This window comes from Enterococcus sp., assembly GCF_032555305.1.
Classification (GTDB): domain Bacteria; phylum Bacillota; class Bacilli; order Lactobacillales; family Enterococcaceae; genus Enterococcus_A.
Window position 1 is genome coordinate 1 of record NZ_JAWGOQ010000003.1, and the last position, 115,343, is coordinate 115,343.

The following is a 115,343-nucleotide window of genomic DNA, read 5'->3' on the forward strand; positions in this document are numbered from 1 at the left end:
CGCATTATCAAAATCAAAATAATCAAAGGATGATTTCAGGTTGCAGTATTGTGTATTTTTCTTCTGCAATTTTATGTATAAAAGTCTTGCAAAATACAATCGATCCTTTTCGAGCTGGAGATGTATGCGGATCAGTCTGCCACGGCTGAACCAGCCTTCGAAGTTCGAATCCCAATTAAAAAGCAGTAGCCGATTTTTCAGCTACTGCTTTTACTTAACAGCCAACAAAAAGCTTTCATCAATGAGTGTTTTGATTTCCTCAAAGGGAACAGAACCATCCAAACAGACTGTTAACCAATATTTCTTATTCATATGATAACCAGGAAAAAACTTCTGTCCGTCCACTAACGCGGCGACTTTTTCTGGCAGGTTTCTTAAATCTAAAATCTCGATCGGTTCATCTGATGGCAGACCTAGTTTATTTTTTTGAATCGTTAATAGAGCCGCATACCATTTTTTAGAATTCTTCCTTCTAAAAATCGCGTTTCCAGGAGACTTAGGCCAGAGAAACTCCAATTCATCTTGATACGTCTTTCGGATATAGCAGATGACTTCCTTGGCTGAAGCACTTTGAAAAACTTCTGTATCAAAGCAGTTGTTAGCAATGTCTTGTAGAATCGCCTGATATTCTGCCTTCACTGAACCAACAAACGAGCCACCAGCCGAAGTTCGATGCAGCACATACTCTTCGCCGCTGGCAATTTCGATCAGCTCAGTATCGATCGCTCCTTTGTTAGAGATAGAGATGGTCAACTTGAACTCATCGTCCATGATCTTGGTCTCATATATGTAGAGTTCAGTATTATTCTTAAAGCCATAAGCCAGTAATTTCTCACGATTGATTTTCTTTCTTGTAAAAAATATGTCTTCCCGACTCATGAAGCTTCCACCCCCTATCGATTCATTTGTTCTATTATATAGGAGGTTTTGGCGCACAAGCAAAGAAAAACAAGGCAATCCAATTTCTCGTATTAAGAACACTCTATAAGCTACCTTGATCTATGAAACCACTGCTCCTAAAAGTCACCCTCATTATTATTTCAATCCACAACAAATAAACCTACCTCTCTTAGAAAATTTTCTCGTTATCTCCCTTTCTTTTTACCCTGCCGAAAATTGTTCAGCAACCTTCGATCTGCCTTTCGTCATTTTTTTCGTCGATTTTTTCGATGGTGATTTTTCTTTTTTCTCATTGCTTCCTTCCCGCACTTTGCCTGCTGTGGCCATGGCTGGAGTCAGATTCTTTTCAACTGGAGGAGCGGAAGAATTGATTATTGCTTCTTGGGTTCCGTCCTTTTGCTTACTCCGCTCATCATAGACGATCCTAGAATCGATACTTGTTTGTTGGCCGATCGTTATTTCAGACAAATTCTCACGATCAACCTCATTTTCTTCTGACGTTGCTATCTCTTCAGTCTCTTCGACCACTCCTTGATCAGATTCAATAATTGTTTTTTACTAAGCGAATTGAGATCAAAACCAGCGATTATTACTGACTGGACACTTTCGGAATCTACAGAAGTTTTGACTGTTTTCTGAGCAGCGGCTTCAGCAGGTTTTTCTTGTCTTTCTTCTTTTTCCGTCCGTGTACTTGAGATCACGGTCTCTCCCTTGCATTCATAATCCAGAAACTTAGCAAACCGGCGGATGCCATTCTTTTGAAAGAACGACAAAGTAGTCAGTATCTTCAAAATCCGTCTAGTTTACTCCACCGTGTTTTCGGATCAGCATCACGCAGTCATCACGTTTGCTTTTTCCCATTTGCGTCTTCAAAATACAAGATCAAACGATACTTGTCGAACTCTTGGTCCAATATCCCAGTTCCGTGATTTTCCAGATACTCTCGGTTGATCCGTGCCGTTTTTGAAATACTCATTCTTACTGCCGAATACCCTAGAAATAATCGTATCAAACTCTTTTTCCTCAAAATAGCGTTCAAAAAAACTGCAGAATTTCCGCATTGTGTCACTTGGTTCATAATGAAGAAACAGCTCGCGAATGAGCTCATATAAAAAGAAGGAAAAATCATTCGTCGTCAGCGCTTCCCGCACGAGTACCGCAATGGCATACTCCACGACAGAATCTGTATCCTATGTATCCTGATAATACGATTCGATTTTCTTTTCCAAATTGACTCTCTTCATTGAGAATAAAGTTCGCTGCAGTTGCTTCGTTAACATACCTCACCACTCACTTCCCATTTTTATGCGATCGCTTACAATGAATAATCCAAAGCGATTTGCTTTTACTTATACCCAAATCCATCATACATCTAGAATTATTCCAATTACAATCTACAATTATTATTATTTTGAAGAAATTTGCGAACAATAGCTTTTTTGCTTTTCTGTTCCAAATAGTCCTCACAATTATTTTAAAAATAACAATAAATTGAATTAGAGAGGATAATTCACAACCAATACTATGTTATATCCCACTTTTTGAAAGTCTATTCATTCTTTTTAATAACCACAGATAAATAGTTTTTTTGAATTTGAATCGTTCCCTCTACGGCTTATCCAGCTTTGATTTATCAAAGATAATGCTAGTTATTTCATGCGAGAACAGTTCTCATTCTCATTTGTATATTTAATCACAAACACGACTTCATTTTTGATATACTTGTTCTATAAACAATAACTTTCTTAATTGGTTGTATTGTGATCGTTCATGATTTTGATTAAGCGTCAGAAAGGAGGATACAGAGATATATGAGTACAGAAGTAGCGTTTGAGTTTATTGAAACAGAAAGTCAAAAACAAGAATTCCAAGCTTGCATAGAGGAATTGAAGGGACAGCGCGGTGCACAGATGCCGGCTTTGCAGGATGCACAGAGGATTTATGGCTATTTGCCGATCGAGATTTTGAAAAGGCTTTCTACTGAATTAGAGATTCCAATGGAAGAGCTATACAGCACAGCGACCTTCTATGGCCAGTTTACCTTTGTGCCTAAGGGAGAGTATACGATCAGTGTATGTATGGGAACAGCCTGCTATGTTAAGGGCGCCGGAGACATTTTAGATTCCTATGCGACTGAGCTAAATATCGAACCTGGTCAAACAACGGCCGATCGAAAATTCACTTTAGAATCTTGTCGTTGTATCGGCGCTTGTGGTTTAGCGCCTGTATTAACAGTCAATGAAGAAGTCTATGGTCGTTTGACTAAGAAAAAAGCCGACAAAGTACTAGTTACCTATCAAAAGCAAGAGTAGAAAATCATTGATCCTCCCTTTCCAAAAATATAAGAATTTTTGGAAATGTATTGTTGTTAAATAAAACTTCAAGAGTCAGGAGTAAAAAATATGAAAGATTGGAATGAGTTAAAAGAACTTCGAGACACCTATCGTCAGACGGTCACGATGCGTTTAGATGATGCGGCAGCCGAAGACAAGCAATACGAGAAAGAGATTCTTGTATGTGCCGGAACTGGTTGTATTTCATCTAAGAGTATTGAATTTGTCGAGGCTTTGAAAGAGGAATTAGCGAAAAACGAGTTAACAGACAAAGTAAATATCGTTAAAACCGGCTGCTTCGGGCTTTGTGCCCAAGGACCGATCGTTATTATTTATCCAGAAGCGGTCTTTTATCATCATGTTCAGGCGAAGCATGCGAAGAAGATCGTCTCAGAACACTTAATCAAAGGAAAACTAGTCGAGAAATTATTGTACCATGATTCAGAAAGCAAAGAAGTCATCAACAAACTGATGGACACACCTTTCTATCATAAACAAAAACGAGTGGCTCTGCGAAACTGTGGACGTATCAATCCAGAAAGAATCGAAGAATATATCGCCTTTGACGGCTATCAAGCTTTAGCTACCGTCGTTAACGAGTATTCCCGTGACGATGTATTGAGTACGCTGGAAACTTCCGGCTTGCGGGGACGCGGCGGTGCCGGCTTCCCTACCTTCATGAAATGGTCCTTCGCCAAAGCGAGTCAGTCGGATCAGAAATATGTCATCTGTAACGCCGATGAAGGCGACCCGGGTGCATTTATGGACCGTTCTGTATTAGAAGGCGATCCACATGCAGTCATTGAAGCAATGGCGATCGCCGGCTATACGATTGGCGCAAATCAAGGCTACATCTATGTTCGGGCTGAATATCCAATCGCTGTCAATCGATTACGTATCGCCATCAAGCAAGCACGAGAAGAAGGCGTACTAGGCAAGCACATCTTTGGTAGCGATTTCTCGTTTGACTTGGATCTGCGTTTAGGGGCTGGCGCTTTCGTCTGTGGTGAGGAAACGGCCTTGCTGGAAAGTATCGAAGGACATCGCGGCGAACCGCGGCCACGTCCGCCATTCCCTGCGGTCAAAGGTCTGTTTGGCAAACCAACGATCGTCAATAACGTTGAAACACTGGCGAACATTCCACAGATTATTCTCAAAGGTCCTGAATGGTTTGCTGGCTTCGGAACGGAGCAATCAAAAGGAACAAAAGTCTTTGCCTTGGGCGGTAAAATTCAGAATACTGGTCTGGTAGAGATTCCGATGGGAACAACTTTACGCGAAATCGTTGAAGACATTGGCGGCGGGATTCCTGACGGCAAGAAATTCAAGGCCGCTCAAACCGGTGGACCTTCTGGCGGCTGTATCCCTTCTGAACATTATGATGTGCCGATCGATTATGAAAACTTGAAGAAGATCGGTTCGATGATGGGTTCAGGCGGATTGATTGTTATGGATGAAGATAACTGTATGGTAGACATCGCCAAATTCTTCTTGGAATTTACCGTGGAAGAAAGCTGTGGAAAATGTGTGCCGTGTCGGGTCGGAACCAAACGCCTGCTTGAACTATTGGATAAGATCACGATGGGTAAAGCAACGTTGGAGGATTTGGATAAGATGGAGGAGCTTTGTCACCACATCCAAGAAAACTCACTATGCGGACTGGGACAAACCGCACCAAATCCAGTGCTCTCTACCCTGCGCTATTTTAGAGAAGAATACGAAGCCCATGTCTTAGAACGTCGTTGTCCATCTGGTGTATGTAAGAACTTGATCCAATATCGGATCCTGCCAGATAAATGTACCGGCTGTAGAGCCTGTGCGAAAGGTTGTCCAGTAAGTGCGATCAGTGGTGAAGTGAAACAAGTCCACGAAATCGATCAGTCGATCTGTACTAAATGTGGCTTATGTATTGATACTTGTCGCTACGATGCGATCACAGTCATATAGGAGGTGGAGCAAGTGAAAGAAGTTATGATTACCATCAACGGAAAAATCTGTACTGCTCCAGAAGGATCGACTATTCTCGAAGCAGCACGTGTAAACAATATTGAGATCCCTACCCTTTGCTTCTTAAAGGAGATTAACGAAATCGGTGCCTGCCGCATGTGTGTGGTGGAAGTGAAAGGTGCCCGCAGTTTAGTAACAGCCTGTGTCTATCCAATCAGTGAAGGCATGGAGATTAAAACAAATTCACAAAAAGTCTTCAATTCACGGAAAACTACATTAGAGTTGATTCTCTCTACTCACGAAAGAAAATGTCTGTCATGTATCCGCAGCGGAAATTGTGAGCTGCAAAAGCTTTGCAAAGAGTTCAATGTCGCGGATGAAGATTACTTCAATGGCGAAAACTGTGAATACGAGTTTGATGACAGTGCCGTACACATGGTCCGCAACAACAATAAATGTATCCTTTGCCGCCGTTGTGTAGCCGCTTGTTCGAAATGGCAGGCAGTTGGCGTGATCGGTCCGAATAATCGCGGATTTGACACCCATATCGGTAGCGCTTATGAACAAAACCTAAGCGAAGTTCCGTGTATTTCTTGCGGACAATGTATCGTGGTTTGTCCAACAGGCGCGATCCATGAAAAAGATCAGACCCAAGAAGTCTGGGATGCGTTGGAAGATCCAACAAAACATGTGATCGTTCAAACTGCTCCTTCAATTCGGGTGACACTCGGCGAAGCCTTCAATATGCCAATCGGTACGAATGTTGAAGGAAAAATGGTCTCAGCTCTACGTCGGATCGGCTTTGATAAAGTCTTCGATACCAATGTGGCCGCTGACTTTACCATCATGGAAGAAGCTAATGAATTCTTGGAGCGGGTCGGAAACAATGGGCCATTCCCAATGTTTACCTCGTGCTCACCAGGCTGGGTCAAATATTGTGAACATTATCATCCAGAATTGATTCCGAACCTGTCGACCTGTAAATCTCCGCAGCAGATGTTTGGTGCCTTAGCCAAAACATGGTATGCGGAAAAAGAAGGCATCGATCCAAAAGACATCTTTGTCGTTGGAATCATGCCATGTACAGCGAAAAAATTCGAAGTCACCCGAGAAGACGAGGCCGCAGCTGGTTACTCTGACTGTGACGTAGCCTTAACGACACGCGAATTGGCTCGAATGATTGATAAAGCAGGTGTTCGTTTCGTCGAATTGGAAGACGAAGCCTTCGATAATCCGTTAGGTGAAGCAACTGGTGCCGGCTATATCTTCGGTGCTACCGGTGGCGTTATGGAAGCGGCTTTGAGAACAGCTGCGGAAACATTAGCTGGTCATTCACTAGAACAAGTGGAATTCACTGAAGTTCGCGGAATGTCAGGAATCAAAGAAGCAACCTACGAAATGAGCGGCGCAACGATCAATGTCGCTGTCGCATCAGGAATCGGCAACGCGAAGAAATTACTGGAAAAAATCGAATCCGGTGAAAAATTCTATCATTTCGTTGAGATCATGGGCTGCCCTGGCGGCTGTATCAACGGTGGCGGACAGCCGGTTCAACCAGCAGCCGTGCGCAACTTTGTGGATTTGAAAACCAAACGGGCCGCTGCATTGTACGCCGAAGATAAGGACAAAGGCTTACGTAAATCAAACGATAACCCGATCGTCCAAAAAATCTATCAAGAATTTCTGGAAAAACCAGGCAGCTTGAAGGCTCATCATATTCTCCATACTAGCTATCGCGATCGGATGAATGTAGAAGTTTAATCAGAACAATGAGACTATCATCGACGTTGATGATAGTCTCATTTTACTATCATTTGCTAATTCAGTACCTTCAATTCATTTGTGACTTGTCGATAGAAGTTTTCACTCAGTTGATACCCCTGACCCCAAACAGTGATGATCGATTCCCCTTCAATACCCTGATCGCTCAGTTTTTCCCTCAAAAGCTTCACTAAACAAGATAGTTGAGACAAATTTGATGGGGTACTTGGGCGATTCCAAAGCAGTTCACACATTTTTTCTCTAGTAATAATACGCTCATGTTCGCGACAAAGAATTTGCAAAAAGCGAAGCTGAGTAGAATTTAACGCTAAGCTACTTAAAGATCGTTTTTCAATTGCATTTTCACTAAAGGATAGATTATTTTTTGAAGGATCATCGAATTCTACGAGCATCTCACGCAGCTCCTCAATCAGAATATCCGTAATTATCCACTCATTAATTCCCTTTTCACTCCATGATTGTCTTTCTTCATCAGATGGCTCTTTTTCCACTTTTCTGAAAACCGCCAAGGAATAGTCTTTGAGATTTCTTAATAGAAACTCCACTTCTTTATTCGTCAATGTTTCGCTAAAGACAACTATTTTGAAGTGTTCAGTTAATGAAACGGTATGGGGCTGTTTAATGCTTAGATTCAAGAATTGATCAGAAACGAAGACTTCATACCCCAATTGTCTGAAGTTATCCTCTAATTTGCGTTCTCGATCAATGTACTTCGTTATAAATAATACTCTGACCATATAAATACCTCTTTTTTTTATTCTCATTTTATATCTTATTTTTGAAGGTGCTCCCTTTCTTTCAATGGACTAAAAAAATTAAAATTACCACCTTATGATAGATAATTCTGCTTGAATCTGCTTATTTATCAATCGAGTAGAATTACAGACCTAGATTTATATTATTTCTGTCAAATAATTAACTACCTTTATGTATATCACATCCATACGAGATACAGTTATCGATTCTCTTCTAACAATTAAAACAGATCAAAAGAATGCTCATTTACCAACAATAAAATATGAGAAACTCCCTCAAAAAATAGATCTAGACTTGATCGAAACGAGTTCTTTTCGAATGAACTAATACAAGAGTATAAGTTTTGAATTTTTTTGTTGGAGAAAAAGTATGCTTATAGAATTATTATTTTGCAATAATTAATCTATGCTCTCCTTCTCTTTGTTATCTTCCAAATTATGTGTACGTTAAATACCCGATATCCTCACAAGTGAGGACATCGAGTATTCATTGATTATTAACTATTGAGTGTTTATTTCCCCAAAATGATTGGTCTTTTGGTCCCAAGCATAGTCATTAATCGTGGTATCTGGTTCAAGATAAACCGTTAACCAGTATACGTCTTTGCCATCACAATCTAAATGGATGTTTCGTGTACTGTTGAGTTTGGAAATATTTTGCTCGTTTTCCTCCTCCGTCAGCACGAAACCCAAATATTTATAGTATTGTGGCGTGAGCCAATCAACCTTGATTCCTTTATAGCCTTTTTGCAGTGGAACCACGTATTCGTTGAAGGCAACAGTTTTATTGATATCTCCACTGTTGGTCACGATATTTTTGGTTGAGAATTTTTGATCGTAACTTGGCAATTTAACATTGTTTAATGACATGAATCCGTTGCTTGGTCGTTTGACCGCCGAATTAGGATTTTGAATGACTTGTCTGACATGCAGCAAGATTGAAGTATAAGCTTTGTAGATAACATTGACTGTCATTTCGTCTACTGTGGCTCCTGCTTTGAATGTCACTTCATTGTTTTCACCAATCTCAGTAGCATTGTCTACATTGATTGGGAACACTGTCGCTGGTTTGCCATTTGTTGTCTTATACTCAATCGGAAGATAATCGACATCATCGATCAGTAATTCTGGGACAAGTCGTTTATAGGTAACCTTTTTCAAAATCTCCTCTGTTCCCATACTAAATGGGTCCAGTTTCTCTCCTTCATCATCAACACCTAAATAATGAACCTTCGCAAAAGCCTCTTCATCTTTTTCGTAATGGAAGGAATGGACATATTTATCGCTTACTGCTAACTCACCCTTGTTAGCCGACAGATCGTCATTATTAGTCGCATCTTCAACACCATTAAGCGTGTAGGTTTTCTCAGATGTTTGTGGTGTATAGAATTTCCAAGCATTTTTGTATTGAGGCAGCCACTCCTCTTCTATCCATTCTTCGATCCAGCTATCGATCCACGCGGTCACTTTATCTTCAATATCTTGTGACCATGTATTTCCCGAAGCGACAAAATCATTTTTCGTTTTTGCAAGAATAGCTGCTCGATGTTTCGCTACCTGATCATCTTTGACTTCATCTGACTCAAACAATTCATCCCATTGAGCATCCGTTAACTTAGCAACTTTTGTTTCATCATAGCCAAAGGTCGGTGGTTTCGTCGTTGTTCCAATAATTTTCCCATTTTTATCTAAAGGAAAACCAACTAGCTTCTCGATACCGTCGTTCGTTACTTTGGATACATTCTTGTTTGTCGCCTTGTATAAAACATTATTAGTATCCGAATGCTCTACTCCATTATGCTTAATGTCTGTTTCAGTATAGTAATTATCGAATACTTTGCGACTAACAACAGCCGGTTCTGCACCATAATAATTGGTCTTGACTAAAACCCAAACAACGCAATTATCCGATACTTCGATGCTTTCATCCTCCAATTTAATCTCAGGCTGACCTAGTTCTTGTTTCGTTCCCGTCCAGCCGTTTTTATCCGCTAAATCATGCGCAGTATATCCAAGTGAAGATGCTTGATTATACGCAGAATTGAACTCTTCCTCCGAAGGACTGCTGATTTCCATATTTGGATCATCCGTATCATAAGGTATGATTAAGTATTTCGCTTCTCGTAACTCTGGCTCTATTGTCAGGTTCAGTTGAGCACTATGGTATGCACTGCCCAATCCGATCTCGATTTTTACTTTTTCTTTTGCTTCTTGAGATTTGTAATGTTTTTCTCTCGGAGCACTGATATCAATGTTACCAGAGATTACTCGTGGTGCTCCTCGCATGAACATGACTTCGTAACAATAACTATCAAATAGCCCATCAGTTGCATGACTTGAAGTATACGTATTATCTGCACCATATCTCCCAGTACCACCGTACCAATCATACACGGGATCGTAGTCCCATCCCCAAGCAATCGATCCTGAACCATCTAAACCAGTCTTGTATAGATTCCCAGAAGCATCCAAAAACTGCATTGCAGATTGGTAACTAGCAATTTCAGTAATACCAGGAAATTGAGCATTTTGAGTACCTGTAAAATCATTTGCTTCTCCACCTGTTGACAGTTCAATCCAATTGCGTTCGTCTTCCTTAACATCTGGCACACTAGTTTCTTCAGTTACGTTGTTTGGCAAAGATGTTGTCGATCGATTATCTACGAACCATGAACCATCATACTCATCTTTAGCAACATAAAAATTTCCACTTATCGTACTAGTACCGTCTTTTCTAACAACATACACCAAACGCCTCTCTTTATCGTCAACCATATAAACTTTGTTGTGGGCATTTCTAAGGGTACTTAATGACGGAGCATGGTTACTTACAGTCCCTTTTACTCCAACAGTTTTATAATACTTTTTATCATAAATTGTAGGATGTTTTTTTTCAGCAGCATCATCAATATCAGACCACATCCCCTGATTCTGATATCCAGTCAATTGAAATCCCACTCGTCCATTGTACGTAACGTTAGAAAAAACAGGGCCTTTCGGTACAGTGTGATTATATTGCGTATCACCATCACCAAGAGTTTGAGGTAATTGTGTTGCCAATTTAAGATACGTATCCAATTTCCCATTCGATGGTGTTTTGTAATCATATGCAACTGTTGTTGGTCGCGAACCATATAAAGGCCCATCTGTCCCGAATTGATAATAGCGGTTGTTCCCCCAGACCCAAACTCTTCCGTATTGATCTAACGCATGAGTCGCATACTTTCCACCATCAACTGATACAAAGAATGGTGTATATGCAGAAGAAGAAGCATCAATTTCAACTTTCACTGGCGTTGTGTAATTACTACCTGCAGTACTTTCATGATAAAGACGTCCAAATTGATAAATATCTCCTTCGTCAGTGAGAACGAAACTATTGTTTAAATCGGCACTTACCTCTACAGGAATCAAATTTCGAGTAGTAAAGAAGTTTGTCTCTGCTAATTGTTGAGTTCCCCCAGTACTTCCTGTTCCTCTTTGCCCATAACCATTACCACCAAAAGTATAGACTTTACCAGCTGCAGTGGCGATAATACCATGATTATCTCCCATAGACATCGAGATAATTGTTTCGTCATTTTGCAAATCAGTTAGTTCTTGAATTTTAGCAGGACGTGTCACATACGTCCCTGATGAAATGAAAGGAATCCTACCACCATCTCTATAACCCCAAGCATACACATTTCCAGTTTTTGTCGTTGCATAAATACAATGAGCTGCTTCGGATCCTGGATATAGTTCTAGGATTTCTTCGTTAGACGGAAAATCTACTTCTTTCGGTAACAAATTATCCGATCCTGCTACAAGAGAGGTTCCATTCCCCATTTGTCCATCGTAGCCTCTTCCCCAAGCATATAGTTTGCCATTATCTCCTAATGCGTATGCTGTACTATATGATCCCCATATTTTCTTTATCTTTATATTACTGTTGATAAAATATGGAACTCTTTTCATACCACCTTGATACCTGTCACGGTCTTTCACTTTCTCAGGCATATCGATTCCCTGAACACCGTGACTATTATATCCCCACATCCATACAGCTCCCTGATTGTCTAAAGCCATTCCTCCCCTGTAAATAGTTACAGTATCAATAAACTTAACCGCCGATAATTGAGGAACCGGATCAGGGACAAACGAACTCTCTAAAGTGGGCAAACTCCGCTGCAAGCTTCCAGCAGCCAACGAAAGTTGAACAAACTTTGAGTCAGAGGTTTCCTCTTTTTTATCCTTACTTTCCGAACTTTGCTCCTCAGATTCTTTGATTGGTTGTGATTTTTCGACTTTTTCCTCAGAAGAGCTGCTTGATTCTTTGATCTTGCTAGTGGTCGTTGTAGAGACTTCTTCTTTTGAAGTCGTAGCAACAGTGGAATCCATCGAACTTTTTTCAATAGATGCTGTCGTTTTTGCACAAACGCCGGTATTACTTCCAATAGAAAGGAGTAAAACGGCTAATAAAAATTTGATTACTCTTTTATTCAATGAAATACTCCCTCCTATTCAGCACGTTTTTCTGCTAACGTTTCATCGATGGTTTTCAGCGGATCTGCAGTCTGAGGGTCATCAGTCTCCCACCATGAAATACGGTAGTCGTACTTTCTGGTGTGGATTGCTTCCGTTTTTGCCACAATATCAAATGTTACATCTTTGTAGTTATCCTTTTGTTCATTAGGAATGACCAGTTTGACTTTTTCAAATAAGTTGGAGGAGGTCTCTCCGGGCGCCAGCTTATCTAAATAATAATAGTACCCATCTTCTCCATCTTTCCATTTGGTCGCATCAAGTCCGATCAATTGCACCTGATCACCTAGCTGCACTTCAAATGGTTCGCCATCCTTCAAAGCTGTAGGAAAGACCATCAAACGTACAAAGGCATCGATCTCTTCTGTATTTTTTGCTGCGACTACTTTGTTGATTTCTGTATCTGGTTTTATTTCATTAGGCGGGGTAAAATCATCGACTAATGCAACATCGAAAAGCGGGTTTCCCGATTTAAATTTATTTTGCACAGAATCACTAGTAATAAACCAAGCAAACGTTAAGAAGGTTACTAGACCAATTGCTAAGAAGATCAGTAGTCTCTTTCTTGGTGTTCCTCTTTCTTTAATGTTTACTCGAAGCTTTCGAAAAAAAGTTCGAAGCTGATTTTTCAAAACTGCATCACCTCATTTCAATACAATAAACTGGTGCCCAACCAAGATCGAAGTGCACCAGTTTCATTCGTATTCTCAAGCTACATGCACCACGATATTCTATCTGTATTCTGATCGTTTTCTTTTGCTTGATTGGATGTAAACGATAGCGACTAAGATAAGGCCTATCAAGACGAATCCGCTGGAAAGAATTTCCCCTGTTCGAGGGTATATCTTTCCGCCAGAAGCAGGGCCTGTCCCCTGAGAGCCATCGGGGCTTTTTGGCACCCCTGGTTTGCTCTCATCAGTAGGTTTTTCTGAAGCGGTGGCAATGAATTGCCACTCTACCTCAGCTTCACTCGATCCTGAATAGTACAATTTGTTCCATTTTTCGATATCATTCATGGTTAGCTGGATCACTGCTTGTTTTTCTGATCTCGCAGCGATCAGTCCAAAAGGTACTTCTTTGCTTCCATCTTTACTCGTACTTAAATTGCCTTGATAAACTTCTTGATCTTCAAATAGAATCTGCATGGACATGTTCTCAATCAGATCAATCTTTCCCGATTTTGATTTTGGTTCAATAACTAATCGTAAGTCATAGGCCTCATCTCGAAAATTCTTGATCGTCAATGTTCGTTTAATCGTATCTCCTGGTCGAAGATCCTCTAGGTTGAAGAAGTAGCCTCCATCCTTGGAAACGTTGATTCCATTCTCGTCACCCAGCAAAAATCCATCCGGTAGATTTGTTTCAGCTGCGGAGACGCTTTGAAAAGAAATCATAGACAGGAGTACGACAAAAAGTAAAAATAGAACTCTTGTTAGTCGCTTCACCGCCTCACTCCCATTCCATACGACATGTTAACCGACTTTCTTTAAATAGAAAGAATTGATCTTTTGCAAGAATCGTTACTGCAAGTTTTACACGTGGGTTTGGTTTATAGTTCCGCTTTGATCGCATTGGCAATATTTGTTGGAATTCCTGGGAATCCGCCACCGTCAATTGCTTCTTCTGTTGCTTGTAGCGCTTCGATTCTTACATCCAACGCATAGTCCATCAATTGGTAAGTATTGTTCGCACTACCATCCAACTTAACAGATTCTAAGATCAATGGAGACGTTTCACCTGGCGCTAATTTGCCGATGTAGTAGAACCAACCGCCTGCTGCGTCATAAACCCATTTGTTTGCTGTTACAGTTGATGCTTCAACGTCTGCTGAATAGCCAAGCAAGATCTTGTCATCCAATGCCGACTTAGTGATATCACTAGCTGCTGGATGTGGAGCATCAGCCCAGTCTTTCTCACTATATATACCAAGCTTGTAGTAAAGGTAGTTCACATTTGAAACAGTTACTGTTTGTGTTGTTAGATCATAGGCAAAATCGCCATCCATTTTATACAATTTTCCACTTACAGTACGATACAAAGCAAACTCATACTTGTTAGTGAATACTTCTTTTCCGACAATTGTTACATCGGATGGGACACCACTAACTGTCAGCCCTAAAGTTGTAGGATCAGAATATCCGTTGCTTGAAAAGTCAATTGATGGTACTGGAACTAAACTTGTGTCTGTTTGTTCAGTTGGAAAGGCATATTGCTTTAACTTGTTTCCATCCGATTCCATTTTTTGCAATGTTTCTTCAAATGACAAACGAACGACAACGTCATCATCGCTGTTACTTAGGACGCCGACTTTCTTTTTCACTTCTTGTCCTGGTGTCCAGCCATCTGGCTCTTCGAAGTCCTCGACGATCTTCACTGAACCGTCAGGCAAAGCGCCTGTCTTAAATTTGTTGGTTACATTGTCTGTAGATGTGAACCAGGCAAATGTTCCGATCAATACCAAGATCACCGCCATAACGAGTGAAATCCCTACTGCTTTTTTCTTTTTCGAATTCATATGAATCCCCCTTATATTTATTGCTATCAAAAAGTGACCAGCACTTTTTGTTAAGCCTTACTAAAAAAGAACTTGGATATAAGACTCAATGACAACAGCAGCGCCACTGTAAGTCCCAGTGCTAAATATGGAGTTTCCTGAATCATGACAAGGAAGGTTCCAACAAAAGGAATGGCAAATTTTACGACACCGATAATTTGTTTACCGGATATTTCAGGATCATCCATATTATTTGCATCCCCTCTTGTAACAAAAGTATTTTTTTCTTCATTCTTGCTTTTGACTCGATGTGTCAGATAAACAGACCCATCTTCAATGCCGCTTGGAACAAAGGTGATTACATCATTGATTTTAATCTCAGATGACTTCTTAAGCTGAACGACCAGCAGGTCCCCCTTTTCAAAGGACTGGCCTTTGAATCGCTCTCCTATAGACTTATTTGTTTTCATAGAGTTTGTTTTTACGGAATAGATTCGATAGCCAAAAATTGATTTGTCCGTTTGATCACTGAATCTAAACCACACGGCTGATGAAACAACCAACACTAAAGTTACCCAAAAAAGAATATCAACTAACCATTTCATTTTTTTCTTCATGTTAAGGACTTTCCTCAATTCCAAATTCTTTATTTATTTTTCGATACTTTCTATCTGCAATCTGGCTCAGCATTTTTTGAAGCAGCTCACTGTCCATCGAGCAATGTCCCTCATTCACATAGATAATAGGAACCTTCCTCGGTAAAAAAATTTTTGTTTGAGTGGACAGAGCGATATCCGTAAGAATCAGATCCACCTCATCCGAAAGCGTTTCGGATATTTCGATGTAAAAGTAATCGCCGATTGTTTGCAGTTTGGTACTTATAAGCATCTCCGGAGTTCGGTTACTGATGATAAAAATTTGGATCTTAGGATGAAACAACTGCCGATCTAACTCAAAAAACAAAACTTTAAAATAAGCAACACAAAAATACTCGATGTAATCAGACTCAACTGTATCCAGGTTCTGACTACATTTGCGCATAAAAACTTGGTAAAAGGTTCGTTCTCGTTCTTTGTTTGCCGGAAAATCAAAGGGGTTATGGACGAAAAGATCAATTATCCGTTGCTGTAAGGCTTTTTGATAAATCAATACTTGGTAAAAGATACCAACAAATCTCGCAAATGCCTTATCTCGCTCTTCATTAGTCATTTCTCGTAAGGCGAATTTTTCAACCATATGTACTTTTTCATTTACCCTATGTAAAAAATCAATATTTTCTAGCTCTGGCGATTTTGTAAAAAATTCAGGTAACCTTCCATCTCGATAACCGATGCCGTTGGCAATGATACAGCTGATCATGAACTGTGCTTCTCGTTTTAAAATATCCGAAGCAAGCATAGCCATCTTTTTTTTCAGTAATAAAACAAAGTCTTCGTACATTTTTTGTTCTTTCATATTGAAAGGTTCCCAATAATAGACATTGCTATTGATCGGGCTTTTATTTGCTCGTAGCAAAGAAATAGCCATTCCATAATGTATACTGACAAACCTCGGAGAAAACTTCTGATAAACTTTTCCATCTAACGTGCTTAATATCTCCACGATTTCATGTGTACGAATAAATAGAAATGGCCATTTGTATCCACCATATACTTGTTGGAATATCCCAGCATAGAACAATCGGATTGTCACTTCATCCCCTAAGAGAGAAAGCTTTCGATCAGTTTTCAACTGGAGATTATTGGCATATGAAGTAACAAATCGCTTCAAATAGCTAAGTTCTTTTTTAACCATTGCATAGGTAGTATTCAACTTTTTAGTGATTTCAGAGATGGTCCATTCCTTAGGCTCTATGAACAATGAGAACAATTGGAAGCGATAGGATTGTTCCAAATAATTCAATCGAAAAAGCGTTATCGGGAAGTTCTTCTTTACATTCCACATCACTTTGTTTTGTTCAAACAGATCGATCAATTCAACGTGATCGCTGTATCCTAACTCTTCTATATCCATTTTTATATCTGCTATGATTTTTTTTACTGTTGGGTACGAGACATTTAGCAACTTTACTAAGTCCATTAATTCAACTGAACGATTTTGATTAATCTGTAAGTGATCCAGCATTAAAAAGCGTTTTAAATAACGAGTGTCCATTAGCTCTAAAATCATTTATTATCACCTCTTTCACTAAAAAAGTAATTTTAATATTTTTCAATTAATAATATTTCTAATTTTATTTTACCGAATATAAAGTTAATTTTTTGCGCATGTTTTTCCTAATATTAGAAAAATAAATCCATCATAATAATAATTTCCATAAAATATTAGCTAATAAATTTATTTAAGCCATTCTCATCTAACAAACAAAGAATCTTTAAAAGAGGAGTTAAAAACAAAATACCCAAATGCGACTGTTTGAAGCGATCGTTTGTTTTTCGAAACAGGCTACATTCTGCTCTGAGGTGGTTTAGAGACTGATGGGAAATCTTATAATTGAATAGTATTTATAAATAAAAACTTATTTTAGGCACATTATTGAATATAGATTACAGGGAAAAATGGATTTGATTTGTTCTATTTTTCTTAATATTTAATAAAAAAAGAACACCTATTAGTGTTCATCTACAGATTCTAAGTTTTTCACCTGCAACAAAAGGCAATAAATAAGATTGCTTTATTTATATTCTAATGACGAAAAGGGCTAATTCAATTTCTGTCTCTTAAAATCATAATGTGTTACTCTTCAACATATAATTATAAGGAGGTTAAAAATGGATTTTCTAGTAGATACACTTGATAAGAAAAAGCTTTTTTTTGTTCAGACGATCTTCGAATCGGAGCACCACATCTGCACGTTGGAAACGCTATTGCAGAAGTTAGAAGTCAATAGCCAAACTGCCATGTCGATTTTTCACTCAATACTTGAAGATATTCGGCTCTCAGATTTTTCTAGATTGATTGATTTGAGCTATTCTTCTTCAAATCGATTATTCCAATTACGACTATCGGAGTCTTTCAATATTCAGAACTTCAGTAACTTTTACATTCAGAGATCGACAAAGTTCAAACTTCTAAAAACACTGCTGTTGACAACCTTTGACACATTACAAGATGCAGCAGACAGCCTACATGTTTCCTATTCTCAAGTTCGCAGAATCATTAGTGATTTGAATTTTTCTTTTAAACCCATTGGCTTGAGGATACATTCACGCCGAAATGTCAGTTTAGATGGAAATGAAATCAACCTGCGCTTTTTCTATACTGCACTTTACCTCGCGACTTATGGAATTGGACATTGGCCATTTTCTTCTTTTACATATTTAGACTTGTCTAGGCTTTTAGATGATTGTCCTGATGAAATTTTTAAATCAAGATCATTAGACAAAAGTGTTTTGATACATTATTACTTGGCGATTCATCTTATGAGAGAACGGCAAGGTTTCAGGATTGATAATGAAACTATTTCTATTCCGCTTTACAAGCCCTTTTCACCTTTAAACAAAAAAGCGTTTAGCAAATTCAGTTCTACTATCGGTAAGTATTTACCTCATCATTCGGAGGAAAGATTAGTAGATGAAGCCCATCTGATTTGCAGCAGCTTACTTGCTCTTGGAGGCTATGCTCCGATTGAAGAAGTTCCAGATTTCTTTCTTTTAGATGATAGACTCAACGAACACAAATTTGCTTATAAAGCTTTTCAAATAGTTGATCGTGTGAATGACCATTTATCTGTTCCTATGACCGATAAAGAGCGGAATAAAATTTTATACTCCATTTTATGCTTACATTACCGAATCTCATTAATCGGTGAGCCGTTAAACTATATCCAACGTTTGCTCCCGTACTATACGCACGAAACACTCGATTTACGTAAAAAGCATAAAATCCAACAAATCAAACGCCTTGTAAAAGCCGAAATGGACTCCTCGGTGGATGATTGGGGAAAGGATTTTTATGACTACCTCATTTCTCAGTACTGCTTGATTTATGACAAGCAGCTTCAGCTTGGAACGCATACATTACCTATTACGGTCGCATTTGTCTCGATCATTTCGAATCAAACGCTCCAAAATGATGTTTGCCAATACTTCTCATCTTTTTTCAATTTGAAGGTCGTTGACAGTATTGACGAGCAGGTGGATATTATCATCAGCGAAGTCGCCATATCAAATGACACAATCTCAGTTTTACGACTACATCAGCCAATCATCTATTGTCATCAACAGCTTGTTCAATCTGACTACGAGAAAATTACTGAGGCTCTGGCTGACATTGCAAAAAAGAAATTTATCTCCCCTCTTAGTTAAGCTATTAAAATCAGTGGTATCAAAAAAATCCCCTCCACTTCAGAAATCTAAAAAGATTTTTGAGTGGAGAGGATTGCTATAATTATTTTTAGAAATCGATCGTCACAAATCAATTGACCGAACCCTTTCTAATGAACTCTTTGACGATTCAGTGCTTTAGAAAGAACTGGAACAACTAAGATTGATAAACCTCCGCCGATCAAAGCTGTGATTAATTGTGGGAATGAGAATGCGCCTGAGACCATCGCCGCTTTCGGTGCAGGCATTTTAAGCAGGATTGGAACAACGAATTGAACGATTGATAGATACAACACGCCAAACTTGGCAAGCGCTCCGACTAAGGTCGCCATCGCAAAGTTCATGACTCCTTGCTTTTTATTAATGCCGGCAATCAAATGCCAAATCGTTACTAAGACTGCATTACCAAGCGCGACACAAACCACAATCTGCGGGAATGCTGGCCCAATGCCAAACATAAAAGCAAATAATGGTGAAAGCAACGCAATGGTGAATCCACTAGCAAACCCGCCTGTTGTTACAGCTACAATCAAGATCAAGTTGACCAAAGAACCTGTTACTAAAGTGTTGCCTAACCCCGATGTCACTGCTTGTACCACGATTAATAAAGCTAATAATACCCCAGTCTGTGTAACCCATAGTGCTTTTCGATTCATACCTTCGGAAACCCTATTTGTTTAGCGATTCACAAATAGTTATCCTTCACTTCCCTTCTCATTTCAATTTAGGTACCTGTTTTACTAAAATACGCAATAATTAATAAATGCTATCCTTTTCTACTACAATTGTACCAGATTCAACTAGCAGAAAGAAAACCAATTTTTGCGATCTTTTATTACTTATTCGCATAGAATGATTCAAAATAGTAGCAGCAACTGCCAAATAATGACGAAAAGGATGGAAAATCGACCGTTCAAGATATTTTTTTGATCCAGTTTTTCTAATGCTATCCTTTCATCGGATAGTTGTTTTAAAAGTTTTTTGCGGTTAGATAAACAGAAAAAGTGAGCAGCCAAAATGAGTCTGCTCACTTTCCATATTCTTATCGAATCAAATCAATTCCAGGATTCTCCAAAACGATAAAGACTTGCTCTTTTGTTGTCAACGGTACATCTCCATGGATCGTATGAGCTAGGACGGCATTCATCGCAGCAAACTCGACAGTTTCTTCTAAGCTCCAGTTTTCCGCGTATCCGGTTAAAACACCGGCAGCGTATGCATCTCCGGCACCGATTCGATCCAAGATAGTCAGCTCATGCTTCGTACTAACCGCCTGTGTTTCACGACTGTAAAGAAAGCCTTGCTGCTGTTTTTGACTCTTTTCGGAAAAGCGTTTTGTTCCTGCAAACCAATCAATCTGATACTTCTCCATAAATTGTAAAATCAATTCATCCGCCGTACCTGTCATTTCCATTTGAAGCAAGTCAGTCAGATCCCGCACACTGCCAAAGACAATATCGCAATAAGGCAGGATTTCTTCATACTGTTCCTTCATGAAAGCAACTTTATTCGGCTCAGTATTCAAGCTGGGACGAAAATTAAAATCAAAACAGATTTTTTTTCCAGCATCAGCCGCTTTTTTCGCCAAAGTATGAGCTGCATCTCGAGTCTCATCGGTCAAACTTAAGGAAATTCCGCAAATCTGGATCAGGTCATTTTCAGCAAGCACCTTCTCGAAATCATAAGCCTCATGATTGCTGACACCGAATGAACTGTGGTGACGATTTTGATAGGTCACCTGTGTTGGTCGTGCACCATACCCATTCTCCGCGAAGTAGCTGCCAATATGCTGATGGGCGAATGATAATAAATCAGTCTTGATCCCATATTTAGCAATCGCTGATTTAGCCACTTGGCCTAACCGATTATCTGGCAGCACAGTCACTAAAGAAGTTTCATAACCAAACTGAGCCAGATTCGCCGTGATGTTAACACCAGTCCCTGTGTAATCCATCCGCAATTCATTCGTTTGATCCAACAACAAATATTCTGGCGGTGATAACCGTAGCATCACCTCGCCAAAAGCCGCAAATTTCATTGGTAACTCCCTTCTTCTTACTTCAACGTATTCTTGCACATCTCGAGCAATGTTTTAACATCTTCAGGACGTGTATCACCGGTTTCAGAATCGATGATTGAGCTGTAAACATGGGGAATGATCTTTTTCACACCAGCGTCGACAGCGATTTGAACGATTTCTTCAAAGTTCTCTAAATCAATCCCGCCAGTTGGTTCCAAATAGAAATCATATTTGGCGCAAGCCTCCGCCACTGCTTTAAATTCTTCTTTATGAGCAAGGCCCTTCATTGGGAAATACTTGATTGAGCTCCCGCCCATATCTTGAAGCAGCTTGATCGCCGTTTCAATTGGAACAATCCCTTCTGCACCTTGGGAGCTCAAAGGTCCAGTCGCGATATTCACATAGCCGACTTTACCAGTTGGTGACACCAATCCGTTGATGACTGTATCAGATTGACCAAGCAACGCTCTCGATGTACCAACACCAGTGAAGACTTGGTTCACATGCTGCGGCTGTAATTCGCCAGATATTCGTGAAACCATTTGGCTCTGATTTGGATCACCAGCGCCTAAGCCCACAGATAAAGCATTGTTGGTTGCTGCTTGATAGTTTTTCATATCAGCGATCGCCGCTTCGTCACTCTCGTAATTTTTTGACAGCACACCTAGAACTACATGTCCTTCTGCTGCTTCATAACAATCCTTGGCATTTTCTACTGAGTTTGCCAAGACATTTAAACAAATTCGATCTTCTAAATAATTTGGTTGTAGTGACATTTTTGTTCTCCTCTTATTCCATAATCTCGCGTAAACGCGCTGCAATCATATTCATTTCATTTGCATTCACAGAACGGATATCAAATTCGATGATGCCGTTATTGGCTTGGTATTCTCTCGTATACACAGCCGGTGATTCCTGCTTCAGCTCGGCGATCACTTCTTTCGCTGTATGACTGCCTGAAACATGAACACTTGCGCGATAGATATCACGGCCTGCACCATCTTGAACAATCTTTGCAGTTAAGCCGTTGATTTGATTGACTGACTCAATGAATGGTGCCAATCTGCTTTGCATTGATTCCCCAGACTCACTGCCATTGGTCAAATAGTCTTCAATTGCTTGAGTAAAGCCTAGGATATTGTCTTTGCCGATCTTCATCGCTCTTCCAATCCCTTTGCCCTGTAAGCGAACCCACTCGATTTTATTTTTCTTACCGATCACTAAGCCCGCGCTTGGGCCTTCGATCGCTTTTGCGCCAGAATAGATGACTAGGTCAGCACCTGCCTTATAATAGAAGAATAAATCTTCTTCGGCCGCCGCATCTACAATCAAGGGCAGCTGATTTCTTTTGGCAACAGCCGCTGCTTCCTCTACTGTCAACATGCTTTTTTGAACGGTATGATGACTCTTGATGTAAAGAATTGCCGCGGTTTTTTCCGTAATCATCATTTGCAAATGCTCCGGCGAGCACATATTAGCATAGCCAGCTTCAACGACTTTCCCGCCGCCTTGCTCCACCATCACTTCAACGGGCGTCCCATAATCGACATTGTGCCCTTTCGGCAGGATAATCTCTCGTTGCGTGATTCGCTCAGTGTAGGGATGATACGCATGGTAAATATCTCCCTGACCAATCACTGCCGCAATACTTTGAGCGATTCCCGCAGAGGCAGAAGAAACGATCTGCGCATCCTCCACCTGCAAAAGGTTGGCAATATAAGCGCCGGTTTTTTCACTTAGATCAGCCATTTCAAAAAAATGTTCACCGCCAAAGCGCTGCGCTCCCATCACAGATTCGGATACCTTTGAAACTCCCAGGATCGTCATCCGTCCGGAAGCGTTGATGACTTCCTTTAATCCTAGCTTGTCTAAACTAATTGTCATAGATCTGACCTCCAATAATCGTTTCCATAGGAACAATTTCCTGACTAGCTGTCTGGGTATTTCCGTTGGAATCGATCAATTCTTTTTCTGATTCCTTGATCGTAAAGATCGTCATATCCGCATCGTAACCAACCGCTAGCTTTCCTTTGCCTTTTAAATGGAAGTTTTCAGCTGGTCGTTCCGTTACTTGTGTGATGATCTCTTCCCAAGAATACCCTACCACGAAAAGTTTTTCCATCGTCGTCGCAAGGTCATAGACGGGGCCGTTTTCTCTGTTGCGCACATAGATGTCGGAGCTGATCGAGGTGCTTTTCATGCCTTCGCTTAATGCCTGCTTTGCTACTTCGAAATTAAAGCTGTCGGTTCCATGACCGATATCGAAAATGATGCCTTTGTTATAAGCTTCCCAGACAAAATCTTTGATTTGATGCTTTTCGCGGTCAAAAATCCCGTTCTCTTTACCATTGAAGCAGTGAGTCAGCACATCGCCTTTTTCCATCAGCTCCATGATTTCAGATAATTCTGGTGGTGCAGAGCCCACATGAACCATCAACGGCAGTTCGCCATATTCACTTTGGAATTTCTTCGCAAGCCTCAAGGGTTCGATCCCGCTTGAACCGATCACTGTTTTACTCATGCGCGCTTTTAGACCAACAATGAAATCAGGAAATTTCTCAATTGCGGTTCTGACTGCATCTCGTTGCACTTTGGTTAAATCAGCTAGCTCATCTTGTTCCACGATGCCCCATTTTGAGATGTTCAACAACGCATAGACATTGGTTTTTGAATTTGCCGCCAACTCACAAAAGTCACCGATATTTTCTGCACCAGTCGTCCCAGCATCAATCACCGTTGTGACGCCTCGTTTTACTCCGACTTCATCAGGATAATCATAATACAGCGTCATTTTTTCATAACAATGCACATGATCATCGATCCAACCGGGAGACATGTACTGGTCCTCATTCAAAACAATTTCACGGTCGGACTCCCCTGAAATTTGCTCCGCTACTTCTACTATTTTTCCATCAGAAATTCCAACTTCAAATTTCTGCCCATCAATCGTTTTGCCATTTCTTACAACTAAGTCCAACATATTTCGTTCCTACTTTTCTGTAAATTTGAATTTTGACCAAGCATGAATAAATGGTAATAAGATTTGCTCATCTGCAATGATATGTCCCACTTTATTCTTGCGTGAATCCTTATGAGCGTCTAAAACGATTTGCAGCTCATTCTTATACTTGCCAAAGCCATCGTTACCGATTACGATATCGCCTGGCTGGAATTCAATCTCATTGTCATGAGGCGGATTTGCTTCTTTGCTATAGAGTTTTCGCACATTCGTCGAGCGAACCATTTGATCCGTAATATCTCCACGACGATAATGCTGTTCATTCAGCACGATTTGTTTCTCTACATCGTTGACACCAGAGACAAACTCAACAGTAAGCTCAGTTTGATAACGATCAACTTCGCCCATTGCCTTCAGCTCTTCTTCTGAAGCATAAGCGTTACCGATGATCACATCATCAATCAATTTTGTTGCAAATAGATGTTTTGTCGCAGCTTCCACAGGCATATGACGATGCATTTCTAAAGTCGGCAAGCCATCATTGATATTCCACGGACCAATTTCGCCCACCTGTGAAGTAACAAAAGCTGCTGTTCTGATGCCATGGGCTTTGAAACGTTCACTACATTTTACAAAGAAATCAAACGGTAGTGCCGTTCCTTCCTGCGGATAGAAATTGTGACAGCCATATAAGAATGGTGTGTTGGCTTCATAGGTCAAGATATTATCTAAATAAGCAACATCATTACTCATGTTCAACTCAATCGCCACACCGAAAGGATTATACGTCAGCATCGCTTCTTTACTGCCATCAAAGCCTAAGTCCAAACGAATACCGTCCGCCCCTAATTCATGGAAGAAGCTCATATCATCATAAGAAATACCTAAGTCTTCAAAAATATTCGGTGCGACATCTAAAATGGTTTCATAGCCTAAGTCTTTCGCAAAGAAGATCAGGTCCTTAAATTTCTTTTTAACAACTTCCTTGCCTTCAGTGACCTCCAGCATACTCATAAAAATCCGACCAAAGCCATATTTATGAGCCAGTTTTATATATGCCTTATCCTGTTCAATATCACTATGATCCGGATAAACTGAAATTCCTAATACACGTTTCATACACTTTTCCCTCGTTCCATGTCATCAAATTTTGCGCGATATTTATAGGCAATGAGCGAAGCCGCGCAAACGGTCACAGTCATAACTAAAAATGACGCAATATGTAAAAGTACTCCTAATACGATCGCTGCGATAATCGCGCCTAAAGATCCTAGTAAAATATATCTAAGCTTCAAGTCTTCCAATCTTTGTGGCAGCTTGCCTTTTTCCAAGTAGATATGACTTGCGAAAAAAAGTATGACTAAATAAATTAAGTTCATAGTATCACCGAAGAGGATAGTCATCCGACTACCCTCTCAATCCTTTCTTATTTAAAGAACGTTCGGACTTGCTTTTGACTAGTTAGAAGAAGTAGCACCTTGTAAAGCTGCAGCTTTCTCTTTTTTCGCTTGTTCTTCTGCCTCCAACTCAGCCGCTTCACGGGCTAATTGTTGTTTTTCAAATACTTTGAAGAACGGATAGTAGATACCCATCGAAATTCCGAAGTTCACCAGAACTAGGATCGCTGCACCAATGCTCCAGTCCGTACTCATCCAAGCGGCAATTGGCGCTGGAATCGTGAAGCCGTAACGAGCTACCATCATTGGAATCAAGCCTGAGACTGTTAAGAAGTACGATAATGTCGTTGTTACTAATGGTGCCAAGATGAATGGAATCCCAAGTAATGGATTCATTACGATCGGAGCACCGAAGATCATTGGTTCATTGATGTTGAATAATCCTGGCAAGAATGATAAACGACCTAGACTCTTCAAGTATTTAGATTTCGAGAACATGAAGAAGACAACTAACGCTAACGTCGTTCCCGCTCCACCGATCCAGATAAACCATTGTAAGAATTGTTCAGTGAAAATGTTTGGCATAGCATGAGCGCTTGCGCCGTCTGCGAAAGCTTCCATATTTTCAGCAATCGACAATTCCCAGAAAGGACGAATCACAGGACCCATAATCGCTGGACCATGAATACCAAGAACCCAGAAGAAACAGATCAAGAATACCGTCAACAACCCGCCAAACAAACTATTTCCAGCTAAAACATCTTTGAACGGCATTAACAGATTACTCAAGAAACCATTGATATCAAAACCGATCATATGACGAACCACCCAGAAAAGTAAAAGAATCGCGCCACCAGGGATCAAAGCCATGAATGAGTTCGTCACTTCAGGCGGAACACCGTCAGGCATTTTGATCGTAATGTTCTTTTCAATGAAAATACGATAGATCTCAACCGAAATAAGAGCAGTAACAATCGCGCCAAATAGTGATGCTGCGCCAAGATTGGCAATGTTGATATAACGACCAGCGTCGATCACACCTTCAACATTGTCGAAGACCCGCAATGGCGGAGCCGCAGTCACTAAAAATGCCATCACTGACAAGATACCAGCAGTTAATGAGTCCACCTTGTAGCTTTTTGCTAACTGAGAGGCAATCCCAAAGGTCGCATAAAGTGCTAAAATACCAACGGTGTAACGAAAAGGAATGTCTAAAATTGCTAAATACGGTTCAATCATTGCGGCAACAGAAGGAATCGGGAAATTCAAGAAAATAGTGAAAAATGATCCAACGATCGTCAGCGGCATCGTCGCCACGATTCCCTTTCTGATTGCCATCATGTGTCGCTGCGTGCCGATCTTATTCGCGAAAGGCATCAGCTTTTGTTCAATCGTGCTAACTAATTTGTCCATTTTTTAACCTCCGTTTATAACGTTATAATGTTTACAGATGAAATAATAACACATCGATCCACTTTCGTAAACGCTTTTTTAATTTTATTTTTTTCCATCATTTAAGAAATTTTGATTATTTCCGCTGAAGCCATGATAGCTCAGGCATTTCTTCAATGACCACTCCTTTCAGTAAAAAAACATAAACAAAAAAGCTATGACATTATCGCGTCATAGCTTACTTATTAGGTCTCATATTCAATTTGATACGCATGGTTATTGGTATTGTATAGAGCTTCTGAATATTCCACGACCTGCTCTTCATAATCATAGGACTTTCTGATCCGTTTTAAGGCCAGTGTCTCCTCTGTTTGAAGCAGCTGCTGTTGCTCCGAATTCAGAGGGATCGCGACAAAATCATCCCTGAATCGTTCAATATCCAGATTGTTTTGATAAAGAATTCGATACAGTGATTCCTTCTCCAAAACTTTTTTGGTGACTCTTTTCAATCCAATCGGCAAGAAATGCTTAAAATAAATGTAAGGCTTGCCTGCTAATAAGTACATCCGTTCAAAGCAAACAGCCTCCGAACCAAAATACTCGTATGCCGGCTCCGTTTCCTTAAGCTTTACTCGATTGACCGATAGGACGACCTTTTCTACAGACAAATCTGAATTTTCAAGTATTTGCGTAAAACTGATAGCCTTTGACAATTTATTATAAGGACGTTCGCTGAGAACCGTTGTTCCTTTTCCGCTCTTTTTCTCCACATATTCATCCGCGGCTAATAGCTCAATCGCTTTTCTCACAGTGATCTTACTGACATCAAAAAGCTGTTCAAACTCCGTTTCTGTCGGCAGCATCGTTCCAACCGGATATTTACCGGAAAAAATATCTTCTTTGATCTTTTCCGCGACTTCTAAATACAGTACTCGAGTCTTCTTCATACCTTCCACCTTTCCCCATGACTGTTCTTCCTATCATAGAATAGCATTTAGAAGAACGTTTGCAAAGCTAGAGAATATTCAAATAAACATAATCACCCTGTTCAAAACACATTGCCATAGCGAGCCGGACGTTTTTCTGCTACCATTTTGGTAAGACAAAAACTCAGGAGGCTTCTTATGAATTTAAAGAATTTCAAATGGACCCGTTTTCCAGAAAGCTATCGCCTAGCCGAAGATAGAATCGAGATCATTACAAAACCCCACACCGATCTTTGGCAAAACACCTACTACCATTTCCAAAACGACAATGCACCGGTTTTTCAAATGGAAACTGATGAAAAATTTTTCAGCTTCGTTGTAAAAACGAACTTTGAAGATAGTCATCAGCGCTTTGACCAATGCGGGATCGTCATGTATTTGGATAGTGAAAACTGGCTAAAAGGCTCCATCGAATATGAAAACGAAGACTATCAGCACTTAGGTAGTGTTGTGACCAATCAGGGCTTTTCCGATTGGGCCACCACGGAAATCGATGCCTCGATCAAGTCGATGTGGTATCGCTTAAGCAGACGAGAAGATGATTTTTGCATCGAGTGTTCGACTGACGGAAAAGTTTTTCAACAAATGCGGATTTGTCATATGTTGAAGGGAAACGATAAAGTACGTTTCGGTGTTTACGCGTGCTCCCCTGAAGCCTCTTCATTTAAAGCAATTTTTACCAATATGCAGCTGATGGACTGCCAGTGGCCTGCTCATGATGGGCATCTGCCAGATTAAAAACCGAACAAATAGTTGTAAAAGTATGCGTTTAAAACGATTAGCTGCCCAAACACGAACATTTATCATTTATTTTTAGCTAAACCTCGAAAAATCATCGACAGTAAAAATATCAGATGTTATCATTTTTGAAAACACTGGATATTTCAGAGAAGGCGGGAAAAAATGAAAGAATTGTACGATGGCAAAACAAAAACAGTCTTACTAGACGAAGAAAATAAGGAAGTTTACTTATTTTTTAAAGATAGTGCTACGGGCGAAGACGGTGTCTTTGATCCAGGCTCCAACACTGTCGGCGGCAGCGTTGACGGTAAAGGAAAAATCGGTTTGACCGTATCAAAATACTTTTTTGAATTAATGGAAAAAAATGACATCCCTACTCATTACCTTGATGCCGATATCGACAAAGGAATGATGAAGGTTCGTCAATTGACTGTACCGAATTTAGAATTTGTTTTACGTTACTTCACCGCTGGCAGTATGTGTCGCCGTTTCACCTTGCCAGAGGGATTGCCTTTCGAACCGCCTTATTTGGAAGTAACCTTGAAAGATGATGAACAAGGCGATCCATTAATTACTGACCGCTTATGCCAAATGAAAGGCATTTTAAAACCGAAGCAATACAACGAAGGATTGGAAATCCTAACAAAAGTCGGAGCTGTTCTTAGAGAAGAATTGGCCAAAATGAACTTGACCCTGATTGATTTCAAAATCGAAATTGGTTATGACGAAAACGGTAAAATGTACGTCGTGGATGAAATCACCCCAGACATCTGGCGCGTCAAAGATGAGGATGGGAATATTCCAAACCAAATCGACTGTGCGCAGTTGATTTTGGATAAGATTCAATAAATCCAAAAGTGAACTCCCTATTTGCAGGAGTTCACTTTTTTAGTAATTGAAATAGCTAGCTCAAAATATATGAGATTTATTTTACCCCGCTTACCAATTCCACTAAGCTGCTTGATCGTTTATCCACTGAAAATTTACTATTTATTCTTTTACCAAGTAATCTGTGAAAAGTGGAGTCGTAGCTATCTCTTAATAAAGGATTCATTTTTCTAAAGATCAGAAAAATGAGTCCTATTTTCGCTTCGCAATCGATTCATCTATGCTTAGCGAGCATATGTTTCCTTGACCAACAGACTTTCCAGCAATCCTTACAAACTGCGAAAAGTCGAACTGGCAAAAAGAAAAAGCCCTTGATAACCAAGGGCTTTGCTTCATCTGATAACAATAGATTAACGACGAATTTCTTTGATACGAGCTGCTTTTCCGTGTAATGCGCGTAGGTAGTAAAGTTTTGCACGACGCACTTTACCGTAACGAACAACTTCGATTTTCGCAACACGTGGAGTGTGTAGTGGGTAAGTACGTTCCACACCAACACCGTTAGAGATTTTACGTACAGTGTAAGTTTCGCTGATGCCAGCTCCACGACGTTTGATTACAACGCCTTCGAATAACTGGATACGTTCGCGAGTTCCTTCGACAACTTTCGCGTGAACGCGAACAGTGTCCCCAGGACGGAAAGCTGGGATGTCAGTACGTAATTGTTCTTGAGTTAGTTCTTGAATCAATGGATTCATATTTATCATTCTCCTTATTCCAAACATTCTTAGGACAGCGGTCCCAGCGGAATATCGTATAATAGATGAGCTTTACACTCACTCGAATATTCTAACAGAGGAACATCTATCTGTAAAGATAAAATTCTTGTCAGAAGGACTTTATTTTAGTTTGCGGCGGGTCTTCATGAATCGATCATCAGCAAATTCAAAAAACTTTTCGCTGATATCAATATCTAGTCTGCGGGTAAGAAGTTCACTTTTGGTGACATTCACTAAATAATTGATTCCCTTCTCCTCTACTAAATAGTATCTGCTTGGATCACGCCAATGGTCCTCTACTTCATGCAACCCCGGAATTAATAGAAAATCGACCATCTTCTCCTTATTCGTCATTTTCTTTTGCCGATATAGTTCACGGATTACTTGAGCATTAGGATAGTTTTCCAAAACTACTTGATCTTCCCTCACCGCATTTCCTTTTGGCATCGGATACTGTTCGATATCGATCGGAATTTTCATCACATAGTCTTGGATCGATTCCTCTTCATACACTAGATAATCAATGCTCACATTAAAGAGCTGCGCGATTCTTTTTAAGTTTTCGATATCTGGAATGCCGCGATTGGTTTCCCATTTGGCAATCGCTTGTCTTGAAACCTCTAATTTCTCTGCTAACTCTTTTTGTGATAAGTTTTGTTCTGTTCGCAATCGCTGGATTTTTTCTCCGCTAAGCATCTGCTTCCCCCCACCTCTTTTTCTGTCTTTATCATACAATCATTTCGGTGGTCATGGAAAGATACTCTTTGTAGCAGGATGGTTACGTATCGTAGCACATTGAATTTTAAGAGTAAAAAGGCTCAAAAAGCTTTATAAAAGTAAAGTCGAATGACCGTTTACTTTCTTTTCGGAAAGTAAATAGTCATTCGACTTGTTGAACATCTCTATTCATTACTTCTCTTCTTGTTTTATCTCTTTTAAGAATTTTTCCATCTCTGGTGTCAATTCTAAATTTTCTAGCATATCTGGTCGTCGTAAATAGGTACGACGCAGGGATTCCTTCAATTGCCATTCTTCGATCAGGCGATGATTGCCATTCATCAAGACCTCTGGCACACCCATTCCTTCGAATTCTGCTGGACGGGTGTATTGCGGATGCTCCAACAATCCAGTTGAATGGGAATCAGTTTTCGCCGAAGTCTGGTTGCCTAAAACATCCGGTAATAAACGGACGGTCGCATCAATCATCACCATCGCACCAAGCTCGCCGCCAGTCAGGACATAATCTCCTAGTGAAACTTCATCTGTCACCAATGAACGAATTCGCTCATCATAGCCTTCATAATGTCCGCAGATGAACACCAATTGTTCTTCCTGCGAAAATTCTTCCGCCATCTTCTGATTGAAGGGTTTCCCCGCTGGATCAAGCAAGATTACTCGTTTTTTTTGTTCGCCGGTTTCTGCTTCGATGGCTTTCAGATTATCATAGATTGGCTGGACCTTCAGCAGCATTCCTGCTCCGCCGCCATAGGGATAGTCATCGACTTGTTTGTGTTTGTTATCCGAATATTGGCGGAAATCATGAACATTGATTTCTAACAAGTCTTTTTCAACGGCTTTTCCAATGATTGATTCACCAAGCGGCCCTTCGATCATTTTAGGAAAAATCGTCAATACATCAATCCGCATCGTCCAACAACCCTTCTGGAATCTCCACATGGACGACTCCTTCTGTTAGGTCAATGTCCTTAACGACGGATTCGATGTAAGGAATCAATGCATCTTTTTTTCCTTTTCGTTTGACTACCCAGACATCATTGGCGCCAGGAGATAGAATTTCGGTGATTTTACCGATTTCTTTATCATTCTCATCTACAACGACTAGTCCGATGATCTCATGATAATAATATTCATGCTCATCCAACTCACCCATTTGTTTTTCTGAGATTTTTAAAATACCATCGCGAAAGGCTTCAACATCATTGATATTGGGATAACCTTCAAAGCTAAGCAAATCAAAATTCTTATGTCTGCGATAGCTTGCGATCGTTAAAGGAAGAACATCTTGATTGTCACGGAATAGAAACAGCTGTTCTCCGACTTGATAACGTTCTTCGGTAAAGTCAGTGGTAGAAATTACTCGTACTTCTCCGCGAATCCCGTGAGTATTGACGATCTTTCCGACTTTGTAATAATTAGTCACGTAGTTTCCTCTTTCTGCTTCAGCTATTTTGCCATTGAGACAGCCATCTTCAGGGCGCTCATTGAATCGGCATTCATGATTTTATATACAGTTTGATTATTTTGCCAAACCACACTATTGGATTGAAGATCACCCTTGGCAACCCGCAATGAGATCTGTCCAGCATCATGAGGTACTGGCAAGAAAGCTCCTTCCAGATATTCAACCGTTTGTTTCGCTAACGGAACAGGATCTTCTTCTTCAAGGTTGTTCGCTCTTACCGCAAGACTCCAATTACCTTCTTTCCACATAAGAAAACTAGACCCCGCACCTGCACTTCGATAACCGGTAATGTTATGCCCTAGATCCACCTGTTGACCATTTGGATCAAAAGTTTGACCAACTTCATTTTGCGCCGTTTCTTTTGAATCAAAGGCTTGACGCTGGAACTCAGCAACTGGTGTCTGTTTCTTCAAGGCCGGATCGTTAAACGGTGTTTCTTCATTAACCTCATAATAACTGACCTTTAGTATACCTTGCTCTTCAGAAGCGGCGATGCCGATTTCTTTCCCTCCACTGATGGTTGCAGGATCAGGGAACGTGTCATTTGGGTAGTTGGCTTGAAGCTCATCCATGGCTGACATCGCATGATTGCCATGAGATGAATCTGTTTTGGACGAACTTGTTTGAGTTTTCGTGCTGGACGTATTTGAACTAGAAATTGAATTGCTTTCTGAACTAGACGTACTTACCTTCGAACTGGTCTTTTCAGTTGCGGCAGCTGTCGACTTCGTGGTGCTATCTTTTGAATCATTGTTTCCAGAATTACAAGCAGCTAATACAAACAACGCACTGAACAACAACAAATATTTTTTCATGATGGAACACCTCCACCCCTAGTTTACCGTACTTCTAATGAAAAAACACCCGAATCAAACTGACTCGAGTGTTCTTGCTTTATTTACCATCCACGATGTTGAGACGAACTTTTTTCGGTCCATTGGTTCGAACGCTATACACGATCGTACGGATTGCTTTCGCTACTCGACCTTGTTTTCCGATGATTCTGCCGATATCTTCAGGTGCAACGGTTAGGTTGTACTCAAAGAAATCTTTCGATTCTTCGATCTCTAACTTCACTTCTTCAGGTTTTGTCACCAAAGGGTGGACAATGGTCAACACAAGGTTAGTTAAATCTTGCATAATTGATCACCTTACTTCTTAGCGAATTTAGCGTCGTGGTGTTTTTGCATGATGCCTTCTTTAGAAAGGATGTTGCGAACGGTATCAGAAGGTTGTGCACCTTTTTGTAACCAGTTTAAAACATCTTCTTCTTTTAATACGACTTCTGCAGGGTTCTTCAAAGGATTGTAAGTACCCACAGTTTCGATAAAACGTCCATCACGAGGAGAACGAGAATCAGCAACAACGATACGGTAGAAAGGTTTCTTTTTAGAACCCATACGTTTCAAGCGGATTTTAACTGCCATTGTATAACTACACCTCCATATAATTAATCACAAGATGTAGTCTAACACGCTTTTGATTAGCTGTAAAGAGTTTTTTCTTTACAGTCTGTTTTTTCTTCCAAAGCATATCCTTTGCATGATTTACTTATTTTTTGTAAGATACATTCATAAGATAACTTATGTATTTCAATCAAAAAAATTGGAGGAATTATAATGACAAAAACAATTGGTATTTTAGTAGGCAGCCTGCGCAAAGATTCTTACAATAAAATCGTTGCTAAGAAATTTGCAGAATTATTGCCTGATGGATTTGAAGCAAAATTTATTGAGATCGGTGACCTTCCTTTTTATAATGAAGATCTTGATGTTGAGGGTTCTATTCCAGAAACATGGACACGATTCCGTAAGGATGTTAACAGTGTCGACGGCTTATTCTTCGTAACTCCAGAATACAACCGTTCTGTACCTGCAGCGTTAAAAAATGCGTTAGATGTTGGTTCTCGTCCAATGGGCAGCAGCGTTTGGGGCGGTAAACCTGGTCTAGTCGTGACTGTCTCTCCTGGTGGTCCTGGTGGATTCGGTGCTAACCACGCATTACGTCAATCATTAGTCTTCTTGGATGTTCCTACTTTGCAACAGCCAGAAGCATACATCGGCGGCATCATGAACCTAGTGGATAACGATGGTCATATCGCTGATGGAACTGTTGAATTCTTCAAGACAATTACTGATAAGTATATTGAGTTCTTCAATAAATTAGTAAAATAAGCCATGAATGAGGATGCACGCATATATTGCTGCATCCTTTTTTTGTGCTATTCGGCTGATTCCTACAATTTATCCTGTGCTATACTAAAAGGAATAAGACGTATTGGAGGGAATTATTTGACTGTTACTATTAGATTGGAAGAACCAAAGGATTATCGCATCGTAGAAGAAATCACGCGTGAAGCTTTCTGGAATTTATATGTACCGGGTGCCGAGGAACACTACCTTGCACACACGCTTCGTAAACATCCCGATTTTATTCCAGAATTGACCTTTGTGATTGAATTAGATGGGAAAATTATCGGAAGTATTTTTTATAGTAAAGCAAAAATCGTTGATGCTGAAGGCAATGAATATCCAGTAATTTCCTTTGGTCCTGTCAGTATCGCCCCTGAGTATCATCGCCAAGGGTATGGGCGGCTGCTGATCGAGCACTCTATCAAAGAAGCAAAACGCTTAGGCTATGAAGCGATTGTCATTGGCGGCTTCCCTTACCACTATCATCCCTATGGCTTTATCGGTTCGAAAAAATACAATATCTCTATGCCGGACGGAAAGTTTTATACAGGTATCATGGCATTGCCGTTAAAAGAAGGTGCACTCGACAATGTCAGCGGTCATATCATTTTCTCAGAAGGAATGTATCCTGACCACGACGGACTGGAAGCCTATGACCAGACCTTCCCTGCAAAAGAGAAAAAAGTCGAACCCCGCCAAGCAAAATTTGAAGCCGCTGCAAGTCAGATCGATAACAACGAATATTAAAAAAAAAGTCGAACGCTGATCTACTTTCCTAATAGAAAGTCATATCAGCGTTCGCTTTTTTGTTCAGCGTTTATTTTTTTAAATGTAATTGTGCAAACTGTCCGAACTGTTCTGTTTCAAGCAATTGTAATTTTTGTTGGTTTGCTTGCGGCAGGAACAGCGGCACCCCTTCTCCTAAAAGGATTGGTACGATTTGAATCCACCACTCGTCGATCAACTCGGCTTCGATCACTGGCTGCAATAAGGCACCGCCGCCAACGACCCAAACGGTTTTGTCCGCGGGTAATTCCTGAATGAATGTCACAGGTTCTTCACTGACCACCTGCATATTCTCATCGACTTGGATAGCCGAATGACTGAAAATGAAGTTCTCCTTTTCTGGATAAATCTCTTCCAGCTCCGCATCACGCTTTACTACTTCGTACGTTCGCCGCCCCATCATCGTATAGTCAATCGTCTGATAAAACGCATCATAAGGAACCAGTTCGCCCCCTTCTTGATGATACAACCATTCTAAACCATCTTTTTTATCTGCTAAATAACCATCTAAACTGATCGCTCCGTAAAAGACTGCTCTCGCCATAACCTGCACCTCGCTTTGTTAGTAAACTCATTGTATCAAGCAAATGATTCTGTTCAACTTTATTGCTTAAGAACCAAACTGCCTATTTCGCACTGTGCAATTCTTTATAACGAAAACAAGCCATCTCATGATCATTGACGATTCCTACCGCCTGTAAAAATGCGTAGATTGTCGTACTGCCGACAAATTTGAAGCCGCGTTTCTTCAGGTCTTTGGCAATTCGATCGGATAGCTCTGTTTTAGCGGGAACTTCTGAAACATTACTAATTTTATTATCTACTACCTGATGATCAGTGAAGCCCCATAAATAATCAGAGAAACTTAATCCCTCCGCCTGCATTTCTAATACTTTTTGCGCATTAATGATTGCCGCCTCGATTTTCCGGCGATTACGAATAATCCCCGCATCCTGCATCAAAGCTTCCACTTTGGCTTCATCAAAATTCGCTACTTTTTCGATGTCAAATTGTTCATACGCTTGATCAAAATTGTCCATCTTGTTCAAAATCGTTTGCCAGCTTAAACCTGCTTGGTTCATATCCAGAACCAGCTTACGGAAAAGGCGCTGATCATCATATTCAGGAACACCCCATACCGTATCATGATACACCTGCATATTTTCATTACTACCTGACCAATTACAACGATACATCTTAATCACTCCTATTGCTTATTAAATTTCTATTTCGCACTATGCGAACGGCAAAAAGTTGGACTGACATCCTATTTCCAGCTCGAAAAACGAACATACGCTCCCCTATAGTATAGCAGAAATTGAAAAAAAGTCATTGCCTAACTTTAGTGTACTATGTATACTAGTACACGTAGATACATGGAGGTGAGTGTATGGTTCGTATCGATAAAAATAGCAGCCGCGCCTATTATGAGCAATTAGTGCTAGGAATCAAAGAAGATATCTTGCATGGCATTTTGCAGCCAGGAGACAAGATTCCTTCAGTTCGCGAAATGGCCAAACAGCTGTTAATGAACCCAAATACCATCAGTAAGGCATATAAGGTGCTTGAGACTGAGAAGGTTTTAGTCACGGTCAAAGGCAAAGGTACCTTTGTGCGAGCGATCGAAGAAACACCCAGAGATGAAATCCGTGTCCAAGAATTAAAAGAAAATCTGAATGAGCTCGTCATTGAAGCTCGTCATTTACAGATTACTCAAAAAGAATTAGTAACTTGGATACGAGAAGCAGAAAAGAGTTTGGGAGGTCAGTCAACATGATTGTCAAAAATTTGAACAAAACAATTGATCAGCATACGATCCTTAAAAATATAGACTTTGAGTTATCAGAAAATGAAGTTGTTGGCCTAGTTGGCCGTAATGGCTCTGGTAAGACGACGCTATTTCGCATATTAGCAAATCATTATCTACCTGATGGTGGCGATATCATGATCGATCAGAAATCGATTGTTGAACATCCAGAAGTTAAGCAGGAAATCTTCTTTATTGATGAGAAGGAAAACTTCTTACGAACCTATTCACTTAAAAAGATCGCTGCATTCTATCAATTAGCCTATCCAACATTCGATCAGCCATTATTTACAGATTTAATCAGCAAACATGACTTTTCCTTAAAGAGCAATTATCGACAGCTCTCAAAAGGCCAGCAAGGATTGTTCCAAATTATTTTAGCTGTGTGCTCCAATGCCAAATATCTACTACTGGATGAGCCTTTTGATGGTTTAGATATCATTATAAAAAAGGAAATGATTGGACTATTGATGGAACATTTGAGCGAGCATTCAAGAACCGCGTTGATTGCCTCACATAACTTAACAGAATTAGAAAACTTAGTTGATCGTGTCCTACTATTAAAAGAACAAACGATCATCAAAGATTACCGTTTAGAAGAAATGCGGGAAACAGCTAAAAAGCTGCAATTAGTATTCAAAACGAAAAAAGTGCCAACAGTAGTGAAGGAAAATTCGAAGATGCTCGACTTTCAAGGCCGTGTCGTTACCGTTGTCTTCGAAAACTTCTCAGAAGAACTCGAACAAGCCATCAAAGAATTCGAGCCGTTGGTATATGAAGAACTCCCCTTATCGCTGGAAGACCTCTTCGAAGCCAACCTAAAATCACATAGAAAGGGGATCTTGAAATGATCCGATCAATTTTTGTTGAACGCTATAAGAAAGTGTTGATTGCGGCTTGTTTACTGGTGATTGGTGTGGGTGTTTTTAATGCAGTGATTCAAAATAATCAATGGAAAGAAGTTTATAATGATCCGAATGCTAAAGCCAGTTTTGAAGAGAATCGTAATGAAATAACCTACTGGGATGAGGAAAAAGAGGAAAACGTACCTTATGCCTCTTATCAAGAGTACCGAAATTCTCAATTGTTGTTTTATACGTCCTATTTGCCTTACTCTAAATCATTAAGAGCGTCAGACTATTCTTCAGATACCTCTTATCAGTCACACTTTACGACATATTTTAACAGTGCATTGTTACTGCTCGTTCCACTAATCGGCTTTCTACTTTTCTTTATTGATCAAAAAACGGGCTTCAACCAATTCCTTTTTTCTTTAGGAGCGTCACGGAAAGAGTTATTTAAGAAAAAAATTATCTACCTTGCCATACCTGTTCTTTTATCTATCTTAGTTGGACAATCATTATATGCTTTATTGATTCATAGTTTGATTCCAGCGCCTTATATGAACGCTACTTTGGGGCAGTTGTTTACCTCAGTAATCAGTAATTTTTCTTTGTTATTCTTTTTATTTTGTTCCAGTGCTTTTATCGGATCAATGGTGGGAAACATTTTCTTTGGTCCATTGACCTTGGCTGTTTTTTTGCTTTTGAGAAGTTGGCTGCCAAACTCCATTTACTCCCTAGTGGATAATATCAAATTAGCAAGAGGCACTATCAACAAACCATTTTCAAGAACTTTATTTGTTGATTTTGTCGGCAAAATGGGTGGGAGCATATGGGCGAATGTAATTCTGGTCTTACTCGGTCTATTTCTTATGTTCTGGGCCTATAAAAAATATCAGAGTCTATCATTAGAAAATGACAACGCCTATCTTCTTCACAAGGAATCACGTTGGTCGATTTGGTGGTTAATGACACTTTTCACTTCATTCATTCTGAACCTGAATGTTTTTGATCCTTGGTCTAACTTTTTAATTAGAAAAATCTTTGAACATGTAAATGAGTCAATCATCGGTCCTATCCTAGTAAATGTCTCGGTCACTTTAACCGTTGGCTGTATCTGCGCCATTGTTGTATTCTTCAGTGGAATAACAAGAAAGGCAGCAAAGACATTTGACAAACTAAACCATCGAACGGGGTGATCCCATGACAGCTTTAGATATATTATTTCCTCTTTATCGAATCGGGTGTATCTTTCTGCCTTGTCTGATTTATCAGTACTTTTCACTGAGGAATAAACAGGAGAAAATTTTCATTTCATCCATGCTTTGGCGCTTCACTTTCTTGTTTTATCTCTATTTAGTGATCGATGTGACTGGTGTTGGCACACTAGAGGATATTTTCAGTTACCCGGAATTGATTCGTCTTGGTGAAATCAATCTTATTCCTTTTCAGTCAGGTGTCGGCCTGTTGAATATTTTGAATATTATCATGTTTGCTCCGTTGGGATTTTTATTACCGTTGATCTGGAAACAGTGTCGCAAATTATCTTCTACTGTTTTGTTAGGTTTCCAGTTTTCATTGATGATTGAGCTGCTACAGCTGTTTAATCGGCGGGCGACGGATATCGATGATTTATTAATGAATACGCTTGGGGCACTGATTGGTTTTCTGATCTGGTTGCTCTACCAGAAATTATTCAGAAAAACACTTCAACAGATTAATGCTTTCTCCAAACGAGAACCGCAAATCTATCTAATTTTGAGTCTTCTTGGCGTATTCTTTCTTTATCATTGGCGTTTCTTTCTATAAAAACAGCGTCTGCCTCATTTTCGAGACAGACGCTGTTTTTATCTAGCTTTTAAGCTTATTTGCGTTTCTTTTTTCTCTTCTTGTTTTTCTTGACCATGCGGTTCATAGCCATCTTGCCCATTTTACCCTTGATCCCTGTACCGAACATTTGATCCATTCCGGCTGGCATGCTGCCTTTGCTCATTTGCTGCATCATTTTCCGAGATTCTTTGAACTGTTTGATCATGCGGTTGACTTCGACAACTGAGTTTCCTGAACCGGCTGCGATCCGACGACGGCGGCTAGGATTTAACAAATCTGGATCTTCCCGCTCAGCTGGTGTCATAGAGTAGACCATCGCTTTTTTCCGTTCGACGTCTTTAGGATCAACTTTCACATTTTCGATACCCGGCATTTGGCTCATTCCTGGGATCATCTTCAATAGATCTTCGATTGGCCCCATACCCATCACTTGATCTAATTGTTCGATAAAGTCATTAAAGTCAAAGCTGTTTTCCTTCATCTTGCGAGCAAGTTCTTCAGCTTTTTGTTCGTCGTAATCTTGTTGGGCTTTTTCGATCAGGGTCAACATATCCCCCATACCCAAGATTCGACTAGACATCCGGTCTGGATGGAAGACTTCTAAGTCGGTTAGTTTTTCACCGGAACCGATGAATTTGATTGGCGCGCCCGTTACCGCACGGATTGATAGCGCCGCACCACCACGTGTGTCACCATCTAATTTAGTGATAACGACCCCAGTGATTCCTAGCTGTTCGTTAAAGCTTTGGGCCACGTTGACCGCATCTTGACCAGTCATGGCATCGACAACTAACAGAATTTCGTTTGGTTGCGCGATTTCTTTGATTTGCTTCAATTCGTCCATTAGGGCTTCGTCAATATGCAGACGACCGGCCGTATCGATCAAGACATAATCGTTTTTATTTTCGCGGGCTTGTTCCATCCCTTTACGCACGATTTCAACCGGGCTGACATCGGTACCCATATCAAAAACAGGAACACTTAATTGTTGTCCTAATACCTTTAATTGGTCAATCGCCGCTGGACGGTAAACGTCTCCTGCGATCATCAAAGGACGCGCTTTTTCGTTTTTAATTAATTGATTCGCTAATTTTCCGGCAAAGGTTGTTTTACCAGCCCCTTGCAAACCAGCCATCATGATAACCGTCGGAATTTTTGGTGATTTCTCAATGCCGACTGCTTCTGATCCCAAAGTCTTCGTTAATTCTTCATCAACGATTTTTACGATTTGTTGTGCGGGAGTCAAGCTCTCCAGAACTTCTACGCCCAAAGCACGGGTGCGGACTTCTTTGGTAAACTGCTTCACGACTTGTAAGTTTACGTCGGCTTCTAATAGAGCCAAACGGATCTCACGCATCATTTCTGTGATATCAGCTTCGGTGACCTTTCCTTTTTTCCGTAATTTCCCCATCGCAGCTTGTAGACGCTGCGTTAAACTTTCAAATGCCATTGCTTACTTTCCTTTCTATTCATCTAAATCTTGCAAGCCGGTGATTGCTTCGGCTAAAAACTCATCCTTGGGATAATGTTCGGTCACATACAGCGCCAGTTTGTCTAATTGCTCTTCTCTTACGATGTAATCAGAGAACAAATGCAGCTTGCGCTCGTAATCCTCCAAGATTTTTTCTGTTCTTTTGATATTATCATAAACCGCCTGACGACTCACCTGATATTCCTCAGCGATCTCGCCTAAAGAAAAATCATCGGCGTAATAAAGCTCCATATAGTTCATTTGCTTCTCAGTTAAAAGCGTCGCGTAAAATTCAAACAATGCGTTCATGCGATTCGTTTTTTCAAGCTCCATCACGTCATCCTCATTTCTTGCCAATTTTCTTCGGAGTATACCGGTAATCCCTGCTGGATAAAGTATGCTGTTGCCACGCCGACTCCTTTGATGCGGGTGCCGGAAAAGCTGCCGTCATAGATCAAACTGCTGCCGCAGGATGGACTTCTTTCTTTTAAAACAAGACCGGTGATTCCTTGCTTTTGCATTTCTTCAAAAGCTTTGATCGCCCCTTGTTTAAAAGCTTCAGTTACATCGTTACCTGCATTATCCATAACTTTGGCTTGATCGAGCCACACATCGAAGCCGTCGCCGCCTTGTATCTCAGCTGGATGCCGCGGTGTGGGCAGTCCGCCTAAAACTTCTGGACAAATCATGACCGCTTGGCCTGTTTCAACTAATTCCTTCAACGCCGTAATCTCATTTGATCCGCCATCATAACGACAAGCACTGCCGCCCAAACAAGCACTGATTCCTAACATTGTTATTTCTCCTAACAAATTAATAGAAAATAGGTGACAAAACTGCCTTCCCATTATACCATTTATTCAGGTATGGAAATAGTCTTTCATCAATGTTCTTAATAAAAAGGAGACACTTATGAAACGTGTATTAGTTGTAGACGATGAGATTTCGATCGTAAAGTTATTGAGCTTTAATTTAGAAAAAGAAGGCTACGCCGTCACTACCGCCGAAGACGGAAAAGAAGGCTATGAGCTAGCCTTGAATGAGAAATTTGATTTTATTATTTTAGACGTGATGCTTCCCTCGATGGATGGTCTGGAGATTGCCAAAAAGCTGCGGCAAGAAAAAGTTGACACGCCAATTTTGATGCTGACAGCCAAGGATGATGCGATTGACCGGATATTGGGATTGGAGATCGGAGCCGACGATTATTTGACCAAGCCGTTTTCTCCTCGAGAAGTCTTGGCTCGAATGAAGGCCATCTTCCGACGCGTAGAACCACGGCAGGAATCAGTTGAACATGAATACTTGTCAGCCGGTGAGATTAAGGCTGACCTATCAAATTATCAGGTGACTGTTCGCGGAGAGAAAATTGAGCTGACACCGAAAGAATTTGAATTGCTGGTTTATTTCATGAAACGCAAAGAACGAGTGATTGATCGCGACACCTTGCTTGATCGGATCTGGCAATATGACTTTTCTGGACAGAGTCGGATCGTGGACGTCCACGTTTCTCATCTCCGGGAAAAAATCGAAGTCGATCCTAAACACCCGCAGTATCTGCAAACCGTGCGGGGCTTCGGCTATAAGTTTCAGGTGCCGGAACAATGAAGCGCAAACACCTAGATTACCTTGTTCCGCTTCTGTTGATCTGCCTGCTTTTCTTTGGCAGTTGGAAATTGGCGAACCATTTTTATACGAAGGAACTATTGGAACAGCAGGAAGAATTCTTGACCAGTAATGGCGAGCTGATGATCCACCGTCTTAATTTGGATGAGCTGAATTCAGAAGACAATAAGCAGGCGATCGAGCGCTTTTCTAAGGAAGCCAATGATCGAATCACCTTATTAGATGCCAATGGGATGATCATTTTTGACAGTTCTGAGCCTCATCTTTCAGGCAGTCGAGAAAATCGACCGGAAGTAAAAACCGCTTTAAACAGCAACGATGTTGGGTCCTCGGTTCGTTACAGTACCACACTAAAAACTGAGTTGCTGTATACAGCCCAGCCAATCAGATCTGGGGATAAGACGGTTGGTATTTTACGGGTAGCGAAAAGAACTTCCGCTTTTCAACCAAAAACGCGGAATTTTCAACGGTCCATGTTTATTGTTTTACTTCTATTTTATGCATTTATCTATTTGATCATCTGCTACTTGACGTATCAACGGAATCGCCCAATTGAAACGGTACTGCCTGTCTTACAGCGGATGCTGAAAGAACCAGAAAAGAGCAATTATGTTATGCAGAATTCACCACAATGGCAAGAGCTCTATCTGACGGTCAATCAAATCGGCGAACAATTGAATGAAACATATGCCGCGTACACCTCCACTGAAGAGCAATTTTCAACGCTTTTTCACGAGTTAACCATCGGTGTTTTCATCATTGATACCGAAGGACGTTTTGTAATGATCAATCCAGCGATGGAAGAACTGTTGCAAATCGGCGGCGCGAGTCAGCATTATTATTGGCAAGTGATTGAAGACAATAAATTCATCCAGTTAATCCAACAGGTCCTAGTGGATAAGAATCAAGTCCATCAGGAAATCTCGACCAAGCTGCCCAGCTCGATGAATTTGGATATTCGTTTACGCTATATTGAAAATGAGCTCAAGGGAGATCAAATCATGGGGACCGTCTATGATTTAACCCATGTTCGTCGCTTAGAAAAAATCCAGAAAGATTTTGTCGGCAACGTTTCCCATGAATTAAAAACACCCGTCACCTCTTTACTAGGTTTCACTGAAACACTATTAGATGGAGCGAAGGACGATCCTGAATTGACCGCAGAATTTTTGACGATTATGCAAAACGATGCCAAACGCCTGCAGCGTCTGATCCAGGATATTATCGAATTATCAAAAGACAGTGAGGATCTTGCCGATGATCGGCAAACGATTGAACTGAATTACTTTCTGCAGCAGCAGATTGATTTGTATCAGCATTTACTGAAGGATAAACAAATCACCGTTACGATCAATGGGGCTGAGAATTGCTTCTATCAAACGCGGTTAACCTTCTTCCAGCCAATCATCAAAAACCTTTTGGAGAATGCGATCCAGTATTCGCCTGAAGAAAGTCAGATCGAGTTGAAGTACCGTTTGACGGATCAATTAGAAATAACGGTCATCGATCACGGCATCGGGATGTCTAGAGAAGACCAAAAAAGGATCTTTGAACGATTCTATCGAGTAGATAAAGCTCGCGCACGTCACTCCGGCGGAACAGGATTGGGGCTGGCAATCGTTAAGGAATACAGCGAAATTCTTGGTGGAACGGTAGAAGTCGAAAGTCATCCACAATTAGGTTCTACCTTTACCATTAAATTACCCAACAAATAAGGTGTAAATGTATCTTTTTCCTACATTACTGAACAGAAGAAAAGCCGAACAGCGAATTACTTTCTACTTTGAAAGTAAATCACTGTTCGGCTCTCTTTATTTTTATTTCACTGTTCCGTCAGCAGAGCGTTCTACCTTCATAGAAGTGATTGGTAGATAGCCCAATTCTTTAACAGGACCATTTTGGATATCATCGCTTGTCATATACTCCAAGAAATCTGCCAAAGATTTATCTGGTTTTCCATTTGTATACATGTGCTCATAAGACCAGATTGGCCATTTGTTGGTGGTAATGTTTTTGTCATTGGCTGTTACTCCATCTAGCTGCAAAGCTTGCAGACTGTCATCAACATAAGATAGTGCTAAGTAGCTGATTGCTCCTGGAGTTTGCGCCACGATTTTTTTCACCGTTCCCGATGAATCCTGTTCTTGTGACTGGATCGGCTCTTTGCCGTCTAATCCCCATTTTTCAAAAGTCGCACGCGTTCCGCTGCCTGAAGCACGGTTAACTACTTGGATCGCTTCGTCTTTTCCGCCAAGCTCTTTCCAGTTTTTGATCTTGCCCGTGAAAATATCGATCAATTGCTGCTTAGTGATATCTTTTACACCGACATCCTTATTGACTACTGGTACAAAACCAACGACCGCTACTTTGTGATCGACTAGTTTGCTTGCATCGACCCCGTCTTTTTCCTCAGCGAAAACATCGGAGTTTCCGATCTCAACAGAACCGCTCTCGACTTGGCTCAAGCCGGTCCCGCTACCGCCTCCTTGAACAGAGATTTGAACATTCGGATGATCCTGCGTATAGCTTTCCTGTGCCGCATCCACTAACGGCTGTAGCGCTGTTGAACCAACCGCTGTAATTTTTGTCATTTCCTCTTTTGTTGAATCGGAATCCTTCGCTGCATTCCCGCTGCCGCAACCGGCTAAAAGAACCCCTGAAAATGCTAATGCCAAAATAATTTTCTTCATCATGTACACTCCTCAGTTTAGATAATCAATAGATTTTTATAAGAAAATCGGTAGCGTTTAACCACCGTATCTCTTATTTTTAGTACACCGTTACTTTACCAATGGAACGTAAATATCTGATTGAAGGGATGTAAACGATCGGTAAAGAACTGTAAATATTTGGTAAAGACAAAATCTCTTACTTTTTATTAGTTCTGGTGTACAATACTGTTGCAATGAAAAATTCAAATGAGAGAAGCGAAACAAGATGTTAGTGATTACTTATGAATTAAACGACTCAGAAAAAGAAAAAACTTATGCCAGTGCCAATGATTTTGTCGCTGCACAATTAAAAGAAGTACCAGATCTACCTGACTATTATCATGTTGTGAAAGCAACAGTCGATGGTAAAGAAATTAACTTGGATGACAAAACCATCAGCGGCCTATTCAACTACTTAAACAAATAAAAGAAACGATCAAATCTTTTTCGATTTGATCGTTTCTTTTATTTTCCTAGATAAGTTGCTAAACGGTTCATCGCTTCAACTAGATTTTCCATCGAAGCCGCATAACTGATTCGGACATAGCCTTCCCCCTCTGGTCCAAAGGCAATTCCTGGAATAATTGCTAATTGATTTTTTTCGGCTAAATCAATACAGAAAGCCATGGAGTCTTGCTCATACTCGGCCGGAATCTTAGCGAAAATGTAAAATGCTCCTGAAGGACGAGCCACCTCAAAGCCAAGTTTTGTCATCGCCTGATAAACATAATCTCGTCGCTCACGGTATTCCTCCCGCATCACTTCCGCGTCAGAAATCCCTTGTACCAACGCCCGAACTGCTGCTTTTTGCGAGATCGTCGAAGCCGCTGTTACTAAATATTGATGAACTTTGATGATCTGTTCGACCAGCTCTGCTGGTGCAAAAATGAAGCCAATCCGCCAGCCAGTCATCGCATGGGATTTAGACAAGCCGTTGATGACGATCGTTTGTTCACGTAAATATTTTCCAAACGAGACATGCTTCGTCTCATAATTCAATTCACTATAAATCTCATCACTGATCACAAAAACAGGATATTTTTTCAGTGTCTCACTTAATGCGGACACTTCTGCCTCATTATAGGCAACCCCTGTCGGATTAGATGGTGATGTAATGATGACCGCTTTTACTTTATCTCCGTGCTCTGCCATCGCCTGATCAATTTGTTCCGGCGTCAAAACAAATCCCGTTTCTCTGGTGTCGATATAAACAGGTTCCGCTCCGGCTAATAAGATTAATGGTTCGTATCCCGGATAAGTTGGTGCCGGTAATAACACCTTGTCACCAGCCTCCAAAATGGATAGCAAGCTCGCCGATAATGCTTCCGTGGCCCCCACTGTCACCAAAACTTCTGTGGTTGGTTCATAATTGACCGTATATTTTTCAGATAAAAAACGGCTCGCTGCTTCTCGAACATCGATCAAGCCAGACATGCCGGTATAATGGCTGAAATTATCTTTGATCGCCTGCTGCCCTGCTTCTTTTACGTGCTCAGGGGTATTAAAATCCGGCTCGCCTAATGTCAGCTTCAGCATATTAGGAATTCCAGAGACTTTTTCATCAAATTGACGAATCAATGAGACGGCGATTTCATACACATTTTTGTTAAATCGATCTTGCAATTTATTCATATAACCCCTCCATTTCTAATCATATTATCACAATCTCTCAGATAGTAAAGAAAAAATATTCTGCGTCAGCGCAGCGATTCGAAAAGCAGAAGCGATCTTTCCTCTATAAAATATCTAGGACGAGTCATATTTTTACTTTCTCAACTATAATGTCTATTTCCTTTTTAGAATCGCAAAAATATTTTCTCAATAAAAAAATTTGATTCCAAAAAACTAATGGTTTGTTGATAGCAGCATAAAATAACTTTCATTATCCACTCTATTTTTCTATTTCCGTTGAATTGACCATTTGACAGTCATAAAATAACAATAGAAGAATATCTAAAGGAGGCATTTCCCCTTGCGTAAGATAAAACTCGTACAATTACCCTTCATATTCTATTTGATTCCTTATGTTCACCTATCCTTAGCCATTGACTATCTATTTGACTCGATCATAGGTATTTTCTTATTTTTACTGCTTACGATAATTATTGGTTTCTACGCTAAAATGACCAAGCAGCTTGCTTTATTGATTTTTGGTAATCTCATCAATATTATTTTGAGCTGCTCGTTGATTGTTTTCAAAAGTCCTTTAGTCAGCTTGTATCATTCCTCTTCACCCTTCGAAGCTGCTATTCCATTGATCGCTCTTTTTCTGATTACTCAGCTGACGGGTATTTTTTGGGGCTACATTCTTCGAAAAGAAAGCTCATTATCAATCAGCAAAGAAAAAAGACAATAAAAAACTTCGGATCGTAAAAAATCCGAAGTTTTTTTAGACCTAACCGACTAGTTCTTTTGTTGGTTTAATCCAGATTTCAATTTTTGGCTCGTTTGTCACATTGACATATTTTTGAATCAGGAACGGCTCCATATCCTCCATCCCGATTCCATGTCTTTTTAGCCAAGTTTCGAAGAAATAGTTATTCGCTTTATATAAAGCATCTTCGACTAAATATTCAAAGTTCTCCGCCTCAAAGGAGCAAACATAATACTCACCTGGTTTAATACAAAATTGATGGAAGTTTTCTACCTTACTGTCATCAGATTGACCACCGACAAAATACAGAACTTTTCCCGGTGTTGTATCATAAGTAAAATAATCAATTTCCAGCGCATCCTCTAATAAATTCGGAATAGCGTCCTTCTTCTCATGAAATTCATCCCACAGCTCAATCAACGTATTGACACCAACATTATTCATTTCTCGGGAATCAACTTGACTGGAAACACCTGTGTAATATTCCTCTTCATCAAGTCTTCGTTGATTCACTTCAAGCACCATATCATCCACCATTAACGGAACACTTTCATCCACCATCGTATAATAAATGGACAGATCCGGTTTCAAAAAGTCCGTCAAAAGTATTTTGTTTTTACGATAAGCTTCAGGTGTCACACCATAAAGCTCTTTGAATGCTTTTGTGAAAGTCTCATGACTGTTAAAGCCATACTCAACAGCAATATCGGCAATTCGACGATCGGTTGATTTCAGTAAAGGCTTTGCATTCGCGACTCTCCGAGCTTTGATGTATTCATTCACTGTTTTTCCGACTAAGCGGCTAAACAATTTTTGAAAATAATACATGGATAAAAAAGAAACCTGCGCCAATTCTTCAATTGTCATTTCCTCTTTGATATTATCTTCAATATAGTCCACTGATTTTTGAATAGCTTCCCAAGCATGCATCTTATCCATTCCCCCTAATTAAGTAATATCACTGACCTCATCCAACGAAACGTTTAAAAAAAATTTGATTGCACGTGCTGGCAAATGATGATTTGTTGGATTACTTTATAATAAAAGTTTAGCATAAGAATGAAGAGCAAGCTTGTTCGCTAGTGCTGTCTATTTTTTATCTAACTCTTCCACAGGAGTGATTATTGGTTTGCCATCTTGATCTAGTAAAGGTGTTAAACCGCCAGCATAGCCTACTTTATTGAACATATAGTTCACACCCGTCTCCCGATCAACAAAAATCATGATTGCATCCAATTTTCCTTGAGAATATACCCTTACAAAACGATCCTTTGCCATTTTTCATTCCTTCTTTCTGTTTTTTCGCTGTAACGCTTTCATTAAAACTAAATCTAGCGTAGCATAACGAACTAAGCCAAACAATCGCTTGTTGTCATTATTCTTCAAAAAATCACAATTATATAAGCTTCAATGAGATTATTTTCCTATGTATTCGGCAGGCTACGCAAAAAAAGAAACCTTTTTTCAAAGATTTCTTTTGATTGATTATATTTTCTTTACTGGAATCTGAATCTCAGTCAGCCACTCTTCTTCACTGTCCTTATTCCACATCCCATCGATATAATTTTCGCGTACATAATCGATGATCTCGTATCCATTATCCTCAGCAAATTTAATCGCTGCAGCAAATGCATTCGGGATTGAAGTGTACGGTCCCTTATGCATCGTACAGATTGCAGTAGGTATTTCATCAATCATTTTGAATTTCAAGTCACCGAAGTCTTCTTTCATTTCGGTCACAGCTTCACAAATTTCAATATCGATGTCCTCTTCTTTATATTCACCATCGTGATAAATATTAAAGCAATACTCGGGCATCGCGCAAATGCAGCCGGCTTTCTCCATCATAGCCCCCATTTCTGGAATCATTGAAGAAAGAGACTCAAAATCAGGAATAACTTTCCGTGTGGATGCAACGATAACTTCGGGTAATCTTTTGATTACCATATGGTAGTTTTCTTCTTCTTGCTGCAGGTATCCTTCGATCTGAGAAAGCATCGACATCCGTTCAGATATTTCCTTCATTAATTGCTGCTTCTTTTTTTGTAGTATTCGTTGTTCACTTTCTCCGTCCTGAACACGTTTGATTTCTTCGATGCTGTAGCCGATCCGACGAAGAGCCATCAGGCGATGCAGCGGTTCCAATTGACTAGAACTGTAATAACGATACCCATTATCAGGATCAATGAAGCGGGGACGCAGCAGCCCCACTTCATCATAGTAACGCAACGCTTTGATCGTCACCTGATTCATTTTTGAAAACATGCCGATCCGATATAATTTCTCCTCGACCTTTTCACATTCACGTTCCATGCAATCCCCCTCTTTTCATCTCTATTCCCAACGGAAGAATTTCGCCGCTAAGCCAAATCCGATAATACTGATCGCAACCAAAAGAATCAAGACAAATTGAGGATTCCCAACTGGTTGATTGAGGCTGACACTTTTTAACAGCTGCACTCCTTGCGTCAGCGGTAGAACACTCGCTACCTTCTGCATGCCGCTTGGAAAAAGTTCAAACGGAATCACGGCTCCGGACAAAAACAGCATCGGAAAATAAACCAGACTGCAGACCAGATTCGCAATCTTCATATTTTTACATAAACTCGCGATCAATAATCCTAAGCTATACATAGCAATCATAACCAAAAAGTAGCTGGCTATCAATAACATCCAGCTGCCCTGGATTCGGTAGCCAAGAAAGAAGACTGATACCAAAGCGACCAAACTAGCTGAGATCACAGCTGTCGCCATTGCAATCAATACCTGAGTAGCAATCAAATGTCCCGGTGACGCAGGCGTCACGAAGAAGTGCTTCAAAATTTTCTTATCACGATAATCACATATCGTTAACGGGATGCCCATGAATGCAGTCGCACAGATACCGACGACTAATAATGAGCTGAAGCTGCTGTCCAAAAATGTATAGGAAGTATTGCCCGCCTGCTTGTTTCCAGCGATCATCGTCGTTAACAGCAAGACTCCTAAGGGCATCCCGATTCCAAACAAAACACCATCAATCGAACGAAGGGCCAGCTTTCCTTCAACCTTTGCCAAACTAAGTACTTTATTCATCGTCATCCTCCCCCACAAACCAAAGATAAGCATCCTCCAAGTTGTCCTGAGAGCTCTCGGCCAACAGTTCAGGAATCGTTCCTTCTACAACTACGCTGCCGCGCTTAATCAGAAAGATCCGATCACACAAGATCTCGGCCTCTTCCATGTAGTGGGTCGTCAAAAAGATCGTCAAATTTGTTTCTTTAAGTTTCAGCAACGTCTGCCAAACATTCCGGCGAGCCTCAGTATCCAATCCCGTCGTCAATTCATCTAAGAAGATAATCTCCGGATCAGGTATCAAAGCTAAGACGATCGACAATTTTTGCTTTTCGCCGCCAGAGAGCTTCTCAACAAATTGAGTTTCAAACTTTTCTAATTTGAATAATTTCAATAACTCTTGATAATCTCGCGGTTGCTGATACAAACTCGAGAGTTCTCGACACAATTCACCTACCCGAATATTATTCTGATAACTGGAAGATTGAAGCTGAACCCCAACTTTCTCAAAAACTTCCCGCCGCCGTTTTCGTGGGTCTAATCCTAAAATTCTGGTCGAACCTTGATCTGGTCGTTTGATGCCCAAAAGTGTTTCGATAGTGGTTGTTTTCCCCGCTCCATTTGGTCCCAACAGACCAAAAACTTCACCTTTGTTAATGGTGAAGGAGAGTTGGTTGACGATTTTCTTTCCGCCGATTTCTTTTGTTAGTTGATCCGCTACGATAGCTGTACTCACATGATCCTCCCCTTTCATCAACAGAATACTGTCTCCTGTTAAGGGAGAGTCAACGATTTTCTGAAACTTTTAGTGCGGCTTCACAATAAAGATCGTTCCCTCTTTTTGATACCCTTGCTTTTCATAATATGGATCGACATCACTCATTACATAAACCGTTTGCTCAGGAAAATCTTTACAGGCTTGCTCCATCAAATAGCGCCCATAATTTTTTCCACGACAATTATGATCTATTAATAGATCATAAACATATACGCCAAAGCCGTCATCTTCGCGGCAGCGGGCATACCCACAGATTTTTTCTTCTTCAAAAAGCAAGTAGGTGATCGATGTTTGAATCGCTCGTAAATAATTTTCTTTATTCTTCTCGTTACAGTATTCATTCCAATCGGCTTCTTTTTCCATCATAGCGAACAATTCCTCTGTATCACCTTTTTGATAAGGTCGAATGTACCAAGTTTTATCCATGAAGAACTCCTTTTTATTTTAATGATAGCATATGAGATATCCCTATAATCAAAAAAGTAGCCAAAGAAAAATAAAAAACCGAATGGACATATTCTATCAAACTCAATAAAATACATTCACTCGGCTTATATATAATTTTACTTTTTAAAATAATCTCTCGTTGCTTGCTCATCTGCTTCAAGCTGTCGGATCAATCCATCAGCGGATTCAAATGCCACTTGTCCCCGCAGCATATGGTACCAGCGTACTTTTACTTTTTCACCATAGATTTCTTGATTAAAATCCAAGATATTGATCTCAACTGTTAAGATGCGATTCGTTCCAAAGGTATCATTGTGTCCAATTGATCCCATCGCCGGATACCATTGATCGCCAACTTTGATTTTGTTGACGTAGACACCCTCTTTAGGCAACTTCATGTCATCAGGCACTTGGATATTCGCTGTTGGATAGCCTAGAGTTCTTCCCCGTGCTTCGCCATGAATCACCGTACCACTGATCTCGTAGACATAGCCTAACAGATGGTTGGCTTCATCTAGTCGTCCCTCAGATAATAAACGACGAATCCGTGACGAGCTGATTTTTTCCGTCTCATGGCCTTCGTTTTTTTTAGCGACGATCACTACTTCAAAACGATCCTTCGCATATTTAGGCAAATTCTCGGCATCCGCTGTCTGGTCTTTGCCAAAGTTGTAATCAAAGCCTGAGACTGCCACCTTTGCATGCAGTCCAACAATATACTGATCAACAAATGCTTGCGGCTCTAACGCCGCAAACGATGAAGTGAACGCAACTTCATATAAAAGGTCTACACCTAGCTCTGCCATGCGTTCTTCTTTTTGTTTCAAGGTTGAAAGATATTGGATTGGCTTGCTCTGCACTTGCTGAAAGACGATCGCCGGATGTTGATTGAAGGTCATTACTGCCAATTTTAAATTCTTTTCTTGCGCAATTTTCTTCCCAGTATTGATCACCTCTTGATGCCCTCGATGAACACCATCGAAGAAGCCTAAGACTAGTACACAGTCTCCTGCTGGAATTTCTGCTGGTTTATAAGGATGACGTAATTTAACAATTTCCATTTGCTATAGCTCCTAATCCATATTAATGTAATTATTTTTCTTACAGAAAAATAAAGCTGATCTTCATGCCGTATATCATCCAACTAGATCTTTTAACTTCGGTTTATCTTAGCTAGGGATTCGTTTTCTGGCAAGACGTACTGTGAAAAGTTGGACTGACACCTAATTCATATTAATCGAATGTTTTTTTCACCGCTATACTATTTTTGAAGAGCCGGACTGATCTCATTTCTGATCACTTTGCTAGGCTTTAATAGCCATTCTTTTTCTGGATGCTGACCGTATAGGCTGACTAGTTGGTTCTGATAGAAAAATGCAATCAAATCCCCCGGCATTTTTTTCAGACCAAAAGTCGCCATTGGCAACACTTGTCCATTTTTTACTTTCTGCCAATGGGCTTCTGTCAGATCAATTCTCGGAAAATCCTTCATCGCTTCCTCGATTGGCTGAAGTGCTTGGTCGATCTGCCCTTTTTCCATCAGCTCACTGACTTGTGCCAAAGTGACTGCTTGACCTACGGAAAATCCACCACTAGCTAAACGAGTTAAGTCTGACATATAAGCAGGATAGCCCAGCTTTGCGCCAAGATCTACTGCCAGCGTCCGAACATAGGTCCCTTTGCCGCAGGTAACTTGAAAACGCCAGCTTTGTGTTTTCGTTTCTTCATTATATTTTGGATCTGTTGTTCGTTGGAAGCTTTCGATCACAGCTTCACGCTTTGGTCGCTCGACCGTTTCTCCTGCACGTGCATATTCATAGAGCCGTCTGCCATTCACTTTGACCGCTGAATACATCGGTGGTACTTGTGTGATCTTTCCGATAAATGTAGCCATCATCTGATCAATCTCTTCTATTGATAAAGGAGTTTCGACTGTTTTAGTCTCAACAACTTCACCGCTGCGATCCTCCGTTGTCGTAGAAAAGCCCAAAGTGATTTCACCTTCATAAACTTTTCCACTATCCTGTAAATATTCAATCACTTTAGTCCCTTTACCAATGCAAATAGGCAGTACACCATCGACATCAGGATCCAGGGTCCCTCCATGTCCAATCTTTTTTGTTTGTAGAATCTTTCGTAATTTAAAGACACAGTCATGACTTGTCATGCCGCGTTCCTTCCATAACGGCAAGATACCGTCCATCGCTGTTTCCTCATTTCATTTTATATAATCAACGCTCCCATTATAGCATAGCTTTTCAGAGAATTGGCAAGCCAACTCTGACTCATTATTCTTTCGTTCTGATATTGAATCCACGGCAAAAAAGATATGCCTTTCAGCATACCTGCGAACTGGTATTAAGCGTTCTTTCCTTCTTTTGGATCAAATGGAACCCATCACAAATAAGCCTAACAGTCTCCATAATTTTTTAACAAAGGAACAGCTTCATAATAGAGACCATCCTCAAAGCGAACAAGCTCATGCAGTAGCCCTGCCGCAAATTCTTCGTGAGTCAAAATCAACGTGATCCTCTACTCAAGAACCAGGTTAGCGCGCACTCCTCTGATTTCTTTTTGGAGGATTCACTTCGATGTTCTTCACAAGAATTAACGATTCTTATCGCCTAGATCGCTCTGTTGAGTCAACCAAAATGGCAGCTTTAATACACCACAGTCCTTGCAGCCAATCCGCGGTAATTGGCTGGTACGGTCCTTAGGTATTTATAGATTTATTCTAGCCACCTTCGCTTTTTCAAACGGTCCCAGAGGCTCTGTTTTTCTCGCTGATCCTGCGGTGGTGAGGCGTTGGCTTTTTCCTCTATCTCCTCTTTGAGCTGTACCAGCAGCTCGATACGGACAGGGTTCTCCTCATTGTGGATATTCGCTTCAATCGGCTTGCCGCCCTCCGGCACTTTAGAGACGATTAATGCGCGTTTTTGTTCTTGAAACAGATGATTCAGCTTGAAGCCCAATGGTAATTCCAGCACTTGTTTCAATACAGTCGGTTCGACCATTTTCTCTTCAATGACTGTTAACTTGAACTCTTTAAACGATGGTTTTGGCTGTTCACTAACGACTACATGCTCGTTCACAGGCGCAGCATTAGTCATATCAATTTCTATCACTTCATCGCTGCTATTATCAAAAATTATCCGGTCGAATTCTTCGAAAAAGCTGGCGGTGATGACTTTATCAAATAATCGGGCGTCTTTCTTATTCCGAAAAAGATCGACCGTTGTTAGTTTCTCCAGTGAGGCCCTGATTTTTTCCGGTTCAATGTTGGTATTGGCTTTTTTGACCCGCAGCTTATGCTTTCTGCCTAAACTATTCTCAAATTTTGCGACTAGATCTGCCATATTCTCCCCTCCTTATCCGTTCGATTTTTTGGTCCTGTTCATGAGCCTACCAATCCCTGCAACGGTTCTTTAATGAATTGGCTGATGACTTTTTCGATTTTTTCTTTGACAAATGATTTGGCCGCAAATAAACGCAGGCTGACAACTTTCCATTCTTTCGAAGAAAAATAATTCTTGAAATAAATATAATAGCGGCGCAGCGTACGCGAAGTCTTGCTTTTCATCAGGATTCTCCGGACCAGTTCCATCATGCAGAAAGAAAAATCTTCTTCTGCCAGTTCATCTCGTACCTGAAGCGCTACCAAAATTTGGATCGTTTGTTTTGCGTCATGGGTGTCATTAAAGTATTGATCCATTCGCTTTTCAATCGTTTTGCGTTTAAGCGAAAAGATCTGAGTGGGTGTAAATAGTGGCTTTTCCATCGTCGTTTCCTCCTTGTTTGATTCGAATGCCGTGTATCCTTCAACGAAAGTGTACAAGTTGAAGAGACATTCTTTTTTGTCTTATTTCATTTTTCTCTGTGATCACGCCTCGACTATAATCCTATAAATCAATAGTTGTCAAACCACCAAAAGCCCCTTTTTGTTATTTAACAAGGAAGTAAGTACTGTCTCTTTAAAGATGATAGAAAATGTAAAATTAATTTTTAAATTTCAAAAAAAAGAACTAATAGAAGACGTTCCAAATGGGTATTTTAACATTCATTGAACATTATCAAATGGACGCATAATCAATTTTCACAACGTTGTTTTATAGCCTTTTAAGCCCCTATAGCACTACTTGTAGAACAAGTTTTTTTTTGTTAATCGCGATCTTTTTCACCTAAATAATAAGCACAAGGCTCCAAAATTGAATCTTCAACGATTCTTTTATCACAAATCTCTTCAATAACAGTCTTTCAACTCGTGCAGTAATAATTTTCCTATGAACTAGCAGCTCTCATTGGATAGTTCCTACTGACAATAAATACAAAAAAGCATAAACAGAAATTCTGTCTATGCTTGAAGTTAATATTATTTCATCTGGATTTGAATGAACTTACTCTCTTTCAAAACCACTTTTTCTATAGCACGAGATAAACAAAATTGAAATCAACAGCAGCTCTACAATCAGCACCAGCCAGCTTTGAATATTAAGCGATTGTTTACTGCCTTCAGCCAACGCATTGACTAGATTACCGACGATCCCTGTATACATTAAATTAGAAAATTTACTTAAGGATTCCATGATACTGCTGAATACGGGTATCATCATGAGTACCAAGATAAAAACTGTACAGCTGTTACTAGCAGCCATTTGATTTTTTGCGAATAAGCCGATCAGCATTCCCAACACACAACTGGTCAATCCAGCCACGGCAGTTACCACTAAATAAAGACCCAAGTTCACTGTTCGCAACTCAATACCACTCAAAAACAGAACAATCAAGTTGATGAAAAATGAGACGGTGAAGGAAGGAATAACGGAACTGATAAAATATTCCGAACCGTTCACTGAAGAGGTCATTAGCGTTCGCAAGGTATTTTTTTCCTTGTCTTTCGCTAACATCGTTGCTGGCATCATCATTGAAACACTCGTTAAGTTCATTAATAGTCCCAGATTTAAAACCATCCCTATTAACATCGGCGGCATCGCTTTGCCATCTAAAAGATTTTGATAAACTAAGCGCATCACCAGAGTCAATAATGGGACCATACTGCCAGTAATCAAAAAAGTTTTGTTGCGAAACAGCTCCTTAAATTTGAAGCGCGTCAATACTGCTATTTTCTTCATGGATAAACTCATTAGCTCAACTCCCTCCCTGTTACTGATAGAAATACATGCTCCAAGGTTGGTTCACAGGAATGGATCGCTTCAATTTGATCCTCCGTAATCCATTGCGATAGTTTCAAACTATTCTCTCGATTGTGTGGTAACAGTATTTCTTCTTTTGTTTTCAGTAGGATTCGGTATTGTTTATCCGAATTATGCCGCAAACAAATATCTTGTGGTGAACCAAGCTCAACAATTTTGCCATCATTTAACAAAGCTACCTGTTCACAAAGCTTCGTTGCTTCATCCATATTGTGCGTTGTTAGGAAGATGCCCATGCCTGTTTCCTTCAATTCTAATAATAGGCGATGAATCTCTAAGGCTGTTGTCGGATCCAATCCTGATGTCGGTTCATCTAAAAACAACACTTTTGGTCGATGTAAAATAGCTCGTGCTAAAATCAAACGCTGCTGTTGTCCCTTTGATAGCTTCGCCGCAGGTTGCTTTTTCTGTTCAATTAACCCGACTTTTTTTAACAAACGATCGATCTCTTTAGGCTCGACATTTAATAGCTGTGCGAACAGCTGCAAGTTTTCATAGACACTGAATTCTTCATATAATCCACTCGTATCTGTCACGATTCCGATATTTTCGTAGATCTTCTCATCTAGCTTTCTCGTATCTCTGCCTAATATCACGGCTTCTCCCGAGCTTTGCTCCAGCTGCCCTGTGACAATTTTGATCGTCGTGGTTTTCCCTGAACCTGAAGGACCTAAAAAACCTAGAATTTCTCCACCATGCAGTGTCATGCTGATATCTTTTAGCGCCTGCTTATGAGCATAATTCTTAGAGATATGACGGATTTTTAACACTTCTTCTTTCATTTACTTATCCCTCCCTAGTACTAACTGTAAATTGAAAAGGATAATTGTTGGGATACTTGTCATAAAAAGGCAGAAAATCGTCATTATTGACGATTCCCTGCCTTTAGCTTATTTTGAAGTTCATCATTTGGATAAATTCCTTTTTCTCCACACGAGTTTCCAACCAGATGTCGGGATAGCGACGAATGATCTCTTTCAGGTTAACGAGTCCGAGACCGCGTTTTTCTCCTTTGGTCGAGTAATCGGCTGACCAAATTCGCTGAAGATCGACTTTTTGACTGATGGGATTTTTTACAATGAAGGTCAATCGGTTGTTTTCTTTTAGCAACACGATTGACACTTGGGGGCGCTGTTCTCTGGCAGCCGCCTCAATAGCATTATCCATCAATATGCCGCCGCATCTCAGCATATCAGAAATCTCCATCGGAATCGTTTTGATAGGCACCATCACTTCTACCGTGAGCAGCACCCCAAGTTTCTCCGCTTGCATGATTTTCGCCATAATCAGCGTTTTCAACTCGATCACTTCAATATTCATTAACTGATTCATCTGTTGAACATTGACTTGAATTTCCTGATCCATCTTCAACATCTTCTTGCTAATGAACTCCTGTGCCGCTTCCAAATCACCATTTTCGATTTGCGCATACAATCCAGTCGCCACATTTTTATAATCATGATGAATCTTTCGCAGATCCAATTGAATTGCTTCCAAACGATTCATATAGGATTGCTGCTGCAAAATCAACGCCTCCGACTCCTTCAAACGTTGTTCCCGCATAAACTCCCGAAATAAAAACAAATATACAGCGAAAACAAGACAGTAGTAAAGTGTATAAAAGCCTATGTATACTGCACTAAAATCATCCCCAATAAAACCGTAACCAAAAACCTCAATAAAACAGTTCATGAAAGTCATAACCAGCGCGATGATCAACGCCATTCGAGGATACTCAAAAATTTTCCTTAAAATAAAATAGACATTTGTCTTTGAAAGTAAGTAATAAATCAGTGAAATCACTATAAATAAAATACCGTTGGTTAACAAACTTCTTGTGCTCCACCCAACCCCTGGAGCAATGAAATTTACAAGTTTTAAGACCCAGTTTGTCAGCACTAAACAAAGCATTGAACTCATCATCCCCAAAAAGTAAATGACCCGAATATCAATCGTTTTAAAAATATAACGATGGAGTAATAAGGATGGCACCGTATTAACAACAGCGTTAAATAGGATCATAATTACAATCGGCCAGTTGGAGGTTAAGTAGAAAACACCTCCATACAGCGCAGACAAACCTAAATACATGAGGATGAAAAAAGAGCGTTTGCTTTTCTCTCCCGAAACATAACTTATTAGTTGGTACTCAACCATGTTGATAGTCATAAAACTAACCGCCATAATTGCTAATTCCAATAAAACTTGCTGCATAAGCGCCTCCTCTTCAAATCCATTATGGTAATTGATCCTTCTTCAAAAGTTTCCTCCCGGCACGTGACATCAAGCAGACCGAACCACCTTTCATGACCACCGTATTATCAGAGTAATTGATCTGGCTGATTTTTCTCTTTTGCACTAAATAAGAACGATGAATTTTTACAAAATCTTCTGAGAGCTCCTGTTGAATCTTCTTCATCTCTCCGCGAAACTCCAATTGACGAGTCTCAGTATGCAAAATTACTCGGTGATCTCCGATCGTTTCCAAAAAAAGCAAATCCTCCATCGGAATCTGATAAACACTGTCAGCTACCTTTACGGTGAAATAGCTTTGTGAAGAAGGCGTTTCTCGTGACAGTAAATGTTGAATTTCCAGTAAACACTCCTTCAATTGCGGATTCAGTTTATCCGGTACATCTTTATAAAGATAGTTCAACGCTTCCAACCGATACTTAAAGGTATCCGCCATCAACTCTTCGTGTGTTGTAACGAAAATTAAGAACCCCCTTGTATCACTGTTGCGAATTTCTTTAGCTAGCGTAAATCCGTTATACTTTTCATGCTTCAAATCAACGTCCAAAAAATAAATTGCCCGTTTAGTATGACTTTCTCGATGAGTGATGAGCTCGTTTGGATCTCCTGTCACCAATACAATCTCCATATCAAGATCATTAATCATGATCAGATTACTAATCAGCTTACCCAAGTAGTCACGCGTTTCTTTGATATCATCACAGATGTAAATTGGTACCATTAACCATCAGCTACTTTCATTCCTAGTTAATTTTAAGTGTAGCATTCCCCAGTTGATCAATCCACATTAAATTATTGTTGTTTTTTAATTTAAGTTACTTTAAGTTTATTATCACAAAATAAAAAGCTGCATCGCCGATTTGAGACGATACAGCTTGACTTATTCTAGATAAGATATATTCACTACTTAGTAAAAGTATTTTAATTTGGCATCAAGTTTCCAAACAAACCCTTATTTCTTCTTAGGTTCATCCTCATCCATTTTCAGAACGGCCATGAACGCCTCCTGCGGTACTTCAACGGAACCGATCTGTTTCATCCGCTTCTTACCTTCTTTTTGCTTCTCTAGTAATTTACGTTTACGAGAGACGTCCCCGCCGTAACATTTCGCCAATACGTTTTTACGCAAAGCTTTGATATCGGTACGGGCAACGATCTTCGTGCCGATAGTTGCTTGGATCGGAACTTCGAATTGTTGGCGTGGAATCAAGGTTCTTAATTTATCGACGATGGCACGCCCGCGTTCTTGTGCAAATTCACGGTGAACGATGAAGCTCAAGGCATCGACTTTTTCTGCATTCAACAGAATGTCCATTTTGACTAGGCGGCTTTCACGATAATCGGCCAACTCATAATCTAGTGAAGCATAACCTTTTGTGCTTGATTTCAATTTATCGAAGAAATCAAAGACGATTTCTGATAACGGAATATGGTAAACAACATTTACCCGATAATCATCTAAGTAATCCATCGTGATAAATTCGCCGCGTTTCCGTTGAGAAAGCTCCATGACAGCACCAACGTATTCGTTCGGCACCATGATATTTGCTTTCACGTATGGTTCTTCAACATTTTGAATAGTCGAAGGATCGGGGAAAGCAGCTGGATTATCGACCACTAACTGTGTGCCATCGGTCAAGTTTACATGATAGATAACGGATGGTGCAGTCGTGATTAATTCAAGATTGAACTCGCGTTCCAAACGTTCTTGGACGACATCCATGTGCAGCAAGCCTAAGAAGCCGCAGCGGAAACCAAAGCCAAGAGCTTGAGAGGTTTCTGGTTCAAATTGTAAGGCCGCATCGTTCAATTGCAGTTTTTCCAATGCTTCACGCAAATCATTATAGCGAGAGGTGTCGATCGGATACAGACCACAGAACACCATCGGATTCATCGTGCGATAGCCATCTAACGCCTCTTCAGCTGGATTATTAGCCAGTGTCACAGTATCACCGACACGGGTATCTTGAACGGATTTGATGCTGGCAGTGATATAACCAACGTCACCTACCATCAAGTAATCCCGTTGAACAGCTTTTGGTGAGAATACTCCGACTTCTGTCACATCAAAGGTTTTACCGTTACTCATCAGTTGAATTTTATCACCGGGGCGAACGATTCCATCTGTAATACGAACATTTAAAACAACACCACGATAACTATCATATACCGAATCAAAGATCAACGCTTTTAGAGGAGCGTCCAATTCCCCGCTTGGAGCAGGAACATTCGTCACGATTTGCTCTAAAATTTCTTCGATTCCGATACCTGTTTTGGCACTCGCCAAAACTGCGTCCTCAGCGTCAATCCCGATCACGTCTTCGATTTCCTTACGAACACGTTCTGGATCAGCGGCTGGCAAATCGATTTTATTGATGACTGGCAAGATTTCCAAATCATTATCTAGCGCCAAATAAACATTCGCTAAAGTTTGCGCTTCGATTCCTTGTGCCGCGTCTACAACTAGGACTGCCCCTTCACAGGCTGCCAAGCTTCGTGAAACTTCATAGGTGAAGTCGACGTGTCCTGGTGTGTCGATCAAATGGAAGATATATGTTTGTCCATCTTTAGCAGTATAATGCAATTCCACCGCATTCAATTTAATCGTGATTCCGCGTTCACGTTCAAGATCCATTGAGTCCAACAATTGCTCTTGCATCTCTCGGGAACTTACGGTGTTGGTTTGTTCTAGGATCCGGTCAGCCAGAGTCGACTTCCCGTGATCAATATGCGCGATGATCGAAAAGTTACGAATCATCTCTTGGCGTTTCTTCATTTCTTCTATATTCATCAAAGTTCCTCATTTCTTTTAATCAGCACTGTCAATTATACCAACGATCGGAATAGAAAAAAAGTCTTTTCCCCTATTTCTAAAAGTCAGTAAGAGAAATATCATTCTGGTTTTGCTATACTTAGAATATAGGATAAATTTGAGGCTCAAATCTACTAGCTATTTTGAGTAGTTTAGTAGAATGGCTCACCTAATGATAATGGGAGATGAAAAAATGGATAATGACTTTAGGAAACAACTAGTCTTAAAGCCAGTCGGTGAAGAGCATTTGGCTCAATATGATGAGTTGTTGAGTTATGTTTTTCAAGTAACCGAAAGTGACATTGAAAACAGCGGATACGAAAATAAACGGGAGATGGTTCGTGCGAAAAAACCGGTCTTGGAGCAATCGAAAGTTTTTGGCTGGTTCCATGAGGACAAACTGATTTCTCAGATCGCGATCTACCCCTGCGAAGTCAATATTCACGGAAAGCTGTGTCAAATGGGCGGAGTGACCGGAGTCGGTACTTATCCCGAATATGCCAACCACGGATTAATGAAGGATTTAATCAAAAAGGCATTAGTCCAGATGCGCGAGGATCAGCAATGGATCTCGTACCTGTATCCTTACAATATCCCCTACTATCGCCGCAAAGGCTGGGAGATCATGTCTGATAAGCTCAGCTTCAAGATCAAAGATACCCAATTACCGAAGCAAGTGGATTTGCCAGGCATTGTTGAACGCAGAGAGGTCGATGATCCAGATGTTTATCAGGTCTATCATGAGTTTGCCCTAAACAATCATGGGGCAATGATCCGCAAAGAATTGAACTGGGAAGAGTATTGGCGTTTCGAAAATGAAGAGGAACGTATCGCGGCGATTTATTACGATGCAGACAAGAAACCAACCGGGGTACTCTTTTACTGGATTTCTGATGAGGTCTTCCATATCAAAGAAATGTTCTATCTAAACCAAGAAGCTCGCAATGGTCTTTGGAACTTTATCAGTGCTCATTTTTCGATGGTTTATTGGGTCAAAGGTGATATTTTTAAAAATGAACCACTGTCCTTCTTGCTGGACGATAGCGAGATCACCGAAACGATCGCTCCCTTCTTTATGGCGCGAATCGTCGACGTGAAGGAATTTTTATTGGGATACCCATTTGAGAAACCGGTCGATCCTTTCTATTTTGTCGTGGAAGACCCGGTTGCCGAATGGAACAACGGTATTTTCGCCCTTAGCTGGAATGAAGCTGGCGAATTGAGTATTTCCGATCAACCGAAGGGAAAACGAATCGGTTTGAACATCCAGACATTAACCTGTATGCTGATGAATTATCGGCGGGCAGCTTATCTCGCTCGAATTGAGCGGCTGGAAGCCGACAAAAAGGCAATAGAATTATTAGAAACAACGATCCCAGATATGGAGGCTTATTTTAGTGACTACTTCTAAACACATTTACTTCGCCGCACCGTTATTTGCACAAAGCGACTTATTTTATAATAAATACTTAGTTGAAAAAATTCGTGAACTTGATCCAGAACTGACTATTTACTTACCGCAGGAAAATGAGGGCATTAATGATAAATCGGCTTACGCTGACAGTAAAATGATTGCACTCGCCGATACCGAGGAAGTGCTGAAAAGTGATCTGATGGTTGCTTTATTGGATGGCTTAACAATTGATGCCGGTGTTGCTTCCGAAATCGGTGTGGCTTACGCCAAAGGAATCCCTGTCATCGCCTTATATACAGATTCACGCCAGCAAGGCGCTGACAATCACAAAAAGCTGGAAGCATTGCAAACACCAGCCGAAAATCAATTTCATTACTTGAACCTTTATACAGTCGGACTGATCAAACTGAATGGAACGATCGTCAGCACGGAAGAAGCGTTATTGGAACAAATCAAATCTTTTATAGAAGGTAGTGATTTCCATGACTTATAAAAAATATCGCTTAGGTCTCTTGATCTTTGCTGCACTTTGTTTGATTTATAATATATACGAATTTGTGATCGGCAAATATTCTACGAAACAAGGTGTCATCTTTGTGATTGAATGTTTAGCCGGTGTGGTCTTGATTTTCTTACCTGAAATCATTACAAAATTATTCAAGATTGTTTTACCTGATAAAATTGTTTATTTCTATTGGTTTTTCTTAGTCATCTCGGTCTTCTTAGGAACTTCACTGCATATGATCTCGATCGTTTCCTTCTGGGATAAGATTCTGCACACTGTTAGTCCAATGGTCTTGACGGCAATGGGCTATGGATTGATTGGCTTCTTTATGAAGGACGCCGACATCAGTAAAACATCTCCTTGGCTCTTTCTGCTATTTGGCTTTGCCTTTGCTGGCGTATGTGGCGTCTTTTGGGAGTTCTGGGAGTTTCTCTGTGACACGGTCGCTGATATGAATCTTCAACGTTATGCTACTTCTGCTGGTAAATTATTAGTTGGTCGTGAAGCACTGATGGATACGATGGGCGATCTGCTAACCAATACTATCGGCGCGGTCTTGATGGGTATTTACGCCAGAGTTCAGAGCCGTGGGAACGCTGCTCATTTTGAAGAATATCGTTTAAAAAAAATCAGTAAATAAAAAGTTTCCCAACCGTTTTAATCATGCGGCTGGGAAACTTTTTATTTATCGTCCGGATGAACATTTTCCTTCATCGTGTAAGAATCTAACGTGATTTTGATGATCCCTGTACGCTTTAGCATAGCTTCAGGAATTTCATCATAATCGGCTCCTTTTGCGGCATGATCCATTAAGAGGATCAAAGCTTTTCTTCTCTCTTCCAGATCCTCTAAAAGCTCTGCCGTGCCGAAACCGATCAAGCTTTGGTACGCATAGGAATAGGTTGCCGCATTCCTGTTGCCTTCAACCAACTTGTGATTTCCATCCATTTCAATCGCAACTTTTGGATTATCTTTGATCATCGACACCTTTTTCCCTTCATTGGCGCCATGTACATATAAGTTCAGCTGTTCATCTTTCCACTCATACCCATAGTTTACTGGAACTACATAAGGGTAATCTTCTCCGTTTAGTGCGATGCGGACTACCTGTGATTTCTCCACAAGATTTTTGATTGTTTCTAAATCCGTAACTTGTCTTTTTTTTCTGCGCATAGCTCTTCTCCGCCTCTCAGATTCTTTATTCTAATCATAATAGATTAGAATTCAAAAAGAAATCTTTTTTTAGTTAAAAAAACTGAAAATTGATAGACTGCGGTTTGTCTTTTTTAGTAGTAAAAACCTTTTCTAATCAACGATTTTACCCTTTTTTTGTGTGATTTTTTGTACTAAAATAGCTACTGTAATTATTTGAAAATTTGCTGAAAATGAAAGGCGTGTCGATTTTGATTGAAACTGTCGTATTTGATATCGATGATACTATCTACGATCAACAAGAACCATTTCGCAAGGCTGTCCAAAAATTATTTCCTTTAGTAAGCGAGGAAGATATGCTTCCGCTTTATACTCGTTTTCGCGTCCACAGTGATGCAAACTTTAACAAAGTCATCACACAGGAATGGACATTGGAGTACATGCGTTCCCATCGCATCAGCCAGTCTTTGAAGGATTTAGACTATCCTCATATTACAGATGAAGATGCATTGACTTTCCAAGAGGTTTATGAAGACGAACTTGATGCCATCACGATGCACCAAGAAGTTGAAAAAACCTTGGACTTTTTAAAAGCAAAAAAAGTGCCTGTCAGCATTATCACTAATGGACCAACAGATCATCAGTACAAAAAGATTTTACAATTAGGATTGTTGAACTGGGTCGATGAAGACAATATCATCATCTCGCAAGCGACAGGCTATGAAAAGCCTGATGTTGAAATCTTTGATCTTGGCAAGAAACAATTTTCTTTGAATCCTGAAAACTCGTTATATGTCGGCGACAATTTCAACAATGATGTGATCGGTTCGAAACGAGCAGGCTGGCAATCTCTTTGGTTAAACCATCGTAATCGCCAATTGCCAAAAGGAACTTCGCAGATTCAGGATATCGAACTGACCTCTTTCGATCAATTATTACCAACCTTCCAACATATTTTTGCATAAGAAAAAGGCACGGAAAAGTTTCGTGCCTTCTTTATTTAGATTAAATAAAGGGATTCGCTCCCCATTAACTGATAAATCTCCTCAAAGTCATTACGATCGACGATTCGATTTTTATATCCATATGGATCATTGACATACACATTTTCTTCATCTACACCAGTAATAACTACCGCATGGCATAATGGAGATATCTCTACTTCGCCACTAGTGGTTTGCCAAATCTGGAGGTCATCAGCTGTTGGTATTTGAAAATCAACGGTAGTCACTACCCAAACAGGTGATCCAGCTTGCACAATAGTTGTTAACTCCTCAAATGAGGTATCACTGCTTGCAACGACCGTCTGATTATCTTGGACGATGTCGTTAGCTACTTCAGCGATTGGTTCGACAGCTACACCCATTGCCTCATACCCTTCATAAATATTTCCGACAAAACCATCATGGGGATTCCCATGGATATCCGCGGCTTCATCTTCATAAAGGGGGACATAATTCAGCCTTTCGGCCAGATCATTTTTATTCGTTCCGTATCCATAATAATTTAATAGCATAGATAGTGCTGTAATCTCACAACCATTTTCCAATGGCGTCTCACCAGTGTTTTGATTTTCCAGCGGTACATCAATTAATTTGTTAGTCGACAGCTCGGCCTCCGCTAGGACTACTTTTGCTTTTGAAGTGGAAACTGTTTGACTGCTTGCCGGTGAACTATTTGTTTTACTTAGAATAATAATTCCACCGCAAAGAAAAAGTGTAAGGATAGCTAAATAGTTAATTACTTTTTTGATTTTGCTCACCCCACCTTCCTTATCTTTAAGGTAAGTATTGCAAATAAAACTTAAATGAAACTAAAAAAGAGTATCGAAAACCATTACTGGTTTTCGATACTCTTTTATTGATGATCATCATCGTATTCCATTTTTCGATATTTTTCCATCTTCTTACTGAAGAGAACACCATTTGATGGTGGCGTATAAGTAATCGCATTCGCCCCAGCATCAATCGTTGCTTCAATAGTCTCTTCATCTGGTCCGCCAGTTGCAATGATAGGCAGATCTGGATACGTTTCTCGAAAATGCTTTACTGCATCGACTGTATCTTTACCCGCACTAATATTAATAATGGCAACACCCGCAGCTAACTTCTCTTCGATCTTCGAATACTTCGATGTGACTGTTGCTATCACAGGGACATCGACGACATCATAGACTGCTTGGATCGTTTCTACCGGAGTCGGGCCATTCACGACAACGCCTAAACTTCCTTGAGATTCTGCAAACATACCCATATAAGCTGAGCGAGCACCATGAGTTAAGCCTCCGGCTACTCCAGAAAAAACTGGAATGTCCGCTGCCTCGATAATGCTTTTCGTAATTGCAGGGTGCGGTGTAAACGGATAAACAGCAATAACTGCATCCGCATCTGTATTTCGAATAATCGCGATATCAGTAGTAAAGATAATCGAACGAATTTTTTTGCCAAAGATCACAATCCCTGAAGCCTTCTCGATCACTTTCGGTACTCGCACGATATCTTTTCGCAACTCAGTCATAATTTCCGGTACATTGTTTTCTGCCATAGCATCCATCTCCCTAACGAATTTATCTAACTCAAGTTTACTATGAATGATCGTACTGATCCAAGTTATATGTTTCAATCACACTGATGATTTTATTGGCATAATCAGGATCAGTCGCATATCCGGCAGCTTGCAAAGCTTGGGCAGCTTGTTTATAGTCGGTCGCAATCAGCACTCCCTCATAAAGCTTCGGATCCCAGTTCGTTCCATTCACAAAAAGCATCGTGTGGTCATCCAAAGATTCTTCCCATGAGTTATAGACTTTAAAGTCTCCCTGGACGGTAATCCACTGCTCGTTGACAAATTCCTTCGTTTCCAGGCTGACTTTCGGTTGATTACCGGATGCTTTGATACCGAACAGATTTTTATATTGGCTGGCCAATTGTGACTGCCCCCAATTAGATTCTAAAATAGCTTGGCCCAATATAATGCTGGGCAGCACGCCGTATCCTTGCTGTAGTTGCTTTGCGTGGGGAACTAATTGATCGATGAATCCTTGGCGGGAAACCGTCTCTTCTTGCTGTTGGTTTTCAGCGCCGGAATCAGATAATGTATGTAAAGAAAAAACGAAAGCCAAACCAATTACTAAGATTCCCGCAAAAATAAGCGGGATCGAAGTGTTGGACTTCCGTTTTTTATAGGTCTTTTTAGGCATAGTGCCTCCTTACTTGGCTGACAAATCTTTCAAAAATTCTTCTAAGGTCAGATCATGTTTTGCGATATACTCAGCATTTTCCTTACCGACATATCGAATATGCCATGGTTCATAAGTAATGCCCGTGATATCCTGACGATCCTTTAGGTAACGGATGATAAAGCCGTATTTTGGTGCATTTTCAGCGATCCATTTGGCACCTGGCTGATCGCCATATGAAGCGTCTAAAACTTGTCCTGAATAGGAATTATACCAATCCTGATCAACGATATCGATCGCCAAACCAGTATGATGTTCACTATAGCCAGGCTCAGTAATCGTTTCTTTCGTTTTCGCTGTCGCTTCTTCTTCAGTCATTCCATTGCTGCTCATTAAGCCATTGACGTTTGTATTAAAGACTTCTACTTGTGATTCTACAGAACGAAAAGCGGAGATCACCACAAGCGGAAACCCTGCCTCTGTGGCTGCTTCAGAAAAAGCTTCATAGTCTTTAGCGATTCGACTGTCGACCTGATGACTGTTATCTGACAATGTAGTCAACTGACTTTCAGCAACTTCTTTTTCAATCTTATTTTTCGGTCCTACCAGCACTAGATTCCAATCGGTAGCCTTAGAATCAGGCAACGCTTTTTGAACAGCATTCTTTTTCTTAGTAGTCTTCTTCTTTTCGAATGAATAAGTCGTAGCAGTTTCTTTTTTCGCATCCGATTCTGCTGGAGTGCTGTAAAAAAGCGAATAGGCGGTCATTCCAAACATAATAATGACTGAAAGCAGTCCTACTGTTTTTTTCAATTTAAAAAATCCTCTCGTTAATCGTCAAGCGATGTGTATGTTTCCGTTAGGTTCTCATTCACCCAATCAAGCAATGCTGTCTTTTTATGTGCACTGGCGATTTGATTTTGGATATGAGCCGGTAAACGAAAGCTAAGTATATCACTATAGCCCCAATTATCATAATCGATCGTTACCCGCAGGTCGATAAAATCTGTATTTTCTTCTTCATTTTTATTTTTAAATGGAATCATTTCCACTTGGGCTAAACCGCTGGCGATCCATTTTTGTGCGACAATCGTCTTCATCTCACGATATTCAGCCACCGCCGTTGGTCGTTTTTCAGGGAATAAAAATGTTTGACGAATGACTTTTTGACTCAACATCCATTCGTAATCACTGAACAGGTTTTTGATTTTTTGATTTGCTTCCGGCGATAAATTGTTTTGACCTGCTTTCCATTGCTGCCATTGCACTTCGTTAACGCCTAAATAATCCTCATAAAAGTCTTGCTCGGTATGAAATTGTTCAAAAATTGCACTGATTACTAAATCTAAATAAATTTGATTCACGAAAAATCCCTCCTTACCTATTCTACTGAATTTTTAGAAAAAATACACCTCTTTGGCAAATGGATTGAAATATTTTAATATTTACTGCTATACTTTGGAAAAAGCATCCGTTTTTTTCTCTTTTTTTGAACATTGAACAAAAAAGAAACTTAATTTTAATTCTAGGAGGAGCACTATGATTGAACTACAATGGGGCATCGTCGGACTTGGCGGCATCGCCCACAGTTTTGCAGAAAACTTTGATCAAACAACTAGTAAACTAACCGCTTGTGCCTCGCGTACGTTAGAAAAAGCCGAAGAGTTCGCTAGGCAATACAACTTGCCGAAAGCTTATGGCAGCTACGATGAATTGCTGGCTGATGATGATATTTCTATTATATATATAGCTGTCCCAAATCGCCAGCACCATCAGCATATTATCCAGGCTCTAGAGGCAGGTAAACATGTTTTATGTGAAAAAGCGATTACGATGACTTTGGCCGAATTGCAATCAGCGATCGAGTTGGCGGAACAAAAACAGTTGATTTTAGCTGAAGCAATGACGATCTTCAACATGCCATTGTATCATGAGCTCCACGCACTGATGGATAGTGGTCGTTTAGGTGATTTAAAAATGATCCAAGCGCCTTTTGGCAGCTACAAAGATCCCGATCCAACGAATCGTTTCTTCAATCCCGAACTGGCTGGCGGCGCCCTGCTCGATATCGGAACCTATGCTGTTTCCTTTGCTCGCTGGTTTTTAAGCGAGCAGCCAGAGGTAATTGCTTCTACCATGATCCCATTTTCTACTGGAGTGGATGAACAGTCAGTGACAATCTTACGAAATGAAAAGAACGAACTTGCGACAGTCAGCCTGACCTTCCAAGCCAAGATGCCGAAAAAGGGCATTGTCGCCTTTGAGAATGGTTACTTAACGATCGATGAATATCCACGTGCTGACAAGGCGGAACTCTTTTTCAACGATGGGACCACCGAACTGATCGAATCTGGATTCTCCGGCAACGCGATGAATTACGAGATCGAGAACATGGTAAAAATGATCCAGGGTGAACTGCCAAATAAATCGCTCTTCTTCACAAAAGATGTGATCGATATTTTGGATCAAATGCAGCAAAAATGGCAGCGAACTCAATAAAACTACTAACAAAAGGTATTGTTTAAGCAATGCCTTTTGTTTTTTTGTCAAACATCCGCTAAACTATTAAGTATAAAGAAAAGAAAGAGGGAGGAAAAATTGCAAATTGGTCGTTTTCGTTTAGGTATGCGAACGATAAAAACTGCATTAGCTGTCATGCTGTGCATCCTTTTATTCCATGTAACCGATCGTGGTTCTCCTTTGATCGCTGCACTAGCTGCTGTTTTTTCTCTGCGGCAAGATTTGACGACTAGTATTTCCTTTGGTCGCTCACGAGTGTTGGGAAATTCCCTCGGCGGATTGTTAGCCTTGATTTTCTATTACATCCAATCCTTTTTTAAAAATGATTTTTTAATCGAGTTGTTTGTCCTGCCCTTGTTCGTCGTTTTAGTCATTGTGCTCTCTGATGGACTCAATAATAACTCTGGGATCATTTCAGCAATCGCCACCATGCTGTTGATTGCTTTAAGTATTCCACAAGGAGAATCCTTTCTCTATGCGTTGAATCGTGTACTGGATACGTTTATCGGAACGATTATCGGTATTTCATTGAATGGCGCGATCACTCCTCAGACAGACGAGAAGGAAAAGCAAATCAAAGAAGATTTGGTCGTGCTTCGTAAAAAGGAAGCCGATCTGAATAAAATGCTGTATGATGTACGCAAACAAATAAAGGATCAGACCCATAACAAATAGGTCTGATCCTTTTGCCTGTCCAACTGTTCACAGTTCTCGTTTGCTAGTCATTGGCTTTCAAAGCCTCGATCATATCAATCTTCTTCAGTCGGAAGTACATAATCACGCCGACAACCAGAGTGAAAAATAGCGTAATCAAACTGGCATAAAAATAGCTGAGTGGTTGAATGTCTGGTGAAAACATTGTCATATCCAATTCAACAGTTTGCAAAATATAGCCATGTTCAATCTTCCCGAGAAATAGTCCTAAGAATATCCCCATCAAGGTAAGCAGGATGTTCTCTCGATAGACATAACGAACGACTTCGCCATCATAAAAGCCCAGAACTTTAATGGTAGACAATTCTCTAATCCGTTCCGAGATGTTAATATTCGTCAAGTTATACAATACGATGAAAGCCAAGAGGCCTGCTGAAACGATCAACACCCACATTATGATATTTAGGCTTTTCACTGTATCCTTCAAGGTATCACGTGATTTTGTCATAAAACTGACATTGGCGATTTCAGCCTTCTTCATTAATTGTCTAGCTATTTGATTTTCAGCCTTTTTACTAGGCTCTTTGCTAAATAGTAAAAGATCCGTATTATAAGCCGGCTTCTCATGAAAGATTTTTTTGTAATACTTCGGAGTCATGTATATGAAGTGACCAACATAATTCTCTGCGACACCAGTAACTTTTACCTTATAGCTTTTGCCAGAGATTGATTTGATGCGCAATGAACTTCCCTCTTTTAGCTCAAAAAGTTTAGCGAGCTTTTCATTGATGATAACTCCCTCATCAATCAAGGAGTAATGCTTGTCTGTTTTTCTATTTCTAAATGATATAAATTCACTCAGATTTTCAATCTGTTTAGGGACAGAGAGATTGATCTCCTGTTTAGAAACTTCGGCAGTCTGTGCTGTGTAAGTTTCTATAGAAACAAATAGATGGTCTTGAAAGTTTGATAAAGTGTCCAACTCTTTTTCATAATTTTGCTCTTCCTCGCTAGAAGGCGGTTCCGTGAAAACGGTTGTCCCTTGATAATGCCACAGTTTATCAAATTGCAGGGTAACGATGTCACCGATCGAATCCCGCAAACCGAATCCAGTAATAATCATGGACATACATCCAGCAATGCCGATAACCGTCATCAACATCCGTTGTTTGTACCGAAATAAATTCCGCAAAGTCACCTTTTGACTGAAAGATAGACGTTTCCAGATAACTGTTACACGCTCCAAAAAGATTCGTTTCCCACTTTTGGGGGCTTTTGGTTGCATCAAAATTGCCGGTGTTGCTCTAAGGTCATAGCGTAAAACCAGCCAAGCCGAACCGACAGAACATGTCAAAGCTACCGCCAATGCGATCAAAGCGTAAGACAGATACCACGGTGTTAAGACATTTTCCAAATTATATAGCTGTCCATAGGCGTTAAAAATAATTACCGGCAACAGATAAAAACCTACTGCGAGACCTATTAGTGTCCCAATTCCACCTGCCAAGGTAGCGTAAAGTAGATACTTCTCTGCAATTTCTCCATTTCGATATCCTAATGCTTTGAATGTTCCTAATTCATTGCGTTTCTCCTCTACCATTCTAGTCATCGTTGTCAATGTAACCAGAGCGGCAATCAAGAAAAATATCCAAGGAAACACCGAGGCAAGTGAGGAAATTCGCTGCGCATTATCTTCAAACTCACTGTAGCCAGGATTCTCATTACGAGCAAATAGATGGTATTCTGGGGCGGACAACTGATTGATCCGCTGCTGTTGCTTGTCAAAAATCGCTATTTGTTTAGGAATCTCAGGATTTAATGCAGTTAAGCTAGCTACTTGCTCCGGAGAAAGATCATTAATATCCAACGAAGTTTGTTGCTGGAATTTTTGCTTTTCCTGATCCAGTAGGGCTTGTTGCTCCTTTTTGATATCGGCTAAACGTGTCGGCGCGATTTTCTTCAAGATGTTTTTCAAATCCTTTTGATCTCGCTTCAAGCGTTTCTCATATTGATCTGAATAGGCATCGCTTTTCATTAAATCCTTAAAACGAATCAATGCCTCTGAGTAAGTGGTCTGTTTAAAGTTTTCAGGCAATACGAAGGCAAAACAGTCGATCGATCCCTTTCCTACAGTCGTATTTCCCCGTGAGATATTTTCGATAAACTCTGGGCTTTTAACAAAACCTACAATTTTAAAGCGTTCTCTATTAAACGTTCGGTTTCCCTCATCAGAAGACAAATCAAACACTTGGTTTAGCTTATAACCCTTTTCTCTGCCAAAATCGTCAATCACAATTTCGTTATCTTTTTTTGGCAGTCGTCCCTCTGTAACAACGACTCGATTCAACGTTTGTTTGGAATCATAGCTGAAAATACGGAAAACCTGGTCCTCTTTACTCAAGTTGATGTCTTGAAAATAGCGACCTTCTGCTTTCACACCTTCCGTTTTTTCGATTCTTTCAATCTCATTATCGTTAACACCTAGAGATGAGACCAATCGGATATCGGCCAAGTTCTGTTTCTGATAATAGCTGCTGGCAGTCTTCAACATATCCGGTCCAGTCGCCAGTAATCCAACGTAAAAAGCGACACCTAAGAAAATGATGCCTAAAATAGAAAAGAAGCGGGTCTTTGATTGTCGAATTTCACGCCAATTGGTCTTTCGCATCGCTTTTTTCATCTTACTTACCTCTTACCATTGAATGTCTTCAATTGATTGAGGGTGATCATTTAATTCCTCGCTGCGAACCCGAGCATCGTTGATCCGAATGACCCGATCAGCCATCGGTGCGATCGCTGAATTATGGGTGATAATCACAACTGTTGTTCCGTTTTCCCGCGCAGTGTCCTGTAAAATTTTTAGAATCTGCTTTCCTGTTTCAAAATCCAATGCCCCTGTAGGCTCATCACACAATAAGAGTTTTGGTCGTTTTGCCAACGCACGCGCGATCGTCACCCGCTGCTGCTCTCCGCCTGATAATTGTGCAGGGAAATTGTCCATCCGCTCACCCAAGCCAACCGACTGAAGAACAGCTTCAGGCTCCAACGCATCCGATACAATTTGGGACGCGAGCTCAACATTTTCCTTTGCCGTTAAGTTAGGCACCAGATTGTAAAATTGGAAAACAAATCCCACATCGTTACGACGATAGGTTGTTAACTCTTTATCACTGAAAGTAGCGATATCGGTCCCATCTACAACGACTTTCCCTTCGTCGCAACTATCCATTCCGCCTAAAATGTTTAGTACCGTAGATTTCCCCGCACCACTGGGACCAAGAATCACCGCAACCTCTCCTTTTTCGATCGAGAAATTTATTTTTTCATTTGCTTTAATGATGGTTTCACCCATCTTATAATGTTTGCTTTCATCAATTAAATCAATATATGACATATTGTCATCCTCCTCTGTCAACAATCGCCATGAAATGGCTTTATTCTCTTTTTAGTTTACCATAGCAAAAAAAAAAGCCAACGACAGATGCCGCCGCGAAAAAAATCCTTTTTAGAAACTAATTGAAAACTGCAGTTTTTGATTACATAATAGAGAAAAGGAGGCTTCAATCATGAAAGAGTGTATCGAATGCTACGCAATCAATAATCGCGCAACCCCGTTACTTGGTAAAAGAGAATGTCTGGAGACGCATGAACAGTATATCTGCGGGACTTGCGGCAGATGCATCTGTTGTCAAAAAGATAACAAGCGTCAATTACGGCGCATCGACTTTCCCTTTAAAAGTGTCGAGATCGCCCAGCTTTATTTACGAGTCGCGGACTACCTTCAAGAAGCGTCCTGCGGTATTTATGAAATAATCAGCGAATCCGGACGAAAATCCTATAAAATATTTGCTGATGACAAAGCTTTTTCTGACTATCTGACAAAAAATAAGAAGAAGCACGCCGATCAACCGCAGGCCCTGTATCGTCGATCAGCGCATCAAGCATTTCCAAAAACAGAAGTTCGAATGCTTACTCCAAAGGAAATTGAAGCATATTTATCTGAATAATTGATCAAGCGAAATCTTGATTCACCATTCTGAATTTATTCTTGTTCTTTCCCTTGTGGATAGACCTCATTCAAGTTTTTTAAATCGATCTGGTCGATTTCTCGCTGTTCGTATCCGCTATGAAACAAACGCTGGCCTTCCACGCTGACACACGGAATCCTTCGTCCATCAAAGCTGCTTTCCGTAAACCAGTCAGAGCTTAGTTCGAACCAGCCCCCTGCCGGATTCGCTTGCTTCATCATTCCTGGTTCGCTGAGATCAAAGGGATGCAAATCAAGGTAACCGTATTGGGGATGGTACAATTCCACACGCGTTGGTCGTTCATCTATCACGATTTTATAACCTTGCTCCGCCAGTTTTTCCAGTAATTCAGATTCTGCATTAGCATCAAAATCGATATCAATATCTCGATGATCTCTCGTCTGTTTTCCAATTAGGATATCTATTCCCCAGCCGCCTTCAACCCAATAGCGGATATTTAATTCGTCTAGTAAATCAATGATCAAACGCAGACTATTCTTATCGGCAAGGACAGTCTCGTTACCTTCTGATCTCATACTGTGTTCCTCCAGTTATTTTTTAAGCTGATTACCTCATAATTACTCGCAAGCACCCAGGAAAGCGTCCATTAACGCGCGGTTTTCTATAGTAGAAGCGCTGAAGAATTCAGGGTGCCACTGAACGCCTAAAACAAATTTTTTCTTTGGCTCAAAGATCCCCTCTACCAATCCATCTGTCGAAACAGCCGTTGCTTCCACTCCGGTACCTAAGTCTTTAATTGCCTGATGATGATAGCTGTTTACTCCTAATTTATCTCGCTTCAGAATTTGCTGCAGTAAGGTATTATCGATTAACTCCACCTCATGTTGAACGTGATCGTAAGGCCGCTTCATTTGATGATTGATGCTTGTTTCAAATTCACTTGGCAAATCCTGATAAAGTGTCCCGCCGTATAGAACATTTAATAATTGTACGCCTCGGCAAATAGCTAGTAATGGTTTATCCCTAGCGATTACTTCCTTCATGAAAAAAAATTCCAACTCATCCCGAATCTGACTTTGTGGACCACAAGCTCCCAGTTTTTCTTCATTGTATATCGATGGTGCGATATCCTGTCCACCTGTAAAGAGAAAACCATCACAAATAGATAAAAACGGGAATAATGTGCTTTTATTATTCGTCAGCGGTAAAATCAAAGGAACCCCGCCATTTTCTTCGATCAACTTTAAATAGCCAGGCAACATCCAAATACTTTCACGTTCTTCGTCATATAATGGCATGACTCCAATTAATGGTTTCATAGCTCTCTCCTTCTAGATAAACTTCGTCAATTTTGAACTCATATGTCGCTCATAAAACTTGTGCCAAAAATTTTACCATAAAAAGTGATCGAAATACAAAAAAACTCGATCAAAATATGACCGAGTAAAAAAGCTTGATTCAATTATGCGTGGTAACGTTCAACACCATCAAGGTAGGTGGCTGCCAATTCCATATTAGGTTCTAAAACGATAAAGTCTGCTGCGCGACCTTCTGCGATCATACCGCATTTGTCATCGATTTTACAGCTGACTGCTGGTACGTATGAAGCCATCATCACTGCTTGTTCTGGAGTAGCAATTCCCCAGTCAACAACATTTTTGATTGCTTCTTTTAATTTCAAAATACTTCCAGCCAAGTTACCAGATTCAAGTCGGGCAGTTCCTTCCGCAACAACTACTGGGAACTCACCCAAATTGTAGTTGCCATCAGGCATGCCGCCAGCCATCATACAGTCTGTAATCAATGCAACATGATCATGTCCGGCTTTTTCCATCAATACTTCCGCAGCCTGCGGATGAACATGGTGTCCATCACAAATCAATTCAGAGAAAACATTGTGTAAAGTCAATAATGCTCCAACCATCCCAGGTTCGCGATGATTTAATCCGCGCATACCGTTATAAGCATGAACGAAGACGCTTGCTCCTGCTTCAACTGCTACTTGAGCTTCCTCAATTGTTGCATCTGAATGTCCTAATGAAACAACAACACCTTCATCTGTCACTGCTTTTACAAAATCTTTTACACCCTTGCGTTCAGGTGCCAAAGCGATTTTTTTGATCAAACCACCTGAAGCTTCTTGCCATTCATGGAACGTAGCCAAATCTGGATCGCCAAAGTAACTAGGATTTTGTGCGCCTTTATGTTCTTCTGTAAAGAACGGGCCTTCAAAGTAGATCCCTTGAATTTTTGCGCCATCAACATCTTGATAGACCTTTCCGATCGTTTCAGCAACATCCTTCAAGCGTTCTTTTGATGAAGTCAAGGTCGTTGGTAAGAAGCTAGTCACACCACACGATAGCAAGGCTTCTGACATGATCTTGATTCCCTCTGCATCATTGTCCATTACATCATGATTTTTGTAGCCATGGATATGTGTATCAACTAAACCAGGAGCAATCCATTTTCCGCTTTGGTCAATGATCTCCGCTCCTTCAGGTTTTTCCTTCGTATATGTGCCAAAAATGCCATCAGTGACATCTAAATAACCTGCGCCTTTAACACCAGAGTTTAAAAAGAATTTGTCAGCATAAATAAATGTTTTCATTGTGAGCTCTCCCTTTTTTTCTTAGTACCTTAAAGTTACTCCTGAATCAGTTATAAGTCAAGAATGGTCTACACCATTTACAAATCTTTTATTTTTTCTAATGCGCGCAGCATTTTTCGATAATGGATCACTGAATGAAGCTCGTCCCTAGCTTCCAGCATCAAAATTTTCAACTCCAAAAGTTCCTTCAGTTTGTAATAGCTGCATTGCTCACGGTTCCACTTCAATCCCATATTAACAACCTTCTCAGCTAAATCAAGGCGATCCTGCTTCACTAAAAAAGTGCCATAATTGACAAAAAGGTTGCTGATCTCGCTGCGTTCTGAATAATCAGCCATCATTGTTTTAAATAGTTCAAAGCTTTGATTATAGTAACTATGAGCTTCGTTAACTTTTCCCAAGACGGAATTCATTTTACCCGCAAAATTTAACAGCAAGATTCGGCTGTCAAAGTAGCCATCGTACTTCTTCGATACACAGATCGAAAGCCCCTGACTAATTTGCTCCAAAGCTGCTTCAGGATTTTCATCAATAAAGTAGGCGCAAACGCCCTTGAAAAAACAAGCTAGTTGTCGGTCTTTGTCTAGGTGAGTGATTTGCCGCTCATCTAAATAATCTAAGGTTGTACGGATTTCTAAATATTTACCAGTGCGAAGATACATAAACATTTTATTAAAATATTTTCGTAAGAACAGTTCCTCAGGCAAAAAATCGAGCATCAACTGATCTATCGTGATTCCTAATCGGTGACACAGCTGTTGAATCACAAAAATATTGGGAATCTCTTCGTTATTTTCGATCCGACTTAGAACACTTTGGGAACAGATCCCTTGAGAAAGATCTTTTTGCGTCATACCATGCTCTTTTCTGAACTCTTTTAAGACTTGACCGATCGCTTCCATTACCGATTCCTCCAAAATATGCGTATTCACATTTTACTAGTTCAATTCTATCTGATGACCGATTGACAAGCAACTCCTGTGTTCGAAATAAGCAAAAGAATTGAATTCAAATGATTAGAAGAAGAAAGAAATCGATTTTGAATACTTTTTTTATTTTGAAAACTCATTTCTGGATAAAACAAAAAAGCAGCAAACACTGATCTCTCAATGCTTGCTGCTTCTTTACGGATGCGGCGAATGGGACTTGAACCCACACGGGATCGCTCCCACATGATCCTTAGTCATGCTTGTCTGCCAATTCCAACACCGCCGCAGAATCCTTTTCCATAATAGCCGAGTTACCATGAAAAAGTCAATAGTTTATACGATCGTTGTATCGTAAACATAGGTAACATTTCCCTTTAGACCGGCTATACCGCGGAAAAATTTCTTATCTTCTTGTTTAACCCAAGCCTCACGGAATAGAAAGAAATCATCTCTAGACACTTCAAACTGATCGATTTCTCCTGCTCGCAATTGACGGATCTTTTCTTCAAAGGGATTCATTGTGTTTTCTCTCTCCAATCATCGTAAAAACAACAGAAGAATGCCCTAGAGCATCTTCTGTCTTAATCATGAAAATATTTGCTGTTTTCAATCTGCGAATTGTCCTCCTGCATAATTCCTCGCAGTGAACGATCTAAACGCTGACGTGAATTCTTACGTTCGATCACAGGCTGCTTCTCCTCGTTCTCAGGAGCAAATAGAATGTAGGACTGCCGGGGCTTTTCCATACGCTGCATCAATTCTCTTGGTGACACAGCATCAACTGGCTCATCAGGAATCAATGAAGAAGGAACATATTTAGGAGCGAAAGGCGTTGCACTGCGCCCATTTCTTGAGCTACGTGTATTAAAGGTTGTTTTTGCAGGTTCCTTCGGCTTCTTTTCTTCAAATAGATTGACTTTTTTTGCTTCCTTGTGTTCATGATACATTGGTAGATTGGCTCTATGATGATCTAATTCTCTACGTGGCTCATCATCTAGATTGACACGTCTAGTACGTTTGTTTTTCGGCAATTGGCGTTCAAAAATATCTTTAGCCTCAAGGCGATAGCTCGTAATCAAATCATCTTGTCCATCAAACAGGACGCGTTGATTTGTTTGTATTATTTTCACTCCCGCTTCATCATCGAAAGCAGGAAAGCGGCACTTCTTTCTGCTGTACGTTTGCATAAAACCATCCTTATTGTTCTGATATAGCATAGTTTAGCATAAATGCTTAGAAAATGCTTTTTAAAATCTCAAAGATTCAGACAAATAGATGAAAGCTATAGCCTATTCTGAATCGTGCATGAATAAGCTTCCTTTTGGAGCTATAACTTCCCCTTCTAAAATACGATCCAATACTGCGTATTCGCCACGATAGGCGCGCGGACTAGATAACTCACCAATGTTGAGACTTTGCTCTTGATCAGACAAATTAATCGCATAAATCACGTAAGCATTCCCAGAATAACGAATGATCCCGAAAATTTGCTGTGTTTGTGAATAGAATGGGAAAAAGTGTCCATTTTTTAGAACATCATATCTTTTTCTTCTGTCCACCCATTTTTGGCAGTTGGCAAACAAGCGCGGGTCAATCGACTTCCATGGAAAAAATTTTCGATTATCTGGATCTTTTCCACCAGTCAGTCCGGCTTCATCCCCGTAATAAACACAAGGGATTCCCGGCATCATAAACATCAGGCCCCAAGCCTGATCCAATGCCTCGATAGACCCATCCAGCATAGTCAAGATACGCTCGGTGTCATGAGTGCCGATATTATTCAGCTGATTGTAGTAAAAGTCTGCTGGATAATTCTCTTGATATCGAATCATCTCTTCACAGATTTCCTTTAATGAGCGAGAATGATTCAATAAATCTAGGATCTGCTGGCGCAGAGGATAATTCATTACCCCCTGCAGATGATCCCCGAAAACATATTTGCGACGCGTATCATAAGCGATCTTATTTGAGGCATCCTCCCAAACTTCACCGATCAGGATCTTTTCTTGATAAGACAAAAGATTTTTCCGAATGCCTGCAATAAAGTCATCGGTTAATTCATCAGCGACATCTAAACGCCAACCGTCAACACCCATTTCCGTCCATTTCGACAAGACACTGTCTAAATCTCCGTATATGAACTCTTGGAAACAAGGATTCTCTTTTCTAACTTCTGGAAGATCCGCGACACCCCACCATGATTTGTAGTCATCGGGATAATGATTGAAGGTGAACCATTCACGATACTCACTTTGTGGATCGCGAGCAGCTCCGACATCATTTCCATAAAGACCGGAGATGTTGAAATAGCGGCTGTCCTTACCAACGTGAGAAAAGACCCCGTCCAATACTACAGCGATTCCCGCCATATGCAAAGCAGAAATCAGATTTCGAAAATCTTCTTCCGTTCCGAGCACACCATCGACTTTGAAATAATCATTGGTGTCATAGCGATGATTCGAACTGGCTTCAAAAATCGGATTCAAGTACAATGCAGTGATGCCTAGTTCTTGCAAATAAGGAATCTTTTCCTGAATCCCTTTGAAATTTCCGCCAAAAAAGTCCCAGCGTACGATTTCATTTTCCTTATTCTTAATATAGAAAGGTTCATCCTCTTCCGTCGCATAAATGAAGGAATTCTTTTTCGGATGATTGATGACCCGATCAGGATTTCCATTGGCAAAACGGTCTGGAAAAATCTGATAGAAGACAGCATCGCGGTACCATTTCGGTGCGATCTCTGGTTTTTGATAACAGGTCAACTGATAAGGAACGACTTCTCGTTCAGATCCATAGATACGTCCTTCGCCGCCCTGACCGTTGAAGCCATAATACTGAATGGTTTCATAGCCCTCCGACTCATGGACGATTTTAAAGTAGTAAAAGTAGAGACCCCAGCCCTGATCCATGATCGTCTGAAAGTGAAAACGATCCTCTGAGGCAGGCTCCATCATAAATATTTTCTGTCCGACGGAGCTCCCCTCTTTGCGTACGATTAAATAAACCTTTGTATTCTGCTGTTCAGGAACAGATAGCCAGATTTTAACTATCGTCCCTTCTTGAACAGCGCCAAATGGTTGTTTAAATCTTTCTAACCAAGGATTAAAGTAGATATGAGTCATGTTGTGTCACACCTCGATCGTCTTCATGAGCGAAGACAGGTTCTATTTGCCAAATATCATCTGCGTAACGCTGCACAGTGTTGTCCGAGGAGAAACGACCAGCATTTGCGATATTACGCAAACTAATTTGACGCCAACGACGTTTGTCTTGATAAGCCTGATCAACCGATTGTTGAGCTAAGCAGTAGTCTTCAAAGTCCCTCAGAACGAAGAACTCATCATTGTATTTGATCAATGAGTCAAAGATTTCCTGACCCTCTGCAATAATGTTCGGGATCGTTCCGTCTATCAAAGTTTTTACTACCTTATGGATGACAGCATCATCTCGATAGATATCCGCTGATGAGTAATTTCTATTCTCATAGTATTGATAAACTTCTGACTCAGTTAATCCAAAAATCGCAATGTTATCATCGCCGACCGCATCGCGGATCTCAACATTTGCCCCATCTAAGGTCGCGATCGTCACAGCACCGTTTAACATCAGCTTCATATTTGAGGTACCTGAAGCTTCTTTAGATGCCAATGATATTTGCTCACTGACATCAGCTGCGGGAATGATCCGTTCAGCTAAGCTGACATTATAGTTTGCCAAGAAGACGATCTTCAATTTGTCATTGATCGATGAGTCTTGATTGATTAGACTTGCCGTCTCATTGATTACCTTGATGATCGATTTGGCATAATGATAGCTAGGTGCAGCTTTTGCCCCAAAAATAAAGACACGCGGTTCGATCGGCAGCTCCGGATTTTCTTTTAGATCTAGATACAATTTGATAATATGCAAAAGATTCAGCAATTGACGTTTATAGGCATGCAGACGCTTGATTTGAACATCAAAAATCGCATGAGGATTCACTTCGATCCCACAATGCTTTTGAATATAGTCAGCTAAACGTTTTTTATTGATCAATTTCGCTTCGGCTAGGGCATTAAGGACTGTATCGTCATCTTCGTAATTCAACAATAGACGTAAATCACTAGGTTTTTTGCGCCAAGAATCGCCGATCGTGTCATCCAGCAGTGTACTCAAAGCCGGATTCGCCAGTTGGGTCCAGCGCCGCATAGCAATCCCATTTGTTTTGTTGTTGAAACGAGCAGGATAAAGCACATAGAAATCATGAAGAACTACTGATTTTAGTAAATCTGAATGAAGTTTCGCCACCCCATTTGTTGAGTGAGAACCAATGATCGCCAAATGGGCCATATGAACCTGATCGCCTTGAATGATTCTTGTTCGTTGGATCAGATCAAAATTATGAACCCCAGTCATCTCCTCAACAAAACGGCGGTCAATTTCTTCAATAATTTGATAGATTCTTGGACAAACACTTTTCATCATGTTGATTGACCATTTTTCTAAAGCCTCTGCCATGATAGTATGATTCGTGTAACTCATAACCTCCTGGGTGACATTCCACGCACGTTCCCAGCTCATTTTTTCTTCATCTACTAAGAGACGCATAAACTCAGCAACACACATCGCAGGATGCGTATCATTGATATGGATTGCGATATATTGGTTAATCACATCCATTGGTTTTTTTAATTGCTTATAATAGCGTAAAATACTTTGGACCCCTGCTGATACGAAGAAGTATTCCTGTGACAGTCTTAGCTTTCTGCCGGCTTCGCTGGAATCATCCGGATAAAGCACGGAAGTCAGATCCTCCACGGCACGTCGATCGCTGATACTGCGGTAGCGATCCTCTTCTTCTGGCGGAATCTCTACAGACCATAAACGCATTGTATTCACGACACCATTTTGGTAACCCACCATTCCGGTATCGTACGGTACCGCACGGACCATCATTCCTCCTGAATATGTAGGTGTCAAGTTACCAAAGCCATCATGGCTCATATAGACATCCCCGCCGATACGAACATCCACGGCTTTGCTTTCCTTGCGGACCTCCCAAAGATTTCCTTTTTGTAGCCACTCATCAGGCAGCTCTACTTGATAATTATCAACAAAACGTTGTTTGAACAGACCATATTCGTATCGAATCCCGTTCCCGTTACCCGGTAATCCAGTAGAAGCGATCGAATCCATAAAGCAGGATGCCAAACGGCCTAATCCTCCGTTACCCAGAGCCATATCCGGTTCGACTTCTGCTAAGTCATCGATATTAATGCCTAATTCTGCCAATCCTTCTGTGACCATCTCTAAACTACCCATGTTTAAAAGATTACTCTTCAACAATTTCCCAGGTAAAAATTCGATAGAGAAATAATAGGTTTGCTTTTGTTCTGCTTCCCGATAATCCTTCCATGTCTGCTGCCAATTTTGAGAATATGCGGAAGTCATCAATGATCCCAACGTTTGATATAATTCGTTAGGGGAAGCATCAGAAACTTCCATTGCAAATTTTTCAGCCAAACGACGACTGAAAGATTGTTTAAATTCTGTCTTATTCATTTTTTCATCTCCAACCTGCACTTTTTAATAAAATTATGAGTAACGCTTAATACATATATAGTACCTTATTCTGAGAAAATAGTGATAAAAAAAGCCAAAATCCATCGCCGAAAGGCATAGATTCTGGCTTTTTGAATCCTACAGTTGTTTATATAGCTCTAAATATTGCTCACTTGACTCATTCCAGCTAAAATCACGCGACATTGCTTCCAGCATCATACCCTGCCAAATATCCTGATGGTCTTGATATAACTCAATGGCTTGCTTCATAGCGTTCATCAAATAGAATGATTCATAAATATTGAAACCAAACCCAGTTCCTTCATTGGTAATCGGATTATACGGTTCAACAGTATCTTTCAATCCACCAATCTCATGTACGATCGGCAAGGTACCATAACGCATTGAAATCATCTGTGATAATCCGCATGGTTCAAAAGCTGAAGGCATTAGAAACATATCGGCTCCGGCATATACTTTTTGCGCCAAGGTCACATCAAAAGCAATATGAATACTTGCTTTATTCGGATATTTCCCACCGAAGTAATGGAATTGGTTCTCAAAGTTCGGATCGCCTGTTCCGATCAGTACCAATTGTACGTCAAACTGCATCAGATTTTCCATTTCCTGCAACAGCAGATGGAATCCTTTTTGATACGTCAAACGGCTGACAATCCCGATCACCGGAACTTCTGGCCGAACGGGCAGATCTAGACATTTTTGTAGTTGAACCTTATTCTCGATTTTTTTGTCCAAATGTTTTTGATCATAATTTTCAAAGAGAGCCGGATCCTTCGCTGGATCAAAAGCATCATAATCGATGCCATTCAATATCCCACGCAGCTTGCCGCTCTCCATCCGCAAGATAACATCTAAACCAGAACCAAACGCAGGTGTTTTGATTTCCTCTGCATATGAAGGACTGACCGTCGTTACACGATCCGCATAAAGAATCCCCGCCTTCATGAAGTTCACACAGTCATTAAAACGGATTGTTCCATCATCGTACCGCTCGCAGCCCATGCCAAATAAATCATATAAAACGGAACGATCGTATTGACCTTGGAATTCGATATTGTGGATTGTCAAAACAGTCCGAATTTTACTGAATTTTTGTATCCAACGATATTTTTCCTTCAATAGGAATGGAATGAAGGATGTATGATAATCATTCAAATGCATCACATCAGGGATAAAATCGATTTTTTCCATCAACTCAATGACTGCTTGCTGATAGAAAGCAAAACGTTCACCATCATCAAAATATCCATACAATTCTGGACGATCAAAATAATAGAGACTATCTAGGAAATAGTAGTCAATCCCATTCATTTTAAGATATTTCACACCGCAAAACTGCTTGCGCCAGCCAACGTAAACTTCATATGAGAACAAATCTTCTAGTTGATCTTTGTAACGCTGCGGCATTTTCGGGAAAAATGGCAGTACAACTTTGATGTCTGTTCCCTTTTCCTTTAATGCTTTAGGCAAAGCACCCGCAACATCACCCAATCCTCCTGTTTTAAAAAAGGGTGCACATTCCGCTGCCACAAATAATGTCTTCACGTTTATTCCCCTCCGTAAACGTCACTTAATACATGCGTATTTTTCTTGATAACCACTGGTTGTTCAGCTGAGCCGATGACCTTTATACCTGGTTCAACTACGACATTCTTATCTAAGATCGCATGTTTGATATATGCTTTCTCATGAATACTACAGCTTGCCATGATGATTGAATCTTCAATCTCCGCATCTTTCTCAATCACGACGCTTCGAGCGATAAGTGAGCCGTGGACTTTACCATCCACCAGACAGCCGGTTGCAAACTGGCTGTTTTTCACTTCTGAAGATGGAGCATAATAGGTCGCCACTTCATTTTTCAATTTCGTATAGATCTTTTGTTTAGAATACAGCAAAGAAGTGAATTTTTTCGGATCCAACATTGCCATGTTAGCATCATAATAAGATTTAATATCAAAAATGTTGCTTAAAAATCCAGTATATTCATAGGCATATGTCTTCACCTGTTCCATCGCCAAAGTTAGGAAATCGACAAGCGCTACTGGTCCACCAAGATTTTGTCCCTCTTGCAGAGCATTGATCAACCAGTCTGTTCGACATATAAAGATTTTCATTCCAAGATTTAACATCTCATCATCAGTTTTGTCTTCAAGGAAATTATGGTGACCTTTCACGATACCATGATCATCAGCTTTGATGATTTCATCTTGACGATAGATTTGATTTCTAGGCATTTTCTTATAGACCACAGTCATTGTACTATCACTTTGTTGATGGATTTTCAAGACTGCTTCCAAATCAATATTGCAAAGCATGCGATTTCCCATAAAAACGGTATATTCTGATTTTGATTTATTCAAGTAGTCGATCACAGATTCAAAATACGGACGACCTTCTGCTTTCTTTTTCAAGAAATCCTGATAAAAATGGATAAAATAGCGACTATCTACGCTATCCAAATGCCATTCGCGGCCTCCGCCGATATGGTCAAAAACCGATTTGGTTGTTCCTTGATTGAATACCATGTAAACAGACTTGATGTTGGCATTAATTGCATTCGATAGATTGAAGTCAATCAGACGATATTTACAATCAAAAGGCAATGTTGCCAAAGGTCTTTTTTCAGTTAAAGGTAACAATTCTGGACATTCATATACATTGCCCATAATGGCACACATTTTATTCGCTCTCACTTGTCAACACTCCAATCACTTCTGAATATCCCACAACTGCGATTTCTTCTGATCCATCGACAACAGCATCGTCGCCAATAATTGCATTTTCTCCGATGATCGCCTTCGTGATTTGTACATTCTTCCCAATCGTTGCGCCTGGCATAATTACGCTGTCAACGACTTTCGCGCCCTCTTTTACTTGAACATCATCTGATAGAATACTATGTTCCACTTCACCAGCTACATAGCAGCCGTCAACAACCAGTGAATTTTTCACGTCTGCATGTTCTGTTAAGAAATGTGGTGGTGAAATAGTATTTTTCGCTAATATACGCCAGTTTTTATCGCGAATGTTCAAGCTGTGTTCAGGATCGATGAACTCCATGCTGGCTTCCCAGAGTGAATCAATCGTACCAACGTCTTTCCAATAACCATCAAAACGATAAGCAAAAACATTCTCGCCGCTCTCTAAATAAGCTGGGATAACGTGTTTTCCAAAGTCCAACATTTGATCATCTTTTTTATAGCTATTCAACAACACACTGCGCAGGCGGCTCCAGTTAAAGATATAGATTCCCATTGATGCTAAATTGCTCTTTGGCACTTCAGGTTTTTCTTCAAATTCAATGATGCGATCATTTTCATCTGTGTTCATGATCCCAAAGCGTGAAGCTTCTTCAATCGGCACCTCGATAACCGCGACAGTCAGTGACGCGTTATTTGCTTTATGATCCTCCAACATTGCTTCGTAATCCATTTTATAGATGTGATCGCCAGATAGGACCAAAACATATTGCGGATCCATTTGATCAATGTAGTCCATGTTTTGATATATCGCATGAGCAGTTCCTTCGAACCACTTGCTGCCATCATTGCTCGAATAAGGCTGTAATATCGTTACACCGGAATTAAGACCATCGAAACCCCAACTCGATCCGTTTCCGATATGATTATTCAATGCCAACGGTTGATACTGCGTTACTACTCCAACATTGTTTATTCCAGAATTGATACAGTTGCTCAGTGTGAAATCAATAATTCGATAGCGACCGCCAAAAGGGACGGCAGGTTTTGCAATTTTTTGTGTTAGTTTGCCGAGACGAGAACCTTTCCCGCCGGCTAAAATCATTGCTAAAATTTCTGTTTTCATTTTAATTGATGAAGGACTTTCCTTCATCGACCTCCCCTCTATTTCTTACGTGTGTTGACTGACTCTGGTTTTATTACAATGGCACCTAAAGCTGGGACAGTAGTTTTGATCAACTGACCGTACTCTTTAAATTTGATTGGTTCACTTTGACAATCAGCATTGTGCCTCGTCCAAGTACCGCCAAACTCTTTCATTTCAGTATTCCAAACTTCCTTATATGATCCCGGATACGGAACACCAATATGGAAATCATGGCGTTCGACCGGTGTCATATTTAGAACAACGATCAAGAAATCTTTTTTCCGCTTCCCTTTTCGCATGAAAGTCAAGATCGATTCTTCTGTATTATCAGCATCAATAATTTCGATCGTATCGTAAGAATCTTCCAACTCCCATAAAGCAGGTTGTTTTTTATAGAAGTCGTTTAATTCAGACGTAAAATGCTGCATTGAATGATTCAATGAATCATTCAAGTCGACCCATTCCAGCCCTTCATCAAACTTCCACTCTAAAAACTGCCCCCATTCACTACCCATAAACAGTAATTTTTTCCCAGGATGCATCATGAAATACGTGTATAAATTTCTTAGTTGTGAAAATTGTTTGTAGCGATCACCCCACATTTTATGCATTAAACTCTTCTTACCGTGAACGACTTCATCATGTGACAATGGCAAAATGAAATTTTCCTGCAACATATACATGAAAGAAAAAGTGATTAAATTGAAATTATCCTTCCGATACAACGGATCCATCTCGTAAAAACGTAAGACATCATTCATCCAACCCATGTTCCATTTAAAATCAAAACCTAACGAACCACTCTCGATCATACCGGTCACAGGAGTCTCAGACGAGCTTTCTTCTGCGATCATCAGTACATTTGGATGCGCCAACTTTATTACCGCGTTTAATTTTTGCAAGAAATAGTAGCCTTCAAAATTACGATTCCCGCCTTCATGGTTTGGTGTCCAAGGACCATCATCATAATCACGATAAATCATACTCGAAACAGCATCTACTCGTATCCCATCAATATGGAACATTTCGATCCAGAACATCGCGCTGGAAATCAAGAAGCTTTGGACCTGCGGCTTGCCCAAGTCAAAGTTAACAGAGCCCCAGCGATTATTCTTCGCCCGATCAGGATCTTCATATTCAAATTGCGGCGTTCCATCATAGTAAGGCAAGGTATCATCATTGATACAATAGTGACCAGGTACCCAATCCACGAACACTCCAATGTTGTTCATATGGCATGCTTCAACAAAATCTTGAAATTCTTCTGGTGTCCCATAATAAGAACTCAAAGCATAGTACCCAATTAACTGGTAACCCCATGAGCGTCCCAGTGGGTGTTCCATTAAAGGCATGAACTCCACATGGGTATAATTCATCTCAACAAGATAAGGAACTAATTCTTCCTTCAAATCAGCGAAACTATATGGTGTTCCATCCTCGTGATGCTTCCATGAACTGGCATGCATTTCATATATGTTCAATGGCCGTTTAAAACTATTCGAGCGCTTGTTACGGCCAATCCACAAACCATCTTTCCATTTCTTTTCAGGGAAAGTGTACAATTCCGCTGCATCGCCAGGCCTTTTTTCGAAACGTACAGCAAAAGGATCGATTTTTAATATTTCTCGGCCATTTGCTTGGCGAACTTTAAATTTGTATAGATCGCCTTCCTTAGGATCTTCTGTATATACTTGCCAAATTCCGCTTGTATCATCTTTTTCCATCGCCAATTCTTGCCAGCCGTTAAAATCACCGACTAAAAATACGGCGAGTGCGTTCGGGGCCCATACACGAAAAACGTATCCGTCTTTCTCTCGGTGAGCGCCCAATAAGTGTTGTGCATAAAAATTTTCTCCAGACAAAAATGTTCTCTTAGCATCTTCCAATAACTTCATTTCATCTTGTTTATTATTTTTCATGAGAACCACCTTTTTAAACGAACGCTAAAGCGTCCTTAAATTGCATTTTAATGAGTAAAGTTTAATAATAAAAACAAACCTCGTTCTATTATAATAACAAAATCCTTTATTAAATAACGTATCAAGCGTTTTATATATTTTTCTTTACATTATTAAATGCCCCTACCTAACATTATATTATAATAAGATTTAAAATAGAAGGTAAATTTTTCAATTCTTTTAAAAAAATCCATTATTCGCCAATAAATAACAATAATTATTTGCTGTGACTGTTTTTCTGACAAAAAATAAAGAAATTCCTTTATTCTTCGTTCCTTCTGTTTGCCTTTTGCCAAAATTATCGTTAGGCTAGTGCTAATAGAACAAATCAAAGATGAAATAAATCAATAAAATATGAAACTATTTGGATCAAGGAGGTTTAATAATGGTCGACATCAAGATGCTGGCAATGATCTTTTTTATCAATTTTGCTTACGTTACATTGAATACACTTCGATTTATGCTAACAATGAAGGGATACCGGCTCTTAGCTCCTCTGATGAGCATGGTGGAAATTACCATTTATATCCTCGGGCTTTCGATGGTTTTAGATCGATTGGATAACCCTCTTAACCTTTTAACTTATGCGTTAGGATATGCAATCGGCGTCAGTGTTGGCATAAAAATAGAAGATAAACTGGCACTAGGCTATATCATGGTAACTGTTATATTACCGACGAATACCGACCAAGAGATCAGTCTACCTCGCATTTTGCGAGAACATGGTTACGGTGTCACACAATCTTATGGCGAAGGCTTGGAGGGCGGACGAATGGTATTAGAGATTCTGTCCCCTCGCAAAACCGAACGGACACTGTACACGTTGATTAAGGAAGTTGAAGAGCGCGCCTTTATTATCTCCTACGAACCAAAATACATTTCCGGGGGCTTTTGGACGAAAAAGGTCCGTAAACGCCAAAAAGACAGCCTGAGGCTTTAGCTTCAAGCTGTCTTTTTCCAAAGAAAATCGATTAGTTTTGTTTTAAGTTCAGTACTTTTTGTGATGGCTGAGTGCCCACCGCTCTTTTTGGTAACGATCAGCTCTTGGTAACTCTTAGCATGCTTTTGAAACAGTAAACGCAAAGCAAATGCGCTGTGGGTCGAAACAGACCCATCGCTTTCTGTGCCATCCTTCAAATCCCCAGCTACATCGAGAACCTGCAAATTCGGAGGCAGCTTCTCCATGGCATGATCAAAGTATTGATAGATCGGCGTTTCTCCACTTGGCCCTTTCTCAGTCAACTCATAAGCAAATATTTCTTCTGTGTCTTCAGCAATCTCAAGATCATTAAATGGCGCCGCAATCGTGACGAAACGCTCCGTTTGAGGCGTTCTGTCATCTGCGTATTCTAATAAATAGCGCAATGTCGAAACTCCGCCCATCGAATGACTAACTAAGTTGACTCGTGAAATTTTTTGCTGATATAAGTAGCGCATCACCTTATCGATCCAGCGGCTTTGAGTAATTTCATCAGCCACATCTTTTGCAAACAGAACCATAATCGTTGGATTATCACGATTGTTTTTCAGTTTTCCTTCTACTGTTAACTTGCCGTCCTCTTGAACGACGATCGTCATTTCCCGTTTAGCAACATTTTCTCTTTCTAACTGCCGCAAAAGCGGCCCAAAAGAGAAGGAGTTCCCTTCATATCCATGGATAAAGACCGTCGGAACATTAGAGTATTCGATGCCTTTTTGTTTCGCCAGCGTCCCTGGGCTGAAATAGCGAACTTTTGCATAATAGATGCCACCAAACACTAGCAAAAAACTAACGATCAAAATTATTGCCTTGATAATTCTTTGCATGATTCATGCCTTCTTCTTAATCAAATACGTAAAACTCTCGTGCTTATCTAATAAACGCTCTGCCAATTGTCTGGCAAAAAAGAATCGCGAATCACTGTCCAACTGCTGTGTCCAATCAAGGGATGGAACTTCCTCATAGACAGGAATCAGCATCTGCCATTCTGGTTGTGAGACGATCATTCCACTCGCTAACAAACTCTTCAAAAAGATCGATTCCCTACGAGGCACTCGATCAGACAAAACTCGATCAAATACGAGCTCTATTTGATTCATAAAAAATTCAGGATTTACGTCACCAATTAGTGTCGCTAATTCTGGAAATAGCGATGGTTCATCTACATTGGAAAAATAATTAGGTAGTGTTGCTGTTAGATCACCACCTCGATTGATTGTCACAATTCGAAAATGCTTATTTTCTAGATGATTACGAAAGGCTAAAGGAAAATCAATTGCCATTGTTTTTTCTAACCTGTCGCTCCACGCTTCCTCACCTAACCAAACCAATAACTGTTCCGTAGTGTAATCAGCACTTGAGTCATGTAAAAAACACTCAACTTTTTCGATTGTAGGATTCGCTTCTATAGTATTCAAACAAAACTGATAGCGACGATTTTGACGCAAAAGAATCTGATGATCGACCAAAAAATCTAGGTTTTTATCTAAATGTTTCTGTTGAGGAAAAGCCTGTCGAATCTCACGCAGTATCACCGATTCATTTAACCCCTGAAAGTAACTCACTATTTCTTGAATCTCAGAACGATTTAAATTTTGTTGAATCTTTTTATCGCCTGTAATTATTTCCATGACAGCCTCTTTTCTCATTGGAAGTAGTAACCATAAAACTATCGTTACTTTCTAGCTATAGATACCCATCCGAATTATAATCCTATTTAAAAATTTCCACAAAAAAGTGGACTTCTGAAAGTCCACTTTTCTTAAATTATTTTTCAAAGGCTTCCGTTAATTGAGGAACGATTTGTTTTTTTCTAGAAACAACGCCTGGTAAGAATGCTCGGTCATTTTCAAGTTTTACTTTAAAGGCTTCTGTCACCATTTCTCTTGGTTCACCAGCTACTAACAATTCTGAATCAGAATCCAGTACGTTCGTTACCAACAGTAAGAATAGATCGTAGCCATTTTTCACGTTCTCAGCTAACATAGCGTCTCGCAAAGCTGCCTGGCGAGTAAATACTTCGTCTAAATCAACAGTATTTACTTGTGCGATACGGACCGTTTTGTCAGCCATTGGGAATGACTTCGCGTCTAAATCTAATAATTCAGCTTCAGATTTAGTTCCTAAGTTTGTTCCAGCTTTCAGCAGATCCAACCCATAGCTGTTTAAATCGACACTGGCGATTTCAGCTAGCTCATTCGCTGCATCAATATCCTCTTGTGTACATGTTGGTGATTTAAATAGTAAAGTGTCAGAAACGATCGCTGAGAGCATCATCCCTGCAATTTTTGCTGGAACTGCAATATTATTTTCTTTGTACAGCTTCAACACAATCGTTGATGTACAACCAACTGGTTCTGCACGATAATATAGTGGGTTCGCCGTTTGGAAATTTGCGATGCGGTGATGATCGACAACCGCTAAAATAGTTAAGTCTTCGATATCTGCCACGCTTTGTTGAAATTCATTGTGGTCGACTAACATCACATCATTTGTTTCAGCGGCGATTTTTTCCACCACACGTGGAGCTGCCAAACCGAAATGGTCTAATGCAAATTGTGTTTCTTCATTTGGTGTTCCAAGTGCTACTGCTTCCGCATCGACACCTAATTCTTTTTGCAAGTTCGCAAAAGCAATTGCTGCCCCGATTGCGTCAGTATCAGGATTTTGGTGTCCAAAAATTAAAACTTTTCCCATAGTTGAATCGCTCCTTTAAATAAGTTCTTCTTTATCATATCAAAAAAAAGCAAAAGAGCAACAACCTGCCACTTTTTTTCAGACAGATTTAGTCATAATCAAATAAAGATCAAGCAGAAAAGTCTGCCTGATCTTTTTTATCTTAGTTTTTGCGTTTCAAATAGCCCTTGTAATCTTCTGTGTGAAGCAATTTTTTTGCATTCTCCACACGATCATCTGTAGGTGGTTCAATTCCTTCTAAAGGATACTTCATTCCCATTTCTTCCCATTTATATTTGCCCATCGTATGATAAGGTAAAATTTCCACTTTATCAACGTTGTTCAAGCTTTTGATAAACGTATCCAATCGAATCAGAAATTCATCATAGTCGCTTCTGAACGGGACTAATACATGACGAATCCAAACAGGTTTATTGATATCTGAAAGGTATTTCGCCATTTCCAAAATGTTTTCGTTTCCTTGACCGGTCAATTCTTTATGTTTCTGATTGTCAATTTGTTTGATATCAAACAAAATCAAATCTGTATATTGCATCAATTCTTCAAATTTAGAGAAGAACGGCTCTTCAAAAGTGAAGGGTTTTCCGCAGCTATCTAAAGTCGTGTTGATTCCCATTGCTTTGGCTTTTTTAAACAGATCAATCAAGAAATCAATTTGCAACAATGGTTCACCGCCACTTACGGTAATACCGCCTTTTTTGCCCCAATAACTCTTATAGTTCAATGCTTCTTTTAAAATGTCATCCGCCGTCCGCTTTTTGGCTTTCGGATCATTGATTTTCCAAGTATCAGGATTATGGCAAAATTGACATCGCATCCGACATCCCTGCATAAATACAATAAAACGTACACCAGGTCCGTCTACAGATCCAAAACTTTCGATTGAATGGACATTTCCGACAATAGGTTGTTCAGCCACAGTAGACATAAACAGTCCCCCTCTAATATATGTAATTTTTTAAAGTGTTAATTTTCACTGTTCTATCGTTTCTCTAGTTCATATGAAAGAGCTAAGGAAATTAAAGCCAATTCATTATAACGAGTTTGATCCTCATCACGCATACCAACCTACTAACTTTGCTGAAGCAAAGAGTAGGACTGATAACTATCTCTAGGTAATGAACTCATTTTTAAAAACCACAAAAATGAGTTTATTTTCGAGCGTATACGATTCCTCTAACGCATTAAACATGTGAAGAGTAACTCGTAAAAGTAAGGCGAATAGACTTTCCGTCCATCCGCCCTTACTATACATTCAATTATTGAAATCAGCAATTACATTTTTGCGTGGAATGTACGGCTGATTACATCTTCTTGTTGTTCACGTGTTAAATCGATGAATTTAACAGCGTAACCAGAAACACGAATCGTGAAGTTTGCATATTCTTCTTTTTCTGGATGTTCCATTGCATCGATTAATTTTTCTTTGCCGAAAACATTCACGTTCAAGTGATGAGCCCCTTGATCGAAGTAACCATCAAGAACGTTTGTTAAGTTTTCAATACGTTCATCTTCATCATGACCTAATGCATCTGGATTAATACTTTGGGTATTTGAGATCCCATCTAATGCATATTCGTAAGGTAATTTTGTCAATGAGTTAAGTGAAGCTAGTAGACCATTTTGTTCTGCACCGTAAGATGGGTTTGCACCTGGAGCCAATGGTTCGCCGGCTTTACGTCCGTCTGGCATTGTACCAGTTGCTTTACCATAAACAACGTTTGAAGTAATCGTTAAGATTGACGTTGTTGGTTCTGAATTACGGTAAGTATGGTAATGTTCTAGTTTTTCCATAAATGTTTTCAATACCCAAACTGCTAAATCATCCGCACGCGCGTCATCATTACCATATTTAGGGAATTCGCCATCGATCTTGAAGTCAGTCACAATACCGTCTTCATCACGAATTGGGAAAACATTTGCATATTTGATTGCAGCTAATGAATCGACAACGTGTGAGAATCCAGCGATCCCAGTCGCGAATGTACGTTTCAAGTCTGTATCCATCAACGCTAATTCAGCAGCTTCGTAATAATATTTATCGTGCATGTAGTGGATTGCATTCAATGTATTTACATACATGCCAGCTAACCATTCCAACACTTCATCATATTTAGCCATTACTTCATCAAAATCAAGCGCATCGTCTGATTCGATTGGACGGAAATCAGGTCCGACTTGTGCTTTAGATTTTTCATCAACCCCGCCGTTGATCGCGTATAACAAAGCTTTCGCCAAGTTGGCACGAGCACCGAAGAATTGCATTTCTTTCCCTGTTTGTGTCGCAGATACACAGCAGCAGATCGCATAATCATCTAACCATACTGGACGCATAACATCGTCGTTTTCATATTGAATCGAAGAAGTATCGATAGAAATTTTTGCTGCATAGTCTTTGAACCCTTCTGGTAACCGAGAAGAATATAAAACAGTCAAGTTTGGTTCTGGTGATGGGCCCATATTTTCCAATGTGTGTAAGAAACGGAAGTCGTTCTTAGTTACTAAAGTACGGCCATCCATACCCATACCAGCGATTGATAAGGTTGCCCAAACTGGATCACCTGAGAATAGTTCGTTGTATGAAGGGATACGTGCGAATTTAACCATACGTAATTTCATTACTAAGTGGTCGATCAATTCTTGGGCTTTTTCTTCTGTTAGAAGGCCTTTTTCGATATCACGTTGAATGTAGATATCCAAGAAAGTAGAAACACGGCCGATAGACATTGCCGCACCATTTTGTTCTTTGATCGCTGCTAAGTACCCAAAGTAGGTCCATTGAACCGCCTCTTTAGCATCTTCTGCTGGGCGAGAGATATCGAATCCATAAGAAGCAGCCATCTCTTTGATACGTTTCAACGCTTTGTATTGATCGCTGATTTCTTCACGTAAACGAATATCTTCTTCAGTGAATTGACCATGACCGCAATTCGCGTGATCTTTTAATTTTTCTTGCATTAAGAAATCAATACCGTATAAAGCAATACGACGGTAGTCACCAACAATACGGCCACGACCATAAGTATCAGGAAGTCCAGTAATGATCTTCGCACGACGAGCCGCACGAATTTCTGGTGTGTAAACATCAAAGACCGCTTGGTTATGTGTTTTATGATAATCATTAAAGATTTCAGTATATTTAGGATTTGGAGTGTAGCCATATCTTTCAAGTGATTCTTCAGCCATGCGGATACCACCATAAGGCATGAATGCACGTTTCAGAGGTTTGTCAGTTTGAATACCAACAATTGCTTCTTCGTCTTTCAAGCTTTCGTCGATATATCCAGCACCGTAAGCATTAGCCGCAGAGACAACATCTGCTTCCATGTCTAATACGCCGCCGTTTTCACGTTCTTGTTTTTGAAGTTCTTGTAACTTGCCCCATAGTTTGTTAGTTGCTTCAGTTGGCTCAGCCAAAAATTCGGCAGCGCCTTCATAAGGTGTATAGTTTGTTTGGATGAAGTCACGAACATTGATCTCGCTTCTCCATAAACGTCCGTTAAACCCTTCCCAAGCAGACTTTTCTGTGTTGTTCATCTTATCTAGTTCGTTTGTTGCAGTTCCCATTTCAAAAGGACCTCCTTAGAATATAAAAACTTTATTGCTACAGCTTTACGAACAAAGTATAACACATAAAAACTTTTATGCAAGCCTTTCCTTGTGAAAGATTGATTAGAAAGAAAAAAGTTTTCAGGATTGTGGTTAAACCCCTGATATAAAGGCACTAATCCGTATTAACGAGCTTAAATATTTTTTCTAATAATTGGAAATAATGGCTAATTTGTGACAAAAAAAACGGACATCTGTTTTAAAACAGATGTCCAGCTGTTATATATTCTTGTAGTACAGATTCTAATCTTCGACTAATTCCTGCGGCTGAACGACGGAGTAAAGTTCTCCTTCTTGTTTCTCATCAATTGCGAATGTTCCATTCGAAATCCGATCACTGATAGCAACGTTCGAAATCTCTAGTTCCTTTTCGGTTCCTTTGCTAGTCGTCAAAACAAGTTTTCCTTCTGTTTGAGTAGTCATATAAACTAAACGATGAGGATTTTTCTTCAACTCACGGAAAATCATCAATCCACGTTTTGCACGGCCTAGCTGCGGTAATTCTTGGGCTAGCATACGCTTAGCAGCACCCCGTTGACTCAGTAACAGCATCGGCGAATCACCTTCCGATGGTACTAATGCACCAGCTACCACATAATCGCCTTCTTTTAGATTAATTGCCTTAACCCCTGCTGCCTTTGAGCCGACTACTGGTACTTCTTCAAGAGGATAGCGTAGACCAAAGGCGCGATGTGACGCAATGAATACATCCACGTTTCGAACATCATCTGTTAAATAGACAGAAACAATTTGGTCAGTATCATTTTTCATTTTCATTGCTGTTGTAGGACGGCTGCGATAGGTCCTCCAAGGTGAAAATTCAGTCATCCGGGTCTGTTTGATCATGCCTTCTCTGCTCATGAAGATGAAGAGCTTGTTCGCGTCGATTTCTTTATATGGGAATGCTGCAATGGTCTCTTCACTCATAGAGAGATTCGTGATCGTTTGCGAAATATGTTCCCCAACATCTTTCCATTTCAATTCAGTGATTTCGTGAACAGGGCGATAAATCATATTCCCGTGATTAGTCAAGATCAATAAGTGATCCAGTGTATTCAGTTTTTCGATGAAGATAATCGAGTCGCCATCTTTCATCCCATGTTCATCAGGACGCGAGGCATTATAAGAACGCAAGCTGCTGCGTTTCAGATAGCCTTCTTTTGTTAAAGTTACAATGACATCTTCTTGAGCGATCAGTACTTCTGTTTCAATCTTGATCTCAGTGATTTCATCTTCAATCTGAGTCATGCGATCATTACCATAATTTTTTTTGATTTGACGTAGCTCCTGCTTCATGACTTTGTGCAATTCTTTTTCGCTGTCCAAAATTAAAAGCAGTTCTTTAATTTCAGCAGCTAACTCTTCGGCTTCCTTTTCTAATTGCGTAATATCCGTATTGGTCAGACGATATAACTGCAAAGTCACAATTGCCTCAGCTTGTTCTTCGCTAAATTCGAAGCGTTCAACTAAGTTGTTTTTTGCATCTTTTTTATCTTTACTACCACGAATCGTCGCAATGACTTCATCTAAAATCGATAAAGCTTTAATAAGGCCTTCAACAATGTGTTGACGTTTCTGTGCCTTCGCCAGTTCGTACTGACTCCGTTTTGTGATTACATCTTTACGATGAACAATATAGCTCTCCAAGATGTGTTTCAAGCCTACTTGCTGCGGCGTCATATTATCAATCGCAACCATATTAAAGTTATAGTTGATCTGCAAATCAGTATTCTTGAATAAGTAATTCAAGATTCCTTCTGCATTTGCATCCTTTTTCAGTTCAACCACTACTTGCAAACCGGTACGGTCTGATTCATCACGGACTTCCGCAATTCCATCAATTTTTTTACTCAAACGGATCTCATCCATTTTCTTCACTAACACAGCCTTATTGACTTCATAAGGGATTTCATGAATGACAATTTGTTGTTTGCCGCCTTTTAACGGTTCGATCGATGTTTTCGAACGAAGAATTACTTTGCCCTTACCAGTTTCATAGGCTTTTTTAATCTCTGCTTTTCCCTGTAGAATTCCTCCAGTTGGGAAATCAGGACCAGGGATATATTCCATGATTTTATCCAAACTAGCATTTGGGTGATCGATCAAATAGATCGCACCGTCAATGACCTCGGTCAAGTTATGAGTTGGAATCTCAGTTGCGTATCCGGCAGAAATCCCGGTTGAACCATTGACCAGCAAATTAGGATAAGCAGCTGGTAATACGGTCGGTTCTTTTTCTGTATCATCAAAGTTCCAAACTAAATCAACCGTATCTTTTTCGATATCTTTCAACATTTCTCCGCTCAGTTGAGATAAACGTGCTTCAGTATAACGCATCGCAGCTGGTGGATCTCCATCCATCGAACCGTTATTGCCGTGCATTTCGATCAGAACTTGTCGTAGTTTCCAATCTTGACTCATGCGCACCATCGCTTCATAGATCGAACTATCGCCATGAGGATGGTAGTTACCCATAATATTTCCGACTGATTTCGCTGATTTTCGGAATCCTTTGTCATAGGTATTGCCATCTTTGTTCATTGCATACAAAATCCGACGTTGTACAGGTTTTAAACCGTCACGAATATCCGGTAAGGCCCGCTCTTGAATAATATATTTTGAATAGCGGCCAAAACGGTCACCCATTACTTCTTCCAATGTTAATTCTTGAATTGAATGATTAGATTCCATTCTTTGACCACCTCCTACTCATCAAATAAACTGATTATTTTTACTTTATCGTCAGTTGTTTCTTCTAGTTGTTCAGCTACTGGTACTGCCTGTACTTCCTCTTTGTTATCCAGCAAGCTGCCGTCTTCTTCTAAGGTAAATTGAACATGCTTCTCGATCCACTTACGTCTCGGTTCTACTTTGTCCCCCATTAAAGTTGTGACACGACGTTCTGCTTGAGCGGCATCGTCAATCCGTACGCGAACCAATGTCCGATATTCTGGATCCATTGTCGTTTCCCATAGTTGTTCCGCATTCATTTCCCCAAGCCCTTTGTAACGTTGCAGCATATAACCTTTACCGACTTTTCTTGTAACTTCTTGTAATTCATCGTCGGTCCATGCGTATTCGATTACTTGCTTACGTCCGGCACCTTTGGAAACTTTGTACAACGGAGGTAAAGCAATGTAAACTTTCCCAGCTTCGATCAATGGTTTCATATAACGATAAAAGAATGTCAAAAGCAAAACTTGGATATGGGCGCCATCGGTATCCGCATCGGTCATGATGATAACTTTGTCGTAATTGCAGTCTTCGATTGAAAACTCTGGACCTACACCCGAACCGATCGTATAGATCATGGTGTTAATTTCTTCGTTCTTTAGAATATCCTGCATTTTAGCTTTTTCGGTATTGATAACTTTTCCTCGTAATGGGAGGATCGCTTGGAACTTCCGATCGCGACCTTGCTTCGCTGATCCACCGGCGGAATCCCCTTCGACTAGGAATAATTCATTTTTAGCCGCGTTACGAGATTGTGCAGGAGTCAACTTCCCGGATAGTAGAGACTCACCTTTTTTACGTTTCTTGCCGTTACGGCTTTCCTCACGAGCTTTGCGAGCCGCTTCACGAGCCTCACGAGCTTTGATCGCTTTACGAACCAGCATTTGGCTGTTCTCACTGTTTTCCTGTAAATAGAAACCCATCTGTTCACCGATAACGTTGTCGACCGCACCACGAGCAGCAGGAGTCCCTAATTTTTCTTTTGTTTGACCTTCAAATTGTAGTAGGTTCTCTGGAATCCGAACAGATAGTACCGCAGATAGTCCTTCACGAAAATCCGAACCTTCTAAATTTTTATCTTTTTCTTTCAGCAAGCCCGATTTACGAGCATACTCATTGAAGGCTTTAGTCATAGAAGTCTTCATGCCTGACTCGTGAGTACCGCCATCCTTGGTTCGCACATTATTAACAAATGAAAGAAGATTTTCTGAGTAGCCATCGTTGTATTGATATGAAAATTCAACTTCAATTCCGTCTCGCTCACCTGAAAAGTAAACAACAGGTGTCAAGGTATCTTTATCTTCATTTAGATATTCAACAAATTCTTTGATTCCCTCTTCAAAATGAAAAGCTTCAGATACGCTTTCGTCACCACGTAGATCCGTCAAAGTAATTTTTACACCACGCAGTAAGAAGGCCGATTCTCTTAGTCGTTCAGATAAGGTGTCGTATGAAAAATGCAAGGTTGAAAAAATTTGTGCATCCGGTAAGAAATGGACCGTAGTACCATTTGATTTACGGGTCTTACCGATTTTTTTCAAGGTTCCTTGGGGTTTTCCGCCGTCCTTAAATTCTTCGCGATATTCAACGCCATCGCGAACAATCGTCACGTTCAACCATTCTGAAAGGGCGTTAACTACACTGGCGCCTACACCGTGCAATCCACCAGAGGTCTTGTAACCCCCTTGTCCGAATTTCCCACCAGCATGAAGAATCGTGAAGATGACCTCAACCGTCGGAATTCCTGAAGCGTGCATCCCGACTGGCATCCCCCGGCCCTTATCGCTTACTTCTACACTATTGTCTGGATGAAGCGTCACTTCGATCTCATTTCCGAAGCCAGACAATGCCTCATCGACTGCATTGTCGACGATTTCATAAACCAAATGATGTAATCCGCGACTATCAGTCGAACCAATATACATTCCTGGCCGTTTTCTAACCGCCTCTAATCCTTCTAGTACCTGGATCGAAGCGTCATTATATTCATTGTTCATCTTAGCCAATCCTACAGCTCCTTATTCGTTTTAATGAATTAATTTTCAAGAAAAATTAGTTTGATTCGAATGTCGTATATCATTCAACTAAAATGCTTGAACATTAATCTGGTCAATCTTGTTAGTTAATTTTCAGATTAAATATCCTGAAAAAAGTTGAACTGACATCCTTATTCGTTTTAATAAACCAATTTTTGCAGAAAAATTAGTTTGATTCGAATGCCATATATCATTCAACAAAGTTGCTAACCTACTTTCACTGAGCTAACTCTCTAGTGGGTCCGAATTTGTCTGATGCAAAAAATTCTCGTACACATACCATTCTTCCAATCCTACTGAAGCAAAGAGAAGAAATGGTAAAGTTGAACTGGCATTCTTTTCCAAAGTACATCATTTGTATGATACGCTAAAAAAGCTCAAAAAAAAAGCCTCTCCTGTTGCTGAAAAGGCATTTTAAGCTTTTTTTTTAAGAAAATCAACCAATTTACTAAGCTTTTTTGTTCAATTCGATCTTCACACAGCGGTCCATCACGATGTCATTACGACCTTGAGCTCGCAACATTTCTGCTGCTTCAGCGCTGAATAAACCAAGCTGTGCCCAAAAAACTTTAGCATCCGTTTTTAAAAAATCTTCAGCAACGGCTGGTAAAAATTCACTTCGTCTAAAAACATCTACGATATCGATCGTTTCAGGTACAGCAGATAAATTTTCTACAACTGGAATCTCATTGACTGTTTGACCGGCTAATTTCGGATTGACACCGTATAATTTGTAGCCATGAACTTTTAGTACATCAGCGATTTGATAACTGGTTTTTTCAGGATTGTCGCTCAGGCCTACTACTGCAATCACTTTGGCTTCGTTTAAATACTGGAAAATTTTTTCTTGACTAGGATTTTGAAAACTCATTTGAATTCCCTCGCTCAACTTAATTTTTAATTATTCACGTTAATCAGTATATCACGGGATTAGGATTTGTTCACTCTTTTGAAATCTGCTAAAATAGCCTTACAAACAAAGAAATGAGGATTCATATGAAAACCGCCATACTTTTAGTCTTAGCTTATTTTTTAGGCTCTATTCCCTCCGGCATTTGGATTGGAAAACTTTTTTTCAAGAAAGACATACGCGAGTTTGGCAGCCATAGTTCTGGAACGACGAACACGTTTCGAGTACTGGGGAAAACAGCAGGCTTCGTAGTCTTCGCAATGGATTTATTAAAAGGCTCCCTAGCCACTTTACTACCTACGATTTTCCATTTGGATATCAATCCGCTATGGTTTGGGTTAGTCGCTGTAATCGGACACACCCTGCCCATTTTCGCAGGCTTTAAGGGTGGAAAGGCAGTCGCGACTAGCGCTGGGATGCTCTTGGCATTTGCTCCCTTGTTCTTTTTCTTTTCATTGGTTTTCTTTTTGATCGTACTTTATATCACCAGCATGGTCAGCGCTGCGAGTATTACTTCTGCGATATTTGTCACTCTCTCGTCATTTATTTTGCCTTACATATGGCCGCTGATCTTACCGACACACAACTTGCTGCTGACATTCATTTGTTTCGCGTTGACCTGCTATATCATTTATCGTCATAGAGAAAATATTCAGCGCATTAAAGACGGAACAGAAAATAGAGTTTCTTTCGGATTAAACAAAAAGGAGAAATAGATGGAGGAACAACTTTTGGATTGGGCAATTGAACTACAGGCTCTTGCTCAAGCCGGAATCACATACACTAAAGATCCTTTTGATAAAGAACGATTTGATCGAATCCGTTCTATTGCCACTGAAATGCTCGCCGTCCAATCTCCCATCCCAATTCCACAATTGCGAAAGCTTTTTGCTGAAGAGGTTGGTTACCCTACACCAAAATTGGATACACGAGCGGCAGTGTTTAAAGAAAATAAGATTTTGCTGGTCCAAGAGAAGAATGAACTTTGGTCATTACCCGGCGGCTGGGTTGATTTTGATCAGTCGATCAAAGAAAATGCGGTCAAAGAAACACTGGAAGAAACAGGCTTGACCGTTAAACCATTAAGAGTTATCGCGATTCAAGATCGTAACAAACACAATCCTCCACGCTATGCTTATAGTGTCTGCAAAGTCTTTGTGGAATGCCAGTTACTTGGTGGAAGCTTCACAGAAAACATCGAAACAATTCAGATCGGTTGGTTTGATTTAGAACAGTTGCCACCGCTAGCTGAGGAAAAAGTTAATCAGGAACAAATTAAACTGTGCTTTGCGGCTCACAATGATAATAGTTGGCATGTGCCCTTTGATTAAAAAACGAACATTCTTGTAATCTTTGAAAAGATTCAAGAATGTTCGCTTTATTTTTTTGTTTTTAACTAACTGTAATCGAAAATTCCGTTTTGAAGTTCTCTTTCGCGGCTAAGCGATTCATCCCTTCTTTGTCCTCAAGGCGACCGTTACTGTCAACGGTATCAGCAAACCCCCACCAGGGTTCGATACAAACAAAAGGTGCTTCAGCAGGATAAGGTGACCATAATCCAACGTACGGAATATTATTGTAAGCCAGGGTGACACTATGGGGTGATTCTTCACTACCAAGTGTGTAAGCATTTAACCCGCGAGTTTCGTAAATCAATGCATCCTCTTTAAAAAGCTCATGACTTAATTGGATATTTGTATTCGTTTGTCCGATTGTTTTCTGATCTAGATTGGTATATGGCCCCTCTAGAGGAATCTTCACACGGGATTTTTGTGGCGAGAATGCAATGAAATAATCATCGAAACTCAAATCATCCGTTAATGGAATGTTGAAAGCTGGATGCCCTCCCAGAGCAAAGATCATTTCTTCACTTCCGGTATTTTCGACATTGAAGCGTATCCGAATCCCTTCGCCCCAGATTTCGTAATTGATTGTTAGAGCAAAATCAAAAGGATAGACTTTTTTTGTCTCTGCATCACTCTCAAGTAAAAAGGTTACCTGATCTTTTGCTTGTTCAACAACTTTGAACTCTTTGTCACGTGCAAAACCATGTTGTCCCATCGGATATGTCTTACCTTTATACGTATACTGATTATCTTTTAAGCGACCGACAAATGGAAACAAGAACGGTGCGTGTCGATTCCAATATTCTGGATCTGCTTGCCACATATATTCGATGTCATTAGCACGCAAGCTAGCAAGTTCTGCTCCTTTTTCATTGATCGTCGCTTCCAAAAAATCATTACTAATCGTTACTGACATAACTATCCCACTCCTTATTCCCCTGATGTAATTATTGGACTAATAAAGCTGGACTGGTCGCTTTATTTATGACGTACCAGTTCATCTTTGAACAACGGATTCAAAACTTTTAAGTAGGTTCCTTTCATACCTAAAGACCGAGATTCAATGATCCCTGCAGACTCTAGTTTGCGCAGAGCATTAACAATCACTGAGCGAGTGATTCCGATCTTATCCGCGATATTTGAAGCCGTTAAGCGACCTTCATCACCTTCTAAAGCATCAAAAATCGCTTTGACCGCTTTTAGCTCACTGTAAGAAAGAGTACTAATCGCCATTTGAACTGCTGTTTGACTACGAATCTTTTCCTCTACATTCAAAAACTGCTGATAGAGTACTTCCATTCCGATAACAGTTGCACCATATTCGGCTAAAACAAGATCATCATCATTAAATGCTCCTTCTGTGCGAGCTAAAATGATCGTTCCTAAGCGTTCACCTGACCCGAAAATCGGAATAACCGTCGTCAATCCATTCGGATAAAGTTCAGCACGCTCAGTCGGAAATGCAGTCAAATCATTGGCCACCGGAATATTGGCTTCGGTTTTAAAGACTTCTTTCATTTCTGATACATAACTATCCGGAAACTGACGATCAACCAAAAATGAACGAACGCGCTCAGTGTTGATATCAATCTTCTCATTAAGTCCCAACAATTCACCCTCAGCTCCGATGATATAGGTCAAGGAGCCTAGGATATCCCCTAAAATCCGCGCCATATTGTTGTAAGGCAATTCTGCAGCTGGTTCGAATGCATTCTTTTGCTGCATCAGCTTATTAATCTGACGTGTTTTTTCTAATAAAGTTTCCACTTTTTCCCCTCCATTTTTTAAAGAATAAACCGACTTAAATCTTTATTTTGTGCAATTGAAGCAAGTTTTTCATCCACATACGCTTCTGTTATCTTAATCTCTCCCATTTGCATATCTGGTGCTTCAAATAAAAGATCTTCCAACAATTTTTCCAATATTGTGTGTAAACGACGAGCTCCGATATTATCTGTCTCCCGATTCACATCAAAAGCAATCTGTGCGATTCGTTCAATAGCCTCTTGGGTGAAAATGATTCTAACATTTTCAGTACCAACTAAGGCAATATATTGTTTAATCAAGGCATTGTTTGGTTCAGTTAGGATTTTGACAAAATCCTCTGCTGAAAGATCGTTTAATTCAACCCGAATAGGAAAACGACCTTGCAATTCAGGGATCAAGTCACTTGGTTTCGACAAGCTGAAAGCCCCACTAGCGATAAATAGAATGTGATCCGTTTGAATTGCCCCATATTTTGTGTTGACTTGAGAGCCTTCAACGATCGGAAGAATATCTCGTTGGACACCTTCACGAGAGACTTCTCCAGAATTCTGTTGCGATTTTGAGGTGATCTTATCGATTTCATCGATGAAGATAATACCAGAGCTTTCTGCTAATTTAATGGCCGCTGTGTAAATGTCGCCTTCATTAACTAATTTAGCTTGTTCCTCTTTAACTAACAGTTCCTGTGCTTCTTTGACAGTTACTGTACGCTGAACCTTTTTCTCAGGAGTCAATGCGCCCAAAGTGTCAGATAGATCAATCCCCATTTGTTCTAAACCATTATTCATCGGCATCGCTTTTTTAGGTTCAGTTATTTCAATGCTCACTTCTCGTTGATCTAACAATCCCTTTTCCAACTGATCAAGTACCGTTTGACGATTGACTTTGATATCTTCTGTGACTTCTTCTTTTTGCTCAGTTTGTGATTGGTTAAAGATATTCATCATTTGTTCATAAGGATTGTTACTTTGCTTCTGCTCTTTCTTGATTCCTGGAACCAGGATCTTTACTAAACGTTTATTCGCGCGTTTTAATGCTTGTGAATAAACTTTTGAGTACTGTTCTTTTTCAACAATCGTGATCGCATTTTCTACTAAATCACGTACCATAGATTCTACATCACGACCGACATACCCTACCTCTGTGAACTTAGTCGCTTCGACTTTAACGAAAGGTGCTTTAACAATACGCGCTAAACGACGAGCGATTTCAGTTTTTCCGACACCAGTTGGTCCAATCATCAAAATGTTCTTCGGTGTCACTTCCTGCTGCATCGTTTCTTCTAATTGCATTCGGCGATAACGATTTCGTAAGGCAATTGCTACAGAACGTTTTGCATCATCTTGTCCAATGATATATTGATCTAATTCATTCACTATTTCTTTAGGTGTTTTATTAACTTCAGTCATGTTGAAATCCTCCCTCTACATTTCTTCAACAATAATATTATGATTCGTAAAGACACAGATATCAGCAGCAATATTCAGCGCGCTCTCGGCCATTTCTTTCGCGCTCATATCAGAATTATGTTTCTTCATCGCTCTAGCTGCAGCTAATGCATAATTTCCTCCAGAACCAATTGCTAATATACCGTCATCAGGTGCAATTACCTCGCCATTTCCAGAAACTAACAACATTTCTTCGTCATTCATGACGATTAATAAGGCTTCAAGGTTTTTCATAGCCTGCTGTGTGCGCCATTCTTGTGCCAGCTCAACCGCTGCTCTTTGTAGATTTCCATTGTATTCATTCAGCTTGCCTTCAAATTTTTCTTCTAAAGTAAAGGCATCAGCTACGCTGCCAGCAAAACCGACAACAACTTTGCCATTGTAGATACGACGGACTTTTCGCGCTGTTCCTTTCATGATGACTTGTTCACCCATTGTGACTTGACCATCACCGGCCATCGCTAATTTTCCGTCTTTTTCGATCGCACAGATCGTAGTTGAATGAAATTGTGATTCTGACATCTTAATCTCTCCTTTTTTGTTAAACTTCTAAGCTCTAGGATGAAACGAGCGATAACTTTTTTGTAAGCTTTCTTTTGTAACATGAGTATAAATCTGGGTCGTTGACAAATTCGCGTGTCCAAGTAACTCCTGTACCGTACGCAAATCGGCACCGTTGTTCAATAAATGCGTAGCAAATGTATGCCTCAGCATATGGGGATGGATATCACTAGTCAAACTGCTTTTCTTGATGATTTGATTCAACACATACTCGATCCCAGTTGGCGTGATTTGTTCCCCCCGGTGATTAATGAAAAGATAGTCATGCTCTTTACCGAAATGATCCATCAGCTGCTTGCGACCGCATTGAACAAATTCTTGAATCGCATCCGCTGCATAAGAACCCAACGGCACATAACGATCTTTATTCCCTTTTCCGTGGATCAGCATCACACTATTATCAAAATCAATGACAGATAACTGGAGATTGGCACATTCACTCACCCGAAGACCTGATCCGTAAAGAACCTCTAACAACGCACGATTTCGCTGGTCCAATGGCTCCGTTCCATCAACACTATCGAAAAGGACTTCGATTTCTTTTTCATAAAAAAAACGTGGTAAACGGGCCTGTTTTTTTTTGAGATGAACATAAGAAAAAGGATTCTCTTTGATTTTCTCATGCTTTAAAAGGTATTGATAAAAGGATCGCAAACTCGCAATCTTTCGACTGATCGTATTGCGGCTATATTTTTGATCATTGAGAAAGGCCAAGTAGACACGTACATCTAAATGATCCACTGCTAACAACGAAGATTCGCCTGAATTTTCCAAAAATTGACAAAAGTCATTTAGATCTCGCTGGTAGGCTTCCTTGGTTTTTTCTGAGTAGCCTCGCTCGGTCATTAAATAACCGATGAACTCTTGCATCGCTGCGTCATTTTCCAAACTTTCTCTCACCTCACAAACATAGCATAAATGTAGCATAAGAGCTTTTTAATTACAATTGAATTGTCAGAATTTATTGATTTTTCACGAATATACTAACAATTATTTACAGATAATTCACAATTGCTGTCAAAACGGACATGAATCCGATTTATTTTGTCTAAATAAAAAATCTCCGCTGCCGAAGCAACGGAAATTTTTCTAGATATTTATCTCTGTCAAAGCATTTAACGCACGTTCAGCCAATGTTTCATAGCGTAATTTTTTGTCACGGATGCGTTCCGGCAAACTTGGAAATAACCCGAAATTTGCATTCATCGGTTGAAAATGTTTGCCTTCAGCATGAGTGATGTAATATGCCATCGAGCCAATCGCCGTTTCACGAGGAAATTCAATCAGTTCTTCGTCTTTAGCTAATCGAGCCGCATTCAGGCCAGCAACTAATCCGCTGCCCGCACTTTCCACGTAGCCTTCTACACCAGTCATTTGACCAGCAAAGAATAGATCATCACGTTTCTTACTCTGATACGTAGAGCGCAAGAGTTCTGGCGAATTTATAAAACTGTTGCGATGCATAACTCCATAGCGCAAGAATTCCGCATTTTCCAAACCAGGAATCATCTGAAATACACGCTTTTGTTCGCCCCATTTCAAATGGGTTTGAAAACCAACAATGTTGTACATTGATGCAGCAGCGTTATCTTGACGCAACTGAATCACCGCATATGGGCGTTTACCCGTCTTAGGATCTTCCAATCCGACAGGTTTCATAGGTCCAAACAACATCGTTTTAATTCCGCGTTTAGCCATAACCTCAATCGGCATACAGCCTTCAAAGAATTTTTCCTTCTCAAATTCCTTTTGTGGAGCAACCTCGGCTGTGATCAGGGCTTCATAAAAGCGCATGAATTCTTCTTCGGTCATTGGACAATTCAAATACGCGGCTTCACCTTTGTCATAACGCGATTTCAAATACACTTTTTCACGATCAATCGTCGAACTATCTATGATCGGCGCTGCTGCATCATAAAAGTAAAACCCATGTGAGCCATTATAATCCGCGATTTGCTCCGCCAGAGCTTCCGAAGTTAAAGGACCAGTCGCAATAATGGTGATCCCCTCAGGAATCTTGGTGATTTCTTCTGAAATAACTTTTACCATTGGATGAGCTTTCAGTTTCTCAGTAATTCGCGCAGAAAAATTATTCCGGTCCACTGCAAGTGCACCGCCTGCAGGAACAGCCGTTTCATCCGCAGAGGCGATGACTAAAGAATTCAAGCAGCGCATCTCTTCCTTCAGAACGCCGACCGCATTCGTCAAATTATTTCCTCGTAAAGAGTTGCTGCAGACAAGCTCCGCAAAATCCGCTGTATGATGTGCTGGTGTTGATTTCACTGGACGCATCTCGTATAAATTTACAGGGACGCCTGCCTCTGCCAGTTGCCAAGCAGCCTCACTTCCGGCAAGACCCGCCCCGATAACATTCACTGTTTTTACCATCTATTCCTCACTTATAAACGTTATTTTTGTACAGCTTCTTCGTAATCTCCGTTGACACAGACGACTTGCTTACCGCCTTTGACTTTCTTCTCAACTAAATAACCGCCATCTTTCGGACATGTACGACCGATTGGTTTATCCCAAGAAGTAAAGTCACAATCTGGATAACGTGAGCAGCCATAGAACAAACGATTCTTTTTGGATTTCCGTTCAACAACTTGCCCTTTATGACAAACTGGACATTCTACGCCAATTTCTTTGATAATTGGCTTGGTATTGCGGCAATCTGGAAAATTACTACATGCATAGAATTTTCCATAACGACCCAATTTGATCACCATTGGATGTCCACAAACATCACAATCGAATCCTGCTGGCTCATCTTTAATTTGAATCTTTTCAATGCCTTCTTCGGCTTTTTCCAATTCAACTGCGAAAGGTTTGTAGAAACGATCAACAACCGTCGTCCATTCTTCCTTGCCTTCTTCAACCTTATCTAAATCATTTTCCATCTCAGCCGTAAAGTTGACATCAACGATTTGCGGGAAGAAATCAACGATCAAGGTATTGACAATTTCTCCAAGTTCGGTTGGTTCAAAACGACGTTGCGTTAATTTCACATAATAACGACGTTGGATCGTATCTAAAGTTGGAGCATAAGTTGAAGGTCGACCTACCCCATTTTCTTCTAGCGTTTTGATCAAGGTTGCTTCACTAAAACGAGCTGGCGGCTGAGTAAAGTGTTGTTTCGGTTCAATATTGACAGATTGCACGATTTCACCCTTTTCAAGCTCAGGCAAAATGTTCTCTTTGTCTTCTTTCCCATCGTCGCGGCCTTCAATATAGACTTGCATAAACCCTTTAAACTTGATTTTCGATCCATTGGCGATAAAGATCACACCATTTTGTTCAAGTGTCACTTTCATTGTATCAAGAATCGCCGCAGTCATTTGACTAGCAACAAAACGTGACCAGATCAAGGTATAAAGCTTTAATTGATCCTTGTCTAAATATTGCTTCATTTCATCCGGTGTCCGTTGCACACTGGTTGGACGAATAGCCTCATGAGCATCCTGTGCTCCCTGCGGATTTTTCGCTTTACGAGCATGATGTTGTGAATATTCCTTGCCGTATGTTTTTTCAATAAATTCTGCTGCCTCGGTTTTTGCTGTATCCGAAATCCGGGTAGAGTCTGTACGCATATAGGTGATCAGACCGACTGTTCCCTGTTTGCCAAGAGCGATCCCTTCGTACAATTGTTGCGCAACCATCATGGTTTTTCTTGTACGGAAATTCAACTTACGCGCAGATTCCTGTTGCATATTACTTGTAGTAAATGGCAATGCCGGATTACGTTTCCGTTCCTTTTTCTCAACCTTAGTTACTTCATAATCCTTGCCATCAATTCTTGATGTGATTTCTTTGACTGCTTCAGCATCGGGCAATTTTTTCTTTTTGCCGTCAACACCCCAGAAGTTGGCTTTGAATTTCTTGGTTTTCTTTTTGAAGTTTCCATCAATGCTCCAGTATTCTTCTGGCACAAAGTCACGAATTTCTTGTTCGCGATCAATGATCATTTTTAGAGCGATTGATTGAACCCGACCGGCACTTAAACCCTTTTTAATTTTTTTCCATAAAATCGGTGAAATGGAATAACCAACAAGGCGATCCAATGCGCGACGTGCTTGTTGCGCATCTACTAACGAAACATCGATTGAACGTGGTTCTTTAAAGGCCGCTTTGACAGCGTCTTTCGTAATTTCGTTAAAGACGACGCGGTTCTTATCCTTTAAATCTAATCCTAATAAATAAGCGAGGTGCCAAGCGATGGCTTCCCCTTCTCTATCCGGGTCACTTGCGAGATAGACTTTTTGCGCTTTTTTAGCCGCTTGCTTCAAGCTTTTGATGACATCGCCTTTTCCGCGAATCGAGATATAATGGGGTTCATAATTGTTTTCAACATCGATCCCCATCTTACTTTTTGGCAAGTCTCGCACGTGTCCAACACTTGCGACTACTTTATAATTTCTTCCCAAATATTTTTCAATTGTCTTTGCTTTTGCTGGTGATTCCACGATAACTAGGTATTTATAGGCCAAATGTTTTTGCCTCCTCAATTTTTTCTACTATTATATATCGGTAACTACTGACAAATCGTAGCCTATAATACGCTATTCAAATTTTGTTTGTCAAGTCAGGTCTAATGAATTTCCTTCCATAAATCATAAGAATCAAAGATATCTTGTGTTTTTTCTACACAGATTGCACCGTCTTGAATCAACTGATGACAGCCGCTTGACCGCCCATCTAAGATCGATCCAGGAACTGCAAAAACGTCTTTCCCATAGTCCAAAGCTTGTTGAGCAGTAATTAATGAGCCACTACGCCTTTTTGCTTCTACTACTAACACACCACTGCTTAATCCTGCGATAATCCGATTGCGCATTGGAAAGTGAAATTTCGCAGGAGTCGTACCATTTGGATATTCGCTTAAAACTAAATGATGTTGGCTCATCTCAATTTGTAAATTACCACTAGTTTTAGGATAACAAATATCTAACCCAGTTCCAACCACACCGATCGTTTTTCCTTGGTTACTGATTGCAAATTGATGAGCAAAGCTATCAATACCTTTTGCTAAGCCGCTGACGATTACAAATCCTCGCTTCGTAATATCTGGCATCAATTCCTGCAAAACATGATATCCATACTTTGTTGCATCGCGTGCGCCTACAACCGCTAGCATGTTGCGTTTTAACAGTTCCAGATTCCCCTTATAAAACAATACTAACGGTGGTGTTGGAACATGACGTAATATTTCTGGATAAGCCTCATCCTCGATCGTGATATATTGATGCGTTTGTTCAATTTCTTGTATTCGATCTTCGGTCCAATCATTCCAATCATTCTGTTTGGTAGATTGTGCTAATAATCGAACTTCTAAACTGTCAAAATCCCACCATTGATGTCTTTTAGCAAATTGATAAATTCGCTGCTTGCCAAATGCACCGATCCCTTTAGTTAAACTTAAACGTAAAAGAAATTTACTCTTCAAAAAAATCCCTCTTTTCAGTCTTTATCAAAAGATACAGAAAAAAGAAGGATCTTATTTTTTATTTATTTTTAATTGGCGCAAAAGTTTTGCGATGAATTGGTAAGATTCCTTGCTCATCAATAGCCTGTAAATGTTCTTTTGTGCCATAACCCGCGTTTTTAGCAAACCCATAGGCTGGATAGTTCTCCCCGTATTTCGCCATCCATTCATCTCGATATACTTTGGCAATGATACTCGCGGCGGCAATCGACACGGATCGAGCATCCCCTTTGATAATTTTCTCCTGTGGTAATCCATTGTCTAATACCATTGCATCAATCAACAGACAATCGGGCGCAATTTCTAATTGATCGATCGCCCGTTGCATTGCCACTTTAGTCGCTTGATAAATATTCATTTGGTCAATCTCTTCTGCCGTTGCCTCTCCGATACCGATAGCGCGAGCATTTTTTTTAATCTCCGTCACTAGTTCTTCGCGTTTGTTAGCGGAAAGCTGCTTTGAATCATTCAATCCTAAGATCGCATGTTCCTCATTCAAAATAACTGCAGCAGCAACCACTGGACCTGCCAGTGGACCACGACCAACTTCATCGATACCGCAAATCGCTTTGAACCCCAACGCCTTTTTTTCATTTTCAAAAACAGACATCTCTTGATATTTTTCCGCTAATGCTACTTGTTTATCTTGTTGTTTTTGCCATTGTGCTATAGCCAACTGGACGCCTTTACGAGAATCTTGGCGAAGCTCTACTAAACGGGGATCATCTACAGAAGAGATTGTCATTAACTCTGCTTTGATTGCACTGATTGATTGTTTTTCCATTACTCGCTCAACTCCTCAAAACGATCCAATGTGAACCGTCCCAATTTGCCTTGGCGCAATTCAAGGATCAGCATCTCACTTGCCCGTTCATAATCATCTTTGAAGCCACGTTTAT

Annotated in this window: 113 protein-coding genes and 1 tRNA gene (1 of these 114 running past the window's edge); 26 read left to right on the top strand and 88 right to left on the bottom strand. The window is 40.2% G+C overall.

Going from position 1 to position 115,343, the window contains the following annotated elements:
- Positions 1-210: 210 nt before the first annotated feature.
- The 4 genes from E6139_RS02955 to E6139_RS02970 form a co-directional block, all read right to left on the bottom strand.
- Positions 211-879: an MmcQ/YjbR family DNA-binding protein gene (locus tag E6139_RS02955; protein ID WP_316401565.1), complete on the bottom strand. Its 669-nt coding sequence runs from the start codon at positions 877-879 to the stop codon at positions 211-213.
- A 222-nt stretch (positions 880-1,101) separates the two neighbouring features.
- Complete coding sequence (locus E6139_RS02960) at positions 1,102-1,428, bottom strand: hypothetical protein (RefSeq protein ID WP_316401566.1); 327 nt, start codon at positions 1,426-1,428, stop codon at positions 1,102-1,104.
- Positions 1,404-1,691: a hypothetical protein gene (locus E6139_RS02965; protein ID WP_316401568.1), complete on the bottom strand. Its 288-nt coding sequence runs from the start codon at positions 1,689-1,691 to the stop codon at positions 1,404-1,406. The genes E6139_RS02960 and E6139_RS02965 overlap by 25 nt, the downstream gene beginning before the upstream one ends.
- Before the next feature lie 78 nt (positions 1,692-1,769).
- Positions 1,770-2,075: a hypothetical protein gene (locus E6139_RS02970; protein ID WP_316401569.1), complete on the bottom strand. Its 306-nt coding sequence runs from the start codon at positions 2,073-2,075 to the stop codon at positions 1,770-1,772.
- Between the two features lie 636 nt (positions 2,076-2,711).
- Between E6139_RS02970 and E6139_RS02975 the strand changes: the two genes are divergently transcribed.
- From E6139_RS02975 to E6139_RS02985, 3 genes are all read left to right on the top strand, one after another.
- Positions 2,712-3,212, top strand: coding sequence for an NAD(P)H-dependent oxidoreductase subunit E (locus E6139_RS02975; protein ID WP_316401570.1), 501 nt, complete (start codon positions 2,712-2,714; stop codon positions 3,210-3,212).
- 147 nt (positions 3,213-3,359) lie between these two features.
- The gene (nuoF, locus tag E6139_RS02980; protein ID WP_410470508.1) at positions 3,360-5,180 is read left to right on the top strand and encodes an NADH-quinone oxidoreductase subunit NuoF; all 1,821 of its coding nucleotides are present in this window, start codon (positions 3,360-3,362) and stop codon (positions 5,178-5,180) included.
- 12 nt (positions 5,181-5,192) lie between these two features.
- Positions 5,193-6,941 (top strand): NADH-dependent [FeFe] hydrogenase, group A6, encoded by a 1,749-nt coding sequence (locus E6139_RS02985; RefSeq protein WP_316401572.1) that lies wholly within the window; start codon positions 5,193-5,195, stop codon positions 6,939-6,941.
- Positions 6,942-6,997: 56 nt separating this feature from the next.
- Here E6139_RS02985 and E6139_RS02990 read toward each other — a convergent pair whose 3' ends face one another.
- The 7 genes from E6139_RS02990 to E6139_RS03020 form a co-directional block, all read right to left on the bottom strand.
- Entirely contained in the window at positions 6,998-7,699 is a 702-nt protein-coding gene (locus E6139_RS02990; protein ID WP_316401573.1) for a helix-turn-helix domain-containing protein, read from the bottom strand.
- A 519-nt stretch (positions 7,700-8,218) separates the two neighbouring features.
- Positions 8,219-12,202, bottom strand: a complete 3,984-nt coding sequence (locus tag E6139_RS02995; protein ID WP_316401574.1) for a hypothetical protein — start codon at positions 12,200-12,202, stop codon at positions 8,219-8,221.
- A 14-nt stretch (positions 12,203-12,216) separates the two neighbouring features.
- A complete protein-coding gene (locus E6139_RS03000) occupies positions 12,217-12,873 on the bottom strand; it encodes a hypothetical protein (RefSeq protein ID WP_316401575.1) in 657 nt (218 codons plus the stop codon).
- 99 nt (positions 12,874-12,972) lie between these two features.
- Positions 12,973-13,686 (bottom strand): LPXTG cell wall anchor domain-containing protein, encoded by a 714-nt coding sequence (locus E6139_RS03005; RefSeq protein WP_316401576.1) that lies wholly within the window; start codon positions 13,684-13,686, stop codon positions 12,973-12,975.
- A gap of 104 nt (positions 13,687-13,790) precedes the next feature.
- Positions 13,791-14,756, bottom strand: a complete 966-nt coding sequence (locus E6139_RS03010; RefSeq protein ID WP_316401577.1) for a BsaA family SipW-dependent biofilm matrix protein — start codon at positions 14,754-14,756, stop codon at positions 13,791-13,793.
- 50 nt (positions 14,757-14,806) lie between these two features.
- Positions 14,807-15,352, bottom strand: a complete 546-nt coding sequence (locus E6139_RS03015) for a signal peptidase I (protein WP_316401578.1) — start codon at positions 15,350-15,352, stop codon at positions 14,807-14,809.
- A 1-nt stretch (position 15,353) separates the two neighbouring features.
- Positions 15,354-16,904: a helix-turn-helix domain-containing protein gene (locus tag E6139_RS03020; RefSeq protein WP_316401579.1), complete on the bottom strand. Its 1,551-nt coding sequence runs from the start codon at positions 16,902-16,904 to the stop codon at positions 15,354-15,356.
- Between the two features lie 602 nt (positions 16,905-17,506).
- Here E6139_RS03020 and E6139_RS03025 point away from each other — a divergent pair.
- Positions 17,507-19,042: a helix-turn-helix domain-containing protein gene (locus E6139_RS03025; RefSeq protein WP_316401580.1), complete on the top strand. Its 1,536-nt coding sequence runs from the start codon at positions 17,507-17,509 to the stop codon at positions 19,040-19,042.
- A gap of 128 nt (positions 19,043-19,170) precedes the next feature.
- Here E6139_RS03025 and E6139_RS03030 read toward each other — a convergent pair whose 3' ends face one another.
- The 9 genes from E6139_RS03030 to E6139_RS03070 all read right to left on the bottom strand — a co-directional run bounded on the left by E6139_RS03030 (position 19,171) and on the right by E6139_RS03070 (position 27,775).
- Positions 19,171-19,716: an ECF transporter S component gene (locus E6139_RS03030; RefSeq protein WP_316401581.1), complete on the bottom strand. Its 546-nt coding sequence runs from the start codon at positions 19,714-19,716 to the stop codon at positions 19,171-19,173.
- Between the two features lie 386 nt (positions 19,717-20,102).
- Complete coding sequence (locus E6139_RS03035) at positions 20,103-21,098, bottom strand: sugar kinase (protein ID WP_316401582.1); 996 nt, start codon at positions 21,096-21,098, stop codon at positions 20,103-20,105.
- 17 nt (positions 21,099-21,115) lie between these two features.
- Positions 21,116-21,856, bottom strand: a complete 741-nt coding sequence (dagF, locus tag E6139_RS03040) for a 2-dehydro-3-deoxy-phosphogluconate aldolase (protein WP_316401583.1) — start codon at positions 21,854-21,856, stop codon at positions 21,116-21,118.
- A gap of 13 nt (positions 21,857-21,869) precedes the next feature.
- On the bottom strand, positions 21,870-22,964 hold the full coding sequence (locus E6139_RS03045) for a DgaE family pyridoxal phosphate-dependent ammonia lyase (protein WP_316401584.1): 1,095 nt from the start codon (positions 22,962-22,964) through the stop codon (positions 21,870-21,872).
- Positions 22,954-24,060: an amidohydrolase/deacetylase family metallohydrolase gene (locus E6139_RS03050; RefSeq protein ID WP_316401585.1), complete on the bottom strand. Its 1,107-nt coding sequence runs from the start codon at positions 24,058-24,060 to the stop codon at positions 22,954-22,956. Before E6139_RS03050 ends, E6139_RS03045 begins: the two co-directional genes overlap by 11 nt.
- Positions 24,061-24,069: 9 nt before the next feature.
- On the bottom strand, positions 24,070-25,158 hold the full coding sequence (locus E6139_RS03055; protein ID WP_316401586.1) for a DUF871 domain-containing protein: 1,089 nt from the start codon (positions 25,156-25,158) through the stop codon (positions 24,070-24,072).
- The gene (locus E6139_RS03060; protein WP_316401587.1) at positions 25,155-25,442 is read right to left on the bottom strand and encodes a hypothetical protein; all 288 of its coding nucleotides are present in this window, start codon (positions 25,440-25,442) and stop codon (positions 25,155-25,157) included. Before E6139_RS03060 ends, E6139_RS03055 begins: the two co-directional genes overlap by 4 nt.
- 54 nt (positions 25,443-25,496) lie before the next feature.
- Positions 25,497-26,849, bottom strand: a complete 1,353-nt coding sequence (locus E6139_RS03065; RefSeq protein WP_316401588.1) for a PTS sugar transporter subunit IIC — start codon at positions 26,847-26,849, stop codon at positions 25,497-25,499.
- A 224-nt stretch (positions 26,850-27,073) separates the two neighbouring features.
- Complete coding sequence (locus E6139_RS03070; RefSeq protein ID WP_316401589.1) at positions 27,074-27,775, bottom strand: GntR family transcriptional regulator; 702 nt, start codon at positions 27,773-27,775, stop codon at positions 27,074-27,076.
- Between the two features lie 177 nt (positions 27,776-27,952).
- On the opposite strand from E6139_RS03070, the gene E6139_RS03075 reads away from it, so the two are divergent.
- Positions 27,953-28,552, top strand: a complete 600-nt coding sequence (locus E6139_RS03075; protein WP_316401590.1) for a DUF1349 domain-containing protein — start codon at positions 27,953-27,955, stop codon at positions 28,550-28,552.
- A gap of 165 nt (positions 28,553-28,717) precedes the next feature.
- A complete protein-coding gene (locus E6139_RS03080) occupies positions 28,718-29,404 on the top strand; it encodes a phosphoribosylaminoimidazolesuccinocarboxamide synthase (protein ID WP_316401591.1) in 687 nt (228 codons plus the stop codon).
- 389 nt (positions 29,405-29,793) lie between these two features.
- Here E6139_RS03080 and rplS read toward each other — a convergent pair whose 3' ends face one another.
- The 7 genes from rplS to rpsP all read right to left on the bottom strand — a co-directional run bounded on the left by rplS (position 29,794) and on the right by rpsP (position 33,792).
- Entirely contained in the window at positions 29,794-30,141 is a 348-nt protein-coding gene (gene rplS, locus E6139_RS03085; protein WP_010740291.1) for a 50S ribosomal protein L19, read from the bottom strand.
- Positions 30,142-30,282: 141 nt separating this feature from the next.
- Positions 30,283-30,858, bottom strand: coding sequence for a helix-turn-helix transcriptional regulator (locus tag E6139_RS03090; protein WP_316401592.1), 576 nt, complete (start codon positions 30,856-30,858; stop codon positions 30,283-30,285).
- A 213-nt stretch (positions 30,859-31,071) separates the two neighbouring features.
- Complete coding sequence (gene trmD / locus E6139_RS03095) at positions 31,072-31,809, bottom strand: tRNA (guanosine(37)-N1)-methyltransferase TrmD (RefSeq protein WP_316401593.1); 738 nt, start codon at positions 31,807-31,809, stop codon at positions 31,072-31,074.
- Positions 31,799-32,323 carry a ribosome maturation factor RimM gene (rimM, locus tag E6139_RS03100; protein ID WP_316401594.1) on the bottom strand — a complete coding sequence of 175 codons (525 nt, stop codon included), beginning with the start codon at positions 32,321-32,323 and terminating at the stop codon, positions 31,799-31,801. Before rimM ends, trmD begins: the two co-directional genes overlap by 11 nt.
- Before the next feature lie 23 nt (positions 32,324-32,346).
- Positions 32,347-33,180, bottom strand: coding sequence for a membrane lipoprotein lipid attachment site-containing protein (locus tag E6139_RS03105; RefSeq protein WP_316401595.1), 834 nt, complete (start codon positions 33,178-33,180; stop codon positions 32,347-32,349).
- Between the two features lie 79 nt (positions 33,181-33,259).
- The gene (locus E6139_RS03110; RefSeq protein WP_216410318.1) at positions 33,260-33,505 is read right to left on the bottom strand and encodes a KH domain-containing protein; all 246 of its coding nucleotides are present in this window, start codon (positions 33,503-33,505) and stop codon (positions 33,260-33,262) included.
- A gap of 11 nt (positions 33,506-33,516) precedes the next feature.
- On the bottom strand, positions 33,517-33,792 hold the full coding sequence (gene rpsP / locus E6139_RS03115; protein ID WP_010740297.1) for a 30S ribosomal protein S16: 276 nt from the start codon (positions 33,790-33,792) through the stop codon (positions 33,517-33,519).
- A 192-nt stretch (positions 33,793-33,984) separates the two neighbouring features.
- Here rpsP and E6139_RS03120 point away from each other — a divergent pair, with 192 nt between their 5' ends.
- Both E6139_RS03120 and E6139_RS03125 read left to right on the top strand, forming a co-directional pair.
- A complete protein-coding gene (locus E6139_RS03120) occupies positions 33,985-34,539 on the top strand; it encodes an NAD(P)H-dependent oxidoreductase (RefSeq protein WP_316401596.1) in 555 nt (184 codons plus the stop codon).
- 117 nt (positions 34,540-34,656) lie between these two features.
- A complete protein-coding gene (locus E6139_RS03125) occupies positions 34,657-35,304 on the top strand; it encodes an N-acetyltransferase (protein ID WP_316401597.1) in 648 nt (215 codons plus the stop codon).
- Between the two features lie 70 nt (positions 35,305-35,374).
- Here the strand turns inward: E6139_RS03125 and E6139_RS03130 are convergent, their stop codons facing one another.
- Together E6139_RS03130 and E6139_RS03135 are read right to left on the bottom strand one after the other, a co-directional pair.
- Positions 35,375-35,887, bottom strand: coding sequence for a dihydrofolate reductase family protein (locus E6139_RS03130; RefSeq protein ID WP_316401598.1), 513 nt, complete (start codon positions 35,885-35,887; stop codon positions 35,375-35,377).
- 82 nt (positions 35,888-35,969) lie between these two features.
- Positions 35,970-36,539 (bottom strand): DNA-3-methyladenine glycosylase I, encoded by a 570-nt coding sequence (locus E6139_RS03135; RefSeq protein ID WP_316401599.1) that lies wholly within the window; start codon positions 36,537-36,539, stop codon positions 35,970-35,972.
- A gap of 194 nt (positions 36,540-36,733) precedes the next feature.
- Here E6139_RS03135 and E6139_RS03140 point away from each other — a divergent pair, with 194 nt between their 5' ends.
- From E6139_RS03140 to E6139_RS03155, 4 genes are read left to right on the top strand one after another with little or no spacing between them, the layout of a single operon-like run.
- The gene (locus tag E6139_RS03140) at positions 36,734-37,120 is read left to right on the top strand and encodes a GntR family transcriptional regulator (protein WP_316401601.1); all 387 of its coding nucleotides are present in this window, start codon (positions 36,734-36,736) and stop codon (positions 37,118-37,120) included.
- On the top strand, positions 37,117-38,001 hold the full coding sequence (locus E6139_RS03145) for an ABC transporter ATP-binding protein (protein WP_316401602.1): 885 nt from the start codon (positions 37,117-37,119) through the stop codon (positions 37,999-38,001). The genes E6139_RS03140 and E6139_RS03145 overlap by 4 nt, the downstream gene beginning before the upstream one ends.
- On the top strand, positions 37,998-39,191 hold the full coding sequence (locus E6139_RS03150; RefSeq protein ID WP_316401604.1) for an ABC transporter permease: 1,194 nt from the start codon (positions 37,998-38,000) through the stop codon (positions 39,189-39,191). The genes E6139_RS03145 and E6139_RS03150 overlap by 4 nt, the downstream gene beginning before the upstream one ends.
- A 4-nt stretch (positions 39,192-39,195) precedes the next feature.
- Positions 39,196-39,801 carry a VanZ family protein gene (locus E6139_RS03155; RefSeq protein WP_316401605.1) on the top strand — a complete coding sequence of 202 codons (606 nt, stop codon included), beginning with the start codon at positions 39,196-39,198 and terminating at the stop codon, positions 39,799-39,801.
- A 55-nt stretch (positions 39,802-39,856) separates the two neighbouring features.
- On the opposite strand, the gene ffh is transcribed toward E6139_RS03155, so the two are convergent.
- Genes ffh through E6139_RS03170 form a run of 3 tightly spaced genes read right to left on the bottom strand, consistent with a single transcriptional unit; the run spans position 39,857 to position 42,087 of the window.
- On the bottom strand, positions 39,857-41,272 hold the full coding sequence (ffh, locus tag E6139_RS03160) for a signal recognition particle protein (RefSeq protein WP_316401606.1): 1,416 nt from the start codon (positions 41,270-41,272) through the stop codon (positions 39,857-39,859).
- A 15-nt stretch (positions 41,273-41,287) separates the two neighbouring features.
- On the bottom strand, positions 41,288-41,626 hold the full coding sequence (locus E6139_RS03165; protein ID WP_316401607.1) for a putative DNA-binding protein: 339 nt from the start codon (positions 41,624-41,626) through the stop codon (positions 41,288-41,290).
- Entirely contained in the window at positions 41,626-42,087 is a 462-nt protein-coding gene (locus E6139_RS03170; RefSeq protein WP_316401608.1) for a DUF523 domain-containing protein, read from the bottom strand. The genes E6139_RS03165 and E6139_RS03170 overlap by 1 nt, the downstream gene beginning before the upstream one ends.
- Before the next feature lie 118 nt (positions 42,088-42,205).
- On the opposite strand from E6139_RS03170, the gene E6139_RS03175 reads away from it, so the two are divergent.
- On the top strand, positions 42,206-42,901 hold the full coding sequence (locus tag E6139_RS03175; protein WP_316401609.1) for a response regulator transcription factor: 696 nt from the start codon (positions 42,206-42,208) through the stop codon (positions 42,899-42,901).
- Positions 42,898-44,634, top strand: a complete 1,737-nt coding sequence (locus E6139_RS03180; protein WP_316401610.1) for an ATP-binding protein — start codon at positions 42,898-42,900, stop codon at positions 44,632-44,634. Before E6139_RS03175 ends, E6139_RS03180 begins: the two co-directional genes overlap by 4 nt.
- A 102-nt stretch (positions 44,635-44,736) precedes the next feature.
- Here the strand turns inward: E6139_RS03180 and E6139_RS03185 are convergent, their stop codons facing one another.
- Positions 44,737-45,609 carry a phosphate ABC transporter substrate-binding protein PstS family protein gene (locus tag E6139_RS03185; protein WP_316401611.1) on the bottom strand — a complete coding sequence of 291 codons (873 nt, stop codon included), beginning with the start codon at positions 45,607-45,609 and terminating at the stop codon, positions 44,737-44,739.
- A gap of 247 nt (positions 45,610-45,856) precedes the next feature.
- Here E6139_RS03185 and E6139_RS03190 point away from each other — a divergent pair, with 247 nt between their 5' ends.
- Positions 45,857-46,057, top strand: coding sequence for a hypothetical protein (locus tag E6139_RS03190; RefSeq protein WP_316401612.1), 201 nt, complete (start codon positions 45,857-45,859; stop codon positions 46,055-46,057).
- A 38-nt stretch (positions 46,058-46,095) separates the two neighbouring features.
- Here the strand turns inward: E6139_RS03190 and E6139_RS03195 are convergent, their stop codons facing one another.
- Entirely contained in the window at positions 46,096-47,262 is a 1,167-nt protein-coding gene (locus E6139_RS03195) for a pyridoxal phosphate-dependent aminotransferase (protein ID WP_316401613.1), read from the bottom strand.
- A 340-nt stretch (positions 47,263-47,602) separates the two neighbouring features.
- Between E6139_RS03195 and E6139_RS03200 the strand changes: the two genes are divergently transcribed.
- Positions 47,603-47,986, top strand: a complete 384-nt coding sequence (locus tag E6139_RS03200; protein ID WP_316401614.1) for a hypothetical protein — start codon at positions 47,603-47,605, stop codon at positions 47,984-47,986.
- A 39-nt stretch (positions 47,987-48,025) separates the two neighbouring features.
- Here the strand turns inward: E6139_RS03200 and E6139_RS03205 are convergent, their stop codons facing one another.
- The 15 genes from E6139_RS03205 to lepA form a co-directional block, all read right to left on the bottom strand.
- Positions 48,026-48,943: an AraC family transcriptional regulator gene (locus E6139_RS03205; RefSeq protein WP_316401615.1), complete on the bottom strand. Its 918-nt coding sequence runs from the start codon at positions 48,941-48,943 to the stop codon at positions 48,026-48,028.
- A gap of 150 nt (positions 48,944-49,093) precedes the next feature.
- Positions 49,094-49,282: a DUF6440 family protein gene (locus E6139_RS03210; protein ID WP_316401616.1), complete on the bottom strand. Its 189-nt coding sequence runs from the start codon at positions 49,280-49,282 to the stop codon at positions 49,094-49,096.
- Between the two features lie 207 nt (positions 49,283-49,489).
- Positions 49,490-50,317, bottom strand: a complete 828-nt coding sequence (locus E6139_RS03215; RefSeq protein ID WP_316401617.1) for a MerR family transcriptional regulator — start codon at positions 50,315-50,317, stop codon at positions 49,490-49,492.
- A gap of 21 nt (positions 50,318-50,338) precedes the next feature.
- Entirely contained in the window at positions 50,339-51,079 is a 741-nt protein-coding gene (locus tag E6139_RS03220; RefSeq protein ID WP_316401618.1) for an ABC transporter permease, read from the bottom strand.
- Positions 51,072-51,794 (bottom strand): ABC transporter ATP-binding protein, encoded by a 723-nt coding sequence (locus tag E6139_RS03225; RefSeq protein ID WP_316401619.1) that lies wholly within the window; start codon positions 51,792-51,794, stop codon positions 51,072-51,074. Before E6139_RS03225 ends, E6139_RS03220 begins: the two co-directional genes overlap by 8 nt.
- 69 nt (positions 51,795-51,863) lie before the next feature.
- The gene (locus E6139_RS03230) at positions 51,864-52,262 is read right to left on the bottom strand and encodes a GNAT family N-acetyltransferase (protein WP_316401620.1); all 399 of its coding nucleotides are present in this window, start codon (positions 52,260-52,262) and stop codon (positions 51,864-51,866) included.
- A 137-nt stretch (positions 52,263-52,399) separates the two neighbouring features.
- The gene (gene ribF / locus E6139_RS03235; protein ID WP_316401621.1) at positions 52,400-53,344 is read right to left on the bottom strand and encodes a riboflavin biosynthesis protein RibF; all 945 of its coding nucleotides are present in this window, start codon (positions 53,342-53,344) and stop codon (positions 52,400-52,402) included.
- Between the two features lie 200 nt (positions 53,345-53,544).
- The gene (gene truB / locus E6139_RS03240; protein ID WP_316401622.1) at positions 53,545-54,486 is read right to left on the bottom strand and encodes a tRNA pseudouridine(55) synthase TruB; all 942 of its coding nucleotides are present in this window, start codon (positions 54,484-54,486) and stop codon (positions 53,545-53,547) included.
- A 526-nt stretch (positions 54,487-55,012) separates the two neighbouring features.
- Positions 55,013-55,639 (bottom strand): hypothetical protein, encoded by a 627-nt coding sequence (locus tag E6139_RS03245; RefSeq protein ID WP_316401623.1) that lies wholly within the window; start codon positions 55,637-55,639, stop codon positions 55,013-55,015.
- Positions 55,640-55,677: 38 nt separating this feature from the next.
- Positions 55,678-56,061, bottom strand: a complete 384-nt coding sequence (locus E6139_RS03250; RefSeq protein ID WP_316401624.1) for a hypothetical protein — start codon at positions 56,059-56,061, stop codon at positions 55,678-55,680.
- A gap of 616 nt (positions 56,062-56,677) precedes the next feature.
- Positions 56,678-57,424 carry an ABC transporter permease gene (locus E6139_RS03255; RefSeq protein ID WP_316401625.1) on the bottom strand — a complete coding sequence of 249 codons (747 nt, stop codon included), beginning with the start codon at positions 57,422-57,424 and terminating at the stop codon, positions 56,678-56,680.
- Positions 57,424-58,275, bottom strand: coding sequence for an ABC transporter ATP-binding protein (locus E6139_RS03260; RefSeq protein WP_316401626.1), 852 nt, complete (start codon positions 58,273-58,275; stop codon positions 57,424-57,426). Before E6139_RS03260 ends, E6139_RS03255 begins: the two co-directional genes overlap by 1 nt.
- Before the next feature lie 103 nt (positions 58,276-58,378).
- Entirely contained in the window at positions 58,379-59,707 is a 1,329-nt protein-coding gene (locus tag E6139_RS03265; RefSeq protein WP_316401627.1) for a sensor histidine kinase, read from the bottom strand.
- Between the two features lie 22 nt (positions 59,708-59,729).
- A complete protein-coding gene (locus tag E6139_RS03270; protein WP_316401628.1) occupies positions 59,730-60,467 on the bottom strand; it encodes a DNA-binding response regulator in 738 nt (245 codons plus the stop codon).
- Positions 60,468-60,698: 231 nt separating this feature from the next.
- Positions 60,699-62,537 carry a translation elongation factor 4 gene (gene lepA, locus E6139_RS03275; RefSeq protein WP_316401629.1) on the bottom strand — a complete coding sequence of 613 codons (1,839 nt, stop codon included), beginning with the start codon at positions 62,535-62,537 and terminating at the stop codon, positions 60,699-60,701.
- A 214-nt stretch (positions 62,538-62,751) separates the two neighbouring features.
- On the opposite strand from lepA, the gene eis reads away from it, so the two are divergent.
- From eis to E6139_RS03290, 3 genes are read left to right on the top strand one after another with little or no spacing between them, the layout of a single operon-like run.
- On the top strand, positions 62,752-63,969 hold the full coding sequence (eis, locus tag E6139_RS03280; protein WP_316401630.1) for an enhanced intracellular survival protein Eis: 1,218 nt from the start codon (positions 62,752-62,754) through the stop codon (positions 63,967-63,969).
- Positions 63,956-64,465, top strand: a complete 510-nt coding sequence (locus tag E6139_RS03285; RefSeq protein ID WP_316401631.1) for a nucleoside 2-deoxyribosyltransferase — start codon at positions 63,956-63,958, stop codon at positions 64,463-64,465. The genes eis and E6139_RS03285 overlap by 14 nt, the downstream gene beginning before the upstream one ends.
- Positions 64,455-65,117 carry a hypothetical protein gene (locus tag E6139_RS03290; protein WP_316401632.1) on the top strand — a complete coding sequence of 221 codons (663 nt, stop codon included), beginning with the start codon at positions 64,455-64,457 and terminating at the stop codon, positions 65,115-65,117. Before E6139_RS03285 ends, E6139_RS03290 begins: the two co-directional genes overlap by 11 nt.
- 41 nt (positions 65,118-65,158) lie before the next feature.
- Here the strand turns inward: E6139_RS03290 and E6139_RS03295 are convergent, their stop codons facing one another.
- On the bottom strand, positions 65,159-65,650 hold the full coding sequence (locus tag E6139_RS03295; protein ID WP_316401633.1) for a pyridoxamine 5'-phosphate oxidase family protein: 492 nt from the start codon (positions 65,648-65,650) through the stop codon (positions 65,159-65,161).
- Positions 65,651-65,862: 212 nt separating this feature from the next.
- On the opposite strand from E6139_RS03295, the gene E6139_RS03300 reads away from it, so the two are divergent.
- Positions 65,863-66,594 (top strand): HAD family hydrolase, encoded by a 732-nt coding sequence (locus E6139_RS03300; protein WP_410470509.1) that lies wholly within the window; start codon positions 65,863-65,865, stop codon positions 66,592-66,594.
- A gap of 35 nt (positions 66,595-66,629) precedes the next feature.
- Here the strand turns inward: E6139_RS03300 and E6139_RS03305 are convergent, their stop codons facing one another.
- The 5 genes from E6139_RS03305 to E6139_RS03325 all read right to left on the bottom strand — a co-directional run bounded on the left by E6139_RS03305 (position 66,630) and on the right by E6139_RS03325 (position 70,171).
- Complete coding sequence (locus E6139_RS03305) at positions 66,630-67,391, bottom strand: C39 family peptidase (RefSeq protein WP_316401635.1); 762 nt, start codon at positions 67,389-67,391, stop codon at positions 66,630-66,632.
- A gap of 95 nt (positions 67,392-67,486) precedes the next feature.
- Entirely contained in the window at positions 67,487-68,173 is a 687-nt protein-coding gene (locus tag E6139_RS03310; protein ID WP_316401636.1) for a hydrolase, read from the bottom strand.
- Positions 68,174-68,213: 40 nt separating this feature from the next.
- Entirely contained in the window at positions 68,214-68,828 is a 615-nt protein-coding gene (locus E6139_RS03315) for a glycoside hydrolase family 73 protein (RefSeq protein WP_316401637.1), read from the bottom strand.
- Positions 68,829-68,837: 9 nt separating this feature from the next.
- A complete protein-coding gene (locus E6139_RS03320) occupies positions 68,838-69,620 on the bottom strand; it encodes a M15 family metallopeptidase (protein WP_316401638.1) in 783 nt (260 codons plus the stop codon).
- A gap of 17 nt (positions 69,621-69,637) precedes the next feature.
- Complete coding sequence (locus tag E6139_RS03325) at positions 69,638-70,171, bottom strand: hypothetical protein (RefSeq protein WP_316401639.1); 534 nt, start codon at positions 70,169-70,171, stop codon at positions 69,638-69,640.
- Positions 70,172-70,346: 175 nt separating this feature from the next.
- On the opposite strand from E6139_RS03325, the gene E6139_RS03330 reads away from it, so the two are divergent.
- Both E6139_RS03330 and E6139_RS03335 read left to right on the top strand, forming a co-directional pair.
- Complete coding sequence (locus tag E6139_RS03330) at positions 70,347-71,306, top strand: Gfo/Idh/MocA family oxidoreductase (RefSeq protein WP_316401640.1); 960 nt, start codon at positions 70,347-70,349, stop codon at positions 71,304-71,306.
- 99 nt (positions 71,307-71,405) lie between these two features.
- On the top strand, positions 71,406-72,002 hold the full coding sequence (locus E6139_RS03335; RefSeq protein WP_316401641.1) for an FUSC family protein: 597 nt from the start codon (positions 71,406-71,408) through the stop codon (positions 72,000-72,002).
- Positions 72,003-72,045: 43 nt separating this feature from the next.
- Here the strand turns inward: E6139_RS03335 and E6139_RS03340 are convergent, their stop codons facing one another.
- Both E6139_RS03340 and E6139_RS03345 read right to left on the bottom strand, forming a co-directional pair.
- On the bottom strand, positions 72,046-74,661 hold the full coding sequence (locus E6139_RS03340) for an ABC transporter permease (RefSeq protein WP_316401642.1): 2,616 nt from the start codon (positions 74,659-74,661) through the stop codon (positions 72,046-72,048).
- 12 nt (positions 74,662-74,673) lie between these two features.
- Positions 74,674-75,375: an ABC transporter ATP-binding protein gene (locus E6139_RS03345; RefSeq protein WP_316401643.1), complete on the bottom strand. Its 702-nt coding sequence runs from the start codon at positions 75,373-75,375 to the stop codon at positions 74,674-74,676.
- Between the two features lie 172 nt (positions 75,376-75,547).
- On the opposite strand from E6139_RS03345, the gene E6139_RS03350 reads away from it, so the two are divergent.
- Positions 75,548-75,988: a hypothetical protein gene (locus E6139_RS03350; protein WP_316401644.1), complete on the top strand. Its 441-nt coding sequence runs from the start codon at positions 75,548-75,550 to the stop codon at positions 75,986-75,988.
- Positions 75,989-76,023: 35 nt separating this feature from the next.
- Here the strand turns inward: E6139_RS03350 and E6139_RS03355 are convergent, their stop codons facing one another.
- From E6139_RS03355 to glgB, 13 genes are all read right to left on the bottom strand, one after another.
- On the bottom strand, positions 76,024-76,545 hold the full coding sequence (locus E6139_RS03355) for a nucleotidyltransferase domain-containing protein (RefSeq protein ID WP_316401645.1): 522 nt from the start codon (positions 76,543-76,545) through the stop codon (positions 76,024-76,026).
- A 42-nt stretch (positions 76,546-76,587) separates the two neighbouring features.
- The gene (locus tag E6139_RS03360) at positions 76,588-77,289 is read right to left on the bottom strand and encodes a gamma-glutamyl-gamma-aminobutyrate hydrolase family protein (protein ID WP_316401646.1); all 702 of its coding nucleotides are present in this window, start codon (positions 77,287-77,289) and stop codon (positions 76,588-76,590) included.
- 143 nt (positions 77,290-77,432) lie between these two features.
- Positions 77,433-78,578 (bottom strand): N-acetylglucosamine-6-phosphate deacetylase, encoded by a 1,146-nt coding sequence (nagA, locus tag E6139_RS03365; RefSeq protein WP_316401647.1) that lies wholly within the window; start codon positions 78,576-78,578, stop codon positions 77,433-77,435.
- A gap of 77 nt (positions 78,579-78,655) precedes the next feature.
- The gene (locus E6139_RS03370) at positions 78,656-79,480 is read right to left on the bottom strand and encodes a helix-turn-helix transcriptional regulator (RefSeq protein WP_316401648.1); all 825 of its coding nucleotides are present in this window, start codon (positions 79,478-79,480) and stop codon (positions 78,656-78,658) included.
- A gap of 229 nt (positions 79,481-79,709) precedes the next feature.
- A tRNA-Leu gene (locus E6139_RS03375) sits at positions 79,710-79,793 on the bottom strand.
- 47 nt (positions 79,794-79,840) lie between these two features.
- Complete coding sequence (locus E6139_RS03380) at positions 79,841-80,026, bottom strand: hypothetical protein (RefSeq protein WP_316401649.1); 186 nt, start codon at positions 80,024-80,026, stop codon at positions 79,841-79,843.
- A 62-nt stretch (positions 80,027-80,088) separates the two neighbouring features.
- Positions 80,089-80,694 carry a hypothetical protein gene (locus E6139_RS03385; protein ID WP_316401650.1) on the bottom strand — a complete coding sequence of 202 codons (606 nt, stop codon included), beginning with the start codon at positions 80,692-80,694 and terminating at the stop codon, positions 80,089-80,091.
- A 102-nt stretch (positions 80,695-80,796) separates the two neighbouring features.
- The gene (locus E6139_RS03390) at positions 80,797-82,629 is read right to left on the bottom strand and encodes a glycoside hydrolase family 13 protein (RefSeq protein WP_316401651.1); all 1,833 of its coding nucleotides are present in this window, start codon (positions 82,627-82,629) and stop codon (positions 80,797-80,799) included.
- Positions 82,610-85,048, bottom strand: a complete 2,439-nt coding sequence (locus E6139_RS03395; RefSeq protein WP_316401652.1) for a glycogen/starch/alpha-glucan phosphorylase — start codon at positions 85,046-85,048, stop codon at positions 82,610-82,612. The genes E6139_RS03390 and E6139_RS03395 overlap by 20 nt, the downstream gene beginning before the upstream one ends.
- A 138-nt stretch (positions 85,049-85,186) precedes the next feature.
- On the bottom strand, positions 85,187-86,614 hold the full coding sequence (glgA, locus tag E6139_RS03400) for a glycogen synthase GlgA (RefSeq protein ID WP_316401653.1): 1,428 nt from the start codon (positions 86,612-86,614) through the stop codon (positions 85,187-85,189).
- Positions 86,615-86,616: 2 nt separating this feature from the next.
- On the bottom strand, positions 86,617-87,765 hold the full coding sequence (gene glgD, locus E6139_RS03405; protein ID WP_316401654.1) for a glucose-1-phosphate adenylyltransferase subunit GlgD: 1,149 nt from the start codon (positions 87,763-87,765) through the stop codon (positions 86,617-86,619).
- Positions 87,752-88,897 (bottom strand): glucose-1-phosphate adenylyltransferase, encoded by a 1,146-nt coding sequence (locus E6139_RS03410; RefSeq protein ID WP_410470510.1) that lies wholly within the window; start codon positions 88,895-88,897, stop codon positions 87,752-87,754. The genes glgD and E6139_RS03410 overlap by 14 nt, the downstream gene beginning before the upstream one ends.
- Before the next feature lie 38 nt (positions 88,898-88,935).
- Positions 88,936-90,837, bottom strand: coding sequence for a 1,4-alpha-glucan branching protein GlgB (gene glgB / locus E6139_RS03415; RefSeq protein ID WP_316401656.1), 1,902 nt, complete (start codon positions 90,835-90,837; stop codon positions 88,936-88,938).
- A gap of 424 nt (positions 90,838-91,261) precedes the next feature.
- Between glgB and E6139_RS03420 the strand changes: the two genes are divergently transcribed.
- Positions 91,262-91,816, top strand: coding sequence for a DUF2179 domain-containing protein (locus E6139_RS03420; RefSeq protein WP_316401657.1), 555 nt, complete (start codon positions 91,262-91,264; stop codon positions 91,814-91,816).
- A 2-nt stretch (positions 91,817-91,818) separates the two neighbouring features.
- Here E6139_RS03420 and E6139_RS03425 read toward each other — a convergent pair whose 3' ends face one another.
- From E6139_RS03425 to E6139_RS03460, 8 genes are all read right to left on the bottom strand, one after another.
- Positions 91,819-92,682, bottom strand: a complete 864-nt coding sequence (locus E6139_RS03425) for an alpha/beta hydrolase (protein WP_316401658.1) — start codon at positions 92,680-92,682, stop codon at positions 91,819-91,821.
- A gap of 3 nt (positions 92,683-92,685) precedes the next feature.
- On the bottom strand, positions 92,686-93,486 hold the full coding sequence (locus tag E6139_RS03430) for a DUF1803 domain-containing protein (RefSeq protein WP_316401659.1): 801 nt from the start codon (positions 93,484-93,486) through the stop codon (positions 92,686-92,688).
- 136 nt (positions 93,487-93,622) lie between these two features.
- The gene (locus E6139_RS03435; protein WP_316401660.1) at positions 93,623-94,552 is read right to left on the bottom strand and encodes a manganese-dependent inorganic pyrophosphatase; all 930 of its coding nucleotides are present in this window, start codon (positions 94,550-94,552) and stop codon (positions 93,623-93,625) included.
- 142 nt (positions 94,553-94,694) lie between these two features.
- Positions 94,695-95,480 carry a pyruvate formate-lyase-activating protein gene (gene pflA / locus E6139_RS03440; protein WP_316401661.1) on the bottom strand — a complete coding sequence of 262 codons (786 nt, stop codon included), beginning with the start codon at positions 95,478-95,480 and terminating at the stop codon, positions 94,695-94,697.
- Between the two features lie 347 nt (positions 95,481-95,827).
- Entirely contained in the window at positions 95,828-98,119 is a 2,292-nt protein-coding gene (gene pflB / locus E6139_RS03445; RefSeq protein ID WP_316401662.1) for a formate C-acetyltransferase, read from the bottom strand.
- A 285-nt stretch (positions 98,120-98,404) separates the two neighbouring features.
- A complete protein-coding gene (gene parC, locus E6139_RS03450; RefSeq protein ID WP_316401663.1) occupies positions 98,405-100,852 on the bottom strand; it encodes a DNA topoisomerase IV subunit A in 2,448 nt (815 codons plus the stop codon).
- A gap of 14 nt (positions 100,853-100,866) precedes the next feature.
- Positions 100,867-102,891, bottom strand: coding sequence for a DNA topoisomerase IV subunit B (parE, locus tag E6139_RS03455; protein ID WP_316401825.1), 2,025 nt, complete (start codon positions 102,889-102,891; stop codon positions 100,867-100,869).
- Positions 102,892-103,378: 487 nt separating this feature from the next.
- A complete protein-coding gene (locus E6139_RS03460; RefSeq protein WP_316401664.1) occupies positions 103,379-103,801 on the bottom strand; it encodes a CoA-binding protein in 423 nt (140 codons plus the stop codon).
- 125 nt (positions 103,802-103,926) lie between these two features.
- On the opposite strand from E6139_RS03460, the gene plsY reads away from it, so the two are divergent.
- Positions 103,927-104,556 carry a glycerol-3-phosphate 1-O-acyltransferase PlsY gene (gene plsY / locus E6139_RS03465; RefSeq protein WP_316401665.1) on the top strand — a complete coding sequence of 210 codons (630 nt, stop codon included), beginning with the start codon at positions 103,927-103,929 and terminating at the stop codon, positions 104,554-104,556.
- Positions 104,557-105,171, top strand: coding sequence for an NUDIX hydrolase (locus tag E6139_RS03470; protein WP_316401666.1), 615 nt, complete (start codon positions 104,557-104,559; stop codon positions 105,169-105,171).
- A 61-nt stretch (positions 105,172-105,232) separates the two neighbouring features.
- Here the strand turns inward: E6139_RS03470 and E6139_RS03475 are convergent, their stop codons facing one another.
- The 10 genes from E6139_RS03475 to ylqF all read right to left on the bottom strand — a co-directional run.
- Positions 105,233-106,102: an aldose 1-epimerase family protein gene (locus E6139_RS03475; protein ID WP_316401667.1), complete on the bottom strand. Its 870-nt coding sequence runs from the start codon at positions 106,100-106,102 to the stop codon at positions 105,233-105,235.
- Between the two features lie 62 nt (positions 106,103-106,164).
- On the bottom strand, positions 106,165-106,953 hold the full coding sequence (gene codY / locus E6139_RS03480; protein ID WP_316401668.1) for a GTP-sensing pleiotropic transcriptional regulator CodY: 789 nt from the start codon (positions 106,951-106,953) through the stop codon (positions 106,165-106,167).
- 17 nt (positions 106,954-106,970) lie between these two features.
- Positions 106,971-108,362: an ATP-dependent protease ATPase subunit HslU gene (gene hslU, locus E6139_RS03485; protein WP_316401669.1), complete on the bottom strand. Its 1,392-nt coding sequence runs from the start codon at positions 108,360-108,362 to the stop codon at positions 106,971-106,973.
- A 15-nt stretch (positions 108,363-108,377) separates the two neighbouring features.
- On the bottom strand, positions 108,378-108,923 hold the full coding sequence (gene hslV, locus E6139_RS03490) for an ATP-dependent protease subunit HslV (protein ID WP_316401670.1): 546 nt from the start codon (positions 108,921-108,923) through the stop codon (positions 108,378-108,380).
- A gap of 27 nt (positions 108,924-108,950) precedes the next feature.
- On the bottom strand, positions 108,951-109,850 hold the full coding sequence (gene xerC, locus E6139_RS03495) for a tyrosine recombinase XerC (protein ID WP_410470506.1): 900 nt from the start codon (positions 109,848-109,850) through the stop codon (positions 108,951-108,953).
- Between the two features lie 201 nt (positions 109,851-110,051).
- Complete coding sequence (trmFO, locus tag E6139_RS03500) at positions 110,052-111,350, bottom strand: FADH(2)-oxidizing methylenetetrahydrofolate--tRNA-(uracil(54)-C(5))-methyltransferase TrmFO (RefSeq protein ID WP_316401671.1); 1,299 nt, start codon at positions 111,348-111,350, stop codon at positions 110,052-110,054.
- 20 nt (positions 111,351-111,370) lie between these two features.
- Complete coding sequence (gene topA / locus E6139_RS03505; RefSeq protein WP_316401672.1) at positions 111,371-113,449, bottom strand: type I DNA topoisomerase; 2,079 nt, start codon at positions 113,447-113,449, stop codon at positions 111,371-111,373.
- A 101-nt stretch (positions 113,450-113,550) separates the two neighbouring features.
- Complete coding sequence (dprA, locus tag E6139_RS03510; RefSeq protein ID WP_316401673.1) at positions 113,551-114,405, bottom strand: DNA-processing protein DprA; 855 nt, start codon at positions 114,403-114,405, stop codon at positions 113,551-113,553.
- A 58-nt stretch (positions 114,406-114,463) separates the two neighbouring features.
- The gene (locus E6139_RS03515; RefSeq protein WP_316401674.1) at positions 114,464-115,228 is read right to left on the bottom strand and encodes a ribonuclease HII; all 765 of its coding nucleotides are present in this window, start codon (positions 115,226-115,228) and stop codon (positions 114,464-114,466) included.
- A protein-coding gene (gene ylqF / locus E6139_RS03520) for a ribosome biogenesis GTPase YlqF (RefSeq protein WP_316401675.1) crosses the window boundary here: on the bottom strand, positions 115,228-115,343 show its final stretch. It continues 733 nt past the right edge of the window; 116 of the gene's 849 nt are visible here — the last part of the coding sequence; the start codon falls outside the window, past its right edge; its stop codon occupies positions 115,228-115,230. Before ylqF ends, E6139_RS03515 begins: the two co-directional genes overlap by 1 nt.

Bases quoted from the DNA above. Each gene is read 5' to 3' on its own strand.
- E6139_RS02955 (WP_316401565.1), bottom strand. From the start codon at position 879: ATGAGTCGGGAAGACATATTTTTTACAAGAAAGAAAATCAATCGTGAG.
- E6139_RS02975 (WP_316401570.1), top strand. From the start codon at position 2,712: ATGAGTACAGAAGTAGCGTTTGAGTTTATTGAAACAGAAAGTCAAAAA.
- nuoF (WP_410470508.1), top strand. From the start codon at position 3,360: ATGCGTTTAGATGATGCGGCAGCCGAAGACAAGCAATACGAGAAAGAG.
- E6139_RS02990 (WP_316401573.1), bottom strand. From the start codon at position 7,699: ATGGTCAGAGTATTATTTATAACGAAGTACATTGATCGAGAACGCAAA.
- E6139_RS03010 (WP_316401577.1), bottom strand. From the start codon at position 14,756: ATGAATTCGAAAAAGAAAAAAGCAGTAGGGATTTCACTCGTTATGGCG.
- E6139_RS03015 (WP_316401578.1), bottom strand. From the start codon at position 15,352: ATGAAGAAAAAAATGAAATGGTTAGTTGATATTCTTTTTTGGGTAACT.
- E6139_RS03020 (WP_316401579.1), bottom strand. From the start codon at position 16,904: ATGATTTTAGAGCTAATGGACACTCGTTATTTAAAACGCTTTTTAATG.
- E6139_RS03025 (WP_316401580.1), top strand. From the start codon at position 17,507: ATGGATTTTCTAGTAGATACACTTGATAAGAAAAAGCTTTTTTTTGTT.
- E6139_RS03030 (WP_316401581.1), bottom strand. From the start codon at position 19,716: ATGAATCGAAAAGCACTATGGGTTACACAGACTGGGGTATTATTAGCT.
- E6139_RS03035 (WP_316401582.1), bottom strand. From the start codon at position 21,098: ATGAAATTTGCGGCTTTTGGCGAGGTGATGCTACGGTTATCACCGCCA.
- dagF (WP_316401583.1), bottom strand. From the start codon at position 21,856: ATGTCACTACAACCAAATTATTTAGAAGATCGAATTTGTTTAAATGTC.
- E6139_RS03045 (WP_316401584.1), bottom strand. From the start codon at position 22,964: ATGACAATTAGTTTAGACAAGCTAGGATTAAAGGAAGTCATCAACGCT.
- E6139_RS03050 (WP_316401585.1), bottom strand. From the start codon at position 24,060: ATGTTGGACTTAGTTGTAAGAAATGGCAAAACGATTGATGGGCAGAAA.
- E6139_RS03055 (WP_316401586.1), bottom strand. From the start codon at position 25,158: ATGAAACGTGTATTAGGAATTTCAGTTTATCCGGATCATAGTGATATT.
- E6139_RS03060 (WP_316401587.1), bottom strand. From the start codon at position 25,442: ATGACTATCCTCTTCGGTGATACTATGAACTTAATTTATTTAGTCATA.
- E6139_RS03065 (WP_316401588.1), bottom strand. From the start codon at position 26,849: ATGGACAAATTAGTTAGCACGATTGAACAAAAGCTGATGCCTTTCGCG.
- E6139_RS03070 (WP_316401589.1), bottom strand. From the start codon at position 27,775: ATGAAGAAGACTCGAGTACTGTATTTAGAAGTCGCGGAAAAGATCAAA.
- E6139_RS03075 (WP_316401590.1), top strand. From the start codon at position 27,953: ATGAATTTAAAGAATTTCAAATGGACCCGTTTTCCAGAAAGCTATCGC.
- E6139_RS03080 (WP_316401591.1), top strand. From the start codon at position 28,718: ATGAAAGAATTGTACGATGGCAAAACAAAAACAGTCTTACTAGACGAA.
- rplS (WP_010740291.1), bottom strand. From the start codon at position 30,141: ATGAATCCATTGATTCAAGAACTAACTCAAGAACAATTACGTACTGAC.
- E6139_RS03090 (WP_316401592.1), bottom strand. From the start codon at position 30,858: ATGCTTAGCGGAGAAAAAATCCAGCGATTGCGAACAGAACAAAACTTA.
- trmD (WP_316401593.1), bottom strand. From the start codon at position 31,809: ATGCGGATTGATGTATTGACGATTTTTCCTAAAATGATCGAAGGGCCG.
- E6139_RS03105 (WP_316401595.1), bottom strand. From the start codon at position 33,180: ATGAAAAAATATTTGTTGTTGTTCAGTGCGTTGTTTGTATTAGCTGCT.
- E6139_RS03110 (WP_216410318.1), bottom strand. From the start codon at position 33,505: ATGCAAGATTTAACTAACCTTGTGTTGACCATTGTCCACCCTTTGGTG.
- rpsP (WP_010740297.1), bottom strand. From the start codon at position 33,792: ATGGCAGTTAAAATCCGCTTGAAACGTATGGGTTCTAAAAAGAAACCT.
- E6139_RS03120 (WP_316401596.1), top strand. From the start codon at position 33,985: ATGACAAAAACAATTGGTATTTTAGTAGGCAGCCTGCGCAAAGATTCT.
- E6139_RS03130 (WP_316401598.1), bottom strand. From the start codon at position 35,887: ATGGCGAGAGCAGTCTTTTACGGAGCGATCAGTTTAGATGGTTATTTA.
- E6139_RS03135 (WP_316401599.1), bottom strand. From the start codon at position 36,539: ATGTATCGTTGTAATTGGTCAGGTAGTAATGAAAATATGCAGGTGTAT.
- E6139_RS03140 (WP_316401601.1), top strand. From the start codon at position 36,734: ATGGTTCGTATCGATAAAAATAGCAGCCGCGCCTATTATGAGCAATTA.
- E6139_RS03145 (WP_316401602.1), top strand. From the start codon at position 37,117: ATGATTGTCAAAAATTTGAACAAAACAATTGATCAGCATACGATCCTT.
- E6139_RS03150 (WP_316401604.1), top strand. From the start codon at position 37,998: ATGATCCGATCAATTTTTGTTGAACGCTATAAGAAAGTGTTGATTGCG.
- E6139_RS03155 (WP_316401605.1), top strand. From the start codon at position 39,196: ATGACAGCTTTAGATATATTATTTCCTCTTTATCGAATCGGGTGTATC.
- ffh (WP_316401606.1), bottom strand. From the start codon at position 41,272: ATGGCATTTGAAAGTTTAACGCAGCGTCTACAAGCTGCGATGGGGAAA.
- E6139_RS03165 (WP_316401607.1), bottom strand. From the start codon at position 41,626: ATGGAGCTTGAAAAAACGAATCGCATGAACGCATTGTTTGAATTTTAC.
- E6139_RS03170 (WP_316401608.1), bottom strand. From the start codon at position 42,087: ATGTTAGGAATCAGTGCTTGTTTGGGCGGCAGTGCTTGTCGTTATGAT.
- E6139_RS03175 (WP_316401609.1), top strand. From the start codon at position 42,206: ATGAAACGTGTATTAGTTGTAGACGATGAGATTTCGATCGTAAAGTTA.
- E6139_RS03180 (WP_316401610.1), top strand. From the start codon at position 42,898: ATGAAGCGCAAACACCTAGATTACCTTGTTCCGCTTCTGTTGATCTGC.
- E6139_RS03185 (WP_316401611.1), bottom strand. From the start codon at position 45,609: ATGAAGAAAATTATTTTGGCATTAGCATTTTCAGGGGTTCTTTTAGCC.
- E6139_RS03190 (WP_316401612.1), top strand. From the start codon at position 45,857: ATGTTAGTGATTACTTATGAATTAAACGACTCAGAAAAAGAAAAAACT.
- E6139_RS03195 (WP_316401613.1), bottom strand. From the start codon at position 47,262: ATGAATAAATTGCAAGATCGATTTAACAAAAATGTGTATGAAATCGCC.
- E6139_RS03205 (WP_316401615.1), bottom strand. From the start codon at position 48,943: ATGGATAAGATGCATGCTTGGGAAGCTATTCAAAAATCAGTGGACTAT.
- E6139_RS03210 (WP_316401616.1), bottom strand. From the start codon at position 49,282: ATGGCAAAGGATCGTTTTGTAAGGGTATATTCTCAAGGAAAATTGGAT.
- E6139_RS03215 (WP_316401617.1), bottom strand. From the start codon at position 50,317: ATGGAACGTGAATGTGAAAAGGTCGAGGAGAAATTATATCGGATCGGC.
- E6139_RS03220 (WP_316401618.1), bottom strand. From the start codon at position 51,079: ATGAATAAAGTACTTAGTTTGGCAAAGGTTGAAGGAAAGCTGGCCCTT.
- E6139_RS03230 (WP_316401620.1), bottom strand. From the start codon at position 52,262: ATGGATAAAACTTGGTACATTCGACCTTATCAAAAAGGTGATACAGAG.
- ribF (WP_316401621.1), bottom strand. From the start codon at position 53,344: ATGGAAATTGTTAAATTACGTCATCCTTATAAACCAGCAGAAATTCCA.
- truB (WP_316401622.1), bottom strand. From the start codon at position 54,486: ATGGACGGTATCTTGCCGTTATGGAAGGAACGCGGCATGACAAGTCAT.
- E6139_RS03245 (WP_316401623.1), bottom strand. From the start codon at position 55,639: ATGGCAGATCTAGTCGCAAAATTTGAGAATAGTTTAGGCAGAAAGCAT.
- E6139_RS03250 (WP_316401624.1), bottom strand. From the start codon at position 56,061: ATGGAAAAGCCACTATTTACACCCACTCAGATCTTTTCGCTTAAACGC.
- E6139_RS03255 (WP_316401625.1), bottom strand. From the start codon at position 57,424: ATGAGTTTATCCATGAAGAAAATAGCAGTATTGACGCGCTTCAAATTT.
- E6139_RS03260 (WP_316401626.1), bottom strand. From the start codon at position 58,275: ATGAAAGAAGAAGTGTTAAAAATCCGTCATATCTCTAAGAATTATGCT.
- E6139_RS03265 (WP_316401627.1), bottom strand. From the start codon at position 59,707: ATGCAGCAAGTTTTATTGGAATTAGCAATTATGGCGGTTAGTTTTATG.
- E6139_RS03270 (WP_316401628.1), bottom strand. From the start codon at position 60,467: ATGGTACCAATTTACATCTGTGATGATATCAAAGAAACGCGTGACTAC.
- lepA (WP_316401629.1), bottom strand. From the start codon at position 62,537: ATGAATATAGAAGAAATGAAGAAACGCCAAGAGATGATTCGTAACTTT.
- eis (WP_316401630.1), top strand. From the start codon at position 62,752: ATGGATAATGACTTTAGGAAACAACTAGTCTTAAAGCCAGTCGGTGAA.
- E6139_RS03290 (WP_316401632.1), top strand. From the start codon at position 64,455: ATGACTTATAAAAAATATCGCTTAGGTCTCTTGATCTTTGCTGCACTT.
- E6139_RS03295 (WP_316401633.1), bottom strand. From the start codon at position 65,650: ATGCGCAGAAAAAAAAGACAAGTTACGGATTTAGAAACAATCAAAAAT.
- E6139_RS03300 (WP_410470509.1), top strand. From the start codon at position 65,863: ATGAAAGGCGTGTCGATTTTGATTGAAACTGTCGTATTTGATATCGAT.
- E6139_RS03310 (WP_316401636.1), bottom strand. From the start codon at position 68,173: ATGGCAGAAAACAATGTACCGGAAATTATGACTGAGTTGCGAAAAGAT.
- E6139_RS03315 (WP_316401637.1), bottom strand. From the start codon at position 68,828: ATGCCTAAAAAGACCTATAAAAAACGGAAGTCCAACACTTCGATCCCG.
- E6139_RS03330 (WP_316401640.1), top strand. From the start codon at position 70,347: ATGATTGAACTACAATGGGGCATCGTCGGACTTGGCGGCATCGCCCAC.
- E6139_RS03340 (WP_316401642.1), bottom strand. From the start codon at position 74,661: ATGAAAAAAGCGATGCGAAAGACCAATTGGCGTGAAATTCGACAATCA.
- E6139_RS03345 (WP_316401643.1), bottom strand. From the start codon at position 75,375: ATGTCATATATTGATTTAATTGATGAAAGCAAACATTATAAGATGGGT.
- E6139_RS03350 (WP_316401644.1), top strand. From the start codon at position 75,548: ATGAAAGAGTGTATCGAATGCTACGCAATCAATAATCGCGCAACCCCG.
- E6139_RS03355 (WP_316401645.1), bottom strand. From the start codon at position 76,545: ATGAGATCAGAAGGTAACGAGACTGTCCTTGCCGATAAGAATAGTCTG.
- E6139_RS03360 (WP_316401646.1), bottom strand. From the start codon at position 77,289: ATGAAACCATTAATTGGAGTCATGCCATTATATGACGAAGAACGTGAA.
- nagA (WP_316401647.1), bottom strand. From the start codon at position 78,578: ATGAAAACATTTATTTATGCTGACAAATTCTTTTTAAACTCTGGTGTT.
- E6139_RS03370 (WP_316401648.1), bottom strand. From the start codon at position 79,480: ATGGAAGCGATCGGTCAAGTCTTAAAAGAGTTCAGAAAAGAGCATGGT.
- E6139_RS03380 (WP_316401649.1), bottom strand. From the start codon at position 80,026: ATGAATCCCTTTGAAGAAAAGATCCGTCAATTGCGAGCAGGAGAAATC.
- E6139_RS03385 (WP_316401650.1), bottom strand. From the start codon at position 80,694: ATGCAAACGTACAGCAGAAAGAAGTGCCGCTTTCCTGCTTTCGATGAT.
- E6139_RS03390 (WP_316401651.1), bottom strand. From the start codon at position 82,629: ATGACTCATATCTACTTTAATCCTTGGTTAGAAAGATTTAAACAACCA.
- E6139_RS03395 (WP_316401652.1), bottom strand. From the start codon at position 85,048: ATGAATAAGACAGAATTTAAACAATCTTTCAGTCGTCGTTTGGCTGAA.
- E6139_RS03410 (WP_410470510.1), bottom strand. From the start codon at position 88,897: ATGAAAACAGAAATTTTAGCAATGATTTTAGCCGGCGGGAAAGGTTCT.
- glgB (WP_316401656.1), bottom strand. From the start codon at position 90,837: ATGAAAAATAATAAACAAGATGAAATGAAGTTATTGGAAGATGCTAAG.
- E6139_RS03420 (WP_316401657.1), top strand. From the start codon at position 91,262: ATGGTCGACATCAAGATGCTGGCAATGATCTTTTTTATCAATTTTGCT.
- E6139_RS03425 (WP_316401658.1), bottom strand. From the start codon at position 92,682: ATGCAAAGAATTATCAAGGCAATAATTTTGATCGTTAGTTTTTTGCTA.
- E6139_RS03430 (WP_316401659.1), bottom strand. From the start codon at position 93,486: ATGGAAATAATTACAGGCGATAAAAAGATTCAACAAAATTTAAATCGT.
- E6139_RS03435 (WP_316401660.1), bottom strand. From the start codon at position 94,552: ATGGGAAAAGTTTTAATTTTTGGACACCAAAATCCTGATACTGACGCA.
- pflA (WP_316401661.1), bottom strand. From the start codon at position 95,480: ATGTCTACTGTGGCTGAACAACCTATTGTCGGAAATGTCCATTCAATC.
- pflB (WP_316401662.1), bottom strand. From the start codon at position 98,119: ATGGGAACTGCAACAAACGAACTAGATAAGATGAACAACACAGAAAAG.
- parC (WP_316401663.1), bottom strand. From the start codon at position 100,852: ATGGAATCTAATCATTCAATTCAAGAATTAACATTGGAAGAAGTAATG.
- parE (WP_316401825.1), bottom strand. From the start codon at position 102,891: ATGAACAATGAATATAATGACGCTTCGATCCAGGTACTAGAAGGATTA.
- E6139_RS03460 (WP_316401664.1), bottom strand. From the start codon at position 103,801: ATGAGTTTTCAAAATCCTAGTCAAGAAAAAATTTTCCAGTATTTAAAC.
- plsY (WP_316401665.1), top strand. From the start codon at position 103,927: ATGAAAACCGCCATACTTTTAGTCTTAGCTTATTTTTTAGGCTCTATT.
- E6139_RS03470 (WP_316401666.1), top strand. From the start codon at position 104,557: ATGGAGGAACAACTTTTGGATTGGGCAATTGAACTACAGGCTCTTGCT.
- E6139_RS03475 (WP_316401667.1), bottom strand. From the start codon at position 106,102: ATGTCAGTAACGATTAGTAATGATTTTTTGGAAGCGACGATCAATGAA.
- hslU (WP_316401669.1), bottom strand. From the start codon at position 108,362: ATGACTGAAGTTAATAAAACACCTAAAGAAATAGTGAATGAATTAGAT.
- hslV (WP_316401670.1), bottom strand. From the start codon at position 108,923: ATGTCAGAATCACAATTTCATTCAACTACGATCTGTGCGATCGAAAAA.
- trmFO (WP_316401671.1), bottom strand. From the start codon at position 111,350: ATGGTAAAAACAGTGAATGTTATCGGGGCGGGTCTTGCCGGAAGTGAG.
- E6139_RS03515 (WP_316401674.1), bottom strand. From the start codon at position 115,228: ATGGAAAAACAATCAATCAGTGCAATCAAAGCAGAGTTAATGACAATC.